This window comes from Cupriavidus sp. 05L411 (genome assembly GCF_056398045.1).
The window spans coordinates 55,749-168,969 of sequence record NZ_JBFTOQ010000009.1 but is presented as its reverse complement, the minus strand read 5'-3'; the positions used below and the strand labels follow the sequence as shown (position 1 = coordinate 168,969).

At 67.1% G+C, this 113,221-nt stretch carries 97 protein-coding genes (2 of these 97 only partly in view); 48 read left to right on the top strand and 49 right to left on the bottom strand.

Annotation, left to right across the window (positions count from 1 at the left end; all coding sequences use genetic code 11):
* The 10 genes from AC1DQR_RS13590 to AC1DQR_RS13545 all read right to left on the bottom strand — a co-directional run.
* Nucleotides 1–1,932, bottom strand: the 5' portion of a protein-coding gene (locus AC1DQR_RS13590; protein WP_477133149.1) for a glycosyl hydrolase 2 galactose-binding domain-containing protein. 651 nt of this gene lie to the left of the window's left edge; 1,932 of the gene's 2,583 nt are visible here — the first part of the coding sequence; it begins with the start codon at nt 1,930–1,932; the stop codon falls past the left edge of the window.
* A 54-nt stretch (nt 1,933–1,986) separates the two neighbouring features.
* Complete coding sequence (locus AC1DQR_RS13585) at nt 1,987–2,979, bottom strand: DUF1839 family protein (RefSeq protein ID WP_416051303.1); 993 nt, start codon at nt 2,977–2,979, stop codon at nt 1,987–1,989.
* Nucleotides 2,979–3,983, bottom strand: a complete 1,005-nt coding sequence (locus AC1DQR_RS13580; RefSeq protein WP_477133148.1) for an amino acid--[acyl-carrier-protein] ligase — start codon at nt 3,981–3,983, stop codon at nt 2,979–2,981. The genes AC1DQR_RS13585 and AC1DQR_RS13580 overlap by 1 nt, the downstream gene beginning before the upstream one ends.
* A gap of 10 nt (nt 3,984–3,993) precedes the next feature.
* Nucleotides 3,994–5,193, bottom strand: coding sequence for an acyl-CoA dehydrogenase family protein (locus tag AC1DQR_RS13575; RefSeq protein WP_477133147.1), 1,200 nt, complete (start codon nt 5,191–5,193; stop codon nt 3,994–3,996).
* On the bottom strand, nt 5,190–5,441 hold the full coding sequence (locus AC1DQR_RS13570; protein WP_043352647.1) for an acyl carrier protein: 252 nt from the start codon (nt 5,439–5,441) through the stop codon (nt 5,190–5,192). Before AC1DQR_RS13570 ends, AC1DQR_RS13575 begins: the two co-directional genes overlap by 4 nt.
* Nucleotides 5,442–5,568: 127 nt before the next feature.
* A complete protein-coding gene (locus tag AC1DQR_RS13565) occupies nt 5,569–6,978 on the bottom strand; it encodes an undecaprenyl-phosphate glucose phosphotransferase (protein WP_477133146.1) in 1,410 nt (469 codons plus the stop codon).
* Nucleotides 6,979–7,104: 126 nt separating this feature from the next.
* Nucleotides 7,105–7,773: a phosphatase PAP2 family protein gene (locus AC1DQR_RS13560; RefSeq protein ID WP_477133145.1), complete on the bottom strand. Its 669-nt coding sequence runs from the start codon at nt 7,771–7,773 to the stop codon at nt 7,105–7,107.
* Between the two features lie 638 nt (nt 7,774–8,411).
* The gene (locus AC1DQR_RS13555; RefSeq protein WP_150989177.1) at nt 8,412–8,723 is read right to left on the bottom strand and encodes a hypothetical protein; all 312 of its coding nucleotides are present in this window, start codon (nt 8,721–8,723) and stop codon (nt 8,412–8,414) included.
* A gap of 99 nt (nt 8,724–8,822) precedes the next feature.
* Complete coding sequence (locus AC1DQR_RS13550) at nt 8,823–9,272, bottom strand: DNA-binding response regulator (protein WP_416051308.1); 450 nt, start codon at nt 9,270–9,272, stop codon at nt 8,823–8,825.
* Between the two features lie 221 nt (nt 9,273–9,493).
* Nucleotides 9,494–10,354, bottom strand: coding sequence for a helix-turn-helix transcriptional regulator (locus tag AC1DQR_RS13545; RefSeq protein ID WP_477133144.1), 861 nt, complete (start codon nt 10,352–10,354; stop codon nt 9,494–9,496).
* Nucleotides 10,355–10,853: 499 nt separating this feature from the next.
* On the opposite strand from AC1DQR_RS13545, the gene AC1DQR_RS13540 reads away from it, so the two are divergent.
* Entirely contained in the window at nt 10,854–12,569 is a 1,716-nt protein-coding gene (locus AC1DQR_RS13540) for a phage integrase family protein (protein ID WP_477133143.1), read from the top strand.
* Between the two features lie 55 nt (nt 12,570–12,624).
* On the opposite strand, the gene AC1DQR_RS13535 is transcribed toward AC1DQR_RS13540, so the two are convergent.
* Nucleotides 12,625–13,638, bottom strand: a complete 1,014-nt coding sequence (locus tag AC1DQR_RS13535) for a ParB/RepB/Spo0J family partition protein (protein WP_416051311.1) — start codon at nt 13,636–13,638, stop codon at nt 12,625–12,627.
* 2 nt (nt 13,639–13,640) lie between these two features.
* Nucleotides 13,641–14,300, bottom strand: coding sequence for an AAA family ATPase (locus tag AC1DQR_RS13530; protein WP_043357505.1), 660 nt, complete (start codon nt 14,298–14,300; stop codon nt 13,641–13,643).
* Between the two features lie 364 nt (nt 14,301–14,664).
* Here AC1DQR_RS13530 and AC1DQR_RS13525 point away from each other — a divergent pair, with 364 nt between their 5' ends.
* The gene (locus AC1DQR_RS13525) at nt 14,665–14,868 is read left to right on the top strand and encodes a cold-shock protein (protein WP_043352637.1); all 204 of its coding nucleotides are present in this window, start codon (nt 14,665–14,667) and stop codon (nt 14,866–14,868) included.
* 219 nt (nt 14,869–15,087) lie between these two features.
* On the opposite strand, the gene AC1DQR_RS13520 is transcribed toward AC1DQR_RS13525, so the two are convergent.
* Nucleotides 15,088–16,131 carry a replication protein RepA gene (locus AC1DQR_RS13520; RefSeq protein WP_193692219.1) on the bottom strand — a complete coding sequence of 348 codons (1,044 nt, stop codon included), beginning with the start codon at nt 16,129–16,131 and terminating at the stop codon, nt 15,088–15,090.
* Between the two features lie 1,742 nt (nt 16,132–17,873).
* Entirely contained in the window at nt 17,874–18,077 is a 204-nt protein-coding gene (locus AC1DQR_RS13515; RefSeq protein WP_006159057.1) for a cold-shock protein, read from the bottom strand.
* Nucleotides 18,078–19,011: 934 nt separating this feature from the next.
* Here AC1DQR_RS13515 and AC1DQR_RS13510 point away from each other — a divergent pair.
* On the top strand, nt 19,012–19,482 hold the full coding sequence (locus tag AC1DQR_RS13510) for a hypothetical protein (RefSeq protein ID WP_477133142.1): 471 nt from the start codon (nt 19,012–19,014) through the stop codon (nt 19,480–19,482).
* Nucleotides 19,483–19,607: 125 nt separating this feature from the next.
* Nucleotides 19,608–20,978: a sigma-54-dependent transcriptional regulator gene (locus AC1DQR_RS13505; RefSeq protein ID WP_174425748.1), complete on the top strand. Its 1,371-nt coding sequence runs from the start codon at nt 19,608–19,610 to the stop codon at nt 20,976–20,978.
* Between the two features lie 57 nt (nt 20,979–21,035).
* Here AC1DQR_RS13505 and AC1DQR_RS13500 read toward each other — a convergent pair whose 3' ends face one another.
* The 7 genes from AC1DQR_RS13500 to AC1DQR_RS13470 all read right to left on the bottom strand — a co-directional run bounded on the left by AC1DQR_RS13500 (nt 21,036) and on the right by AC1DQR_RS13470 (nt 26,656).
* Nucleotides 21,036–22,367 carry a transporter gene (locus AC1DQR_RS13500; RefSeq protein WP_416051313.1) on the bottom strand — a complete coding sequence of 444 codons (1,332 nt, stop codon included), beginning with the start codon at nt 22,365–22,367 and terminating at the stop codon, nt 21,036–21,038.
* Between the two features lie 60 nt (nt 22,368–22,427).
* Nucleotides 22,428–23,219, bottom strand: coding sequence for a hypothetical protein (locus AC1DQR_RS13495; protein WP_477133141.1), 792 nt, complete (start codon nt 23,217–23,219; stop codon nt 22,428–22,430).
* 1 nt (nt 23,220) lies between these two features.
* Nucleotides 23,221–23,913: a C39 family peptidase gene (locus AC1DQR_RS13490; protein WP_416051315.1), complete on the bottom strand. Its 693-nt coding sequence runs from the start codon at nt 23,911–23,913 to the stop codon at nt 23,221–23,223.
* Nucleotides 23,914–23,993: 80 nt separating this feature from the next.
* Entirely contained in the window at nt 23,994–24,800 is an 807-nt protein-coding gene (locus tag AC1DQR_RS13485; protein ID WP_477133140.1) for a hypothetical protein, read from the bottom strand.
* 18 nt (nt 24,801–24,818) lie between these two features.
* On the bottom strand, nt 24,819–25,445 hold the full coding sequence (locus AC1DQR_RS13480; protein WP_477133139.1) for a hypothetical protein: 627 nt from the start codon (nt 25,443–25,445) through the stop codon (nt 24,819–24,821).
* On the bottom strand, nt 25,442–25,990 hold the full coding sequence (locus tag AC1DQR_RS13475; protein ID WP_477133138.1) for a hypothetical protein: 549 nt from the start codon (nt 25,988–25,990) through the stop codon (nt 25,442–25,444). Before AC1DQR_RS13475 ends, AC1DQR_RS13480 begins: the two co-directional genes overlap by 4 nt.
* A gap of 480 nt (nt 25,991–26,470) precedes the next feature.
* Nucleotides 26,471–26,656 carry a hypothetical protein gene (locus AC1DQR_RS13470; RefSeq protein WP_416051319.1) on the bottom strand — a complete coding sequence of 62 codons (186 nt, stop codon included), beginning with the start codon at nt 26,654–26,656 and terminating at the stop codon, nt 26,471–26,473.
* A 267-nt stretch (nt 26,657–26,923) separates the two neighbouring features.
* Here AC1DQR_RS13470 and AC1DQR_RS13465 point away from each other — a divergent pair, with 267 nt between their 5' ends.
* The 3 genes from AC1DQR_RS13465 (at nt 26,924) to AC1DQR_RS13455 (ending at nt 29,846) form a co-directional block, all read left to right on the top strand.
* Entirely contained in the window at nt 26,924–27,091 is a 168-nt protein-coding gene (locus AC1DQR_RS13465; RefSeq protein WP_416051320.1) for a DUF1328 domain-containing protein, read from the top strand.
* A gap of 49 nt (nt 27,092–27,140) precedes the next feature.
* Nucleotides 27,141–28,136: a YihY/virulence factor BrkB family protein gene (locus AC1DQR_RS13460; protein ID WP_416051321.1), complete on the top strand. Its 996-nt coding sequence runs from the start codon at nt 27,141–27,143 to the stop codon at nt 28,134–28,136.
* Nucleotides 28,137–28,271: 135 nt separating this feature from the next.
* A complete protein-coding gene (locus AC1DQR_RS13455; RefSeq protein ID WP_043357489.1) occupies nt 28,272–29,846 on the top strand; it encodes a peptide chain release factor 3 in 1,575 nt (524 codons plus the stop codon).
* 54 nt (nt 29,847–29,900) lie between these two features.
* Here AC1DQR_RS13455 and AC1DQR_RS13450 read toward each other — a convergent pair whose 3' ends face one another.
* Nucleotides 29,901–30,671 carry a sulfite exporter TauE/SafE family protein gene (locus AC1DQR_RS13450; RefSeq protein WP_416051322.1) on the bottom strand — a complete coding sequence of 257 codons (771 nt, stop codon included), beginning with the start codon at nt 30,669–30,671 and terminating at the stop codon, nt 29,901–29,903.
* 191 nt (nt 30,672–30,862) lie between these two features.
* Between AC1DQR_RS13450 and AC1DQR_RS13445 the strand changes: the two genes are divergently transcribed.
* On the top strand, nt 30,863–31,774 hold the full coding sequence (locus AC1DQR_RS13445) for a LysR family transcriptional regulator (RefSeq protein ID WP_416051323.1): 912 nt from the start codon (nt 30,863–30,865) through the stop codon (nt 31,772–31,774).
* A gap of 22 nt (nt 31,775–31,796) precedes the next feature.
* On the opposite strand, the gene AC1DQR_RS13440 is transcribed toward AC1DQR_RS13445, so the two are convergent.
* Nucleotides 31,797–33,974 carry a TonB-dependent receptor family protein gene (locus AC1DQR_RS13440; protein WP_477133171.1) on the bottom strand — a complete coding sequence of 726 codons (2,178 nt, stop codon included), beginning with the start codon at nt 33,972–33,974 and terminating at the stop codon, nt 31,797–31,799.
* A gap of 227 nt (nt 33,975–34,201) precedes the next feature.
* Here AC1DQR_RS13440 and AC1DQR_RS13435 point away from each other — a divergent pair, with 227 nt between their 5' ends.
* From AC1DQR_RS13435 to AC1DQR_RS13415, 5 genes are all read left to right on the top strand, one after another.
* Nucleotides 34,202–35,455: an MFS transporter gene (locus tag AC1DQR_RS13435; RefSeq protein WP_416051324.1), complete on the top strand. Its 1,254-nt coding sequence runs from the start codon at nt 34,202–34,204 to the stop codon at nt 35,453–35,455.
* 37 nt (nt 35,456–35,492) lie between these two features.
* Nucleotides 35,493–35,996 carry an asparagine synthase-related protein gene (locus tag AC1DQR_RS13430; RefSeq protein ID WP_477133137.1) on the top strand — a complete coding sequence of 168 codons (504 nt, stop codon included), beginning with the start codon at nt 35,493–35,495 and terminating at the stop codon, nt 35,994–35,996.
* A 32-nt stretch (nt 35,997–36,028) separates the two neighbouring features.
* Nucleotides 36,029–36,295, top strand: coding sequence for a hypothetical protein (locus AC1DQR_RS13425; protein WP_416051325.1), 267 nt, complete (start codon nt 36,029–36,031; stop codon nt 36,293–36,295).
* 46 nt (nt 36,296–36,341) lie between these two features.
* Complete coding sequence (locus AC1DQR_RS13420) at nt 36,342–37,226, top strand: mechanosensitive ion channel family protein (RefSeq protein WP_416053341.1); 885 nt, start codon at nt 36,342–36,344, stop codon at nt 37,224–37,226.
* Nucleotides 37,227–37,415: 189 nt separating this feature from the next.
* A complete protein-coding gene (locus AC1DQR_RS13415; protein ID WP_416051326.1) occupies nt 37,416–38,510 on the top strand; it encodes a porin in 1,095 nt (364 codons plus the stop codon).
* Between the two features lie 22 nt (nt 38,511–38,532).
* On the opposite strand, the gene edd is transcribed toward AC1DQR_RS13415, so the two are convergent.
* On the bottom strand, nt 38,533–40,359 hold the full coding sequence (edd, locus tag AC1DQR_RS13410) for a phosphogluconate dehydratase (protein ID WP_416051327.1): 1,827 nt from the start codon (nt 40,357–40,359) through the stop codon (nt 38,533–38,535).
* A 646-nt stretch (nt 40,360–41,005) separates the two neighbouring features.
* Between edd and fusA the strand changes: the two genes are divergently transcribed.
* Entirely contained in the window at nt 41,006–43,066 is a 2,061-nt protein-coding gene (fusA, locus tag AC1DQR_RS13405; protein WP_477133136.1) for an elongation factor G, read from the top strand.
* Between the two features lie 92 nt (nt 43,067–43,158).
* Here the strand turns inward: fusA and AC1DQR_RS13400 are convergent, their stop codons facing one another.
* From AC1DQR_RS13400 to AC1DQR_RS13385, 4 genes are all read right to left on the bottom strand, one after another.
* Nucleotides 43,159–43,461 carry a cupin domain-containing protein gene (locus tag AC1DQR_RS13400; protein ID WP_253928598.1) on the bottom strand — a complete coding sequence of 101 codons (303 nt, stop codon included), beginning with the start codon at nt 43,459–43,461 and terminating at the stop codon, nt 43,159–43,161.
* A gap of 20 nt (nt 43,462–43,481) precedes the next feature.
* On the bottom strand, nt 43,482–44,186 hold the full coding sequence (locus AC1DQR_RS13395; RefSeq protein ID WP_150989243.1) for a glutathione S-transferase N-terminal domain-containing protein: 705 nt from the start codon (nt 44,184–44,186) through the stop codon (nt 43,482–43,484).
* Nucleotides 44,187–44,291: 105 nt separating this feature from the next.
* Nucleotides 44,292–44,570, bottom strand: a complete 279-nt coding sequence (locus AC1DQR_RS13390; protein ID WP_150989246.1) for a type II toxin-antitoxin system HicA family toxin — start codon at nt 44,568–44,570, stop codon at nt 44,292–44,294.
* Nucleotides 44,571–44,577: 7 nt separating this feature from the next.
* Entirely contained in the window at nt 44,578–45,408 is an 831-nt protein-coding gene (locus AC1DQR_RS13385) for a helix-turn-helix domain-containing protein (protein WP_416051330.1), read from the bottom strand.
* Between the two features lie 101 nt (nt 45,409–45,509).
* Here AC1DQR_RS13385 and AC1DQR_RS13380 point away from each other — a divergent pair, with 101 nt between their 5' ends.
* Nucleotides 45,510–46,376, top strand: coding sequence for an inositol monophosphatase family protein (locus AC1DQR_RS13380; RefSeq protein WP_416051331.1), 867 nt, complete (start codon nt 45,510–45,512; stop codon nt 46,374–46,376).
* 106 nt (nt 46,377–46,482) lie between these two features.
* Here the strand turns inward: AC1DQR_RS13380 and AC1DQR_RS13375 are convergent, their stop codons facing one another.
* The gene (locus tag AC1DQR_RS13375) at nt 46,483–47,283 is read right to left on the bottom strand and encodes a crotonase/enoyl-CoA hydratase family protein (RefSeq protein ID WP_416051332.1); all 801 of its coding nucleotides are present in this window, start codon (nt 47,281–47,283) and stop codon (nt 46,483–46,485) included.
* Nucleotides 47,284–47,463: 180 nt separating this feature from the next.
* Here AC1DQR_RS13375 and AC1DQR_RS13370 point away from each other — a divergent pair, with 180 nt between their 5' ends.
* The 6 genes from AC1DQR_RS13370 (at nt 47,464) to AC1DQR_RS13345 (ending at nt 53,776) form a co-directional block, all read left to right on the top strand.
* Entirely contained in the window at nt 47,464–48,261 is a 798-nt protein-coding gene (locus AC1DQR_RS13370; RefSeq protein WP_416051333.1) for a PaaX family transcriptional regulator, read from the top strand.
* Nucleotides 48,262–48,467: 206 nt separating this feature from the next.
* Nucleotides 48,468–49,916, top strand: a complete 1,449-nt coding sequence (gene zwf, locus AC1DQR_RS13365) for a glucose-6-phosphate dehydrogenase (RefSeq protein ID WP_416053342.1) — start codon at nt 48,468–48,470, stop codon at nt 49,914–49,916.
* 52 nt (nt 49,917–49,968) lie between these two features.
* The gene (pgl, locus tag AC1DQR_RS13360) at nt 49,969–50,649 is read left to right on the top strand and encodes a 6-phosphogluconolactonase (RefSeq protein ID WP_253928605.1); all 681 of its coding nucleotides are present in this window, start codon (nt 49,969–49,971) and stop codon (nt 50,647–50,649) included.
* Nucleotides 50,624–51,691: a glucokinase gene (glk, locus tag AC1DQR_RS13355; RefSeq protein WP_416051334.1), complete on the top strand. Its 1,068-nt coding sequence runs from the start codon at nt 50,624–50,626 to the stop codon at nt 51,689–51,691. Before pgl ends, glk begins: the two co-directional genes overlap by 26 nt.
* A gap of 13 nt (nt 51,692–51,704) precedes the next feature.
* Nucleotides 51,705–52,403 (top strand): response regulator transcription factor, encoded by a 699-nt coding sequence (locus AC1DQR_RS13350; RefSeq protein ID WP_416051335.1) that lies wholly within the window; start codon nt 51,705–51,707, stop codon nt 52,401–52,403.
* On the top strand, nt 52,403–53,776 hold the full coding sequence (locus AC1DQR_RS13345) for an ATP-binding protein (RefSeq protein ID WP_416051336.1): 1,374 nt from the start codon (nt 52,403–52,405) through the stop codon (nt 53,774–53,776). The genes AC1DQR_RS13350 and AC1DQR_RS13345 overlap by 1 nt, the downstream gene beginning before the upstream one ends.
* 20 nt (nt 53,777–53,796) lie before the next feature.
* Here the strand turns inward: AC1DQR_RS13345 and AC1DQR_RS13340 are convergent, their stop codons facing one another.
* A complete protein-coding gene (locus AC1DQR_RS13340; RefSeq protein ID WP_477133135.1) occupies nt 53,797–54,732 on the bottom strand; it encodes a 2-hydroxyacid dehydrogenase in 936 nt (311 codons plus the stop codon).
* A gap of 278 nt (nt 54,733–55,010) precedes the next feature.
* On the opposite strand from AC1DQR_RS13340, the gene AC1DQR_RS13335 reads away from it, so the two are divergent.
* The 3 genes from AC1DQR_RS13335 to AC1DQR_RS13325 all read left to right on the top strand — a co-directional run bounded on the left by AC1DQR_RS13335 (nt 55,011) and on the right by AC1DQR_RS13325 (nt 56,859).
* Nucleotides 55,011–55,733, top strand: coding sequence for an SDR family oxidoreductase (locus AC1DQR_RS13335; RefSeq protein WP_416051338.1), 723 nt, complete (start codon nt 55,011–55,013; stop codon nt 55,731–55,733).
* Between the two features lie 146 nt (nt 55,734–55,879).
* Entirely contained in the window at nt 55,880–56,275 is a 396-nt protein-coding gene (locus tag AC1DQR_RS13330) for a YfeK family protein (protein WP_416051339.1), read from the top strand.
* Nucleotides 56,276–56,586: 311 nt separating this feature from the next.
* Entirely contained in the window at nt 56,587–56,859 is a 273-nt protein-coding gene (locus tag AC1DQR_RS13325) for a hypothetical protein (protein ID WP_416051340.1), read from the top strand.
* Between the two features lie 8 nt (nt 56,860–56,867).
* Here AC1DQR_RS13325 and AC1DQR_RS13320 read toward each other — a convergent pair whose 3' ends face one another.
* On the bottom strand, nt 56,868–58,274 hold the full coding sequence (locus tag AC1DQR_RS13320) for a class II fumarate hydratase (RefSeq protein WP_477133134.1): 1,407 nt from the start codon (nt 58,272–58,274) through the stop codon (nt 56,868–56,870).
* A gap of 151 nt (nt 58,275–58,425) precedes the next feature.
* On the opposite strand from AC1DQR_RS13320, the gene AC1DQR_RS13315 reads away from it, so the two are divergent.
* The 9 genes from AC1DQR_RS13315 (at nt 58,426) to AC1DQR_RS13275 (ending at nt 72,420) form a co-directional block, all read left to right on the top strand.
* The gene (locus AC1DQR_RS13315; RefSeq protein WP_477133133.1) at nt 58,426–59,304 is read left to right on the top strand and encodes a LysR family transcriptional regulator; all 879 of its coding nucleotides are present in this window, start codon (nt 58,426–58,428) and stop codon (nt 59,302–59,304) included.
* Between the two features lie 329 nt (nt 59,305–59,633).
* Nucleotides 59,634–60,218 carry a cellulose biosynthesis protein BcsD gene (bcsD, locus tag AC1DQR_RS13310; RefSeq protein WP_416051342.1) on the top strand — a complete coding sequence of 195 codons (585 nt, stop codon included), beginning with the start codon at nt 59,634–59,636 and terminating at the stop codon, nt 60,216–60,218.
* Nucleotides 60,219–60,281: 63 nt separating this feature from the next.
* Nucleotides 60,282–60,920, top strand: a complete 639-nt coding sequence (bcsP, locus tag AC1DQR_RS13305) for a cellulose biosynthesis protein BcsP (protein WP_416051343.1) — start codon at nt 60,282–60,284, stop codon at nt 60,918–60,920.
* On the top strand, nt 60,917–61,690 hold the full coding sequence (gene bcsQ / locus AC1DQR_RS13300) for a cellulose biosynthesis protein BcsQ (RefSeq protein WP_174425716.1): 774 nt from the start codon (nt 60,917–60,919) through the stop codon (nt 61,688–61,690). The genes bcsP and bcsQ overlap by 4 nt, the downstream gene beginning before the upstream one ends.
* Nucleotides 61,687–63,948, top strand: a complete 2,262-nt coding sequence (gene bcsA / locus AC1DQR_RS13295) for a UDP-forming cellulose synthase catalytic subunit (protein WP_416051344.1) — start codon at nt 61,687–61,689, stop codon at nt 63,946–63,948. Before bcsQ ends, bcsA begins: the two co-directional genes overlap by 4 nt.
* Nucleotides 63,949–64,034: 86 nt before the next feature.
* Nucleotides 64,035–66,416, top strand: a complete 2,382-nt coding sequence (gene bcsB / locus AC1DQR_RS13290) for a cellulose biosynthesis cyclic di-GMP-binding regulatory protein BcsB (protein ID WP_477133132.1) — start codon at nt 64,035–64,037, stop codon at nt 66,414–66,416.
* Nucleotides 66,413–67,639 (top strand): cellulose synthase complex periplasmic endoglucanase BcsZ, encoded by a 1,227-nt coding sequence (gene bcsZ, locus AC1DQR_RS13285; protein WP_416051346.1) that lies wholly within the window; start codon nt 66,413–66,415, stop codon nt 67,637–67,639. Before bcsB ends, bcsZ begins: the two co-directional genes overlap by 4 nt.
* Complete coding sequence (locus tag AC1DQR_RS13280; RefSeq protein WP_477133131.1) at nt 67,612–72,021, top strand: cellulose synthase subunit BcsC-related outer membrane protein; 4,410 nt, start codon at nt 67,612–67,614, stop codon at nt 72,019–72,021. Before bcsZ ends, AC1DQR_RS13280 begins: the two co-directional genes overlap by 28 nt.
* Nucleotides 72,022–72,087: 66 nt before the next feature.
* The gene (locus tag AC1DQR_RS13275; RefSeq protein ID WP_043357448.1) at nt 72,088–72,420 is read left to right on the top strand and encodes a hypothetical protein; all 333 of its coding nucleotides are present in this window, start codon (nt 72,088–72,090) and stop codon (nt 72,418–72,420) included.
* 19 nt (nt 72,421–72,439) lie between these two features.
* On the opposite strand, the gene AC1DQR_RS13270 is transcribed toward AC1DQR_RS13275, so the two are convergent.
* Nucleotides 72,440–74,392 carry a sensor domain-containing diguanylate cyclase gene (locus AC1DQR_RS13270; RefSeq protein WP_477133130.1) on the bottom strand — a complete coding sequence of 651 codons (1,953 nt, stop codon included), beginning with the start codon at nt 74,390–74,392 and terminating at the stop codon, nt 72,440–72,442.
* A gap of 287 nt (nt 74,393–74,679) precedes the next feature.
* Here AC1DQR_RS13270 and AC1DQR_RS13265 point away from each other — a divergent pair, with 287 nt between their 5' ends.
* The 4 genes from AC1DQR_RS13265 (at nt 74,680) to AC1DQR_RS13250 (ending at nt 81,971) form a co-directional block, all read left to right on the top strand.
* On the top strand, nt 74,680–77,907 hold the full coding sequence (locus tag AC1DQR_RS13265) for a bifunctional diguanylate cyclase/phosphodiesterase (protein ID WP_416051350.1): 3,228 nt from the start codon (nt 74,680–74,682) through the stop codon (nt 77,905–77,907).
* 115 nt (nt 77,908–78,022) lie between these two features.
* Complete coding sequence (locus AC1DQR_RS13260; protein ID WP_477133129.1) at nt 78,023–79,123, top strand: putative 2-aminoethylphosphonate ABC transporter ATP-binding protein; 1,101 nt, start codon at nt 78,023–78,025, stop codon at nt 79,121–79,123.
* Entirely contained in the window at nt 79,120–80,865 is a 1,746-nt protein-coding gene (locus AC1DQR_RS13255; RefSeq protein WP_477133128.1) for a putative 2-aminoethylphosphonate ABC transporter permease subunit, read from the top strand. Before AC1DQR_RS13260 ends, AC1DQR_RS13255 begins: the two co-directional genes overlap by 4 nt.
* 86 nt (nt 80,866–80,951) lie before the next feature.
* Nucleotides 80,952–81,971: a putative 2-aminoethylphosphonate ABC transporter substrate-binding protein gene (locus tag AC1DQR_RS13250; RefSeq protein WP_416051353.1), complete on the top strand. Its 1,020-nt coding sequence runs from the start codon at nt 80,952–80,954 to the stop codon at nt 81,969–81,971.
* Between the two features lie 322 nt (nt 81,972–82,293).
* Here the strand turns inward: AC1DQR_RS13250 and AC1DQR_RS13245 are convergent, their stop codons facing one another.
* Complete coding sequence (locus AC1DQR_RS13245) at nt 82,294–82,611, bottom strand: PadR family transcriptional regulator (protein WP_150985106.1); 318 nt, start codon at nt 82,609–82,611, stop codon at nt 82,294–82,296.
* A gap of 352 nt (nt 82,612–82,963) precedes the next feature.
* On the opposite strand from AC1DQR_RS13245, the gene AC1DQR_RS13240 reads away from it, so the two are divergent.
* The gene (locus tag AC1DQR_RS13240; RefSeq protein WP_416051354.1) at nt 82,964–83,890 is read left to right on the top strand and encodes a DMT family transporter; all 927 of its coding nucleotides are present in this window, start codon (nt 82,964–82,966) and stop codon (nt 83,888–83,890) included.
* 89 nt (nt 83,891–83,979) lie between these two features.
* Here AC1DQR_RS13240 and AC1DQR_RS13235 read toward each other — a convergent pair whose 3' ends face one another.
* The 4 genes from AC1DQR_RS13235 to AC1DQR_RS13220 form a co-directional block, all read right to left on the bottom strand.
* Complete coding sequence (locus AC1DQR_RS13235; RefSeq protein WP_477133127.1) at nt 83,980–84,777, bottom strand: MipA/OmpV family protein; 798 nt, start codon at nt 84,775–84,777, stop codon at nt 83,980–83,982.
* A gap of 171 nt (nt 84,778–84,948) precedes the next feature.
* Nucleotides 84,949–85,227: a hypothetical protein gene (locus tag AC1DQR_RS13230; protein ID WP_416051356.1), complete on the bottom strand. Its 279-nt coding sequence runs from the start codon at nt 85,225–85,227 to the stop codon at nt 84,949–84,951.
* A gap of 91 nt (nt 85,228–85,318) precedes the next feature.
* A complete protein-coding gene (fur, locus tag AC1DQR_RS13225) occupies nt 85,319–85,765 on the bottom strand; it encodes a ferric iron uptake transcriptional regulator (RefSeq protein WP_006159115.1) in 447 nt (148 codons plus the stop codon).
* A gap of 688 nt (nt 85,766–86,453) precedes the next feature.
* On the bottom strand, nt 86,454–88,010 hold the full coding sequence (locus AC1DQR_RS13220) for a methyl-accepting chemotaxis protein (protein WP_416051357.1): 1,557 nt from the start codon (nt 88,008–88,010) through the stop codon (nt 86,454–86,456).
* A gap of 399 nt (nt 88,011–88,409) precedes the next feature.
* On the opposite strand from AC1DQR_RS13220, the gene AC1DQR_RS13215 reads away from it, so the two are divergent.
* From AC1DQR_RS13215 to AC1DQR_RS13195, 5 genes are all read left to right on the top strand, one after another.
* On the top strand, nt 88,410–89,045 hold the full coding sequence (locus AC1DQR_RS13215) for a PepSY-associated TM helix domain-containing protein (RefSeq protein WP_416051358.1): 636 nt from the start codon (nt 88,410–88,412) through the stop codon (nt 89,043–89,045).
* A 53-nt stretch (nt 89,046–89,098) separates the two neighbouring features.
* Nucleotides 89,099–89,623, top strand: coding sequence for a DUF2271 domain-containing protein (locus tag AC1DQR_RS13210; RefSeq protein WP_416051359.1), 525 nt, complete (start codon nt 89,099–89,101; stop codon nt 89,621–89,623).
* 79 nt (nt 89,624–89,702) lie between these two features.
* Nucleotides 89,703–90,527 carry a DUF4198 domain-containing protein gene (locus AC1DQR_RS13205; RefSeq protein ID WP_183030948.1) on the top strand — a complete coding sequence of 275 codons (825 nt, stop codon included), beginning with the start codon at nt 89,703–89,705 and terminating at the stop codon, nt 90,525–90,527.
* Nucleotides 90,528–90,659: 132 nt separating this feature from the next.
* A complete protein-coding gene (locus AC1DQR_RS13200) occupies nt 90,660–91,667 on the top strand; it encodes an FAD:protein FMN transferase (RefSeq protein ID WP_477133126.1) in 1,008 nt (335 codons plus the stop codon).
* 218 nt (nt 91,668–91,885) lie between these two features.
* On the top strand, nt 91,886–93,397 hold the full coding sequence (locus AC1DQR_RS13195; protein WP_477133170.1) for a sulfite reductase subunit alpha: 1,512 nt from the start codon (nt 91,886–91,888) through the stop codon (nt 93,395–93,397).
* Between the two features lie 17 nt (nt 93,398–93,414).
* Here AC1DQR_RS13195 and AC1DQR_RS13190 read toward each other — a convergent pair whose 3' ends face one another.
* The 7 genes from AC1DQR_RS13190 to AC1DQR_RS13160 all read right to left on the bottom strand — a co-directional run bounded on the left by AC1DQR_RS13190 (nt 93,415) and on the right by AC1DQR_RS13160 (nt 101,486).
* Nucleotides 93,415–95,535: an acetate--CoA ligase family protein gene (locus AC1DQR_RS13190; protein WP_416051361.1), complete on the bottom strand. Its 2,121-nt coding sequence runs from the start codon at nt 95,533–95,535 to the stop codon at nt 93,415–93,417.
* 61 nt (nt 95,536–95,596) lie between these two features.
* A complete protein-coding gene (locus AC1DQR_RS13185) occupies nt 95,597–96,595 on the bottom strand; it encodes a tripartite tricarboxylate transporter substrate binding protein (protein WP_416051362.1) in 999 nt (332 codons plus the stop codon).
* 59 nt (nt 96,596–96,654) lie between these two features.
* Nucleotides 96,655–97,032, bottom strand: a complete 378-nt coding sequence (locus tag AC1DQR_RS13180) for a Zn-ribbon domain-containing OB-fold protein (protein WP_416051363.1) — start codon at nt 97,030–97,032, stop codon at nt 96,655–96,657.
* A gap of 40 nt (nt 97,033–97,072) precedes the next feature.
* A complete protein-coding gene (locus AC1DQR_RS13175) occupies nt 97,073–98,215 on the bottom strand; it encodes a thiolase family protein (protein ID WP_416051364.1) in 1,143 nt (380 codons plus the stop codon).
* 36 nt (nt 98,216–98,251) lie between these two features.
* Nucleotides 98,252–99,502 carry an ABC transporter substrate-binding protein gene (locus AC1DQR_RS13170; RefSeq protein ID WP_183030924.1) on the bottom strand — a complete coding sequence of 417 codons (1,251 nt, stop codon included), beginning with the start codon at nt 99,500–99,502 and terminating at the stop codon, nt 98,252–98,254.
* Nucleotides 99,503–99,551: 49 nt separating this feature from the next.
* A complete protein-coding gene (locus AC1DQR_RS13165) occupies nt 99,552–100,607 on the bottom strand; it encodes a cyclase family protein (protein WP_150985130.1) in 1,056 nt (351 codons plus the stop codon).
* A gap of 15 nt (nt 100,608–100,622) precedes the next feature.
* Complete coding sequence (locus AC1DQR_RS13160; protein ID WP_416051365.1) at nt 100,623–101,486, bottom strand: IclR family transcriptional regulator; 864 nt, start codon at nt 101,484–101,486, stop codon at nt 100,623–100,625.
* A gap of 310 nt (nt 101,487–101,796) precedes the next feature.
* Between AC1DQR_RS13160 and AC1DQR_RS13155 the strand changes: the two genes are divergently transcribed.
* Both AC1DQR_RS13155 and AC1DQR_RS13150 read left to right on the top strand, forming a co-directional pair.
* A complete protein-coding gene (locus AC1DQR_RS13155) occupies nt 101,797–104,256 on the top strand; it encodes a penicillin acylase family protein (RefSeq protein WP_416051366.1) in 2,460 nt (819 codons plus the stop codon).
* Nucleotides 104,257–104,355: 99 nt separating this feature from the next.
* Nucleotides 104,356–104,835 carry a GNAT family N-acetyltransferase gene (locus AC1DQR_RS13150; protein ID WP_416051367.1) on the top strand — a complete coding sequence of 160 codons (480 nt, stop codon included), beginning with the start codon at nt 104,356–104,358 and terminating at the stop codon, nt 104,833–104,835.
* Here the strand turns inward: AC1DQR_RS13150 and trhA are convergent.
* Entirely contained in the window at nt 104,832–105,449 is a 618-nt protein-coding gene (gene trhA / locus AC1DQR_RS13145) for a PAQR family membrane homeostasis protein TrhA (protein WP_253929680.1), read from the bottom strand. The two genes, AC1DQR_RS13150 and trhA, sit on opposite strands and share 4 nt — an antisense overlap.
* 264 nt (nt 105,450–105,713) lie before the next feature.
* Between trhA and AC1DQR_RS13140 the strand changes: the two genes are divergently transcribed.
* Genes AC1DQR_RS13140 through AC1DQR_RS13130 form a run of 3 tightly spaced genes read left to right on the top strand, consistent with a single transcriptional unit; the run spans nt 105,714 to nt 108,076 of the window.
* Complete coding sequence (locus AC1DQR_RS13140; protein ID WP_416053344.1) at nt 105,714–106,508, top strand: ABC transporter substrate-binding protein; 795 nt, start codon at nt 105,714–105,716, stop codon at nt 106,506–106,508.
* A gap of 34 nt (nt 106,509–106,542) precedes the next feature.
* Entirely contained in the window at nt 106,543–107,289 is a 747-nt protein-coding gene (locus tag AC1DQR_RS13135; protein ID WP_477133125.1) for an amino acid ABC transporter permease, read from the top strand.
* Nucleotides 107,282–108,076, top strand: coding sequence for an amino acid ABC transporter permease (locus AC1DQR_RS13130; RefSeq protein WP_477133124.1), 795 nt, complete (start codon nt 107,282–107,284; stop codon nt 108,074–108,076). The genes AC1DQR_RS13135 and AC1DQR_RS13130 overlap by 8 nt, the downstream gene beginning before the upstream one ends.
* 12 nt (nt 108,077–108,088) lie before the next feature.
* On the opposite strand, the gene AC1DQR_RS13125 is transcribed toward AC1DQR_RS13130, so the two are convergent.
* From AC1DQR_RS13125 to AC1DQR_RS13110, 4 genes are all read right to left on the bottom strand, one after another.
* Nucleotides 108,089–109,570 (bottom strand): efflux transporter outer membrane subunit, encoded by a 1,482-nt coding sequence (locus AC1DQR_RS13125; RefSeq protein WP_477133123.1) that lies wholly within the window; start codon nt 109,568–109,570, stop codon nt 108,089–108,091.
* A gap of 5 nt (nt 109,571–109,575) precedes the next feature.
* Nucleotides 109,576–111,561 carry a glycosyltransferase family 2 protein gene (locus AC1DQR_RS13120; protein WP_416051371.1) on the bottom strand — a complete coding sequence of 662 codons (1,986 nt, stop codon included), beginning with the start codon at nt 111,559–111,561 and terminating at the stop codon, nt 109,576–109,578.
* 2 nt (nt 111,562–111,563) lie between these two features.
* Nucleotides 111,564–112,841: a YyaL domain-containing protein gene (locus tag AC1DQR_RS13115; RefSeq protein ID WP_416053345.1), complete on the bottom strand. Its 1,278-nt coding sequence runs from the start codon at nt 112,839–112,841 to the stop codon at nt 111,564–111,566.
* A 109-nt stretch (nt 112,842–112,950) separates the two neighbouring features.
* Nucleotides 112,951–113,221, bottom strand: the final stretch of a protein-coding gene (locus AC1DQR_RS13110; RefSeq protein WP_416051372.1) for an HlyD family secretion protein. It continues 1,067 nt past the right edge of the window; the window shows 271 of its 1,338 coding nt (coding positions 1,068–1,338); its start codon lies off the right edge, out of view — the gene reads right to left on this strand; its stop codon occupies nt 112,951–112,953.

Here is a 113,221-nt window from a genome sequence, read left to right as displayed (position 1 = left end):
CTGGCGCAAGGCATGCCAGGCCGACTTGGGCCGGGCCAGCGCATCGACAATGCCCCAGCCCGCCCCGGGCAGCAGGTCCTGCAACTGCCACACCAGGCCGCCCGAGCAGGTCGAGCCCGCTCGCCGCCATTCGCTGAAAACGTCTGTCATCAGCTCCGCCACCACGGCGCGGGACAACGCCAGGTAGCGTGCCGTGTCCTCGTAGCGCAGGCGCGGCGGGTCCACCTTGAACAATTCGCGCAAATAGAAGTCGCGCACATCTTCGAAGTCCCAGCCGCTGCCGGCATCGCGCGGCACACGGGCCTTCCAGCGCGGATCATGCACGGGTGGCACCGCGAGCGCGTCCGCCATGGTACGCACGCATGGCACGTTGGAAAACGCCAGGCACTCCGAGGCAAACCGCACATTGGCGCGGCGCGCGTCGTCAAGCGGGCGCTGGTAGGCGCCCACGCCGTAGTAGTGCGTCACGCCACTGTCGGCCTGGAAGGGCCACGCACCGCCGCACGGCGAGTTGCGCACATACACCGCGTCGGGATGCCAGGCCGCAATGCACGCCGGAATGATCTCGTCGAACAAGGGCTGGCGCCAGGTGGCCGCGGGCGTGCCCATCATCGCGGCCTGCTGCTCGACTTCGCTGCCGCCGCACAGCACCGCCACGCTGGGATGGTGGAGATGCGCCGCCAGCCACTCGCTGACCTCGCGCGTGGCCTGCGCCATCAGCGGGCGCGCGGCCTCGGCGCTGGCCGCGTAATCGAAGTTCGCAAACATGAAATCCTGCCAGACCAGCAGGCCGAGCGCATCGCACGCGTCGAAGAAGGCCTCCCCCTGGTAGCAGGTGACGCCGCTCACGCGCACCATGTTCATGCCCGCGCCGTGCGCCAGCGCGAGCCACTTCTGTATCTCGTCGGGCGCATCGGCGTGGCTGGCAAGGTCGTGGCTGGTCCAGCAAGCCCCGCGGCAAAAGATACGCTCGCCGTTGACGCGCAGCGCAAACCCCTGGGCGTCCTCTTCGCGGTCCGCCAGGCCGTCGGTGCTGCCCTGAACGGTTCGGTCGAGCTCGATGCGGCGAAAGCCGACCTGCCCGCACGTGATGCGCTCTTCGCCCAGCCGCAGATGCACCGCATAGCGCTCGGGCGCGCCATGCGTGTGCGGCCACCACAAGCGCGGCTCGGGCACGGACAGCTCGCCCTCGTAGACGATGCCGCCGGTGCCGGCGTCCACTGCCTTCATGGGTGCCTCACGGCCATCGGCGCACAGCATGATCGTCATCGCTGGCGGCAGCGGTGCCACGTCACGCAGGCGCAGCCGGATGACGCCACCCTGCGCCGCATCGGCGGCCAGGCTTGCCTGCAGGTCCAGGCGCGCCGTCAGCAACGGGCTCGCGTCGGTGGCAAGAGGCAGCAGGTCGATGCCGCGCCAGGGCCCGATCGTGTGCACGTTCGGGCACCAGCCGGGCATGTGGCCGAGCAGCGTGGTGCGGACCAGGCGCAACGTCGGCGGCGTGATCATGCGCGGCTTCCAGCGCACCGGCCCGCGCTGCGTGCGCAGCCAGCGGTGCAGCGAGCGAAAGCACAGGCAGAGCACATGCTCGCCATCGAGATGGAGCTCGGCCTCGAACGCCGTAAACATGTTCTGCGCGTCGAGCACGCGCACCTCATCCAGCCAGACCTCGGCCACGGTAGCCAGGCCGTGCAGGCGCAGGCGATACGCGCCCGCGCCGGACACCGTCACGCGGTACCAGTAGTCGTGATCGTGCAGCGGCCGCGGTGCCGCCGCCTGCCATTGCCCAGCAGCCTGGAGCGCCTGCGCCACGGTCCCGGGCACCTGGGCCGCCATCCACGGGCCGCGCCCGGCCAGCGCCGCGGGCGATGCCACGGCGCCGGCGGGCGTCTCCAGCAAGGCCCAGTCGCCGGCGAGCGGTTGCCGGTGCACAGGCCGCCCGGGGACAGGTGCCAAACCAAGCGGCGCATGCATGGCGGGCGGCCCTCAGTACTCGGCTTCGCCCACGTAGCCTGCCAGCGCCGGCACCGCCGCCTCGTAAGAGGCCTCGAGCTGGTCCAGGCAATCCTGGCAACGATCCACGCGGCGGCTGATGATGGAGCGCACCAGGCGGAACTGCATCACCATGGCCTCGGACGCGAGCTTCTGGCACGCGCCCGCTATGCTCTCAGGCATCGGCTGGCCATGCTGCGCCAGCCAGCGCAGGTACTGCCCGAGCAGCTCGAAGTTGGCGCCGAGCTGGCGCAGCACGCTAAAGGCGTAGGGATGGAAGGTTTGCTCGCCACCGGCCATCAGCGCTTCCTGATGCGCGGGAAACGCCGTGCGGAAGGCCGTGATGGGATTCTGACGCGGACGGCGCGCCAGGTGCTTGCGCAAGAGCGCCAGCGAGGCGCGCACCAGCATCGTTCCTTCCAGCGCGGGAAACCGGCGGCGCGCCACCTCCGCGTACGGGAACAGCAGGTTCACGTCGTCCGCCAGCGCGGGCAGGCGGCGGAACAACCCGGCGTAGTCCTCGCCGGTGGCCACGTGATAGCCCTCGTTATGGTAGTAACCCACGGACTGCGCCTCGGGCATCATCACGTCGATGCCGATGGTGGTCTTGGTATGCTCGCGCCGGTACGACGTAGCCCGGTTGTCCGGCAGGTAAAAGCCATCCACCTCGAGCAGTACCACGTGGCCGCGGCAGGTCTGCCCGGCGACGCGGTCTTCCATCGACTCATACAGCGACAGCTCCTGCACCACCACGCCGTAGAGACGTTCGAGATCGTCCGGCGGGTATTTGAAGAAGGTGAACTGATCGCCCTCGAAATCCTGCGACACGGTGAACCCGAGCGCCGCAACCGGGTCCAGCTCCCAGCCGTGCAGCAGTTCGATCCACAAGTCCACATAGCAGTTGGTCTGCGGCCAGACGGGATTGCCATTGTGCAAGGCGTGCGACACGTGCATGCCGCGCTCCAGGGTTCGCGGGTCAACGAGCATTACAGCCCTCCCAGGGTGGCGCGTACGTCCTTGGGCCACAACGACAGGTCGAAGCCGTGGTGGCGCAGCAGCGCCAGCGTCAGGCGCTCGATGCCAAATCCCACGCAGCCGGTATGTGCCGGCTCGCCGTCGGCGGTGCGCAGCGTCCACACCTGGCCGAAGTGGTCCATGTGGTAGTTGAAGCTCATGCACGCCGTGGGCGGGGCGCCCTCGTTGATCGGGATGAGCAACTCGAACTTGAGCTTCAGCTCGCGCTGGCTGTCCGCCACGATCTTGCCGCCACGCCCGAAGAACGGGTCATTGGCCACCTCCACCTCGTGCGGCAGCTCGAGCATGGTGGCCAACTGCTGGCCGCGCTCCATCCACAACTGGCGAAAGGCGATGATCTGTCCGGCATCGCCCAGGCGCACATACTCGCGCTGGCGGAACATCTGCATGCGCGCCGGATCGATCGAAGGCTCGTGGCGGAAGCAATACGACAGCACATCCACCACCAGCCCCTGCGGCGGCATCGGGCCGCGCCGCGCCACCGCCGGATAGATCGGGTAGCACGCGGCCGGCGTGAGCACCACGCGGGTCGGCCGCTGCTCGTCGGCCCATTCCTCGCCCGCCTCCATCCGCGCAAGCAGGCGATGATGGTCGCGATCGCTGCCGCAGAAGCTGTGCACGGTGCCGGCTAGCTGCGGAAAGCTCTTCAGGTAGTCGCTAGCCTCGAAATCCTGGCGCGACATGGCGGGCGGAAAGCGCATCACTTCAGCACGCTGGTCGGCGCCGAGCGCGGTGACGGCCACGTTCAGGCCGTCCGCAATGGCCTCGAACACCGCGCTGCGGCCATAGACGCCATCGACCCCACTCGGGATCAGCAGGCCCGCCTCGATCAATGCTTGCTGGTAGCGCCGCTGGCCTGCCTGCGGATCGCTGTACGAAGGCGTAGCGGCCGACGCGCCGGCGGCGTCCGCGGGCGCGGAATTGGCGCGATCTTCCACGCTGACGTTGGCATCCATGTCGTGCTCCTTAGCTGGAACGCTCGGCCAGCAGCAAGCTAGCGGTATTGGTCAGGATCCGGTCGTTGTTGATCATCAGCGGCGCGGACCAGAGATCGCGCAGGTGACGCCCGAGGCTGTAAGGCGTGCCTTGCTTGTAGCCGGCCATGCCGCAGATCATCATCGCCTGCTGCACCACTTCGATCGCCATCGTGCTCACGCTGGTCTTCAGGCCGTTCATTTCCGCGGCGAGCGAGAACAGCGCCGACACCGAGAGCCCCGCGTGACGCTGGCGCTGGTGCTCTAATGCGAGCTCAAGCCGCCCTTCCATCATCTGCACCATGGCCACCGCATCGGCCACCCGCGTGGCCGATGGCGGCAGCGAGCCCGGGCGCGCACGCGCCTGGCCCTGGAAGAAGGCCTTGGCGCGCTGCACGGCATCGCCGGCGATGCCGGTCCACAAGGCGGCCCACAGGATGTGCGACACCGGCGTCATGGTGCCGTCCGCGATCTCGCCGAACGCCACCGGCAGGATCTGCTCGCAGGCGCCGCGCGCCTCCAGGCGAAAGCCGTTGCTGCAGGTACCGCGCATGCCAAGGGTGTCCCACGTGCTGAGGCTCTGCAGCGTGAAATCGTCTTTGAGCAGGCACACCATGACCTGGTCCGAGGGCGAGGCATCGGCATGGCGGCGCGCGGTGGCCAGGATGGCGTCGGACTGCGCGCCGTAGGAAATCGTGGGCGCCATCTTGAGCAGATGGAAGCGGTCGTTCTCGACATTGACGGCGCAGCCGCTGTTGCGCAGGGCGCCGCCGATCGCTTCCTCGGAGGTGGCCGAGGCAAGCAGCAATTGCTCCGAGGCAATGCGTTGAAGCAACTGCTCATGCCAGGGGTTGCCCGTGCCGTGCTCGACGATGCAGGCTACCTGGATCTGGTGCATGGCGTAGACCATGCCGACCGAGGAGCAGGCCGCGCCCAGCACGCGGCAGATGGCCGCGACCGTGTCGAGTGACGCGCCTGCGCCGCCGTGCGCGGCGGGCACCATGGCGCTAAGCAGCCGGTGCTGCCGGATTGCGGCAAACGCATCGTGCGGAAACGCCGCGTCGCGGTCGACCTGATCGGCGTGCTTGGCCGCTTCGAGCGCGGCAAGCTGCGCCGCCGCCATCAGTTCGGCGGCGGTGGTGTGCGCAGCCATCGAGCGTGCCAGGTCCACGCTGGCTAAGGGGGGGCTCATGCTGCCTCCTGTTGCTGTCTTAGCTGCTCGGCCGCCGCTGCCAGCGAGTTGACGCTGCGAAAGAGCTGCCGGGTGAGCATGGCGTCCGGAATCTCGATATTGAATGCGTTCTCGATTGCCAGCATTACATGAACGGTGGCAAGCGATGACAATCCGGCTTCGTAAAGATCGGCTTGGTCGTCGAGCGCATCTACCGACACGTCGAGCCGCGCCACATCGGCAAGGATTTGTCGAATGGTTGCCTTCATTTCTGGTTCTCCTCGGTGAGGATGGTCGGGTTTCATCATTGGGCCGCAGCTACTGGCCGGCTTCGGTGCGCTGGCCCACCAACTTCGCATGTGGTTTGGCGGCGCGGGTGCACTGGGGGCGAAGGACTCAGAACGCCTCGCGTCCCGTCCAGCCATACAGCGCCGTGCGCAAGATAATGTGCAGGTCCAGTCCGAAGGACCAGTTGCGGATGTAGAAGATGTCGCACTCGATGCGCTGGCGCATCTTCTCTACCGTGTCGGTCTGGCCGCGAAAGCCGTTGATCTGCGCCCAGCCGGTGATGCCGGGCTTGACCCGGTGGCGCAGCATGTAGCGATCGATAACTTCCTTGTAGATCTCGTTGTGCTCGATGGCGTGCGGGCGCGGGCCCACCACCGACATCTCGCCACGCAGCACGTTGATGAATTGCGGCAGCTCGTCCAGGCTGGTGCGGCGCAAGAAGGCACCGATGCGCGTGACGCGGGCATCGCCGCGCACGGCCTGGGTCACGCTGCCCGCATCCTGGTGCTGCACCATCGTGCGGAACTTGTAGACGTGGAAGGGCCGGCCATCCATGCCCAGGCGAGTCTGGCGGAACAGGACAGGGCCGGGAGACGAGCGCTTGACCAGCACGGCGATCAGCAGCAGCAGCGGGGACAGCCCGACCAGCGCCGCCAGCGCGAAAGCGCGGTCGAAGCTGCCCTTGAGCAAACCCGTGATGCCCGACTGCGGCGGGCTGTTCAGGTCGATGACCGGCAGGCCGAGGAAGTCGCTGAAGCGATGGCCGAGCAGTTCGACCGCCATGATGTCCGGCACCCAGCGGATGTCGATCAGGTCGTTGCGGAAGTGGGAGACCACGTCATAGAGATCGCGGCACGCAGCCATCGGCAGCGTCAGCCAGATTTCGCGCACGCCGTTGTTGCGCACGAACGTGCAGACCTGCTGCAGCGAATCCAGCCGCGTTACGCCCGCGGGCACCGGTTGCTCGGTGCCTTCGTCGTAGATGCCGGCCACGTCGTAGCCCGCGCCGCGATTGTTCCGTACGCGCTGGTACATCTCGTGGCCGAGCGATCCGTAGCCCAGGATCACCACGCGCTTGGCGTTGATGCCGTGCTCGCGCACGCTGCCCAGCATGCCATAGAGCACCACCCGGGAGGCCAGCAGCATGACGGCCACGCTCAGGACCCAGCCCATCGACCAAAGCCGGGACAGCGCGGCCGACTGGTGCATCAGGTACGCAGTGACCAAGCCCAGCATGCACACCGCGCCCCAGGCCGCGAGCGTGCGCACCGCCAACGCGGCGCGGCTGCGGCCGCGCCAGGAGTTGTACAAGCCACAAGCGGGGAACACCAGCAGGGTGCTGACCGAACACAACACGGTGATGAAGCCATGGACCGGGGCAGCGCTACGCAGGCCTTGGGGAAACAGCAATTCGCCAACCACCGCGCCGCAGGCGGCAACGATGGCCGCATCGGCGAAGCGATACAGAATTTGCAGGGCGGCCTGCCTCTCGGCAACGAATGCGCGGACCGTCGACATGATTTGCCTCCATCCGGCGAGCCGGACTTGGTATGCAGATCATGGTTGCGCCGCGGCAGTGGTACCGTCTGTTTGCTTGCGCACATACGCGCTCGGGACGCGTGCTGGCGGGCCGGGCCTCCCGGCTCAGCGCGGCGAAGCGGGGGGCAGGCAGGCCAGCACCGCGGATCCCTCGCGCTGGCTGGCCCATTCGCGCCATTGCCCGCGCTGGAACGGCTTGTCGCGCCCGGCCAGCCGGGCGGCAAGGATTTCGAGCCAGTGATGCGTGGGCGCGGCGACACCAACCGCCGGCACGCCCAGCATCAGGACGACCACCAGCACGGCTGCCAGAGCCGGTGCGGAGCGGGCCGGCCGCCGGCCCCAGAAGATGAAGCTCAAGCTGACGGCAAATCCGAGCGCAAGCCCGCTCAGCACTTCCGAGCCTGAATGCGCCTGCAGCTTCAGCCGCGAGACGCCCACCAGCAACGCCAGCAGCAGGCCGATCCCGCCGGCGCCAACGGCTAGACGAGGATGGCGCGCCGACACGATCAGGTAGAGCAGCACCGGCAATACCGACGCCGACATCATGCTATGCCCGGAAAATCCCGTGAAGTTAAGCGCCGCGCAGCCAATGCCCCAGCCCATGAAGGCCAGCTTGGAGGCCAGCACCAGCGCGGCGGTCACACCGAAACTCAACACCCACCGGCGTGCGCTGGCAACGGCGCCGGCATGGAACAGCCATGCGGCGATCAACACGGCGCAGGGCAGCAGCAGCGAGGTTTCGCCGAAGCGGGAGATGAGGTGCCAGGGAATCATGATGGCTGTTGGAGGGTCGAGCACGCGAGCAAAGTAACACAGTTGCGTAACCGGCATGCCCGCCGCACGGGCTTTCGGGTCGGCCTCAACCCAGCCAGAAGCATGAGGCGGCCACGGTGCCACCCGCGGGCCATGCGGCGCAGCGAAGCATGCGCTGGGCTGGCGGGCTTCCCTGGGAACGGCCGGGCCAGACCTTCAGCCATGTGGCAGATGCATCTTCTGGTCGATACAGCTACCGCCGGTGTTTGGCTATCGTCGGAGAGTGGCCCGCCGAGCGGAATCGAGCTGGCCACTTTAGAGTCCGCATGGTCCCCCGGTCGGCGGACTCTTTTTTTGCGCGGCGCCTTTGGATTTCGGCAATTTCGCGGACAGCCACCGCCGGCAGAAAAAGAAACAGGCCACGGTGTGCCGCCTCTGCCGGCCGGCTCAACCGTGGCCATCAAGATCCGGCGCAGCATGCGCTGCGACCGAAACACGCGTGCGCGCATCCATGCTGGCATGCGCACCGGAAAAGCTCCGGTCCCCCGAACACGCGCTCGTCGTCGCCCCCTCTTGCCTTACTCTCGTTGTCTTGCGGCGGATGAACAGCCGATTGCATCCCGCGCTGCTACCGGGGTGCCCTGGCTGGCGGCCGCGGCCTAGCCGGCCGCCGGCTCATGCACGCGCTCCAGCGCCGGTTCGCTCGCCACCACCACGCAGTACTCGTGGCGCGCGAGCAGTCCGGCCCATACGGATGCCATCTGCCTGCGTGCTTCCTGCTCACCGGCAAAGGTAGCTGCCGCGATCGCGGCGGCCTCGCAGGCGTAGCGCCTGCCATGCAACTCTCCGCGGTACAGCAGCGGTTCATCGCGCCCGGTAGTCAACCTGATTTCGTAGCAGCACGCCCACTTGCCCCGGCCCTCCGGCACGGCAAAGCCGCGCACGACCAGGATATCCAGCCCGTTTTCCATACGACCCCCTGTGCATCGCGCGGCGGCCGGCTTGACATTGAACGTCCCGGCTTCGCTATCCGCGCACTTTCAGCATAGGCAGCCGCGCCGGCGCGCGCATCATCCCCTTGCCGTAGACCCACCTGAACCGATGGGGGAGGACGGTGGCATGGCAAAAGCCCGGCGCGGAAAACACTGGCCCCCGGCATGCACCAGCGCCACCGCAGCCCGAGTTTGCTCGGGCGAGGCTGGCACCGGCAGGCAACCACTAGCGCCAAGGCCAGCGGCGTAGCGTGCGAACTCGGGGTCGGGAGTCTCGCACATGACCAGCCAGCGCCGGGGCCCCAGGCGGGAGTGCAGAGCATCGAGCAGGCGGAAGGAATCGGTATCGGTGCCGCTGCAGTCAAGCAGCGCGAAATCGATGGGACCCGGGGGTAATTCGGCCGGGGTCGCCTCCAGCAGCCATTCGGGGGTCTGCGATAGCACGGGGGCGAGCGCGGCAAGCTCGCGCAGGTGCCGCAGCACACCCCGTCGCAGCATCATGTTGTGGGCAAGCAGGAGCGTTGTCATCGGCTGTGGGTGACAGCGGGTTGCGTTGGTTGCGCGGGTTGCGCTAAGCCAGCGAGTGCCAGGCCCGGCTTCCCGCGAGAGCCACTTGTTTGTTGATCAGGGTAGCAAGTAGGGCACTACGCCGCCTCGTGCATTCGGATGAGGCGGCGTGTTGCAGAGGATGGAGTCGCCGGTGCTCTGGGCCGTCGGGCGCCACAGCGCGCGCCCGGCGGGACTAACAATCAGGCCGCCTGGCAGACACCGGCCAGCTCCACCGGCGACGGCCCCACACCGCGAATCGGCACGGCAGCGGTTGCCGGGCCCGGCCAGCTCAGCTTCGCGCCACGCTGCAGCGCTACGTAAACCGCCTCGCCCTTGTTGCGCACGTGCAGCCGCTGGTAAAGGGTGCATGCATGCGTCTTGGCGGTAGCCACCGAGATGTTCAGCAAGCGGCTGACGGTCTTGATCGGATAGCCGCGTGCCAGCAGCGCCAGCACCTCGTACTGGCGCTCGGTAATATTAAGCAGGTGCGATCCGGCCGAAGGCGTTTCCGGCTCGGGGGCGGCGTCGCCCGGCAAGTGCTGTGCCGGATGGGCGGCAGCGCCATGTTCGCCATCGACCTGGATCGGTCCGGCGTGCAAATGCAGTGCGGCCGGCGACGGCCTGGCCGGGATCGAGGGCCACGACACAGGACTCGCGTCAGCGCGCGCTCCCTGGGCCCGGGCGGGAAAACACTCGCCGTCGGCAAGGACAAGGCGGATCGCCGCATCCAGCATGTCGGCGCTGCAGGCTTTGGACAACAGGCCGCGCACGCTGTCGGGCATGGTCGCGCCGTTCTGCGGCGACAGGATCTGCTCGGATAGCACCAGGACCCGCTTCGGCATCAGTGTCTGGCAGGCCTGGTCCAGTTCCTGCCAGCTCAACGCCGGGTCCGCCGACAATCCGTAGATCATCAGGTCGGCATGGCAGAGCCACTCGGCTGGATAAGGCAGTGCGCCTGGATCGATATCGACGAGATCGCCGTGGAGGCCGGCCTGGGTCAACAAATGGCGCAGACCCAGGCGCAGGAGGGGATGAGGCTCGATCAAGAGGATTGTGGCCATGGCCGCTCTCTTTTTTTGTTACGGCATGGCGAGCCCCGCGACAACCCGCACATGCTAACGGAAATGCCCACTATGCTGCGGTTGCATTTCCATACGATCCGTTTCGTCTCCAGGCCGTGGCAACGTACCCGTCCAGGTCCGGCTGCCCGACTGACCATCCCGTGGAGTCGCTTTCGAATCGCCCCGTTTGCGCTTTTTTTACGCTGTAGATGTTTCTTAACTCAGAGTTTAAAAAATCTAACTCTGGGTCTCAGGATATGCACTGGCGGGGGTGAATGCAAGTCAGGGTTACACCCGGCAAAGCATGTCGCGCGATACCAACTGCGCTGGGCGGAGCGGCCGGATCGGGCTGCCCCGGGCGGTTAGCGGAGGCATGCGGGGCATTTTGCCGGTATAATTATCGGCATTGAATTTCACTATGCATTTATACCCGGATGCATTTAGCGATTGATTAAGTGCCTTATGAATCAAGATCTTAGCGACCAAATCGAACGTTGTCATGCAACCCGGTAAGGCCCCTAACCTGAGTCTCACCCGCAGCGAGTTTGCCGCTGTGCGGGCCTACGTGCAGGGCATGCCGGCTGCCATGGTAGCCGGGCGCTATCTCAGTGATGACAGCGACGACGACGACACAGGCGGCGAATCCGCCCTGCGGGTGTTGCTCGGGCTGCGCGACCGCATGGTGCAGTTGGCGCACCTGCATAGCCGGCAGGATCTGGCTGAACTGCTGGAAGGTGGTCCCGGCCGCTCCAACCGGGGCATGGACCGTCGGGTCGAAGCCCTGGCCGAGTTGGAACGGCTCGGTACCGCCAAGCCCCGAGCCGATCATGGCATCGAGCTCTGGTTTTCCCCGGCCCTGGCGAGACGCTTGCGGGCACAAAAGATATCTAATCTGCATATTTTGGCGGATCTTGCCAACCGCCATGGTAATGCGTGGTGGCGCTCGGTACCGCGCATCGGCGCCCTTGCCGGGGCGGCGATCAACCGGTGGCTGGCCGATCATCGCGATGTCGTCCGGGATGAGCGCGGAGAGCCTCTGCTGCGGGAGCACGTTTTCGCGCGGGGCCGCCTGGCCGAAGCCACGCTTGGCCCGCGCTTGCACCAACTGGTGCCGTTAGAGCTGATGCGCGAAGAAGAATCGGGTACGGTGACTACGATCTCGTCAAATAGTGATCTAAAATGCCCTTTCAGAAGCGATCTCGTCGCGGTTCGGGCTTGGCTCGCAGCGAATCAGGCGCAGCAAAGTACCTGGCTAGCCTACCGCAAGGAGGCCGAGCGGCTTTTGCTTTGGACGGCAACGGAGCGACGCAAGCCGCTGGCCATGCTGGATCGGCAGGATCGCGAGGACTATTTCGCGTTCCTTCGTCAACCCACTCCCGTACGCTTGTGGGTTGGGCCGCGAGCACCAAGGGAGTCGGCGGCATGGCGGCCATTCACCGGTCCGCTGTCGGAGAGCAGCGTGCTCCATGCCTCGCGCATCCTGGGCGCGCTGTTTGAATGGCTCCAAGGCCAGGGACATATTGCGGAGCACGTCTGGCAGCCCGAGAGCCAGTCGAAGAGGACGGCGTCGCGCATGGCTGTGCCGGTGGGCGCCGGGAGCACCCTCGAACCCGAATCGCTGGCCAGATTCCTTGACTGGCTAGCTGCCCAGGGCCGGGATCCGGAAGGCATTCGGTATCGCGCCGCCGACGCCGCAGTCCGCTTGTTGCAGGAGCAGCCGATCGGATTTGCAAGCCTGGCGACGTTCACCCGCGACAAGCTTGGCGTACATGAAGAAGTTGGTACGCATGAAGAAGTTGGTACGCCTGGTGCCGAGGATAAGCACCGGGCGAATGAGGGTCTTAGCGAAGCCGCTCGCGGCTCACTGGAGCGTCACTGGCAAGACCGCGGGCTGGATTGGGGCAGCCTGGCCGGCCAGCCGATCGTGCTTGTCGGCCCACCCCGGCTTCCGCCTACCGGTCGTGCCAGGCGTAAGGCTGAGATGTCGCCAGGCTCAGGCTACTCGGTAAGGGGATTGCATGCCTTGCTGAGCCAGGTGATCGAGCGGTATCGGGAGGCCGAGGATGCCGAGTTTGCGGCGCGCTCGCCGCGCGACCTGGCGGGGCGAAGAACCCGGGTGAAGCGCGTTGGGGCGGGCCGCGCGGGAGTCATGGCCCCTGAGGCTTCCGGGGCCAGCACAGCGGATCATGTTCATGTCGTTCCGGCCATGGAGTGACCGGGTGGGGTGGGTGATCGCTGCCCTCCCCCCTCGACTATGATTATGCAAGCTGTCAGCTTGCGGTCTTCTCCAGGCCAAAACGCGCCTTGAGGGTCTCGACCAGCGCTTCGCGCGCACCTCGGTCGTTCATTTGCACGTCCAGCACCACGCGCCCGGAATCCCACTCCTTGATCGTGCCTAGCAACTGCCCAGCGTCGCTGCGGATCTTGTACTGGCGGCTGATCTCCTTGATCTTGCGTGCCTTGCCTTCCTGCGCGTGCTTGCGAATCGCCTCGACCTCACGGCTGGACAAGCCCTCTGCCATGATGCGCGTGGCCAGGTCCCGTGTACGGTCCTCTCCAACGATCTTGCAATAGAGCGTCAGTTCATAGCCGGTGGCAATCCCGATTGCGCTGGGACGCTCGCGCATGACGCCCAGGACCGACTCGGGCAGTCTGAGCAGCGCCAGTGTCTTGTTAACCGTGCCGGCTGACATGCCTGTCAGTTCGCAGATGTCTTCCTCTTTCTGGACCTTGCCTTCGTCCAGCAGTTGCCGCCAGGCAATCGCGTTGTCCAGCGCCGACTGGTCCGACCGTTGCTCATTGAGCAGGAACGACAGCCGGTAGAAATCCAGGTCATTCAGGTTGCTCTCGATGAAGCATTCCATCTCGAGCTTGCCCGCGGAGGCCAGCGCCCGCTTGCGGTAGTGGCCATCGATCAGGATGTAGTGCCCCGGCCGGGCCGGATCCGGCGTCGCCAGGCCCGGTGTCTTCTGACCGTGGGTGGCAATCGAAGCCGCGCGTTCCTGCACCACCACGGGGTCGTAGATGCGGCGGGCATTGAAAGGATTGTCGTGGAGCTGCGCCAGCGGCACCTTCATCAGGATCCGGCCGCCCTCTTCCTCGGGCTCACTTTCAGCGCTGAAAATGGGGCTGGGCTCCCGGCTACGCACCTGGAGCAAGCCGTTGGGGTGTTGCGAAATTGCCGCCTCGGCGCGGGCAAAGCGATCGATCGCGTCCCCTCGTGTTTTTTCTGCCGCCATTCCCGCCAACATGCCTGCCTTGAGGCTTTTCAATTTTGTCGCCATACCTATTGCTCAATCAAAGACAATACTTCGTCGACCATCATGTCGACTTCCTGCACGGACTCGCGCGCGCCGGCCACGCCGTGCACGGTGCATCCAATCGCCTGGCATTCGCGGAACGGCGAGCGCGAGCCGATCATCGATTGCATCAGCGGGATTTCCAGATCGTCCCCCAGAATCTCAATCGCCTGGCGCGCAATGGAAACGCGCCGCTGCACCATGTTTGCCATGACGCGGATACGCAGCGTTTCGTTTTGGACCTGAGCGTGTTGGGCCAGGGTCTTCGCGGCCACCGCCGCCCAAAGGTCGGGTGGTGATGGGACGACCGGGATGATTGCCAGATCGGAAATCAGCAGGGCGCTTGAGGGTGCAGCCGAATGTACCGCCGGGGGGCAATCGACCACGATGTAATCGTAGTCCTGGATGAATTTCCTGACTTCGCGGTGCATTGCACCGCCGGACGGCGCCAGGCCGATCACGGAAGCAGGAAAAGGCCGCTCGTCGCTTGCCTGCGCGGCCCAGCGCGTTGCCGTGCCCTGCTCGTCCATATCGACAAGCATCGATCGCGCGCCGCGCAATCCGAGCGTACCTGCGAGATGCATGCTGACCGTGGTCTTTCCGCACCCGCCCTTTTGGTTGAAGACCGTGATGATTTTAGCTGGCACTACGACCTCTCTTTCAGCGCTGAAAGCGCGATTATCGCTAGCCGCAACTTTAGTCAAAGTGACGTGCTGGCTCAACTGTTTTTTGAATTTATATTATAAATATAATATTAGAGAAAACATTTCGCGTTATGGAATGAAAGATTTCCACTTGAAATGCGGCACGGAATACGCCTAAAGTAGCGATAGTGCGTCTTTCGGCGCACATGACACAACTAGACAAACTGGTTATGATGCCCGCAACAGTCGAGTCAAGTCGTGTCACCTCGTCGGCGTCCGTTCGGTAACTACGAGAACTTAGCGTGCTTGAACGGTTGTTAGCGTTGTTTGCGTTGTGTACAAGAACTTGCTTCGAAAGGAAATTCACATGACAACCGGTACGGTCAAATGGTTCAATGAGACCAAGGGCTTTGGCTTCATTACCCCGGACGACGGCGGTGCGGATCTGTTCGCGCACTTCTCCGAAATCCAGGGTTCGGGCTTCAAGACGCTCAAGGATGGTCAGCGCGTCACGTTTGAAGTAAAGCAGGGCCCGAAGGGCTTGCAGGCATCCGCCATCAAGCCGGCCTGATCTCACGAATCACGGCGAAATCGCAGACTGCGCCTGGCTCCCGGGCTTGACGCGGTAGGCAAAGCAAAAGGCAAGCGTATAACGCTTGCCTTTTGTGCTTCTTGCAGGGCAGACAACGCCCGCTCTACATCCAGGCACCTTCACGCAATTTCTGGGGGACCTAACGAAGAACCCGCCAGCTCATTCAGCAGGCGGGTTCGGCAATGCATGCTTCCAGGCTCAGGCGAGCTTGCGAACGCTCGTACGGGAGGGCTGCAGGATCAGCGCCTTGGACGAATCCGCATCCACCTTGGCACCCGGATAGACAACCAGCACATCCTTGAGCGCCTTACGGAATAGTGCGCGGAATTTCCGCTCACTTTCGGTTTCAGTGCCGAACTGCATCTGCAAGGCTTCCCACGGAATCTCGGTACGCCGCTGAATCGTGAAGAAGCGGTAGGTCAGCCAGGAGTATACGTCCAGCGCGAACGGCGACTGCTTGAGTGCCTTCAGCGCGCGCATGTCAACCGGCACAGGCCGGTTAACCAGCTCATTGAAAAATGGCTCGGACAGCACGACAAAGCTCTCGAACATCGAGCCCTGCCCCGGCTGCATGGGATCCCACCAGGTCGACAGCTGATCTGCGAGTAGATAGCCGACGCGATCAATCGAAAGCGGCTCGTGGCTCTGGTTTTGATTCTGGCTCGGCGTGGACTTGTTCTGGACGATCGCAATGGTGGCGGAGAACAGGCGGATCATTTGCTGCCGCACCAGGGTCATGGTGCCACGCTTGCCACCCGTGGCCATTGGAATGCCCAGGTTGTACATGAACTCGGACAGCGAGTTGCCCAGCGAGATGCGGCGGTCCTCGACCGTCCCGGTAAACTCGCCGCGCTTTTTCTTTGCCATGATCTCCTTGCCGATCCAGGCAAGCATCAGGCGCGGGTAGGAGCCGTAGGGATAGCCGAGCGAGACCGTTTCGGACACCAGTTTCTGGCGTCCATTGCTGGCCTTTTCTGAACGCTGCTGTGTGAAGTATCCAGGCTGGATCATCAGCGAAATATTTCCACTGGTTCGCGTCCACACAGGCGGAGCACCCTTTGGCGCCCGGTAAGGCAAGGTGACCTGCACGCTGGCTCGGCTCAAAAAGCCGACTTCGCCACTTTGCCAGGCATCTTCGCGCTCCATGGCCTGGGCTTCGTCGAACAGGCGCTGGAATTTCTCGGACGGAACCAGACTGTTCTCGTCGCCGGGAACAATGATGCGGGAGGGCTCACTGTCCATATCTGCTGGACCGCGAGACCCAAGGATGGTCTGGTTGCGTTTAATGGGCATATTGGCGTGCTTCGGAATACACGACTTTTTACGCGAAGCAATCCGCCTTGTCACGCAGAAACGGGTTCGGTAGACGAATTTCCTGCAATGCCGCGTGTTTTGGGTGTGCTGGGTCTCATGGCCGATTGCATGGTGGACTACGGTGGGCAATCCCGAAGGGTTGTCCACGGAAGGCCAGCCATCAGCTACCGGTAAACGTTAAGAGTATGGGTTAACTACTTGTAAACCGTATACGGGAGACCCAGGGCCTTGATTCTTATGAGGAAAAACACCCTCCGCGAACCCGATTCTGCGTGAAACCGTACTCGATTCTGCGAAGTGCTGTACCAGATTCTGCGGTATACCGAACCCGTTTCAGCGCAAAGCCCGAACCGGTTTCTGCGTGGATAACTCCCTGTTCCCACAGGCTTTTCCACAGCCGGAGACACCAAAAGCGTACCTGTTTCTGCGAGCGCAGAGTGCTTTTCGCCACGTATACCGCGTAAACCGGTATTCCGGAGTAGTTATCCCCGCAGAATTGGGTACGCATCCGAGTTTGCCAGGGCTGCCTTCGCCCTCGTGCGTACCCAATTCTGCGTAGCGAGCACCCCTGCCGTTCCATTTGCGTACCCAATTCTGCGCTACGGCATTTGAAAACCCGCTTTTCAGGGTTCGCTGCCTTGAAGCGTACCCGTTTCTGCGGCGTACCCAATTCTGCGAACCTTCGTTCCGAGTTGCTTCGCGCCAAAAGCGTACCCGTTTCTGTGGGCTCCCTGCGACCTCGTTTTCCAGCTTGCGTACCCGTTTCTGCGTCCTCGGAGCGGGTTCCGCCGAGCGAAAAATTTCCTTCTTTCCATTATACACAAGCTTTATACCGAAAGCGAGTGCTTGCACTCAAAAATAGCGAATGAGTAAAAGGATTTTTGCAGGCGTACCCGTTTCTGCGCGTGTTCCCGATGAGGCTGGTGCCGGCGCGGTCGTACGCCGCGGGCACCCGTCAGTTGTGCGTACCTGTTTCTGCGGCCACGACCCGGCTGGAAAGGGGGCTATGCGTACCCGTTTCTGCGGGAAAAGAGCCGAGTCGTCCTTGGACAAGGACTTTGGGAGGGGAGGAGGCGTGGAATACGGTCGAGGGGCCGCGTGAAGGCGCCTGCTGAGTGCCGGAAAACGTGGTCTGGGCCTTTGGGCGTACCCGTTTCTGCGCAATTTCGGGCGTTTGAGCTGTTGGGGCAGCGGGAAGAAAAAAAAGACGGGGCGTACCCGTTTCTGCGTTGTGATATTGCGTCAGTCAACCCCTTGCGCGATGCCCATGGAGATGCTCCCAGCGCTCGGATGTCGGCGCGAAGTGGCATTTCACGCCTTGCGTACCCATTTCTGCGCCCCTTGATCGCCGCCTGGCTTCAGGAGGGGCGGCTACGGGATAGGAAATCGCGGTTCCGGGGATGGGGCGTACCCATTTCTGCGTGGGGGTTCGGAGGCATTCCGGAATTGAACTGGCCCCAGAGATAGGCGCGTACCCGTTTCTGCGTGCGCTGCGGGGGCCTGGCTGACGGCGTTGCCAGGTGAGAACAGTGGCGCCGTTCCTGCGGCGATCCCGCCGCGGTGCGGGATCCGGGCGAGGCCGGGAGGATTGCCGGACAAAAAAAAACCCCGCCTCGAGAGGCGGGGTTTTCCTGACTGGGCGTACCCCTAGTGGGGTGCCAGTCTACTGCTTACAGCGGCGTGATGTTCGCAGCTTGCAGGCCCTTCGGGCCGTTCTTGACTTCGAACGACACGCGTTGGTTTTCCTGCAGCGACTTGAAACCGTCGGAGCGGATTTCAGAGAAGTGCGCGAAGAGATCGTCACCGCCAGCGTCCGGCTTGATGAAACCGAAGCCCTTGGCGTCGTTGAACCATTTAACGATACCGGTTTGCATGGTATTGCTTTTCCTGGGAAAAATTTAAAAGAAACGGATAGCTCACGCATATCCGAGCAAAGCAACTCAAGGAAAGGACACCATGGACAACGGAAGTACCATGACGGTGGCTAACGAATGTGCTGTTGCCTCGTCGCTTGAATCTAGCGGGGTTTATACGGCGGATTAGCGCCAGCGTCAAGGTAGGGTCATTCTGGATGTCTGCCTGGATCCACTGCGAGCCACGGTCGGATCATCACGTTTTTCAGATGAATCCTATTCGCCGCTGGTGCCGTGTCGAGTCGGAAATATGCTTGCATCGTCACCGCGATGCCCCGCCACCCCGGTCGCCATTGGCGACCTGCACCAGACCCCCGCCATCCGGCTGACCACCCTCCTCAGCTTTGCAGTGGGAGAAAAGCGTACCCGTTTCTGCGTGGCCGGGCGCGGGCCTCCCGCCTTTCCCCTCGAATCGGCGGCGTACCTGTTTCTGCGTAGCCGACGCACACCACCGGATTAAATTCGCGTACCCATTTCTGCGTGGAATGTAAGTGACCAATTACCTCGCATGGCAGATTGTGTGTGCCAAGGCGCTCATACTAAAGGATGATATTCGGCTGAGTACCCATACTGAGGGCTGGACAAACCGGCCTAAATGCACTGAACTAGAGGCGTGGCAGATTGCGGGGCGCTTCAAGGCGCCCCTTCTTGACTCCGGCACTCCCGGGGCCGCGCCAGCTGACTCAGCGTCTTCAGGCCTGCAGTAGCGACACAACAAGTCCATCTCAAGCAAGAGGGCAAGGACTGAATGAGCAGACCATCGCCAAGATGGCTTCGCCACCACGAAAGGAGCGAGCGGAGACACGCCCGCCCGACAAAAACAAACAATAAGACTAAACAAAAGTGGTAATCGCGAACGTGTAGTGCCGGGGGTGTTGTTCAACGGGGATCAATCATGACTGCAGGAGAAATCCGGCGACCCGCCATGGGGCCCATCAGCGAGTCCGCTGGTCATTCCATTCACCGTGCCTGGGCGGCTTTGGGAGAAGCCGCAGCCGAGGCACCGCGCCGAAGCCGCGCCAGCGAGCGCGGCGACCCTGCCGCCAGTATCGTCGAAGCGTTCCTGAGCCAGGAACAGGCGTTGCCGGCCTACGCGCGTGCCGCGATCGAACAGTTGCTGCAGCGACAACAATCGATGGATGGCGAGTTGTCCCGCCAGCGCGCGCTGCTGCAGGAATGGATTCTCAGCCAGTTGACCTACAAGGCGCTCTATTACCGGTATTCCGGCCAATCGCCCGAAGCACCACGCGCTGAGCTGATGCGCGAAAAGGACCAGGTGCGCCGACGTATTCGCGACCAGCTCCATGCGGGTAGCGACCACAGCGCTATTCTTGGCGAGCAGTCCCGCAGTTTGTCCAAGCCGTAATGCCGACGTTGCGCGTGGGGGATCTCCCCCAACCGACTCAGCTTGACCGCACACGGAGCCCGCACGAGAGCGGGACCGCGGTGCAAGCCGGAGTAGTCAAGATGCTCAACGTCAGGGAGAACGTTATGGACCGACTGTGCAAGGCGGCGACACGCACCGCACAGGTGTTGGTCGTATCGCGCCACGAACCCTATGGATTTGATCCGGCCCAATTCGGCTCCGGCTGGGAGATTCGCCACATCCAGCAGATCCGCGACCTTAGCCGGGTGGTGCGGGGCAGCGCGCCAATGGCTGGCGTGCTCGATCTCGAGACCGAATACAGCGATGCCGAGCTAATGCAGCTCGAGCAGAGCCTGCAGTACCTGCACGTGATGTGGGTGGCGATCACGTCGTCGCGCATGCTGGAGGACGAACGCGTGAGGCGGCTGATACGCGACTACTGCGTGGACTACGTGCGCACGCCGTTTTCGTTCAGCGAACTGCTCTACACGCTGAAACATGCCCACGGCATGGCCTGCCTGCATGGCGCGCGCAGCCACGAACTGATCGGCCACGGCCCCATGATCGGCGAGTGCGCAGTGATGCGCAGCATGTTCCGCTCGCTCGCCAAGGTCGCGCACAACGAGGCGCCCGTCTTTATCTCCGGCGAGTCCGGCACCGGCAAGGAGCTGGCGGCGCAAGCCATCCATGAAGCCTCGAGCCGGCGCAAAGGCCCGTTCGTGGCGATCAACTGCGGCGCCATTCCCCCGCACCTGGTGCAATCCGAGCTGTTCGGCTATGAAAAGGGGGCGTTCACCGGTGCCAACCAGCGCAAGATCGGCTGGATCGAGCAGGCGCAGGGCGGCACGTTGTTTCTCGATGAAATCGGCGACCTGCCACTGGAAAGCCAGGTAGCCCTGTTGCGCTTCCTGCAGCAAGGCACCATCACCCGGCTTGGCGGGCACCAGTCGATCCCGCTGGATCTGCGCATCATCTCGGCGACGCACGTGGACCTGGTGGCGGCGCAATCCGACGGACGCTTCCGTGCCGACCTGTTCCACCGGCTATGCGTTCTGACCTTGTCGATTCCGCCACTGCGCGAGCGCGGGGAGGACATCCTGCTGCTGGCCAATTCGGTGCTTGCCGAGCATGGCCACGAGGCGCATCGGCGCATTCGCGGATTCTCGCCATGTTCCACTCAGGCCATGATGCAATACGAGTGGCCGGGCAATGTGCGCGAACTGATCAACCGGGTACGGCGCGCGATCGTGATGACCGATAACCGCAAGATCACCGCGGAGGACCTGCAATTGCACGGCGGCAGCGACTCGCCACGCAAGACGCTGGACGCGATCCGCGAGGAGGCGGAACGCGAGGCGATTCGTACCGTGATGGCGAGCCACGGCTTCCACGTGGTACCCGCCGCGCGCGAGCTCAACGTCTCGCGTGTCACCTTGTACCGGCTGATGCACAAGCACAATATCCGGATCGAAGCGCATCCCGGCGCCGGCGAATAGCCGGCCAGCACAGCACAGCGGGCTACGGCCCGCTTTTCTTGTCCGGCCCGGGGGCGTTCAGAACGTATAGGGAAAACGCAGCGTCACCGTGTAGTTCGGTGCATCCGGGGTGAGACCGATGCCGATCGCTGTACTCACCGACAAGCCTTTGGTGATCACGTGATTGAAGCCGAATGTCATGGTGGCCACGTTGGCCCGGCTGCCGATCACGGTCTGCGTGACGCCCGCGGTGGTGACCTGCGTGCTCGATGAGATGGCGGCATTGAAGGCCATCGACATCGACGTGCGGTCGTTGAGCGCGAGCGCCAGGCCGCCGCCGAAGCCGATGGTGTCGCCCAGTTTCACGTCGGCCGGCGTGACCTGCCCCTGCACCGAGGAGATATCGCTCACCGAGCGCTTGATGTTGTAGGTGTAGCTGGCATTGACGAACAACACCACGGGGTCATAGGTCTTGAGCAGCGACAACCCGGCCGTCACGGCCCATACGCCGTTGCCCGTGGGCAACTGGTCGGCGATGTTCAGGTTGTTGTTATTGGAATCCGCCGAGACCAGCTTGATGCCGAACGGCGAGCGCCCGGTGGGCGCGCGCACGCGGATGCTGCCGACCACGTCGGGCGCGGCGCCGCTTTCGCGCAGGAACTGGTAGTACAGGCCCATGCTGATATCGCCCAGCGCCGTCGTGCTCAGCGTGGCATCGGACAGGCTCGAGGCGGAGCCGCCGGCGCCGCCGGAGATGAAGTTGGTGTTGCGGTACATCACCGGCAGATCGAAGTCCATCGACAGGCGGTCGGACAGGCCGTAGCGTGCGATGGTGTCGTACGTGAGCGTGTGCGACTTGGTCTGGTTGAGGTTGATGGTGCCGAGGAAGATGGCGTCCAGCGCCAGGAAGCCGGACAGCGACAGCGCGCGCCGGTCGTAGTAGCTGTAGATGAAGCCGCTGTCGATGGTCAGGCGCCGCTCGAACAGTGGCGCATGCTCGCTCTGGTAGACCAGGTCCTTGCTCTGCACGCGTGCCTGTTGCTGTGTCTCGCGCGCATCCGAGCCCACCACCGGCGTGTCGCCGGCGGGCGTAGCCGTGGCCGCGCCGCTCGCGGCAGGGCTTGCGCTTTGTGCCAAGGAGGGAACACCGGCAGCGGTCATTCCGCCACCGGCGTTCCCGTTGGCACTGCTCCCCGTTCCTGCTACTACCCCCCGCCCGCGCGCCCCGACCATTTCCAGATCGTTCAGGCGCTGTTCGAGAGCCTTGATGGTCTTGTCTTGTTGTTCGACCAGTTGTGTCAGCCGTTCGATCCGCTCGTCGGCGCTGGGCTGGGCGCTGACCTGCGCCCACGCGCCGGCCGAGATCAGCGTACCCGCCAGGGTACCCATCAGAGCGAGTTCGGTCTTCATCTTTCCCCCCGGAAATCTGAATGGGCGCGAAGCGGGTGTGCCAGCCCTGCGCATGCTGGATTATCGTCGCATCGTTGCGATCGCCGCTAGTGCGTCCCGCATGCTGGTTTGCGTCAGTTGCCGGATCGTCAGTTGCTGCACCTGCAGCGTAATGTTGGTGAGGTTGAGCACTTGCTGCGCGTCGCCCGTGATGCGTGCTGTCTGCATCAGGCTGCCGCCTTGCGCATTCTGCGCGGCGCTGCCCGCGGCCGACTGGATGGCCAGCGACACGCCGCCGCCTGGCGCGACCGTGGCGCTGGCGGTGATGCCGTTGCCGTGCGCCACTTGTGCCGCCGGGTTGCTGCTTGCCACGCTCGCTGTGGGCGCCGCCGCGATGGGTGTGGTCTGGGTCGTGATGGTGCTGACGTTGCTGGCCGAATTGCCATCGCCGGCGATCTGCGCGACCTGGCCCACGCCCGCCACCTGCACCGCGGAGCTGGCCGTGCCGCCGTTGCCTTGCACATTGCCCGGGGCAAGGCTCTGGACGTGAGCCGACAAGCTCGCGGTGGCCTGCGCCACCGCGTTGCTGGTGGCGAGGTTGGCGGCGGCGACGCGGGCGGTTGCCGTGGCGATCGCCGTATCGTTCTGCCAGCGCGAAACCATTTCCACCACAAAGCCGCTGACCAGGCTCGCGCCCAGGTACTTGCCGCGCACGCCGGCCATCTCCGCGTCGGAGACGAGCTCTGCCATTGCTGGCGAGGCCATCACGTCGCTGGCATCGTCAGCCGCCGTGGATGCCAGCGCAAGCGTTGGCGTGACCAGCGCCATGCCGGCGGAGCAGCTCAGGCAGAGGAGACGCTGTGCGGTGTCCATGTCAGAAGTAGTCCATCCGTATCAGGCCAAAGTCAAGCGCCGCGGGCACCATGCCTCCGGCCAGCGCGGCGTTGGTCCGGTCGCGCAAGGCGGGCGCGGCGATATCGAGCAGCGGCGAGTTCGGATCGAACGGCCGGCCAACGATGGCGAACACCAGCCCGTTCCAGTTCGCCGCGAAATCCTCCTCCTTGATGATGCGGTTGCCCAGTGCCGGATCGGCTACGAACACGCGCCCGTCGATGGCCTTGCGCACCACCACGAAATGCAGGTAACCGTTGACGTCGAGCAAGGTGATGACCGGGATCTTGAGTTGCCGCAGGGCGCTGTAGTCCACGCGGAACCCCCGCCCGCGCAAGCCCAGCGTTTCGACGTAGTTGCGCATGTCGAGCATGGAGAAGCCATTCTTGACCACGGTGTCGGCGTCGGAGATGCGCAGCATGTCCTCGACGATCCTGGGCTCCGCCAGGTCATAGCCGTAGCCGTAGCGCAACAGCGTGCCTACCGCGGCCGCGCCGCAACTGAAGTCAAGCTGCTGGCGCATCATGTTCTGGTAGCGCATCTCGAGCATGCTCTTGACGGGCTTCCTGAGCATCGGCTGTCCGTCGATGTCGATCGTCATCGTGCTCTGACCATTGGCACTGAATGCTGCTACCAGCAGCATGCATGCCCCGGTCACGCGGAATAGCGCGCGCATGACACTCCCCCTTGGGCGGGTTGAGCCGGTGACCCCCGGGTCCCGGCTCTCCAGCCGCGTTCGTGCTGTTGCCGCAGTGCTCAGTGGGTCGCCGTGGAAATGGCGAGCCCGTTGCTCTGCGCGTTGCCGGCCCCGGCGGCGATATTCACGCCGATATTGCCCACCGCGTTGGCCAGGGCGCCGCCGTTGAGCGTGGCGGCGTTGTTCGGCCTGCAGCCACACATCGACAGGTCATTGCCGTAGGTGGTCTGGTCATTGGACGCGGTTGCCTTGGCCAGCGCGCCGACGGGGTCCCCTCCATTGCGGCCGCTGCCGCCGCTGCCCATATTGACCGAGGCTGCCAGCGCATTGCTCTGCAGGTTGCCGGCGCCCGCGGCAATGTTCACGCCGACGTTGCCCTTGGCCCCGGCCAGCATGTTATCGCCCATGCTGGCGCTGTTTGCGGCGCCGACCATGTGCATGCCGTTATCCCCGGTCTTCTGACTCGAGAACACCTGCGCCGAGGCGAAGACATCCGACGCGTCGATGCTGGCCAGCGCGGCCTGGTTGGACTGGCCGTTGCCCGCGCCTGCAGATATGTTCACGCCGATGTTGCCTTGCGCATTGAACAGCGCGTTGCCGCCGCCGAATGCGCTGTTGGTGGACGGGCCGATACGCACGCTATTGTCGCGCGCGCTTTGCTGGCTGTTGACCACCGCGCCCGATTCGGACCTGAAGTGGATATCTCCCCAGGCAAAGCCGAAGCCACGGACATAGATGTCGTTGCTGATCGCTGTCTGGCTGTAGATATCGGCGTCGTCCGGCCGGTCGAAGTAACTGAAGCCGCCCGCGAATGCGCTGGTTGAAAGCGCAATGCCCGCTGCGATGGCGAGGATTTTCGTTCTCATGATTTTCTCCTTCCCTGCTTAGAAAAAAGTGCCCGCCGGGGGACGGAGCACAAAAACGTTGGACGAGACATTCCCCGATCCTGCCGTCTGGTTCAGCTGCACCAGGCCAGTTGCGTTGCGGTAGGCATCTGGCTGGATCACTGCCTCGCGCGGACCCGTTGCGTGGCCCGCTGAACCCGGGCGACTTCCTCCGGCCGATTCCGCGGCTAGCAAGCCGTCGGAGATGGCTTCGATCTTTACGCTGGCGGCCGGCGCCAGCACAGCCGCATTGATTTGCACGTTGCCGTTGCCGCTGGCCACGTTTGCCGAAAGCAGCCCGCTGCCATTGGCGAAGGCACCGCCGCCGATCTGGCTGATGGCGCCTGTCGCGGGTGCGGTTGCGCCGGCACGCTGCTGCGACTGCACGTCCGCGCTGCCACTCGCGATGGCGGCCTGGTTGCTTTGCGCGTTGCCGCTACCCGCGGCCAGGTTCACGGCGGCGCGACCGGCAACGCCGGTGAGCGCACCGGCATCGATGCGGGTGCTGTCAGTAGCTGTGCCCTGGACCTGCGCGTGAAGCGGCAGGCAGGCAAGCATCAGGCAGGCAAGCATCAGACCGGCAAGCCAGGCAGCGTGGTTGCCGCGCGCGGTGTGGACGCCGGTCATGGCCGGCCTCCCACCGCAAGCGGCGCCAATCCGTGCATCAAGGCGCCAGTCATGTTGCCGGTCGCCTGCGCGACCTGGCCGGCGATGCCGCCCGAAACGCTCCCGGCACCGCTGCCATTAGCCAGTCCCTCGATCTGGCCGGGCGCCAGGGCCAGCCGCCCGGTGGTGGACAGACTGGCGCCGGACACGGCGGCGCCGGCCGCGCTGCGGCCTACCGCGGCAGCGAGATCGCTGTCGGTCAGGTCGCTGGCCACGGCGGCGGTGGATTGCTGGAAGCGTGCGGACGGAAACGGCTCGACAGCGGCGGCTATCGGCATGTCCCCCTGCGGTATGCCGCGATAGGCAATACGCGGCTCGACGCTGCGCAGAACGACGATATCGCCTGGGTCTGCAATCGCGGAGAAGGAAGCAAGGGCGGCGACAAAAGCTGCAAGACCGATGGCGCAGGCCGCGCCAGTCGATACGAACGCCTCCGTGCCGTCATTCGCGCTGGCGGCTGACGCATGGCTGAACTCACTCCCGCGTTGTAGGACTCGTCGCGTCATTTTTTTATGTCTCCCTGTGGCGAACAGAGCGACAAGCGTGCCAATACCCTGCAATCGAGCGCTGTCAACGGTTTGCGGGTGGTGCGCAAGAGCGCGCGGAAGTTCCCTGATGAAGGAAGAACATTTTGGTTGCAGCGCTGTAACGCGGCATTGCCGATGGCGCCGGATGAAAGTGATTGCCGATTGGGCGCGCGGCCATGCTGAGTCAGGCACGACGACGCGCCATGAGCGCTTGCGAGGGCAGGCCGGTGCTGGTTGCATTGCTGAAACAGGGCGGGGGCCGGCATGTGTGCCGCCCCATCTTTGGTACCGGCGGCAAGGCGGGCGGCCCGGGCAGTTTGCACCTCGTCTGCGCCGCTTTACGCGCGTTTGCCGGCGCGCGGCTCTGTACGCAGAAACGGGTACGCTCCGGGCTTGCAGGAGCGTGATGCCTGTGTCGGCGGCATTGGCCTGGGCGCGCCGTTGCGAAGCTGTTGGCGCTCAGGCCGACAGCACGGGCAAGGCTGGTGGAGTGAGGGGCGTCGGCGCGGTGCCGGCGGCTTGCTCGTCCAGCGCGCCGGAGATCGGCTTGGGTCCCGGCTGGCTGCGTTCGCAGCCAGTGGCGGCGAGCAGGCCGAGCGCCAGGAAGACGGCCGTGCCAAGGCGGCGGAGGGTTTTCCGGTTCATGGTGCCTCCTTCTGGTTGTCGAGAGGGTGTGTGCGGGAGGACGGTACCCGGACGGCTGGTGCTTGCGGCCAACCGCTCCGGTCGCGCCGCTTACCCGCAGCGAGACGGCGCGTAGCCCATCTTTCAGTCTAGCCGTTCACCGGCCGGACAGGGCCGGAACCGGGGCGCGAGCCGCGTCCGGGCGGCTTGGGCAAAGCGCGGGACGGGCTGTATCATGAACCTTGGAACGGATAACAAAACGGGAGAAGGCTTCATTGGAGTCCCATCATGTTGCGCTACGCCGTGGTTTTCTTCGTCATCGCCATGATCGCGGCCGTGTTTGGCTTCGGCGGCATCTCCGCCGCAGTGGCCGAGTTCGCCAAGATCCTCTTCATCATCTTCCTCGTGCTGTGCGCGGTGTCGTTGATATGGGGCCTGAGCAAAGAGCGGGGCTAGGGCAGGTCGCCGGACCCTTTATCCGCCCGACCAACAGCGGGATCCTCACTTGAATCCAGCCGATTCCCCCGACCAGTCCCTGGACCGCACGCCGCCCAAGCAACGCGCTCGCGGCATCGGCCATTGGCTGCCCGATCGCCATACCGCAGCGCGCACGGCCAGGGTGGTGCTGGCCGCGGTCAGTGCATGGCTGGCGCACCGAGCCGCCAGCAAGGGCGCGGCGCTGTCCTTCTATATGCTCTTCTCGCTGGCGCCAGTGCTGGTGCTGGTGATCTCGATTGCCGGCATCTTCTTTGGCGCGGAAGCGGCGCGGGGCGAGATCTTCGCCCAGATCGACGGCCTCGTTGGTGCCCAGGGCGCGGCTGCCATCCAGGAAATCCTTGCCGCCACGCACCGCTCGGGTGGTGGCGGGCTGGCCGCGGCCATCGCCACCGGCATCTTGTTTGTCGGCGCCACCAGCGCCTTCGCGGAACTCAAAGGCAGCCTCGACGAGATCTGGGAGACACCGGCGCCACAGGGCGCCGGCTGGCAGCAATTGCTGCGCGCCCGCTTGCTCTCGTTCAGCCTGGTGCTGGTGCTGGCCTTCATGCTGCTGGTGTCGCTGATCGTCAACGCCGCGTTGGCGGTAGTCGACCGGTTTTGGGGTCAGATGTGGACGCAATCGTGGTTTGCGCCGGTGGCGGACGTGCTTTCAACGGCATTTTCATTTGGCGTGGTGACCCTGCTGTTCGCCGTGATCTTCAAGATGCTGCCCAATGCCCGCATCGCCTGGCGTGACGTGGTCATGGGCGCCATCATCACCGCCCTGCTGTTCTCGGTGGGCAAGCGGCTGATCGGCCTTTACCTGGGCAATAGCGCTGTAGCTTCGTCCTATGGGGCTGCGGGTTCTGTGGTCGCACTGATGTTGTGGGTGTACTATTCGGCACAAATTTTCTTCTTCGGTGCCGAGCTGACCCGCCAATACGCGCTGCAATTCGGCAGTTTGCGGGGGCAAAGCATCAGCCCGCCGCCCGATCCGCGCGCGGCCGGTCCCGCGAACCGGTAAAATACGGCCCGATTCCCTTCGTGCATGCCCGCAGTGCCCGGCCCCCGACCGCAAGCTGATGGTCGCGCCGGCCCCTGGCGCCGGTCCGCTGCGCCCCGGGCCCCTTTTCATCTTCTGTTTGCCGAATCCACTGCCGTGAGCTCGCTCGTATCCGAAATTGCGCGTCGTCGCACCTTTGCCATCATTTCGCACCCTGACGCGGGTAAGACGACCCTGACCGAAAAACTGCTGTGGTTCGGTGGCGCCATCCAGGTCGCGGGCGAAGTGCGCGCGCGCAAGGCCGATCGCCACGCCACCTCCGACTGGATGGAGCTGGAAAAGCAGCGTGGCATCTCGGTGACCTCGTCGGTGATGCAGTTCCCGTATCGCGAGAACATCGTCAACCTGCTCGACACCCCGGGCCACGAGGACTTTTCCGAAGACACCTACCGCACGCTGACCGCGGTGGACTCCGCGGTGATGGTGATCGACTCGGTCAACGGCGTGGAAGCGCAGACCATCAAGCTGCTCAATGTCTGCCGGTTGCGCGACACACCCATCATCACCTTTATCAACAAGCTCGACCGCGAAGGCCGCTCGCCCATCGAACTGCTCGACGAAATCGAGGACGTGCTGAAGATGCAGTGCGCGCCGATGACCTGGCCGATCGGCATGGGCAAGGCCTTCCGCGGTGTGTACCACCTGATCGACGACCGCGTGCAGCTGTTCGACCCGCACGGCGAGAAGGGCACCTCGGCCATGGTCCAGGGCCTGGACAACCCGGAGCTGGACCGCGTGCTGGGCACCCAGGCGGAAGAGCTGCGCATCGAGATCGAACTCGTGCGTGGCGCGTCGCATGCCTTCGACAAGGACGCGTTCCTCAGCGGCAAGCAGACGCCGGTGTACTTCGGCTCTGCCGTCAACAACTTTGGCGTGCAATCGCTGCTCGACGCCTTGTGCGAGCTGGCGCCGCCGCCGCAGGGCCGCAATGCAGAGTCGCGCGCGGTGGAGCCGCAGGAGCCCAAGTTCTCTGGCTTCGTGTTCAAGATCCAGGCCAACATGGACCCGCGCCACCGCGACCGCATCGCGTTCGTGCGCGTCTGTTCGGGCCGCTTCGAGCGCGGCATGAAGGTGCTGCATGTGTCCACCGGCAAGACCATGGCCATCAATAACGCCATCACCTTCATGTCGCAGGACCGCAATACGACCGAAGAGGCTTACGCCGGCGACATCATTGGCGTGCCCAACCACGGCACCATCCGGCTTGGCGATGCGTTCAGCGAGGGCGAGGCGCTCAAGTTCACTGGCATCCCGTCGTTCGCGCCCGAGTTCTTCCGCCGCGCGCGGCTGAACAACCCGCTCAAGGTCAAGCAGCTGCAAAAGGGCCTGCAGCAGCTGGCGGAAGAAGGCGCGACGCAGATGTTCCGCCCGATTGCCTCCAATGACCTGGTGCTGGGCGCCGTCGGTATCCTGCAGTTCGACGTGGTGGCGCACCGCCTGGAGCACGAGTACGGTGTCGACGCGATCTTCGAGTCGCACGACTGTGCCACCGCGCGCTGGCTCAAGGGCGACCCCGCGGAGATCGAGAAGCTGATCGAGAAGGCGGGCCACAATGTGGCGCTCGACGGCGCCGGCGACCACGTCTACCTGGCGCCCAGCATGGTCAACCTGCGCCTGACGCAGGAGCGCTTCCCCAAGCTGCAGTTCATGGAGACGCGCGAAATCGTTTGAATTTCGCGCTGCCAGAGCGATCTGGCGCAAGCGCCGCCCGTTCGGGCGGCGCGTTTAATCCAGGCGCAGCAGGTAGTGCAGGATCAGCGCGCCGCCGGAGCACAGCACCACCGCATTGACCATGCGCAGGAACTGCTCGCGCGACAAGCGCAGCGTGATCCTGCGCCCGGCCCACAGGCCCAGCGCCATCGCTGGCGCCAGCAGCAGCGCCAGCTTGATGATGGCCGCACCCGCATAGACGCCCGCCAGGGCAAATAGCACCAGCCGCGTTAGCGTACTCACGCCGATCAGCGTGGACTGCGTCATGCGCATGGCGTCCTTGCCCAGCCGGCCCGACAGGTAGATCGCATAGAGAAAGCCGCCGCTGCCGAACATGGCCGAGCACACGCCGCCGCCCAGGCCAAAGGGCAGCGCCGCGCGTGGCGTAAAGCCGGTGGGTCGCTTGCCGGCAAGCGACCAGATTGCATACCCCATGGCGAATACGCCAAGCAGCACCGGCAGCAGGTCCGACTGCAGCTTGAGCAGCAGTGCGGCGCCCACCAGACTGCCGGCCAGCATGCAGGGCAGCAGCCGCCCAAGCTCAGCGCGGTCGGCGGCGCGGCCATCGCGCAGCAGGGCAAAGGCAGCGGCCGTGCAGTCCATCAGCGCCAGTAGCGCAACGATCTGGCTCACCGGCATCAGGTAGGCCAGCATTGGCCCGGCCACCAGCGCGGTGCCGAAGCCCGCCATGCCGAAGATCACATAGGCGCCGGCGATCGCCACGCACATGGCAAGGTAGGCGGACAGGGAAACATCGGGCAGCAGGGCGGTCAGGTCCACGGGCATCGGTATCAGGGTTGCGTGCCCCACAGCATAGGGACGCCTGCGTGCGCGGACCAATATCAAAGCGCCCCGCGATCCATCGCAAAGCGGCATGGCAGCGCGCTGGGCGCGGCGCGCGCGCCATGGCACACTTGCGCGCACAATCTCAGGCCGATTTCAGCCCGTCCGTCCCGTCCCATGAGCCCGCCCATTCAATGAGTCCGTCCCTCAAGCAGTTGCGCTACTTTGTTGAAATTGTCGATGCCGGCAGCTTCAGCCTGGCCGCGGAACGGCTCTTTATCGCGCAGTCGGCGCTGAGCCGGCAGATCAAGGAGATGGAGGGCATGCTGCAGGTGGTGCTGCTGGTGCGCAAGCCGCGCCATGTAGAGACCACGCCGGCCGGCCGCGCTTTCCTGGAGGCGACGCGCCGCATCCTGGCCGAGCTGACCGAGGCCTCCGCGCAGGCGCGTCAGGTCGAGCGCGGCGAGCAAGGCACGGTGCGCCTGCTGCATTCCAGCTCGGTGCCGCTGACGCCGGCCTGCACGGCGGTGCTACGCGAGTACCAGGCAAAGCACCCCGGAATACGTTTCGAGATCTCGCAGGCATCCAGCGAACAGCAGGCGATGGAGATCAAGGAGGGCCGCGCCGACCTGGGCCTGGCGCGCGAGCCGCTGCTGCGCCGGCTTCCCGGCGTCGAGGTGGACCCGCTCTATGAAGAGCGCCTGGTGCTGGCGGTATGCAGCGCGCATCCGCTCGCGCACGAGGAAACCGTGGCGCTGGAGAGGTTGCGGGAAGAGCCCTTCGTGTCGCTGCCGCATCCGGACCGGGGCGGTCTGAGCCATCGCGTGGCGCAGTGCTGCCTGGAGCGCGGCTTCTATCCGCGCGCGGCGGCGGCGATCTCGCGCAAGCTGTCGCAGCTGGCGCTGGTGGAGGCAGGGTTTGGCGTGGCCTTGGTGCCGGCTTCGCTCAGCCGCCTGGCACCGCCGGGCGTGCGGTGCGTACCGCTGGCCGATGCCGGCGGTGATACGCGTTGTGATACGCGCGTGCTGCTGCTGTCGCGCCGCGACGCTGCGCCAGCCGCCGCGGCGCTGGCGCAGAGCCTGCGCGCGGCGCTGTCGCCTCGGTAGTCGCCTTACTCGCTTTTGTGGCCTAGTAGGCCAGCGAGGCCTGGAAGTAGAACGTGCGCGGCATGCCCACGTACTTGCCCGCGTTGTTGTCGGTGGAGCGGGTGAAGTAGCGGCGGTCGAACAGGTTCTTCACGCCCACCGCGATCTTCAGGTTTTGCGCCGCCTTGCCGAAGTCGTAGCCCAGGCGCAGGTTCATCAGTGCATAGCCGGGGATATCGCCCAGCGCGCCGTTGGCGCTTTCCGCGGTCTGGTATTGCGCATTGGCGGCTGCCGGGTCGCCCGGCGAGCGCTCCTTCGATTGCGCGAAGGCATCCACGTTCAGCATCCAGCGGTTGCGCAGGTAGCGCATGCCTAGCGTGGCCACGTGGCGCGAATAGAACGGCAGGTCGCGCCCGGCGAAGTTGCCCTGGCTATAGGTGGCGTCGGTGAAGGTGTAGGTAGCGTAAGCCGAGAGTCCGGCGAGCGTCGGCGTCAGCTTGGCGAAGTCGTAGCGCAGCGAGGATTCGACCCCGCGGTGCGTGGTCGCGCCGAGGTTGGTCCAGGCGTCCGGGCTGCCGCTGGTGCCGCCGCGCAGTTGCAGTTCGTCATCGAAGTCGATGTTGAACAGGGTCAGCTCGCCGCCCCAGCCGTTGACGCTGTCGAAGTGCGTGCCGATCTCATAGGTCTTGGCCTTTTCCGGGGTCAGGCCGTTGGTGGTCTGCGCGATCTGGAAATACTGCAGCGGTCCAAAGGACACGCCAGCGTTGGCGAACAGCTTCCACTGGTCGGTTACGTGGTACATCACCGCCAGCGAGGGCAGCGGTTCCTCGGACTTCACATCGTTGCGCAGCTTGGTGAGGTTGTCCGTCACGTAGGAGCGGATCATCTCGTAGCGCAGGCCTGGGGTGATGGTCCAGTTGCCCACGTTGATGGTGTCGTCGATGTACACCGCGTTGGCGGTGGTGCCGCCGGTGCGTGACTGGTACAGCGTGGACGGCGCGTTGGGTGCGTCAAAGCCGGTGCCCGGGCGATAGAAAGCCGTGCGCGAGGCTTGCTCGTCGCTGGCCTCGCGCAGGAAGCGATAGCCCACGCCGATTTCGTGGCTCACGTTCTCGCCGCGAAACAGTTGCGAGTAGCGCGGCTCGACGGCGAAGGTGTGGTAGTTGCGCGGGTACGAGACCAGGCGACGCTGGTTGCCGGATTCGCTTTCGATATTGCTGCCGCGGAAGCTCTCGGTGTAGTACGTCAGCACCTCGAACTTGCGGTTGTTGTCGTTGTGCGCGTACTTGAGCGTGATGTCCTTGCGGCGCCCGCTGAAGTTGTCGAAGGGTCGCACCGACTGGAACGGGTCGGCCGCGTACTGCGCCGAGGTCAGGCCGCCGGGCATGCCTGCCGTGGCATCGTAGTAGTGCAGGCTGCCGGTGAGCGCGTCCGCCGGCGTGATGCGGTAGGCGCCCTTGAGCATCAGGTCGTCGATGTTGACGTGGTCGTTGCTGGCCCGGTAGCCGTTGCCGTGCACGCCCGAGTACAGCAGCGCGCCGCCCAGCCCCTGCTCGTTGGTGCCGCCGATGAAGGCGCCCGGAATGGTCTTCACGCCGCCGCCATGGCTGTAGATGTCGGACTCCACCGAGGCGCTTGCCGCGAAGGTCTTGGGAATCGGCCGCGTGACGAAGTTGATGATCCCCCCCACGTTCTGCGGGCCATAGCGCACCGAGCCCGCGCCGCGCACCACGTCCACCGCTTCCAGGTTGCCCAGTGACACCGGGGCCATCGACAACTGCGGCTGGCCATAGGGCGCAACGGCCAGCGGCACGCCATCGAGCAGGATGGTGGAGCGCGGCGACAGGCGCGAGGCCAGCCCGCGCACGCCCACGTTCAGAGAAATGTCGCTGCCGCCGGTGCCGTTGCTGTCCTGGACCTGCACGCCAGGTACCCGGCGCAGCACATCGCGCACATTGCTCGCGCCACTTTCCACCATGGTCTCGCGGTCGACGATGGTCCGCGCGCCGGGGTGCTCCAGCACCTTCGCCTCGTTCGGGCTCTCCAGCCAGTTGCCGACCACCGTGACGGCGTTAAGGGTGCTTTCGGCGCTGAAAGCACCTTGGCTTGCCGGGGCAGCGGGCGGCTGCGGGTCGGCAGCGTGTGCGGACAAGGCGAGGCAGAGCAGGGTAGCGCCGGCCGCGGCGCTGGAGAGCTTGGAGGTGGGCTGCAAAATGGCAATTCCTGGGAAGCGCTGGCGGCGATGATGTGCATTCGCCGCATCGAGGGATCGCATTATAAATACGAATCATTCTCGAAACCACCATGCGTGTCTTCCTGTTGCTACATTGCATCATTGAAGATACATGGGGGAGCTGGGACGTGATGCATGCGCCTGCATGCATCGCGGGCCTCGGATAGAATGCGTCCCAGCTTTGCCCCGCCGCCGCCCCGTCACCACCGCCATCCATGTCGACCCCTGCTTCCGTTCTGGCCCCCGAGCCGGACTCAGTCTTTCGCGACCCTTCATTTCGGCTGTTCTGGTTTGCCCGCCTGTGCACCACCATTGGCTACCAGATCTTTACGGTGGCGGTAGGCTGGCAGATCTACGACCTCACCCGCGACCCGTTCATGCTTGGCATGGTGGGGCTGGTGCAGTTCCTGCCTTCGGTGATGCTGCTGCTGATGTCCGGCCACGTGGCCGACCGCTTCGACCGGCGCCTGATCGTGCGCACCTGCCAGACGCTGGAAGCGCTGATCGCGGTGTCGATGGCGGTGGCGAGCCTGTCGGGCTGGATCACGCGCGATCACATCTTCGTGTTCGTGGCCCTGATCGGTGCCACCCGCGCCTTCGAGACGCCGACGTTGCAGGCGCTGCTGCCCAGCGTGGTCACGCCACGCATGTTTCCGCGCGCGGTGGCGCTGTCCAGCTCCGCCACACAGACGGCCATCATCATCGGTCCCGCGCTGGGTGGTTTTGCCTATGTTGCCGGCCCGGGCGTTGTCTACGCCATCAGCGCCACGTTGTTCGCCGTGGCCGCCTGCCTGGTCACCGCGCTCAAGCTGCGCCAGGCCGCGCAGCGGCTGACCACGCCGGTCAGCATCGCTACGCTGTTTGCGGGGTTTTCGTATATCCGCGGTCGGCCGGTACTGCTTGGCGCGATTTCGCTGGATCTCTTTGCCGTGCTGCTGGGCGGCGCCACCGCGCTGCTGCCCATCTACGCGCGCGACATCCTGCATACCGGCCCCTGGGGCCTGGGCCTGCTGCGCTCGTCGCCCGCCATCGGCGCGCTGGCGACCGCGCTGTGGCTCGCCCACCATCCGATGAACCGCCGCGTGGGTCGCGTGATGTTCGGCGCGGTGGCCGTCTTTGGTATGGCGACGATGGTGTTCGGCATCTCGCACTGGCTGCCGCTGTCGATGGCGGCGCTGGTCATGCTTGGCGCCTCCGACATGATCAGCGTGGTGGTGCGCTCCACGCTGGTCCAGCTCGATACGCCCGACGATATGCGCGGGCGCGTGGGCGCCGTCAACTCGGTCTTTATCGGCGCGTCCAACCAGCTTGGCGAGTTCGAGTCCGGCGTGACGGCCGCGCTGTTCGGGCCGGTTGGCGCGGTGCTGCTTGGCGGCATCGGCACGCTGGTGGTGGTGGTGGTGTGGATGCGCCTGTTTCCCTCGCTAGCCTCGCGCGACCGCTTGCACGATCACCCCGTCACGGCTTGAAATAAGGTCCAATCCGGCCGGTCCAAGCACCGGCTGGGTGCAACGCCCGTTCTTCCTCCGCACTACCTCCTGCGCACCAAAGCGTACCCAATTCTGCGTGCTCCCGCGCAGGGGGGCCGCACGATTCTCCCCACATAAAAAGTACGCCCAAGCCCGCTCCGGCGAAATATTTTTCAATCGGGCCCAGCCCTTGCCCACGCAGGGCTGGCGCCGATTCGCTCAGCTGTCGCCGCGCATCGGGGGGAAACCAATTCCCCCGTCATTTGTCCTGAAAGTATTGTCAATTTCAATCAAATGTAGGCAATCGTCTGACATCAAGTCGGTCCACCGCCGCACTGTGGCGGAGGTGCCGATGCGCGTGCTGCTGTCGGGCGGCATGGACTCCAGCCTGATCATCGGATTGCTCGCAGAAACGGGTACGCCCGACCGGCGCACCTACGCCTTCGCTTCGAAATTGACCTGCTGTTCCCGTTCACGGCCTGATGCCACGCTCGTGCGTACCAACCTCTTCACGATCCATAGCGCACCAACCTCTTCCTGAAATCTTTCGAACCGAACCATGAACCCGCCTGCATGCAGACACTAAAGATCGACCCGCTTCACCTCAAGACCACGCATGGCTACGCGCGCACACGCTTGTCCGTGCCGGTGCACCTTGCGGAATGGCTCACCGTCTATATTCAGAGCGGGCCAACCTTGCCGGAGGACCGCCAGCGCCGCATCGGCTTGGTGGCCGGCTTCTCGCACCAGCTCGATCCGGGCCAGCTTGCGCGCAGCGAAACGCCGCTGCCGCACGCCGGAGAACCGGCGCACCCCCGCCGCGACGACGATGCATCCTGAGCCGCGCATGTCCAGCTTTTCCACACTGATCGCCGGAGCCGAATCCATGAACCTGAACTTCATCGAGCCCCACAAGCTGGAAGCAGCCTGGGCGTACCTGCTGCAACTGGTGGTGCAGCAAGGCCTGAACTGCATCGCCGCCATGCTGATCCTGATCCTGGGCTGGTGGCTCTCCGGGCGCGCCCGCGCCGCGGTGCTGCGCGCGTTTGACCGCCCGCGCGTGGACGCCACCTTGCGCCCGATGCTGGCCAGCGTCACGCAGTGGATCGTGCGCGTGATCACGGTCGTGCTGGTGCTATCGCAATTTGGCGTGCAGACCGCCAGCATCATTGCCATGCTCGGCGCCGCCGGCCTGGCCATCGGACTGGCGTTGCAGGGCACGCTGCAGAACATTGCCGCGGGCATCATGCTGGTCCTGCTGCGGCCGTTTCGCGTGGGCCAGTACATCGATGCGCAGGGCGTGGCCGGCACGGTGCGCGAGACGGGTTTGTTCATGACCGAGCTGACCACCTTCGACGGGGTTTGCCTGCGCGTGCCCAACGGCAAGATCTGGGGCAGCGCCATCACCAACTACAGCGAGAATCCCACCCGCCGGCTCGACATCGAAGTCACCGTCACCTTTGGCGCCGACATCCAGGCCGCGCTCGATGCGCTGCGCGCCATGCTTGCGGCTGAGGCGCGCATCCTGGCGGACCCGGCCTCCGAGGCCATGGTGATCAACTACGCTGCGCAGGGCGTGACGCTCAACGTGCGTTGCTGGGTTGCCGCCGGGGATTACTGGAACGTGCGCTTCGCTTTCTACCACCGCATCAAGCAGGTGCTCGAAGCTGCCGGTTGCGCCATCGCCGTGCCGGTGCAGGAGTGGCGCGTGTCCGAGGACGCGCAACCGGCCGCGCCCGTCGCGCCGAGTCCCTCGCATCGCCTGAGCTGACGAACCAACCTCTTCGGATCCCGCCGCAGCGGTGCGCAAGCACCCAGGCGGCGATCCTGTCTGGTGGCGAGCGCTTGCGCCGCCATTGGCCAATCCATTTCTCTCGCCCCCTTGGGTTCTTCACCGGCATCCGCGTTTCGTTGCGCTACGCGGCGGAACACGGCTTGCCTTCAATCTCTGGAATTGAATTTGCTGTCTGCACACAAGCTCGAACTGAACCCCATCGCCCGAAAGCCTTGTGCGCCGCGCGCAAGGCTCGCGCAGTGCCTGCCGGCGCTGGCCTGCGCCGCCGTGCTCGCCTCCGCCGCACCGACTGCGCACGCGCAGGGCAGCCTCACGCTGTACGGGTTTGCCGACGTCGGCATCTTTCGTCCCGCGCCCGGCCAGCCCATTCAGCTCGGCACCATGCAGCGCAGCTTCATCGGCCTGCGCGGCAGCGAGGCCCTGGCCCCCGGCTGGGCCGCCACCTTGAACCTGCAAACGCGCTTCGACATGGGCAATGGCCGGTTCGAAGCCAGCGGCGCCACGCCGTATTTCCAGGGCGAATCCACTATTGGCATCCAGTCGCCCTACGGCGATCTGCGCGTTGGCCGTGCGCTGACGCCGATGTGGCAATACGACTGGCAGTACGACAGCTGGGACAATTTCAACCGCGTGAGTTCCGTGGCGTGGTACGTGTACCACCCGTCCTATCGCACCGATCCGTATCACAATGGCCCCGCGGGCGAATACTCGCGCCTGAACAACGGCGTGTTCTACGACTCGCCGAAATGGGGTGGGATACACGTGCACGTATCCGCTGGTGTTGAGAAGAATGAAACGCCGGACGCCGCCGGCAACCGGGACCGCACGCGGCCGCTGGCGGCCTCGCTCAACTACGATGGCGGGCCCTGGTCGGCCATGCTGACGGCGGAGCGCAATTCGGCTTATGACAACACGTGGTTCGCGGGGCTGGCCTACGCGTTCACCAAGGTGCGGCTGATGGCCTCGTACAGCCAGACCCGTCTAAGCGCCGCGAGCCAGGCCTTCCTCGGCGACGCCAGCGCCAGGCGCAGCGCCGCCACGCTTGGCGTCAACTGGCGCGTGGGCGCCTATACGCTGAAGCTCTCGGGCGCGCGCGATTTCCAGGGCTATGGCACGGCGGGCGTGACCGGCTACGTCACCAGCGGCGTGGACTATGCGCTATCGAAGCGCACCACGCTGTATGGCGCGGTGTCGTATCGCCACAGTCGCTACGCAGGTGGCGGCACCGGATTCGGTGCCGGCATCAGCCATAGCTTCTAAGCCGCGCACAAGCTACCTCCCGTCAGCCTTCCTCGGCAAACAGCGAGCAGGCCCCCGCCTCCGCCGTGCTCACATGACGCCGGAAATTGGCGAACAGGTCGCGCCCCACGCCGTGCCGGTTGGCTGAGAGGTCGGGCGGCGTCACCGAGCGCGCAGCCCATTCCGCTTCGGGCACCAGCACCGTGAGCACGCCCGCATGCGCGTCCACGCGCATCGGGTCGCCATCGCGCACGCGGGCGATGCCGCCACCACTCAATGCCTCGGGGCACACATGGATGGCGGCAGGCACCTTGCCCGACGCGCCGGACATGCGTCCGTCCGTCACCAGCGCCACGTGGAAACCGCGGTCCTGCAGCACGGTCAGCGTGGGTGTGAGCTTGTGCAGCTCCGGCATGCCGCAGGCGGCCGGCCCTTGCCATGGCAGCACCGCGATAAAGTCACGCTCCAGCTCGCCGCGCTTGAACGCTTCGATCAGCGCGTCTTGCGTGTGGAACACCATCGCCGGGGCTTGCACGATGTGGTGCTCGGGCTTGACCGCCGAGATCTTCAGCACGGCGCGGCCGATATTGCCGTCGAGCAGCTTGATGCCGCCTTCCGGCGCGAAGGGCTGGCCGGCGGCGCGCACGATGGTGTCGTCCAGCGGCGCTTCGGGCCCGTCGATCCAGGTGAGCTGGCCATCGCGCAGCACCGGCTCGCGCGTGTAGTCGGCCAGGCCCTTGCCGACCACGGTGGTCACGTCGTCGTGCAGCAGGCCAAGCTGCAGCAAGCCGCGAATCACCAGCCCGAGTCCGCCGGCGGCCTGGAACTGGTTCACATCCGCGCTGCCGTTCGGATACACGCGCGCCAGCAGCGGTACCACTTCCGATAGCTCGGCAAAATCGTCCCAGCCCAGCACGATGCCCGCGGTGCGCGCCATCGCCACCAGGTGCAACGTATGGTTGGTGGAGCCGCCGGTGGCCAGCAGGCCGACGATGCCATTGACGAAGGCGTGCTCGTCAAGCACGTCCGCCACCGGCGTATAGCGATCGCCGCCATGCACAAGGCGTAGCGCCTGACGCGCGGATTCGCGCGTGAGGGCTTCGCGCAGCGGCGTGTTGGGATTGACGAAGGCAGTGCCGGGCAGGTGCAGGCCCATGATCTCCATCAGCATCTGGTTGGAGTTGGCGGTGCCATAGAAGGTGCAGGTGCCCGGGCCGTGATACGACTGGCTCTCTGCCTCCAGCAACTCCGCGCGGCTGAGCTTGCCCTCGGCATAGCGCTGGCGCACGCGCGCCTTTTCCTCGTTGCCGATGCCGGTGGTCATGGGGCCGCCTGGCACGAAGATGGCGGGCAGGTGGCCGAACGACAGCGCGCCCATCACCAGCCCCGGCACGATCTTGTCGCACACGCCGAGGTACAGCGCGCCGTCGAACATCTGGTGCGACAGCGCCACCGCGGTGGATAGCGCGATCACGTCACGCGAGAACAGCGAGAGATCCATGCCGTCCTGGCCCTGCGTCACGCCATCGCACATGGCGGGCGTGCCGCCGGCGAATTGCGCGGTGCCGCCCGCCTCCAGCGCGGCTTCCTTGAGCCATTGCGGATACTCCGCCAGGGGCTGGTGCGCCGACAGCATGTCGTTGTAGGAGGAGACGATGGCGAGGTTGGGGCGCTCCTGCGCTTTCAGGCGGATCTTGGCCTGCTCGGGCATGGCCGCCACGGCGTGCGCCAGGTTGGTACATGAGAGCTGCGCGCGTTCCACCTTCTGTCCCGCCATGGCGCGGGTGCGGTCCATGTAGGTCTGGCGGGTGGCGGCGCTGCGCGCGACGATGCGGGCGGTGACCCGTTCCAGGACTGGGTGACTTGGCATGGGGATCTCCTGCGTGGGTGCTTTTTCAGCCTAGTGCACTTTGGGGAGGGGCGCACGGTTGGTGCGCGGTTGGTGCGTGCTTGGCGCCAGTATGAGCCGCTGCACGTTTTCTCCACAAGTGCTAGACTTCGCCGCATTCTCTGGAGTTCAAACGACATGAAGCAAGCAGCGCAACGCACCGCCATCGCAGTGTTTGCCGCGGCACCTTACGGTGAACGCGTGCTGCTGGCTATTCACGTCTAGTCTTCCGAGCGTCCCGCCCGGAAGGCTGCAAGGCCAGTTCCGGGAACGACGAAACCGATCATCGCCAACCCCGGACGGCCCGCAGGCCCGCCGGGGTTTTGTTTTTTTGTTTCGCCACCATCTGACACGCCATGCGTACCTACGACAAGTTGATTGCCACGATTCAAACCGGCCAAGGGAACGGGGGCTTGCGCTCGTCCCTTGGTGCGGTAACGGCGTCGTCTGGCGTAGTCACCGAGACCATTGCGTGCCGCATGCGGCATGCCGGCGCCGCCTCGCAAGCGATCCCATAGCCTCCTGGCTGCACATGCAGTCCGGGAGGCCTCGCAGATCGCCTCCCAGGGACCACAAACACCCTGGCAGGCACGCACCCGCCAGGGTGTTTGCATTCAGGCAGCCCATCATGGAAAGCAGAAACGAAAGCAGAAACGAAAGCAGGAAGGAAAGCAGGAAACTCAGGAACATCGGCATCATTGCCCACGTGGACGCGGGCAAGACCACCACGTCGGAACGCATCCTGTTCTACACCGGTGCCAGCCACCGGCTGGGCGAGGTGCATGACGGCGCCGCCACCATGGATTTCGATCCACAGGAGCAGGCGCGCGGCATCACCATCAACAGCGCGGCCACCACCGTGTACTGGCGCGGGCACCAGATCAACCTGATCGATACCCCGGGTCACATCGATTTCAACATCGAGGTGAACCGCTCGCTGCGCGTGCTCGACGGCGCCGTGGTGGTGTTCGACGGCGTGGCCGGCGTGGAGCCGCAGACGGAGACCAACTGGCGCCTGGCGGACCATTACCACGTGCCGCGCCTCGCCTTCATCAACAAGCTGGATCGCACCGGCGCGGATTTCCTGCGCGTGGCCGGCATGATCGAGGAACGCCTCGGCGTGGTGCCGCTCGTGCTGCAGTTGCCGATCGGCCGCGAAGGCGATTTCCACGGCGTGGTCGATCTCGTCACCATGCAGGCCCTGCTATGGCAAGGCGGCACGGGCGGCACGGGCTACGTGACCGATGCGGTGCCGCAGGCGCTGACGGAGCAGGCCGCGGCCTGGCGCCAGTGTTTGCTGGAAACGCTGGCCGAGCAGGACGATGCCTTGCTGGAAGACTACCTGGCGGGCCGCGAGCCGGCCAGTGACGCCTTGCGCGCAGCCATCCGGCGCGCGACCATCCGCGGCGCCGTGGTGCCCGTGCTGGCAGGTTCCGCCTTCAAGAACAAGGGTGTGGAGCCTTTGCTCGATGCGGTGACAGCGTACCTGCCTGCACCTGGCGAAGTGAGCCGTCGTGCAGTGAGCGCGGACGTTGACCAGCCGCTGGTGGCACTCGCCTTCAAGGTCGTGCACGACGCGCACGGCACGCTGACGTTCGTGCGCGTGTATCGCGGACGGCTCGCTGCCGGCGACACCGTGCTCAACGCGGGCAGTGGCAAGCGCGAGCGGGTGGCAAGACTGTACGAGATGCATGCGGACCGCAAGCAGGAGCTGCGGGTTGCCGTGGCCGGCGACATCGTGGCGATAGCGGGCCTCAAGGCCACCATCACCGGCGACACGCTGACGGATCCCGCGCACCCCATGGTGCTGGAATCGATCGACACGCCCGAGCCGGTGATCGACGTGGCCATCGAGCCAAAGAGCCAGTCCGACCAGGCCGGCTTGTCGCGCGGCCTGCAAGTGCTGGTGCAGGAAGATCCGAGCCTGCGCCTGCGCCAGGATCCGGAGAGCGGGCAGACGTTGCTGTCCGGCATGGGCGAGCTGCAGCTGGAGGTCACGCTGGAGAAGCTGCGCACGCGCTTTCATGTGGAGGTCACGGTAGGCCGCCCGCAGGTGGCGTATCGCGAAACGCTGACCCGTGCCGCCGATGCGCGCTACCTGCATCGCAAGCAAAGCGGTGGCCCGGGCCAGTACGCGGAAGTGGTGCTGCGCTTCGAGCCGCTGCCGCGCGGCGAGGGCGTCCGGTTCGAGAGCCGCATCAGCGGTGGCGCGGTGCCGCGCGAGTTCGTGCCGGCGGTGGAGGCCGGCATCCGGCGCGCGGCCGCGCAGGGCATGCTCGCGGGCTACCCGGTGGTGGATGTCCAGGCCATCTTGCTGGACGGCAGTTTTCACGAGCGCGACTCCTCGGCCCTGGCCTTCGAGACCGCGGCCGCGTCCGCCTTCCGTGAAGCCGCGCGGCAGGCTGCGCCCGTAGTGCTGGAGCCGGTGATGAGCGTGGAGGTGGTGACGCCCGCCGACCATGTGGGCGATGTCATCGGCGATATCCACCGGCGCCGTGGCATGGTGCGCGGGCAATCGCAACGCGGTGGCGGCAACACCACGGTGGTGCAGGCGCATGTGCCGCTGGCCAGCCTGTTCGGCTATATCGGCAGCCTGCGCGCGCTGACCTCGGGCCGAGCCAGCTTTGCCATGCAGCTCGATCACTATGCCGCGGCACCAGCCGCGGCGGTGGTGGAGATGGCTGGCTGAGTCTGACGGCAGCCGCAATCGGGCGGGCGCCGCGTGGGCGCCCGCCCCTTGGCCACCGGCGCGGCATCATCCGCCGGGGCGCACAGGCCCGCTCAGACGTCGACGATCACCAGCGTGCCGTGGCTGCCGGGCAGCACGGCGTGTGGGATGCCGGCAAGGGCGAGGTACATCTGCCCGGGCTCGACGACAACCGTGCCGGCTTCGCCTTGCACTTGCAACATGAGCCGTCCGCTCACTACGAGCAGGCCTTCGTTGTAGTCATGCGTCTCGGCTTCATACGCTTGTTCATCCATGCGCAGCACCTTGATGCGGGCGGGGCCGACCTGGCCCAAGACCGTGGACTTCCATGCGCTGGGCAGCGCGGCGGCAAGGTCGTCAAGCTGAATCAGCGGCACTGGTGTGGCTCCGGGTTGGTCTAGACGCGCTTCGGGATATCCAGGCCCTTGGCCACCGCGGGACGCGCCAGGAAGGCCTCGAGCGCGCGCGTGACGTGGGGGAAGTCCTGGATGCCGACCAGCTCGCCGGCCTCGTAGAATCCGATCAGGTTGCGCACCCAGGGGAAGGTCGCAATGTCGGCAATGGTGTAGGTGTCGCCCATGATCCAGGCGCGGTCCGCGAGGCGTCCGTTGAGCACGGCCAGCAAGCGCTTGGCTTCCGCGACATAGCGGTCGCGCGGGCGCTTGTCCTCGTATTCCTTGCCGGCGAACTTGTTGAAGAATCCCAGTTGCCCGAACATCGGCCCGATGCCCCCCATCTGGAACATCAGCCACTGGATGGTCTCGTAGCGGCCGGCGGGATCTTGCGGGATGAACTTGCCGCTCTTGTCGGCGAGGTAGAGCAGGATCGCGCCGGACTCGAACAGGGCCAGCGGCTGGTCGCCGGGGCCGTTCGGGTCCAGGATGGCGGGAATCTTGTTGTTGGGGCTGATCGACAGGAATTCCGGCGTGTACTGGTCATTGGTGTCGAAGCGCACCAGGTGCGGTTCGTAGGGCAGGCCGGTTTCCTCGAGCATGATCGAGACCTTGACACCATTGGGCGTGGGCAGCGAATAGAGCTGGATCCGCTCCGGGCGCAAGGCGGGCCATTTATTGGTAACGAGGAAGGCGGAAAGATTGGTCATGGAAATCCGTAGGAATGGATGGGCTGGGGCAATGGTTGGCCTTGGCGGCCGATGAGGATGGCCGTGCCGGGGTTCGCCGCGGCGCCTGCCCGGGCAAGCGCCGGGTCACTTGGGCTTGTCGTCGCCGTCGGGAGGGGTGACGCCGGCGGCGACCAGGCAATCGCGCAGGTGCTTGATCTCCTGCTTGGCGCAGACATTGCCATGGTGCGGGTGATGAAGGTAGAACTCATACTCGTTGAGCACCACCCTGAAGCGGGCGCCCTGGATCGGCTCGACCTTCGCGCCGAGTTGCTGCAGCAGCGACTCCACCTCGCGCCAGTGGATGTTGTTGCTGAGCGGGTGACTGAAGATCGACTGCAGGAGGCTGCGGGATTTGTGGCTCATGGCGCGGTCAGGCTTCTTCGGCGGCAATAGCCGTAGCATACAAGAGCGGGTGGGTTGGCGCTTGCTGCACCCGCGAGTGGCCTTCCGTGCCTGTCGTACCCCAGTCCTTGCCCAGTGCCAGGTAGGCACGCGGCGTGGTGCCGGTGTAACGGCGGAACAGGGCAATGAAGCTGCTGACGCTGGCGTAGCCCAGGCCGAGCGCCACGGCAGTGACGCTTTCGCCAGCCACCAGCCGCTCCATGGCCGCCAGCATGCGCAACTGCTGGCGCCATTGCGCCAGGCTCCAGCCGGTGTCGGCCTGAAAGTGGCGGGTGAGCGTGCGGCGGGCCATGCCGATGCGCGCCGCCCAACCATCCAGGCCGGTGTTGTCGTCCGGGCTGGCCAGCAAGGCGGTGGCCATGCGCAGCAGGCGCGGCTCCTGGGGCATGGGCAGGAACAGCGTTTGTGCCGGCTGGCGGGTGAAGTCATCGGCGAAGACCGCCAGGTAATGCGCGCGCACCGGCCCGGACGGCGGCTCGGCTTGTGCCAGCGTGTCGAGCAGCGCGGCCAGCAGCGGCGACAGGCGTACCACTTTGAGGGTTTCCGGCATGGCGGCACGGCTCCACGCCTCGTCGAAATACAGGCTCATTCCGGTCATCGCGCCATGGATGCGCGCACCGTGCGATGCATACGGCGGCACCCAGCCGATGCAGCCGGTCGGCATCAGCCAGCGCCCGCCACCGGCCTCGATGCTGACCACGCCGGACTTCACGGTGAACAACTGGCCCTCGGCATGCACATGCGGCACCTGTTCCCGGGCGGCTTCATGCGCGATCGGCCGGATTTCTCGTAGCGACATCGGTTTGGCCCGTTTCGAATATAAGTTGGCATTCTATCGTTAGATGGCAATGCGGCGAGTGCCTAGACTGGCTGCTCCAACCCAGCCAGGAGCGATGCATCGTGAATGCCAACGTCAATGCCGACACCAACACCAACACTCAGTCCCTTGCCGAACGCCTCGGCCAGCCCGTGGCGGCTGTGCTCGATAGCCTGAGCGCCTTGCTTGCCCAGCAAGGCCGGCGGCTGCGCACGCAGCAGCCACGCAGCGCCCCCGCCGATTTCCAGGCCCTGCGGGCGGCGTTCGACCAGCACAGCGGCGCCGTCGGCTCGGCGCTGAAGCGGGCCTTGCTGGAGCGCTGGCCGCGGATTCCGTTCTCCGAGCAGGAACTGGAGAGCGGCGAGCAGCAGGCACCGGAGCATGCCGACGCTTACTGGGTTTGCGACCCCATCGATGGTGCCCTGCACTACCTGAGCGGCATGCCGGGCTGGACCATTGCACTGTGCCTGGTGGTAGAGGGGGTGCCAGCACTGGCGCTGGTGCATGACCCGGCCACCGGGCGGACGTATCGGGCGGTGGCTGGCCAGGGCGCCGATTGCGACGGGGCGCCATTGCGCGCCAATGCGCGTGGGGAGCTGGCCTCAGCACTGATTGCTACGGCGCATCCCGACTGGCCGGGGCAGGTGCGTAACGATACCGCGGCTTTTCTGGATCGCTTTGGCCGTTTGTTGCCGCAGGTGTTCGGGCAGCGCGTATACGGTCCCACGTCGTTGTTGCTGGCGCTGGTTGCCGGTGGCGCGCTAGACGGCTACTGGGAGTGCGGACAGGATTACTACGACTGGCTGCCAGGCGTGTTGCTGGTGACCGAGGCGGGTGGCGTGGTGACCGCGCTGGATGGCAAGCCGTTTACGTGGGGGTGCCAGGGGATCGTTGCCGCCGGGCCGGCCATGCATGGTGGGTTGAATTCGGCACTGGCTGGACAGGGCTGATTCCACTGCCATTGCATCCCGCTCTGGCTACGCAGAAACGGGTACGCTTTGCCGGGCCGGGCCGGGGCGTGTTTGCCCCGTCGCCGTCCCGGTTCCCGATGCCTGCCTAGCCGGAGAAATCGCCGTGCCGGCCGGCACCCCCGATAAAGCGGGCAGCGCCCGGGATGCCCTCCTCGAACACGATCGGCGTGCCGTTGGTGCCTTCGGCCCGCAGTGCGTCGGCCAGCGGCAGGTTCCATTGCCCGTAGGCGGAGGCCCGGTCCGTCAGCATGCAGCGCTGCGGGAAGGCGGCCAGCTCATGCGCCAGTGCCTCGGCCGCGGCGCGGGCCTGGCCTGGCTCGACCACGCGGTTGGCCAGCCCCATGGCGAGCGCTTCCTCGGCGGGCACCGGGCGGCCAGTCAGGATCATGTCGAGCGCACGGCCCATGCCTACGATGCGCGGCAAGCGCACCGTGCCGCCGTCGATCAGCGGTACGCCCCAGCGCCGGCAGAACACGCCGAAGACGGCATCGCGCTCCGCCACGCGCAGGTCCGCCAACAGCGCCAGTTCCAGCCCGCCCGCTACCGCATAGCCGCTGACTGCGGCTACCAGCGGCTTGGACAGCGCCATCCGGCTCGGGCCCATCGGCCCCGCGCCACCGCCTTGCGGATCCAGTTCGTGACGGCGCGCCGGGTCGCTCACCGCCGACAGGTCGGCGCCGCCGCAGAAATGCCCGCCCGCGCCCCACAGCACGGCCACGCGCAGCGCCGGGTCGGATTCGAACCCGGCAAATGCCTCGCGCAGCGCCAGCGCCATCGGGCCGTCCACGGCGTTGCGCTTGTCGGCGCGGTCCAGAATGATGGTGAGGACCGGGCCGGACGTTTCGGTCCTGACATAATGGTTGGGCTGACTGGGCTTACTATCCATGCTCGCATCCTCGGTGCCTGCGCCTGGCAAGGGTGAATTGTACGAATCGGGTACTTTCTAGGTGTTTTTCCACATGCATAAATATTTCATCGAATGATATATTTATGCCAATAAAAGAAATATTTCTGGTTTACCCTTCGCGGCATCCTTTGCCGCCCACGTTGCTCCCGCTTTCGACCCATGCATGAAATAGAGATCCGCGAGCCCTCGGCGACTGACCTGGTCCTGGACCTGCTCTACGGCCATCCGGAGCGTACCCTGCCGGTGCAGGCGCTGGCGCGCGGCGCCGAGGTGATGGGCATCGGCACGCCCAGCGTGCGGGTGGCGCTGACGCGCCTGCAGCGCCAGGGCCGCATCGTCAAGACGGAGCGTGGCTGCTACGCGGTGCTGCCGGAAGGCAACCCGGTCTACGACGAAGTCGAGCACTGGTTCGAAAAAGAGAGCCGGCTGGGGCACTGGGCCGGCGACTGGCTGGTGGTGCAGGACGCCGCCGTGGCACGCAGCGAGAAGACCGCCTGGCGCCACCATGCGCGCGCGCTGTCGTTGTCCGGCTTTCGGGTGCTGGCCGCCGGCATCAACGTGCGCCCGGACAATCTCGCGGGCGGCGCCCCGGCCATGCGCGCCGTGCTGTCCCGGCTCGGGATGGCCAGCGCCAGCCTGCTCTTTGTGGGCCGCGAGTTCGATGCCGATGCCGCCGCGCACATGGCCCAGTTGTGGGATGTGCCGGCGCTGCAATCCGCGTACCGCCGCGCGCTGGCGCAACTGGAGCGCAGCCAGGCCAAGCTGGCGCGCATGGCGCCGGATGCCGGCGCGCGCGAAGCCATGCTGGTGGGCCGCGCCATCATCCGCGCCATCGTGCGCGATCCGTTGCTGCCCGAGGCCATTATGGACCCGGCGCCCCGCCGCGCCCTGATCGAGGCCACGCGCGCCTACCAGCTCCAGGCTCGCGGCCTGTGGGTGGAGCTGCTGCTCGGCTAGCGCGCGCAGGCGGCATACCTCCGGGGCCGCGCCGAGCGCTCCACGCCTCGCCAAGCGGCAGCGACTCAACTAAACTGGCCGGAACTTATGCGGCGCACCGCGTCACTCAGTAAAGTGACGCGCGCTGGTGTTCCTGGAACCCCGCAGGCCCCGCCGGGCTCTTGCGCCGCACTCACGTTGGCCAAGACAAGGAGTACAGGGTGAGCATGCCCGATTTCGACATGGTGCTGTTCGGCGGCACCGGGGACCTGGCGCGGCGCAAGCTGCTGCCGGCGCTGTTCGATGCACACCGCGCGGGTTTGCTTCATCCCAACGCCCGCATTCTTGCCACCGGCAGCCATCCCCTTTCCACCGAGGACTACGTCGGTTCGCTGGAGCAGAGCGTGCGCCCGGGTCTTGAGCATGCACCGCCCGAAGCCTGGGCCACCTTCCTTGCGCGCATCAGCTATGTGCAGGCCGACGCCCGCGTGCCCGAGCACTTCGACGCGCTGGCGGCCAAGGTGCTGCAGCGCTCGCCCGAGGTGGTGGTGTGCTATCTCGCCACCGGGCCGCATATCTTTGTCCCCATCTGCGAGCAGCTCGCGCGCACCGGGCTTAATCATCCCAATGTCCGCATCGTCCTGGAGAAGCCGCTCGGGCATGACCTGCATTCGTCCGACGCGATCAACTCGGCCGTGGCGCAGTACTTCGCCGAAGACCAGATCTACCGGATCGACCACTACCTGGGCAAGGAGTCGGTGCAGAACCTGATGGCGATCCGCTTCGGCAACGCGCTGTTCGAGCCGCTGTGGCGCCGCGAATGGGTGCAGGACGTGCAGATCACCATCGCCGAGGAGCTTGGCGTGGAAACGCGCGGCGAGTTCTACGACAACACCGGCGCGCTGCGCGACATGGTGCAGAACCACCTGCTGCAACTGCTGTGCATGGTGGCGATGGAGCCGCCCACCAGCCTGTCCGAGGATGCGATCCGCGACGAAAAGATCAAGATTCTCAAGGCGCTCAAGCCCATCACGCCGCAGGACGTGGCCGAGAAAACCGTGCGCGGGCAGTACCGGGCAGGCGCCGTGGGCGGCAAGCCGGTGGTGGGCTACCTCGACGAGAAGGGCATCGCGCCCGACAGCCATACCGAGACCTTTGTCGCCATCAAGGCCGAGATCGCCAACTGGCGCTGGTCTGGTGTGCCGTTCTACCTGCGCACCGGCAAGCGCATGCAGTCGCGCGTGGCGGAGATCGTCATCCACTTCCGCGATGTGCCGCATGCCATCTTCCCGCGCCCGCTGACCTTGTCGCCGCAGAACCGGCTGGTGATCCGGCTGCAACCGGAGGAAAGCATCCGCCTGTATTTCCTGGTCAAGCAGCCCGGTGATACGGTGGCGCTCACGGGCACCTCGCTCGACCTGGACTTCGCCAACTCCTTCAAGGTGCGCCGCGCGGGCGCCTACGAGCGCTTGCTGCTCGATGTCATTCGCGGCCGCCTGGGGCTGTTCGTGCGGCGCGACGAGCAGGCGCAGGCGTGGCGCTGGGTCGAGCCCATCATCGATACCTGGGCGGGCAGCACCGTGCCGCCCAAGGCGTATACCGCCGGCACATGGGGTCCGGCCTCTTCGTCCGCGCTGATGTCGCGCGACGGCTCGCTCTGGCACGAAGAGGTATGAGCCGCGCCTGCTGATCATTGATAGACCCTCATTCGAACAGGAGACACTGCCCATGCGACGCTACGAACATACCTCAGAGGCGGACCTGGCCGAAGCGATGGCGATCTCGGTAGCCCACGCGCTGGAGATCGCCATCGGCGTGAACGGCTGGGCGGTGCTGGCGGTGTCCGGCGGCCGCTCGCCGGTGGCGATGTTCGAGCGCCTGCGCCATCGCACCATCCGCTGGGACGCGGTCACCATCACGCTGGTCGACGAGCGCGTGGTGCCGCCCGACCATGACGACAGCAACGGCGCGCTGGTGCGCCGCCACCTGCTGCGCGAGGCGGCTGGCAAGGCGGCCTTCGTGCCGCTGGTGGCCGACGCCGCCGAAGTGGCCGACCCCGCCAGCGCGGTGGCCCGGCTGAACGCGGCCTGGCGCCAGCCCGACGTGATCGTGCTGGGCATGGGCGAGGATGGCCACACCGCTTCGCTGTTTCCCGAGGCGCCCGAGTTGGAGCAGGCCCTTGCCGAGCCGCAGCCGGGCTATATGGTCACGCATCCGCGCGAGGCGCCGCACGCGCGCATCACGCTGAACCTGGCGGCGCTGCTGGCTGCCGAGCGCGTCTTCCTGTCGTTCGCGGGGCCCGTCAAGACGGCCGTGTTCGCGCGCGCCTGCAAGGGACCCACCCCGGCGCTGCCCATCAGCCTGGTGCTGAGCCGGCACCGGCATGGCACCGACGTCTTCTCGGCCTGACGCCATGCAGAATTTTCCACGCCTGCTGGGCGATGTCGGCGGTACCAATGTGCGCTTTGCGCTGGAGACCGCGCCGCAGCGCATCGGCCCGGTGACCGCGCTTAAAGTGGCCGATTTCCCCTCGCTCGAGGCTGCCATGCAGCATTACCTCGGCGGCTTGCCGGCCGGTAGCGCCAGGCCGCGCCACGCGGCCGTTGGCCTCGCCAACCCGGTGACCGGCGATCGCGTCAAGCTGACCAATCACGCCTGGGCGTTTTCCATCTCGCAGATGCAGCGCTCGCTGGGCCTGGACCTGCTGCTGGCCATCAACGATTTCACCGCGTTGGCGCTGGGTTTGCCACACCTTGGCGCGCAGGACCTGACGCTGATGCGCCAGGGCGTGGCCGTGGCCGGCGCGCCGCTCGCGCTGGTGGGGCCGGGCACCGGGCTGGGCGTGTCCGGGCTGGTGCCCGCGCGCTCCGGGCCGGCCGTGGCGCTGGCCGGCGAGGGCGGCCATATCGAGCTGATGCCGGAGACCGAAGACGAATGGACTGCGTGGCGCGCGGCCCGCCAGGCCTTCGGCCGTGTCTCCGCCGAGCGTCTTTTGTCGGGCATGGGGCTGTCACTGACCCATGCCGCGTTGCACGCAGAAACGGGTACGCCCCTGGCGCGCCAGCTCGAGCCGGCAGAGGTAACCGAAGGCGCGATCCACCGGCACGACCCGCTCTGCGAGCGCGCGCTTGCCGTATTTTGCGGCTTGCTGGGTTCCGTGGCGGCTGATATTGCGCTGGTACTGGGTGCGCGTGGCGGTGTTTACCTGGGTGGCGGCATCGTGCCGCGCTTCGTGCCCGCGCTGCGCAACTCCGCGTTCAACGCGCGTTTTACCGCCAAGGGGCGGCTGAGCGCGTACCTGGAAAGCCTGCCGGTTTACGTGATCAACGCGCAGTACCCAGCGTTGCCCGGACTGGCGCAGGCGCTGGAGGAAGCGATCACGCACGGCGTCGACGGCGATAGCGACGGCGCCAGCCAAGCTAACCCGGCCAATCAACCTAACCCTGCCTGATCCGGACCTGACCATGCGAGTGTTGCTGGTGGAAGACGACGCCATGATCGGCGATAGCGTGAAGCTGGCACTGCGCCAGGAAGGCTTCGCGGTGGACTGGGTGCAGGACGGCGAGGCCGGCCTGGCCGCGGCCACCCAGTCGGGCGGCCCCGATGGCGAGGCCTGCTATGCGCTGATCCTGCTCGACCTGGGCCTGCCGCGCCGCTCCGGGCTGGAGGTGCTCGCCGCGCTGCGCGCGCGTGGCGTGAGTACGCCGGTGCTGATCCTGACCGCGCGCGATGCCGTGGCCGATCGCGTGGCGGGGCTGAACGCCGGCGCCGACGACTACCTCGTCAAGCCCTTCGACCTGCAGGAACTGGCCGCGCGCATGCACGCGCTGGTGCGCCGCGCCGAAGGCCGGGCGGAGCCGCTGCTGCGCTATGGCGGCATCGTGATCAATCCCGTGACCCGCGAGGCCACCCTTGACGGTGAGGCGGTGCGCTTGTCGGCGCGCGAGTTCGGCTTGCTCTCGGCGCTGCTGGCACGGCCCGGCAAGGTGTGGTCGGTGGCACAGCTGGAGGAGCGCCTGTACGGCTGGGGCGATGAAGTCGGCAGCAACACGGTGGAGGTCTACATCCACGCACTGCGCAAGAAATTCGGCGCGGGGCTGATCCGCAATATCCGCGGCGTGGGCTATGTGGTGCCCAAGCTCGAAGCCGGAGGCGCGGGCTGATGCGTTCCATCCAGAGAACCCTGCTGTGGTGGCTTGCCCTGGGCTTGCTGGCCGGCATCGCCATTGCCACTGCGCTGATCTACGGGCAGGCCCGGCAGGAAGCCAACGCACTGTTCGATTACCAGATGAAGCAGGTGGCCGCCGCGCTGCCCAGCCAGTTTGCCGATCCGGTGATGCCGCCGTTCGTTGCGCAGCAGTCGCCTGGCGCGCCGGGCTCGCCTAGCGACAGCCTGTTCCATGCCGATGAAGACGTCGTGATCCATATCTGGGATGGCTCCGGCCGCAGCCTGTATCTGTCGCACGCGCATCCGGCGTTGCCGCCGCGCGCCGAGCTGGGATTTTCCAACGTCAAGACCGCGCAGGGCGAATGGCGGATCTACAGCGTGCAGCTCGGGCTCGGCGTGGTGCAGATTGCCCAGCCGATGTCGGCGCGCAGCGAGGTAGCCGCGCGCATGGCGCTGCGCACCGTGGCGCCCCTGCTGTTGCTGCTGCCGCTGATCGGCTGGCTGGTGTGGGTGGCCGTGGGACGTGGCCTGCGGCCCTTGCGCGAGATCGCCGCCGGGGTGCGCCAGCGTGACGCCAACGCCCTGGCCCCGCTGGCGGTCAGCAGTATGCCGGACGAGATCGCGCCGTTGACCGAGGCGCTCAACCAGCTGCTGGCGCGGCTGTCCCACGCCATCGATACCCAGCGCGCCTTCGTGGCTGACGCCGCGCACGCGCTGCGCACGCCGCTGGCCGCGCTGCAGTTGCAGGCCCAGCTGGTGGAGCGCGCCGATACGGCCGAGGAGCGGCAGGAGGCCGTGGGCAAGCTGCGCCAGGGGCTGGAGCGGCTCACGCACATGGTGGCCCAGTTGCTCACGCTGGCGCGCCAGGAGCCCGGCGCGGCAGCGCCCCCGCATGAGCCGGTGGACCTGCGCGCGCTGGCGCAAAGCGTGGTGGCGGAGATGACCCAGGCCGCGCTCGACCGCCATATCGACCTGGGGCTCGACGCTGCCGCCGGCCCAGTCATGGTGCGCGGCGACGTCGATGCGCTGCGCATCCTGCTGACCAATCTGGTCGACAATGCGCTGCGCTATGTGCCGGCCGGCGGCAGGGTCGATGTGCTGGTTCGCCGGGGATGGGCCATGCCGGGGGCAGGAGAATCGGGTACGCAGAGCGCGGAACTGCTCGTGCAGGACGATGGCCCGGGAATTCCCCTCGCCGAGCGCGCACGCGTGTTCGACCGCTTCTACCGGGTGCCGGAAGCGCCCACTGGGGGCAGCGGGCTGGGCCTGGCCATCGTGGCGGAGATCGCGCAATCGCACGGCGCGCGGGTCTCGCTGGAAGACGCCGCACCCGGGCTGCGCGTGCGGGTGGTGTTTCCCGTCGCGTGAGCGCGCGGCGGGGCCTTTCGTCAGCCTACCGGTGTGAGTACAGGCTTGCCGGAAAAATGCAGCCGGCTGTTTTCCTGGAACTGCCGCACTGAAGCGTCGATGGCTTCCGGCGACCTGCCTGCCACGTGCGGGGTCAGGACCACATTGGGGCAGTCGAACAGCGCGGCGGGCGGCTCGGGCTCGGTCTCGTAGACGTCAAGTCCGGCGCCGCCGAGCTTGCCGGCGCGCAGCGCATCCGCCAGCGCCGCGGTGTCGAGCACGCTGCCGCGCGCGATATTGACCACGAAGCCGCCCGGGCCCAGCTGGGCCAGCACCTTGGCGTCGACCAGGTGGCGGGTGCCCGCGCCGCCGGGCGTGGCGATGATCAGGTAGTCGGCCCATTCGGCCAGCGCGCCGAGGCTGTCGAAATAGCGATACGGCGCGTCCTCGCGCGGGGCCCGGTTGTGATACCCCACCTCCAGGTCAAAGCCCAGGCCGCGCTGGGCAATGCGCCGGCCGATGGTGCCGAGGCCGAGAATCCCCATGCGCTTGCCCGACACATTGGGCTGCAGCGGCAGCGCGGTGCGCCACTTGCCGGCGCGCGTGGCCTGGTCCAGCACCGGGATGGCGCGCACGGTGGCTAGCAGCAGCGCCATGGCGTGGTCCGCCACGCAGCTGTCGTTGGTGCCAGCGCCGTTGGCCACGACGATGCCGCGCGCGCGGGCGTGGGCCACGGCAATGTTCTCGTACCCCGCGCCCAGCGCGCACACCAGCTCCAGCGCGGGCATGGCATCGATCTCCGCGGCGGTGAGGCCGACCGTGCCGATCGTCAGCACCGCGCGCACGCGGGCGCCGGCCTCCCGGACCTGCGCGGCGCGGGCCGCGCTGTCGGGCGCGTAGAGCACCTCGTATTGTTCGGCAATCCAGGACAGATGCTGGGCGCTGACGTGGCTGAGGACGAGCAGGAGCGGCTTCATGATGGGCAGGAGGTTGTTTCGGGGCCGTTGGCGACCGCTGGGAGGAGGGTGAGCGGTCCCGGGACGGGGCCTAAGCTGCACCGCAGCATTGTAGCGGCGGCGCGCCGGGCTTGCTGGCGTGCTCCGGCGCGCCCTCGATTATCAAATACCTGCCAAGAGTGCTTCCAATCCTGGGTGGATGATCCGCCGGCGCGCCGTGACCATAATGGCTGGCAAGCATGCGGCCTTCCTTCCTGCCGCATGGATTGGCCATTGAAGGAAATTCAAGGAGTCTTGCCATGTTTCCCGATTTCAAGAACGCCAGGGTGCTGGTGGTTGGCGGCAGTTCCGGCATCGGCCTGGCCACCGCGGCTGCCTTTGCCGAGCGCGGCGCCAGCGTCACGATTGCCTCGCGCTCGCAGGAAAAAATCGATGCCGCTGTACGCACGCTGGCCAGCGCCGGCACGGTCAGCGGCGCCACGATCGATATCACCGACGACGCCAGCGTGGCGCAGTTCATGGACGGCGCCACCCCGTGGGACCACGTTGTGGTCTCCGCCGCGCAGACGCCCACCGGCCCGGTGCGCCAGTTGCCGTTGGCCGATGCCTACGCCGCGATGAACAGCAAGTTCTGGGGCGCCTATCGCGTGGCGCGCCTGGTGCCGATCAGCGCGCATGGCTCGCTGACGCTGGTTTCGGGCTTCCTGGGCGTGCGGCCGAGCAAGGCATCCGTGCTGCAGGGCGCCATCAATGCCGCGCTGGACGCGCTCAGCCGCGGTCTGGCGCTGGAACTGTCGCCGGTGCGCGTCAATACCGTCTCCCCGGGCCTGATCGCCACGCCGCTGTGGGACAAGCTGGACGGCGCCGCGCGCAAAGCCATGTTCGAAAACGTGGCCGCGCGGCTCCCGGCTCAGCGCATTGGCCAGCCCGAAGACGTGGCGCAAGCCATCCTTTACCTGGCCGGGACGGGCTTTGCCACGGGTTCGACGGTGCTGCTCGATGGCGGTGGCGCGATCGGCTGACGCACCGGATTGCTACGCAGAAACGGGTACGCTTTGCCGCGTGGACAGTTGGTTCCGCCCGCGCGGCGGGCGCTCTGGCCGCTCCTCAGGCCTTGAACTGGAGCGGGAATGCCGCTCTAATGCAGCGGATGCGACTTATCGACTCCATGAAAATGAAGCCTGCCTTCCTGTCCGCCCTGCTGCTAGCCACTGCGCTGGCGGTCCCCATGGCCCCCGCCGCAGCGGCGCCACCGCCCGCTGCCACGCAGGCCGAGGTCACCCATCTCTTTGCCTACCTGGCCGGCTCGAATTGCCAGTTCAACCGCAATGGCAGCTGGTATTCGGCGCCAGATGCGGCTGCCCACCTCAAGAAGAAGTACGACTACCTGGCCGACAAGGGCGCCATCAGCACCAGCGAGAGCTTTATCGAACTGGGCGCGAGCAAGAGTAGCGTCAGCGGCAAGCCTTACCTGGTCAAGTGCGGCCAGGCCCAGCCGGTGGAGAGCGCACCGTGGCTAGGCGCTGAACTGGTGCGCTATCGGCAGAAGGCAGCAGGCAAATAGGCGCGAGCCCCTTTCTTGCCGTTGCAGGTGGGTTTTAAGGTGCGCAGAAACGGGTACGCTTTTGCTTTTCGGCAACAAAGGCCGGCCCATGCGCCCTGTCGGACGGCCACCGATGGCCAACCGGCGTTCGCCGAGCCATACTTCAGTCCGGACGGCTTTCGGGCGGCACGCACGCTGATTGTCGAATGCGTCCCAATGCGTCCTCATCGCCCCGTGCGCGCCTCGCCGCGCGGGGCTCTTCTTAGGCGCATACGATGCGGACCCCCGGCATTTTCTGCCAAGGCCGCAAGGCTTGGCGATGGAGAATCCGGATGCAGACTGTCATATCCGATAACGAAAGCGCCCCCGCTGCCGCTCCTGCGGCCTCCTGGCGCCGGTTGACGCTCCGCGCCTGTGCAACCCTGGCGGTCTGCAGTGCCATTGCGGCGCTGGGATGGATCGCCTGGATCTGCTGGCGGCTGGTCAGCGTGATCGCGCCGGGCAGCATGAGCTTTGTCGACGCCTTGATGGTGTTGGTGATGCTGGTCTTCACCTGTGGTGCGGCCGTTACCGTCTGCGCCGTGTGCGAGATGGGCCAGCGCTAAGCGGCGCCTCATATTTCCCTGGTCATTCCCTTCAGGTCGATCCATGCATCGAACTGGGCCGCCGTGACATGTCCCGAGGCGAGCGCCGCTTCGCGCAGCGGCAGGCCTCGCGTGACCGCCAGCTTGGCGATTTCGGCGGCGCGGTCGTAGCCGATGTGCGGGTTGAGCGCCGTCACGGGCATCAGCGAGCGCCCGAGCATTTCGGCGATGCGCTCGCGATCCGCCTGTACCCCTTGCACCATGTGTTCGGCGAAGCTCGCGGCCGCATCGGCAAGCAGCGTGACCGATTGCAGCAGGCTATAGATGATCACGGGCTTGTACGCGTTGAGCTCGAGCGTGCCGAGGCCATTGGCCAGCGTGACGGTGGTGTGGTTGCCGATCACCCGGCAGCACACCATGGCCAGCGCCTCGGCCTGGGTGGGATTGACCTTGCCCGGCATGATCGAAGAGCCGGGCTCGTTGGCTGGCAGGATCAGTTCGGCAAATCCCGCGCGCGGGCCGGAGCCGAGCAGCATGAAATCGCGCGCAATTTTCAGGAAGGACGATGCCGTGGTATTGAGTGCGCCCGACAGGTCGGCCAGCGCATCGTGCGAGGCTTGCAGCGCGTAGCGGTTCGGCGCGGGCTCGAACGGCAGGCCCGTGTAGTCCGACAGCGCGCGCGCGAAGGCCGCGGCAAAACCGTGCGGCGCATTCAGCCCGGTGCCCACCGCGGTGCCGCCCTGCGGCACCGGCATGGCGCGCAGCATGGCCTGGCGCAGGCGCGACTGGGCATCGCCTACCTGGGCTTCGTAGCCGGAGAACTCCTGTCCCAGCGTCAGCGGCACGGCGTCCTGCAAGTGCGTGCGGCCCACCTTGACGATGTCGCTGAACGCGTCCACCTTGCGCCCGAGCGCCTGCTGCAAGGTCTCCAGCGCGGGCAGCAGTTGCAGCTGGATCGCCCGGGTGGCGGCGATATGCATCGCCGTGGGAAAGCTGTCGTTTGAAGACTGGCTGGCGTTGACGTGATCGTTGGGATGCACGGGCTGCTTCGCGCCCGGCTCGCCGCCTAGCAGCTGGATCGCGCGGTTGGCAATTACCTCGTTCAGGTTCATATTGGTCTGCGTGCCGGAGCCGGTCTGCCAGACCGAGAGCGGAAACTCCCCGGGCCACTTGCCGGCGATGATCTCCTGCGCCGCTGCCTCGATGGCGTGGGCCAGTTCCGGCTTGAGCACGTGCAGCTCTCGATTTGCACGCGCTGCGCAGAGCTTGAGGATGGCGAATGCTTCGATCAGCGCGGGCGGCATCGTCTCGCAGCCGATGCGGAAGTTCTGGCGCGAACGCTCGGTCTGCGCGCCCCACAGGTGCCGGGCTGGCACCGGTATGTCGCCGAGGCTGTCGGTCTCGATCCGGGTGGCGTCCTGCTTGCGCTCGGGCATGGCATTCTCCTGTTCGGTCGAAGGCGGCGTGGCAACCGATCCCCGCGCCTTAGAATACGCCCCCGGCTGCAACGGCGTCATCCCTGGCGCCGGGCGCGGCCACCGAGGCCCAGCGCCCGATTCACCTGCGCTATCACCACGCGTCTCCAGCATGCTCATTGCCCAGCTCAAGTCCTTCTTCATGGTCGCCCGCATCGGCAGCGTGACCCAGGCAGCCAAGCGGCTCGGCCTGTCGCAGCCGACCATCACCGCCCAGATCCGCGCGCTGGAGGAGGCCTACGGCGTCGAGCTGTTCCATCGCGGCGGGCGGCGGCTGGCCCTGTCGGATGCCGGGCTGGCGTTGCTGCCCAAGGTCGAAGCGCTGGTCCAGCAGGAAACGGAAATCGACTTTTTCCTGCGCCACTCGGGCGACCTGCGTACGGGCAGCCTGCGCATTGGCGCCACCGCGCCGTACTACGTGCTCGACATCATCGGCCGCTTCAGCGCGCGCTACCCGGCTATTGATGTGGCGGTCGAGACCGGCAACTCGCAGGAAGTGCTCGATGCCCTGCAGGAATATCGCGTGGACGTGGCCTCGTCCTCGCAGAAGGTGGACGACCCCCGCCTGGAGCGCATGCTGCTGGGCGAGGACCCGCTTGTGCTGGTGGTGCATCGCAGCCATGTGCTGGCGGCGCAGGCACGGGTGCCGGTCGCCGCGCTGGCCAGTTGCCGGCTGCTGATGCGCGAGGCAGGGTCGACCACGCGCATCGTCACCGAGCAGATGCTGGCACGGGCGGGCGTGGTGCCTGCCACGCCGATGGAGATCGGCAGCCGGGAATCGATCCGGGAGGCGGTCATTCGCGGACTCGGCGTATCCGTCATTGCCCGCCACGAGGCGCCGAGCCATCCGCACCTGAAAATGCTGGATTTTGAGGATAGTAGCGAGGAAATGAGTGAGTATCTTTATTTTTTACGCGAACGGCGCGGGGCGAGGCTGATCGATGCATTCGTCGCCGCGGCACGCCCTGGCGCGCAGGTCATGCCGGACTAGTCCGCAGCCGCCTGCTTTACTGCCTCGGGCCCTGTCCTATTGTTTCTCGCCCTAAGCCGCGCGATATCCCCGCTGGGAGAAAATACATGCACTGGTCTGCAATTTATCGCGCCAGAATGGCACTGCGAGCGGTCTTCGCTGACCGGCAACAGCACCTTGCGGGCTAATGTAGAGACATTTGCCTGGCAATGTGAAGTGTTCCCCGCTTCAGAAGGGGGTGGGTTCCCTCGTGACGTGGAAACTGTCAGGCTTGGGCTGCCCGCGAAAGGCCGTGGCGTCTGCCCGCCCGGGAAATCGTCCGGATCGGGGCATGGGGGCTGCCGTTGTGGATGTTGCGAGGATGGAACATAGCCATTGTTGCTCGCAAAGCATTTGCCCAGATCGCCGGGTTGGTAAGAAAATGGCGCTCCAACAATAAGAAGAATATTGACAGTAAGCAATTAAAACAGGATCTCGGGGTGAATCAAGCAATTCTGCAATATCTCACTGAGCGGCATTGCTCGTCGCAATGGCGTGATGTGCTGTCGGCGCTCGCCGAAGAACTATCCGAGTCCATGGACGTGGCTGGCCTGCGCGCCGTGATGTGGCGTGTTGGCACGCGTTTTGCCAAGCGTTTCGATCCTGGCGCTTGCACGACGCTTGCGGAGCTTGAGCGCGCCGTCGCCCAGATCTGGCTGGATGTGGACTGGGGCTGGACCAGCATCGAGGATGTGGGGGGTGCTCTCGTGGTCCGGCATTTCTGCGCGCCGCTGAACGCGGCGCTTGGAGACGGAGCCGACACCTGGTCGCCGGCATTCCTGGAGGGGGCGTACCAGCACTGGTTTCGCATGCTCGGCTCGTCCGAGACCCTGCGGGTCAGCCAAAGTACACCGATCGATGCCACCGGATGCGTGGAGTTCCGGTTCGGGCGTTGAAGTGCCGTCTGCTGTTTGCGGCAGTTTTCGCGCCGGCGTACTGCCTTGCGTGAGTGAGATCCCATGAGTCAATCCGACGATTTGTCCAAGCTGTTCCAGCGTTTCGGCGGCAAGGCGGAGTCATACAAAGAGATCGTGCGCGAAGACGCGGCGACGCAGGCGCGCGAGCGCTGGCCGCTGCTGACGTCCGTGCGGGTCGACCGCGCTGCCGTAGTGCCACCCGTGCAGCCCGCCGCGCCGCCTGCGCATGACGTGGCCGGTACGGTAGCGGAGCCGGCCGCGCCATTGTGGCGCGCGGCCCTGCCGGCAGGCGAGCTTCCGCCTGCCGCGGAGCCGGCTCGCGCCGCCGAGGCTCCTGCCGCTCAGGTTGCCCCCCCGGCCGCCTCGGCGATGAGGCCGCGTTTCCGCACGCCGGAAGGCATGGCGCCGGTGGCGTCGGCCTCGATGCCGCGATCAACGCCGGAAGTTGCCGCAGCGCCGCCCCAACCCGCAGCCGTAGCGAACCCGGTCGCTGCCCCCGAGCCCGAGCCGGCCCGCATTTGGTCCCCGGCGGCGCCTGCGGCGGCGGCTGAGCCAGCCCGCGCCGCCGACACCGAATTATCCAAGGTGTTCGCCCGCCTCGAAGGCCGCCAGGAGCCGGCCACCACCAGCGAGCGCGCACCCGCGCGCCGCTCCTTTCTAGATCGGCTGAATCGCTCGTGAAGATCATTGCTGTTGTCTCGGCCAAGGGCGGCGTGGGCAAGACCACGCTGTCGGCCAACCTGGCTGAAGCGCTGGCGGTTGCCGGCGAGAACGTACTCGCCGTGGACCTGGATCCGCAGAATGCGCTGCGCCTGCATTTCGGCATGCCGCCGCAGGAAGTTGCCGGGCATGCGCGCGCCACGCTGGCCGGAGAAGCGTGGCAGCAGAGCATGTACAAGGGCCGCTCCCGTGTGCTGGTCATGCCGTTCGGCTCGCTCAACGAGACGGACCGCTCTGCGTTTGAAGCGCACCTCTCCACCCATCCGGGATGGCTGCGCACCCAGCTTGCCGGACTTGGCCTGGGCCGCGACGATGTCGTTGTGATTGATACGCCGCCGGGCCCGTCGCCCTACATGCGCCAGGCACTGTCATGCGCGCAGCTGTGCCTGATGGTGTCGCTGCCGGACGCCGCGTCCTACGCCACCATGCCTCTGATGGAAGACCTGATCCGCACCTATTGCGAGGGCCGGCCCGATTACCTGGGCCATATGCTGGTGATCAACCAGGTCGACGTGAGCCGTCAGCTTGGCAAGGATGTGGTGCAGGTGCTGCGCGCCCAGCTGGGCGAGCGTGTGCTGGGCGTGATCCACCAGGACCAGGCGGTGGCAGAGGCGCTGGCCTACGACCGCAGCGTGCTCGAGTACAACCCTCACAGCCAGGCCACGCACGACCTGCAGCGCTGCGCTGCATGGGTGCGCCAGGCCCTGGCCGCTCACGGAGAAGCCGCGTGAAGCCAGCCAAGGCAAAAGCCGCCGCAGCGCCCAAGGGCGCACGGGCCAAGGGCAAGGACAAAGTCAAAAGCAAGGGCAACGACAAGCCCAACGCGCTGTCGGCCGCGTTGCAGGGTTTCGGCAACACCTTCGTCGCGCTTCCCTTTTGGGACAGCGCTGTGGCGCGGTTGCTGGCGTTGCTGGCCGGGTTGTTCATGTTTGCGCTGGTCATCACGGTGCCGCTGGATTTCTGGCAGCAGGTCGGGTTTGCCGCGGTGTGCTTCGGGCTGGCGGTCTGGCTGAACCGGGTCAAGGGCCACCTCGCCACGCTGATGATGGTGATCCTGTCGATCGCGGCCTCCAGCCGTTATATGTACTGGCGCCTGACGGAAACGGTGGGGCTGGGCGGCTGGTTCGACTCCGCTTTTGGCATTGGCCTGGTGCTGGCAGAGATCTACGCGTTCGTGGTGCTGATGCTGGGCTACTTCCAGACCGCGTGGCCGCTCAAGCGCCGTCCGGTGGCCATGCCCGCGGACATGGCCAGCTGGCCGACCGTGGATATCTTTATCCCGACCTACAACGAGCCGCTGTCGGTGGTCAAGCCGACGGTATTCGCGGCGATGTCGCTGGACTGGCCGCGCGACAAGATCAACGTCTACGTGCTGGACGACGGCCGGCGCGAGGAATTCCGCGAGTTCTGCGAGAAGGTAGGCGTCACCCACGTGACGCGCAACCACAATCGCCACGCCAAGGCAGGCAACATCAACGAAGCGCTCAAGGGTACGCACGGCGAGTACGTGGCGATTTTCGATTGCGACCACATTCCCACGCGCTCCTTCCTGCAGATCAGCATGGGCTGGTTCCTCAAGGACCCCAAGCTGGCCATGCTGCAGACGCCGCACTATTTCTTCTCGCCCGATCCATTCGAGAAGAACCTGCGCACCTTCCAGGAAGTCCCCAACGAGGGCGAGTTGTTCTACGGCCTGGTGCAGGACGGCAACGACCTGTGGGACGCTACCTTCTTCTGCGGCTCGTGCGCCGTGATCCGCCGCGCGCCGCTGCTGGAAGTGGGCGGCATCGCGGTGGAAACCGTGACCGAGGACGCGCACACCGCGCTCAAGCTGCACCGCAAGGGCTACGGCACCGCCTACCTGGCGATCCCCCAGGCGGCGGGGCTGGCCACGGAAAGCCTCTCCGGCCACGTCGGGCAGCGCATTCGCTGGGCCCGGGGCATGGCGCAGATCTGCCGGGTGGACAACCCGCTGTTCGGGCCGGGCCTGTCGATCCCGCAGCGGCTGTGCTACCTCAATGCCATGCTGCACTTCTTCTACGGCTTGCCGCGGCTGGTGTTCCTGACGGCGCCGCTGGCCTACCTGCTGTTCGGCGCTCACGTGATCCAGGCCTCGGCGCTGACCATCGCCACCTTCGCGCTGCCGCACCTGTTGCATGCGAACATGACCAACTCGCGCATCCAGGGCAAGTTCCGCCATTCGTTCTGGAACGAAGTCTACGAATCCGTGCTGGCGTGGTACATCATGCGGCCCGTGCTGGTGGCGTTCGTCAACCCCGCGGCCGGCAAGTTCAACGTGACGCCCAAGGGCGGCGTGATCGAGGAAGCCTATTTCGACTGGGTGATCTCGCGTCCGTACCTGGTGCTGCTGCTGTTCAACGTGCTAGGCGTGGTGGTGGGCTTCCTGCGGCTGTTCCTGTGGAACCAGTTCGAGGCCACCACGGTGGTGCTCAACCTGATCTGGACGTTCTACAACCTGATCATCCTTGGCGCCTCCATTGCAGTCGCCAGCGAGACGCGCCAGATCCGCGTGGCGCACCGCGTGGCGATGAAGCTGCCCGCCACGCTGCACTTTCCCGATGGCCGCACGCTGGTGTGCGAGACCATCGACTTCGCCGAGGGCGGCATCGGCATGCGGCTGCCGCCGGGTATGAAGGCCGCTGTGGGCGAGCAGGTGCAGATCTCGCTCTACCTGCAGAACGACGAGCACATGTTCCCCGCCAAGGTGGTGTTCCAGGGCGACACGCACACCGGCCTGGAGCTGGCGGAAATGAGCCCGCGCGAGGAGATGGCTTTCGTGCAATGCACCTTTGCGCGAGCCGACGCGTGGATCGATTCGTGGGGCCGCAAGCGCCCGGATGCCCCGGGGTTGGCCGCCGGCCAGATCCTGCGCATCGGCCTGCTTGGCTTCCATAACGTGATGTTCCACCTCGGGCGCGAGATGCGCCAATTGTTGCGCCGTCCAGAACCTGGCGCTTCCACCCGTTGATCGGCCTCGTTGGCCCAGCGCCGCGTCCCGGAACGGTTCGGGTCGCGGCTTGAACACGCACCGGACCACCGGCAAAAAGACAGAGAATGCGTTTGACCAAGACACCACGCCTGACCGATCGCTCGCCTGCGCGCTCAACCGCGCACCGCACCGCGCGCCTGCCCGCCGCTACCCGTCTTAGCGCATTGCTCGCGCTCGCTTTGCTGACGGTGACCCCGGCCGGCGCCCAGCGCGCCAGCGTGCCCGACACCACGCGCGATGCGGTCGCCGCGCAGTCGCCCGCCGGGGTGGCAGCGCAGGCTGCCGCCGCAGCGCCCCGCAGCGGCGCGCGCACCGTGCAGCTCACGCTCAAGCAGCTGGGCGCCACCGCACCGTTCCAGTTGCGCGGCGTGGACGCCATCAACGGCGTGCCGTTCTCGATCCGCGCCGACGAGGTCGTGACCGGCGCGCGCCTGAAATTGCGCTACACGTATTCGCCCGCGCTGATACCGGCGTTGTCGCATATCAACGTGATGGTCAACGGCGAGGTTGCCGGCGCCGTGCCGGTGCCCAAGGACACCGCGGGCACCAGCCTGGAGCGTGATGTGCCGATCGAGCCGCGGCTGATCACCGAGTTCAACCGCCTCAACCTGCAGCTGATCGGCCACTACACCACCGATTGCGAAGATCCCTTCCACTCCAGCCTGTGGGCCACCGTTGGCAACAGCAGCGTGCTGGAGCTCACGCTCACGCCGGTGGCGCTAGCCAACGACCTGGCGCTGCTGCCGCTGCCGTTCTTCGATCGCCGCGACGTTAGCCGCCTCAGGCTGCCCTTTGTGTTCGCTGGTGCGCCGTCGACGGCCACGCTGGAAGCCGCCGGCACGGTCTCGTCGTGGTTCGGCGCGCTGGCCGGCTATCGCGGCGCGTCGTTTGCCGCCACGCTCAACCAGGTACCGGCTACCGGCAATGCGGTGGTGTTCGTCACCAATGAAGAAAAGCCCGCCGGCGTGCCGGTGCCCGCCATCGGCGGGCCGTCGATCGCGGTGGTGCCGAATCCGGGCGATGCGAACGGCAAGCTGCTGCTGGTGATGGGCCGCGACAGCGCCGAGCTCAAGACCGCGGCGCAGGCGCTCACGCTCGGCGCGCGCGCGTTGTCCGGGCAGAGCGCCACCATCAACAAGCTCGACGACGTGGCGCCGCGCGTGCCCTACGACGCGCCCAACTGGATCCGCAGCGACCGCCCGGTGCGCTTCGGCGAGCTAGCCGAAGTGCGCGACCTCAATGTCTCGGGCTACAACCCGGACCTGGTGCGGGTGAATTTCCGGCTGCCGCCCGACCTGTTCGGCTGGCGCAGCAAGGGCATCCCGATCGACCTGAAGTACCGCTATACGCCGCGCCCGGTGGTGGACAAGTCCACCCTCAACATCAGCGTGAGCAACCAGTTCCTGCGCGCCTACGCGCTGCGCTCGGTCAAGAACCAGGATGGCCGTGCCAGCCAGTTGCTGGCCAAGGTGCTGCCGGATGGCTCGGTGCCGGTCGACGAGCGCATCGAGCTGCCGCTGTTCATGCTGCCCGCGCAGTCGCAGCTGCAGTTCCATTTCTACTACGACTACCTCAAGCAGGGCGCGTGCAAGGACGTGATGCTGGACAACGTCAAGGGCGCGATCGACCCGGACTCGACCATCAACATCACCGGCCTGCCGCACTTTATCGCACTGCCTGACCTGGCGGTGTTCGGCAACAGCGGCTTCCCCTTCACGCGCATGGCCGACCTCTCCGAGACCGCGGTCATCCTGCCGGACAAGCCCGCTGCCGAGGACTACTCGACCTACCTCACGCTGATGGGGCGCATGGGCGAATCCACCGGCTATCCCGCCACCGGAGTGGCCGTGAGCGGCGCCGCGCAGGTCGACAAGCAGGCCGCGCGCGACCTGCTGGTGATCGGCACCACGCAGAGCCAGCCGCTCTTCACGCAATGGGCCGAGCGCATGCCGGTCACGCTGGCCGGCAATGAAAAGCGCTTTGCGCTGACCGATCTGGTGTCCGCCGTGACGGGGTGGTGGAACGGCGCGGATGGCACGCGCAACCGCCCGGTCGAGACGCGCATGTCGATCAGCAGCGCCAGCACCGATGCCGCGCTAAGCGCTTTCGAGTCGCCACTGGCGTCCGGGCGCAGTGTGGTGGCCGTCACCAGCAATGCGCCGCAAGGCCTGCAGACCGTGACCGAGGTGCTGCTCGATCCCGACCGGGTCACGAAGGTGCAAGGCAGCCTGGCGCTGGTGCGCGGCAAGGAGATCGACAGCCTGGCGGCACAGCAGAACTACCACGTGGGCAAGCTGCCGCCCTGGACCTATGTGCAGTGGTGGCTATCGCAGCGCCCCCTTGTCATGGTGCTGATGATCGGCGGCGCTGCGCTGCTGCTGGCGGTGTTGATGTATCTGTCGCTGCGGGCGCGCGCCGCGCGCCGCAAGCTGGGGGAACACAAGTGAGCGTGAACCGCACACGCCGCCGATGGCTCGCGGGCTTGCCCGGCCTGGGCGCGCTCGGGGCGCTGGGTGGCTGGCCCGCGCTGGCCCACGCCGCAGCGCCTAAGGCATCGGCGCCGGCTGCCTGCGCGTGGCCGCTGTACCAGCAGTTCCTGTCCCGCTTCGTGCAGGCCGACGGCCGCGTGCTCGACCCGTCCACCAAGGAGCAGCAAAGCACCTCCGAGGGCCAGTCCTACGGCATGGTGTTCGCCCTGATGGCCAACGACCGCGCTACCTTCGACCGCCTGTGGCAATGGAGCGTTGCCAACCTCGGCGCGGGCAACCTGCAGGACAAGCTGCCCGCCTGGCAGTGGGGCCACCGGGCCGACGGCTCGTGGGGCGTGATCGATGCGAACCCCGCATCGGATGCCGACCTGTGGTTCGCCTTCGCGCTGCTTGAAGCCGCGCGGTTGTGGAAGCAGCCGCGTTATGGCGAGCAGGCGCGCGCGCTGCTCAAGCTGGTGGCCAAGCAAGAGGTGGTGTCGCTGCCCGGCTTTGGCACCATGCTGTTGCCGGCGCCGCAGGGCTTTGTCCAAGGCAATGCCGACGGCCCGCGCCAGTGGCGCCTCAATGCCAGCTACCTGCCGGTGCCGTTGCTGCGCCGCCTGGCCGCAGTCGAGCCGTCCGGCCCGTGGGGCACGCTCGCCACGCAGGCCGGCAAGCTGGTCGACGCAGTGGCCAAACAGGGCATCGTGCCCGACTGGTCGGCCTACCGCAGCGACGCGGCCGGCACCGGTTTTCTCACCGACCCGGACAAGGGCGATGTCAGCAGCTACGACGCTATCCGCGTCTACCTGTGGGCCGGCGTGACACCGCGCGGTGACGCCGCTGGGCGCATGCTGATGAAGGCGCTGGCGCCGCAGGCGCAGCGCATGGCGGGACGCGCCGCGCCGCCCGAGCGCATGCACGCCGACAGCGGCGCCGTGGACGGCGACGGCCCGGCGGGCTTCTCCGCCGCACTGGTGCCGCTCCTGCAGGCGGCCGGATCGCCGGCAGCCGCGGTGCAGCGCACCCGGGCGGAGACGATGATCGACTCGGCCACGGGCAAATCCGCCGCCACGTACTACGACACCGTATTGGGATTATTCGGCCTCGGCTTTGCCGAAGGCCGCTACCGGTTCGCGCCTTCGGGTCAACTGGAGCTGGAGTGGGAGAAGACATGTCGAACCGCAAGCGCCCGGCCATGAACGGACGCGCGAACACCCCCCGCCCGGTGAGCGGGAAGCATATTGTTGCGGACACCGCGCGCGGCAAGGGCCTGCGTGCCAAGACGCTGGTGCTGAGCCTGCTGACAGCGTTCGCCGCGGCCGCCACGGCGCAGGAAGACCCGGTCAAGCTGCTGGTGGACCAGGGCAAGTACTGGCAGGAACGCGGCCGCAGCGACCGCGCTGCCGAGGCGTGGCAGAAGATCCTGCGCCTGAATCCGGCCCAGCCGGAAGCCCTGTATGGCATGGGCGTGGCCGAAGCCGAGGCGGGCCGCCCCGATGGCGCGCGCACCTACCTGGAGCGCCTGAAGAAGGCCCAGCCCAACTCGCCGCTGGTGGCGCGCCTCACGCAGGTGATCAGCAGCGGCGGCGCGACCCAGCAGGTCGAGCAGGCGCGCCAGCTGGCGCGCAGCGGCCAGAGCGAGGAAGCAGTCAAGCGCTATCAGCAAGCCGCGGGCGGCGCGGTGCCGCAAGGCAACCTGGCGCTGGAGTACTACCAGACGCTGGGCGGCACGGCGCAGGGCTGGGATGAAGCCCGCAAGGGCCTGGAGCAACTGGCCCGCGCCAATCCGTCGGACAACCGCGCGCAGCTCGCGCTGGCGCAGCACCTGACCTATCGCGAGTCCACGCGCCGCGACGGCATTCGCCAGCTGGAGGCGCTGTCTAAAAGCAGTGACGTAGCTGCTCAGGCCAGCGAGAGCTGGCGGCGGGCGCTGACCTGGCTGGGCGGCCGCCCGGCGGATGCGCCGCTGTACCAGGCCTGGCTGGCAAGCCATCCCGACGACGCCACCATCCGCGCCAAGCTCGATGCGGTCAAGGCCCAGCAGCAACAGCAACAGCAGCAAGCCACGCAAGCGGCAGGCGCCGCTGGCAACCCCGTGCGCCAGATCGTGCAGCAAGGCTTCGATGCCATGGATGCCGGCGACCTCGAACGCGCCGGCGACCGGTTCCAGACCGCGCTGCAGGAGCGCCCCGGCGACGCCGACGCGCTCGGCGGCATGGGCGTGCTGCGCCTCAAGCAGGAGAAGTTTGCGGAGGCCCTGGATTTCCTCGACCAGGCCGCCAAGCGTGGTGCCGGCGGCCGCTATCGCAGCGCGCAGAACAGCGCCACGTACTGGCTGCTGTCCGAGCAGGCCAGCGCCGCGCGCGGCGCGGGCAACCGCGCCGAGGCGCGCAGCCTGCTGGAGCGTGCGGTCAAGCTCGACCCGCGCGAGCCTTCCGCCCAGGTGGCGCTGGCTGACGTGATGGCCGAAGAAGGCCAGTACGCCCCGGCCGAAGCCGCGTATCGTCGCGTGCTCAAGCAGCAGCCCGACAACCCCGACGCCACGCGCGGCCTGGTTGGCGTGCTGGCGGCGCAGAACAAGAGCGCGGAGGCGCTCGCCATCGTGCAGAACCTGACGCCCGCCCAGCAGGACAAGGTGGGCTCGCTGGGCAAGCTGCGCGCCGAGGAGGCGCGTGGCCAGGCCCGCGCCGCCTTGCAGCGCGGCGATGCCGCCGGCGCGCGCCGCGCGCTGGAAGACGCGATGGCGGCCGACCCGACCAACCCTTGGGTGCGCCTGGATGTGGCGCGCGCCTATGCGTCGATGGGCTTGAAGGAGCAGGCGCGCAGCGTCATGGACGGCCTGCTGCTGTCCAACCCCAATATGCCGGACGCGCTGTATGCCAGCGCGCTGCTGTCCGCCGAAACCGGCGACTGGCAAAGCGGGCTTGAAGCGCTGGAGCGCATTCCCCCGCAGAACCGCACCCGCGACATGGGCACCCTGCAACGCCGCCTGTGGGTGCACGCCGAAGCCGAGCGAGCCAGCGGGCTCGCCGCCGCCGGCCAGCAGGCCGCGGCGCTGGGCGTGCTGCAGCAAGCCGAGCGCTACGCCCAGCAGGACCCCGACCAGCTCGGCGCGCTGGCGCTGGCTTACGCCGATGCGGGCGACGAGGCGCGTGCACTCTCGCTGATGCGCAACGTCATGGGCCGCACGGTGCGCCCGGACGTCGGCATGCAACTGCAGTACGCCGCCATTCTGCTCAAGACCAAGCAGGACGTGGAACTGGCCGGTGTGCTGCGCCAGCTCGCCAACGCCAGCCTGAGTAATTCGCAGCGCCGTGACTATGACGACCTGCGGGTCGCCTACATCGTGCGCCAGGCCGATGCGCTGACCGAGAGCGGCGACCTCGTGGCTGCCTACGACATGCTGGCGCCGGCGCTCTCCGAGCGCCCCGGCAACAGCGCCGTGCGCGCCAGCCTGGCGCGCATGTACGCGCAGGCGGGCGAGAACAAGAAGGCCCTGACACTGTACGAGAGCGTGCTGGAGAAGGATCCGCGCAACCTTGACCTGATGCTGGCGGCAATCGGCACCGCTACCGCCGCCAAGGAGTACAGCTGGGCCGAAGGCACGTTGCAGATGGCGCTGGCGCAGGCACCCAGATCGCCCAAGGTGCTGACCGCCGCCGGGCGGCTCTACCGCGCCCAAGGCAAGACTTCGCGCGCCGCCGAGTACTTCCGCGCAGCGGTGGCGGCGGAGAACGCCGCGGGCATAGCCTCGGCCGGCGCGCGTCCGGATGGCGCGGGCTTCGACCGCGTGCCGTCCAACCCGTTTGTCGGCCTGCCCGGCCAGCGCGGCAGCTCGCAGTTGCCGCCGCCCGGGTCGCAGGCGCCGTACCTGATCGTGCCCGGTCCCACGCGCGCCGCGGCCGCGCCCCAGCCGGCAATGGCGCCCGCGCCGGTGATGATGAACGCCGGCGCACAGGCCTCGCAACCCTACATCCCGGCGCCGATGTCCGCCGCCGGGCAGGGCATGGCACCGGAGATCCAGCAGCCGCAGGCCTACTATCCGCAGCAGGTGCAAGCGCCCATGCCGATGCAGACGCCCGCCAGCACGCGCGGCAAGAATGCGCGCGCGGCCAAGGCGCCGGCGCAGGCTTATCCAGCCAATCAGGCTTACCCCGCCTATCCAGCCAACGCGCAGGTCGCCCAGCAGCCGGGCGTGCCCTATCCCGTGACGCAGCAGGCCGTGGCACCTCAGTATCCCGCTGCGCAGTACGCCACGCCGGCGGCCAGCGGCTACGCGGCGGCGCCCGCGCCGGCCGCGACCGCGCGCCAGCCGATTGGCGCGCAGTCGCGCGCGCCTTGGCTGGCCGAAGCCGATTCGCAGGCTAGTCCGACCGGTCCCAAGACCGCGCAGCAGGAACTCAACGAGATCGAATCGCAGCGCACCAGCACGCTCGCCGGTGGCCCTGTGCTACGTGGGCGCAATGGCGACTCCGGCATGAGCCAGCTCACTGAGATGCAGGTGGTGGCCGAAGCCAAGATGGCCGTTGGCAACGGCAAGCTGGTGGCGCGCGTGACACCGGTTGCGCTGGATGCCGGCTCCGTCGGCAGCGACTTCAACACCGCCTCGCGCTTTGGCGGCGGCCCGCTGGCGGTGCCGGTGGGCGGCGCGCCCGTCAACTCGGCCGGCACGCCGCTTCGGTCCACTTCCGCTGGGCAGCAGAACGCCTTTGGTGTGGCGCTGGGCGTCGCCTATGAATCGGACCGCATCAAGGCTGACATTGGCAGCACGCCGCTGGGCTTCCGCTACACCGACGTCAATACCGGTGTGCGCTTCAACCTGCCGCTGACACAACGCACCACGCTGTCGCTTGGCGCATCGCGCCGCCCCGTTACCGACAGCTTGCTGTCGTATGCGGGCGCGCGCGATGACCGCACCGGCCTGCAGTGGGGCGGCGTGATGAACAGCAGCGGGCGTGTCGACCTGGGTTGGGACGATGGCTTCTTCGGCATCTACGGTTACGGCGGCTACGGCTTGCTGACCGGGCACGATGTGAAGCGCAACACGCGTTGGGAAGGCGGCGGCGGGTTCTACCTGCGCCTGATCGACAGCACCGAGCAGCGCCTGATGAGCGGCGTGAACTTCACCTCGATGGGGTACGCGGATAACTTGCGCTACTTCACCTTCGGGCAGGGCGGTTACTTCAGCCCGCAGACCTACTTCGCCGTGACCGTGCCGCTCTCGCTGGCAGGGCGCAGCGGCCGGCTGGCCTACAATGTGCGCGGCGCGTTGGGCATGCAGGCGTTCCGCGAGGATGCGTCGGACTATTTCCCGACCGATCGGGCGGCCCAGTCGGCGGCCGGCAATACCGTCTATCCAGGCCAGTCCAAGACCGGCCTGGCCTACAATCTGGTTGGCTCGATGGAGTACCAGGCGGCCCAGCAGCTGTTTGTCGGCGGCATGCTTGGCATCGACAACGCGCGCGACTATCGCCAGTGGTATGCCGGCGTATATGTGCGTTATGCGTTGCAACGCCAGACCGGGCTGATCGCGTTCCCGCCGGTGGCGCCACAGTCCGCTGTGGGCCCCGCGCCGTTCTGAGGGGCGCGCAACGGATGAATCAATCAAGTGAAGCGCAGCCAGGCGGCTGCGCAAAGGAAGTCCATCATGGGTGAAGCAAAACAACGGGGCAGCCAGGCAGAGCGTGCCGACCAGGCCCGCGCGCGGCTCGAAGGCATGCGGCCCGCGCAACTGGTGTGCGGCGCGTGCAAGACGGCGTTCAGTACCTTCGATGCCATCGATGCTCCCAACCTGCGCGGCATCGATGCCGTGTTTGGCGGGCAGTGCCCGAGCTGCGGCAACGATGTGCTGGTGTTCAAGGGCGAGCCCCAGGCCGTGGCGGATGCCATGGTGGCATGGGAGCGGATGATGGGCGCGGACACCAAGCTGGGCTATCAGTCGCGCGATGGCAAGCACGTGCCGTTCGAAGAAGGCAAGTAAGTCAGCCAGGCGAGCTAAGTCAGCTGTCCAGCAGTTCCGGCGGTCCCATCTCAAAGCGGCCCCGGCCTGCCGCCTTGGCGCGGTAGAGCAGGGCATCGGCCTGGCGCATCAGCTCCTGGTCCGGCATGGGCGCGCCCTTGTAGAGTGCCACGCCGATGCTCACATCCACATCGGCAAACACCCCGTCGATGAAAAAGCGCCGGCTCACCGAGTGCACGATGGCCTGCGCAATGCGCTGGGCATTGGCCGCGCCGCCGATATCCTCCAGCACTACCGCGAACTCGTCGCCGCCCAGGCGGGCCACCGTGTCGCGCTCGCGCACGCAGCGCTGCAGGCGCCGCCCGAAGGCCTGCAGCAGCAGGTCGCCGGTGATGTGGCCGTGGAAGTCGTTGACCGCCTTGAAGCGATCCATGTCCAGGTAGAGCAGCGCCATGAGCCGGCCGTCTTCGCGGCTGCGCGCCATGGCGGCCTGCAGCAGCGCCTCGAAGGCGTTGCGGTTGAGCAGCTGGGTCAGGTGGTCGAGCCGGGAGATACGCGATAGCCGCAGGGTCTCCAGCTTGCGCTGGGTCACGTCCTGCACATGCACATGCACGCCCACCACATGGCTGCCATCCGCGCTCCATTCGGGGCGCAGGCTGGTCTCCATGCAGCGGTAATCCGGATCGCTTTCTTCCGTCTCGAACGTCACCGCGCTGCCCGCCAGCGCTTTTTGCAGGAACGGCCGGGCGCGGGCATAGCGGGTGTCGCCGATCACCTCGCGCACGGTCATGCCGCGCAACGCCTGTACCGTGATGCCGAAAGTCCGCTCGTAGGCGAGATTATTGAAGACATAGCGCTCGTCGGGCCCGATAAAGGCCAGCAGCGCGGGCAGCGTGTCGGTGACCGCGCGCAACTGGCGCTCGCTCAGGTCGAGCTGCTCGCGCCGTTCGCGCACGTCATGCATCAACTGCCCGAAGGCGCGCGCCAGATCGCCGATCTCGTCACGCTGCTGCGCCGGCAGTTTCTCGTAGGCCGCGAGGTCGTGCGCGCTGTCGCTTACCACCTGGTGCAGGCGCGTGAGCGGCGTCAGCAGATGCCGTACCGTCAGCCAGATCAGCAGGGCCACTACCGCCAGCGACAGCAGCGCCAGCGCGAGGAAGCGCACCTGCATGGCGTGCAGCGGCGCGAACGCCTCCTGCGCGGGCAGCACCGCTACCAGTTCCCATCCGGTGCTCTCCATCAGGTAGCGCGAGATCAGCGGCCTGGCGGGTGAGAGAAACTCGGCACGCCCACTGTGGTCGTCGACGCCACAAGTGTCTCCCAGCGCGCGGGCCGGCTGCATGGCCTTGGCCGGATCGGGGTGCCGCACATAGACCGGCATCCGCCCTCCCGATACCAGGCAATAGAAGCCGGTGGTGCCGAGGCGGTTGTGGGTGATTTCCACCAGGAAGTTGGCGCTCGACAGGTCGAGCCAGCCCCCCAGCAGGCCAAGGAATTCGCCTTGCTTCGAGACGATGGGCACCGCCACCAGCACGCCGGTCGCGCCATTGATACGAGCGCGGATAGGTGGGGTGATCACGGGCTCAAGGGTGCGCGCGGCTTCGCGGAAGTAGTCGCGGTCGGCAATGCTGACCTGCACGCCATCCCTGGCCAGCACGCGGCCCTGGGCATCGGCCAGCATGAACGCATTGAAGGAGCCGGGCACGGGAATCCGTTGCTCCAGCATCAGGCGCAGTTCCGCGCCCGGGCGGCCGAGCTCGCCGGCCAGTTGCGGCGCCACGTGGGACAGCAGGGTGATGCGGTCTTCCATGGCGGTGTCGAGCTGGTCCGCGGCGAGCTTGACGATGGAATCCTGCTGGTCTTGCAGCGCGGCGCGCAGGTCGTCGTGGGCGTAATAGAGCGATGCCAGCACGATGCCGGTACCAAGCACGGCGGCAAGCGCCGTGGTAATCAGCGCGAGACGCGCCTTCAGGGAAAGCGAAACTTGGGGCATGCGAGCCGGCGGTGTCGGGGGACGGCGCGCGCCTTCTGGACGGCCGGCCCGCATGGTTGCCGGGAGTCGGGCTTCGGCAGGCTTGCAGGCCCGCCAACCCTACCACAAGCGCTAGCCCCGCGCGAGTCTGGCATGGGCGCGCGCGGGCCGCGCCCGCCAGCGTGTGGCGCCGCACGTTACCGTGGCGCGCCGGGGGTGGGCGCGCCATTGCCGCCACGGTATAGTGGACCGTCGCCCTGCGGCGGCAGGGCGAGGCCACCGAGGGCTCCCATTCGCACCCCCAAGTCATGAAACTGCCCTCAATTTCGCCAGTCCTGCTGTCCCTGCTGGTCGCCGCGGCCGGCGCCCTGGCGACTGGCGGCGCCTGGCGTGGCATGCATACGCTCGAGCGCGAGGTGGCGCGGGACGATTTCGAGGCGGTGTTCTCGCCAGTCTTCTCCGCCTTGCAAGGGCGCTTGCAGGACAACGAGCAGCTGCTGCGCGGCACCACCGGGCTGTTCGCCGCCGATCCCGCCCTCACCCGCGAGCAGTGGCGCAACTACCTGTACACCACCCAGCTGGATGACCTGCCGCCCGGCACGCACTCGATCGGCTACGCGCGCCTGACCCCGCCGCGGGAGCTCGACTGGCTGGTTGAGACGATACGCCGCGAGGGCCAGCCTGGCTTCGAGGTCTACCCGCTGGGCCCGCGCGATGTGTACGCGCCGGTTGTGTATGTCGAGCCCTTCGCCGGGCGCATCACGCGCGCGCTTGGCTTTGACATCATGTCCGATCCCGTGCGCCGCGCTGCCGCTGAGGCTGCCCGCGATAGCGGCGAGGCGCGCCTGAGCGCCGGCGTGGAACTCACCCGGGAGAGCGAAACGCAGGCGCCGCAGCGTGGCGCGGTGCTGTACCTGCCGGTGTACGGCAGTGGCCTGCCGCTGAACACCCCCGCCCAGCGGCAGCTGGCCGTGACCGGCTACGTCTATACCTCGCTGCGCCTGGAAGACCTGCTGCGCGGGGTCAGCCTGCCCGCGGCCGGCACCTTGTCGCTGCTGCTTTATGAAGGACGCGACACCAAGCCCGGCGCGCTCCTGGCCGGTGACGCCGAGCCCTTGCCGGCTGGCGCGCCGGTCCCGGCGCCGTTGCTGCAGGCCGACCGCGAGCTGACCTATGGCGGCAGGGTCTGGACCTTGCGCGCCACCACCACGCCAGCCTTCGAATCGGCGCATCGCCCGCGGCGCTCCATGCTGGTACTGGCGGGCGGCACGGCAGGCACGCTGCTGCTAGCCTGGATTGTGTTTGGCCTGGCACGCCAGCGGCGCAGGGCGTGGCAGCTTGCGGCGCAGGCGCGCCAGGGCCGGCAGGCGGATGGTGCCCTGCAGCGCGCGGGCCTGGCCAGCGCCAGCGATGCCTTCCTGGTATGCGATGCCGGCGGCCGTGTCCAGATCGCCAGCGCGGCGGCCACCGCGCTGTTCGGCAAGGCGCCGGACCAGTTCCCCGGCACCCTCATCGCTACCTTGCTGCCCGATGCCGCCACGCTGGCCGCGACGGCGCTGGAGGGGCGGCTGGAGAGCCACGCCCGCAGGTCCGACGGCACCATCATTCCCGTGCGCGTGGCGGTGGCGCCGGTGCCCGCGGCCGGGCCCGGCCGGGTGCTGTGGGTAGTGACCGACCTGAGCGCCATCCGCCGTGCCGAACTGGCGGCCGCCGATGCGGCAGAGCGCAGCGCGCGCGTGCTCGATCACACCGCGCTGTGCGTCATCACCTTTGACCGCAACGGCACGGTGACCGGCATCAACCGCGCCGGCCAGCGCATGCTGTGGTACCAGGCCAGCGAGGTGGCCGCAGGCATGCGCTATCTGGACTTCCTCGATCCCAAGGAGGTCGCGGCGCGCGCCGCCGTGCTCACCAACGAGCTGGGCGAGCCGGTGGCGCCGGGCCTGGCCGCCGTGGTCGGCAAGGCCCGGCTCGGGCTGACCGACGAACAGGAGTGGACCTATGTCCGCAAGGGCGGCTCGCGCCTGCCGGTGCAACTGACGCTGACCGCGTTGCCCGAGGCGCACGTGCCCGGCGGCACGGGGGACCCGCCGGCCCCGGCCTTTGCTGGCGAGGCCGGCATCGGTGGCCTGGATGCCGGCGGCTATCTCGCCATCGCGCATGACCTGACGGAGCGCAAGCGTGCCGACGAATACATCCGGCACCTGGCGCATCACGACGCGCTTACGGGCCTGCCCAACCGCGCCCAGCTGCATGCGCGCACGGAACTGGTGCTGCAGCGCGCGCTGCGCAAGGGCGAGCGCATTGCGCTGCTGTTGCTCGATCTCGACCAGTTCAAGCGCATCAACGAATCGCTCGGCCACCACATCGGCGATGAGGTGCTGCGTATCGTGGCCGATCGCCTCAAGGCCGCGGTGCGCCACGCCGACCTGGTCGCCCGCATGGGCGGCGACGAGTTCGTGGTGGTGCTCGACCCGTTGAGCCAGGACAGCGAGGCCGAGCTGGTCGCCGCCAAGATCCTGGCCCGCCTGTCGGAAGACCTGCAGCTAGGCAACCAGCGCCTGCGCGTGACGCCCTCGATCGGCATGGTGCTGTGCCCCGACGACGGCGACAACCTGGCCGACCTGCTCAGGAACGCCGATGCCGCCATGTACGCGGCTAAGCGCCGCGGTGGTGCGCAGCTCAGCCGCTTCTCCAGCGAGATGGCCGAGGCATCCATGGCGCGTTTCACCATCGAGGGGCTGCTGCGGCGCGCGCTGGCCACCAAGGCGTTCAAGCTGCGCTACCAGCCCATCGTCGACACGGCCACGCTGCGCATCGCTGGCGTGGAAGCGCTCATTCAATGGGAGACGCCCGAGCGCGGCGTGATCCCGCCAACGGAGTTCATCCCGATTGCCGAGCAGAGCGGCCTGATCATGCCGCTGGGCGAGTGGATCCTGGCCACGGCCTGCCGCGAGATCCAGCACCTGCGCAGCGAGCTTGGCGTGGAGCTGGATGTGGCGGTGAATATCTCGCCGCTGCAACTGCGCCAGGAAGGGTTTCCCGCCATGGTCACGCAATGCCTGGCGGCCGCCGGGCTGCCGGCTTCGAGCCTCACCATCGAGGTGACGGAGGGCATCCTGATCGAGGGCGGCAGCAAGACCATCGACACCTTCGAGCGCGTGCGCGCGCTCGGCGTGGGATTGTCGATCGACGATTTCGGCACGGGCTATTCGGGCTTGAGCTACCTGACGCGGCTGCCGATCGACAAGCTGAAGATCGACAAATCCTTCGTCGACGATGTGGCGCACGATGAGCATCACCAGGCCGTGGCGGCCGCCATCATCACCCTTGGCCACCAGCTCCACCTGCAGGTGGTGGCCGAAGGCGTGGAGTCGCCCGCGCAGTTCGCCTTCCTGCGCGAACACGGCTGCGATGCCGTGCAGGGCTACCTGTTCTGCCAGGCGGTGCCGCTGGCCGGCCTGATGGAGATCTGCGCGGCGGGCGGTGAAGCGACCATGCAGGCCTGGGCGCAACGGGTGCCGGCCGCGAATTGAGGCGTACCCCCCAAATCCGCCGATACCTGCATCGGGATTCTTTGCCCAACTGCCACACGGCTGGCATGCGCCGCTCCTATGCTGCCCGCTGTTATCAAAGCGCAGAGGGTTGTCCATGCAAGCAGGTGAGTCCGCGCCGGGCCGCGCGTTCCTGGCGGTCGAGCAGGTAGGCAAGCGTTTCGGAGGGGCGGGAGGGTTCCAGGCGCTGGACGGCGTTTCGCTGTCGGTGGCGCAGGGGGAACTGCTGTGCCTGCTGGGCCCATCGGGGTGCGGCAAGACCACCTTGCTGCGCATCATCGCGGGGCTGGAGCGCGAAGACACGGGCCGTATCCACGCCGGCGGGCGCGAGCTGACAGGCTTGCCGCCGCAGGCGCGCGACTACGGCATCCTGTTCCAGTCCTATGCGCTGTTTCCCAATCTGTCGGTGGCACAGAATGTGGCCTACGGCTTGCAGGGCCGCGGCATGGGACGTGCGCATCGCGAGGCCCGCGTCGCGGAAATGCTGTCGCTGGTAGGCCTGGCCGGCAGCGAGCGCAAGTTCCCCGGGCAGCTCTCGGGCGGCCAGCAGCAGCGCGTGGCACTGGCGCGCGCGCTGGCGCCGGCACCGTCGCTGCTGCTGCTCGATGAGCCGATGTCGGCACTCGATGCGCGGGTGCGCGAGCATCTGAGGCTGGAGTTGCGCCAGTTGCAGCGGCGCTTGAACGTCACCACCGTCATGGTCACGCACGACCAGGATGAAGCCATGGCGATGGCGGACCGCATCGCTGTGATGGAGGGCGGGCGCATCGCCCAGGTCGGCACGCCCGGCGAGATCTACGAGCGCCCGGCCTCGGCCTTCGTGGCCGAATTCATCGGCCAGGCCAACTGGCTGGATGGCCAGCTCAGCGGGCGCGATACCTTCAGCGTGGGCGAGCTCGACCTGACCGTGTCCCCGGCCCGCGCGGGCGAGGTGGCCGATGGCGCAGCCCGGCTGTGCTGCCGCCCGGAGGCCATCCGGCTGCACCCCGTGGACGGCGAGCCTAACCGCCTGCTGGCGCGCATTGTCGACCAGACCTATCTGGGCAGCCGCTATCGCCTGATGCTGGAGGCCGACCGCCTGCCGGGCCACACGCTGTTTGCCGACGTGCTGCGCGAGGAGCGCCACCTGTTGCCGGCGCCGGGCAGCCACAAGTTCTGGGTGTCGCTGCCCAGCCAGGCGCTGCAGGTGTTCGCATGACGCGCGCATTGCCCGTGGCCGGGGCGAAGGCCAATAGCGATGCCACTGTCGGTCGCGGGCGTGGCGCCGGCAGCGCGGCGGACCGCATCGCGCATGCCGCGCCCGCTGCGATGAAGTGGCTCTGGCTTGCCGGGCTGGCTGTGGCGCTGGTGCTGCCGCTGCTGGCGCTGTTTGGCCAGGCGTGGTTCGATGACGCCGGGCGCTGGGCCTTGCCCGCGCGCGTGGCCGAGCTGGTCGCCAACCCGAATTTCCTGCCGCTGCTGGGCCGCAGCGTGGCCGTCTCGCTGACCGTGGCCGCGCTGGTGGTGCCGCTGGCCTTTGGCTTTGCCTACGCGCTGCAACGCTCCCGTATCGCGTTCAAGCCGCTCTGGCGCGGCATTGCGCTGCTGCCGCTGTTCGCCCCTTCGCTGCTGCCGGGCATCGCGCTGGTTTACCTGTTCGGCAACCAGGGCGTCTTCAAGGGGACATTCGGCGCGGGCGGCATCTATGGTTTCTGGGGCATCGTGCTGGGCGAGGCCTTCTATACGTTTCCCCATGCGCTGATGGTGCTGATGGCCGCGCTCTCCCTGGCCGACGCGCGCCTGTACGAGGCTGCGCGCGCCATGGGGGCCTCCGCCTGGCGTACCTTCCTCACGGTGACGCTGCCGGGCGCGCGGCATGGCCTGTTTGGCGCGGCGTGCCTCGTGTTTACGCTGGTGGTGACGGATTTCGGCGTGCCCAAGGTGGTGGGCGGCGGCTATCCGGTGCTGGCGCTGGAAGCCTACAAGGCCGTGGTGGGGCAACAGCAGTTCGCGCGCGGCGCGCTGATCGGCATGCTGCTGCTGCTGCCGGCGCTGCTGACGTTCGGCGTGGACATCGCCATGCAGCGCCGGCAACGCGCGCAGATGTCGAGCCGTGCCCAGGTCTATGTGCCGGGCCGCGACGGGCTGCGCGACACGTGTTGCACGCTGGTGGTGATGGTGATCGGCGCCGCCTTGCTGACCATGCTGGCGGCGGCGGTGGGCGCTTCGCTGGTCAAGCTGTGGCCGTACAACCTGCAGCTCACACTGGCGCATTACGACTTCGACAATATGGATGGCGGCGGCTGGCTGGCCTACCGCAACAGCTTGCGCCTGGCTGCGCTGAGCGCACTGGCCGGCACGCTGGCGATCTTCTTCGGCGCGTGGCTGACCGAGCGCACGCGCGGGCCGGCGTGGTTGCATGGCGTGCTGCGCGCCGGCTTTGTGTTGCCGATGGCGGTGCCCGGCCTGGTGCTTGGGCTAGGCTATGTGTTTTTCTTCAACGCGCCGTCCAATCCGCTACACGCGCTCTACGGCACCATGACGCTGCTGGTGATCTGCAACGTGGCCCACTTCTACACCACCGGCCACCTTACCGCCGCCGCCGCGCTGCGCCAGCTCGATGCCGAGTTCGAGGCCGCCGCGCTGTCGCTGGGCGTGGCGCCGCTGGTCACCTGCTGGCGGGTGACGGTGCCGATCTGCCTGCCCGCGCTGATCGATATCTTCCGCTACCTGTTCGTCTCGGCCATGACCACGGTATCCGCGGTGATCTTCCTCTACAGCCCCGATACCGTGCTGGCCGCGATCTCGGTGCTGAACATGGACGACGCCGGCGACACCGCGCCGGCCGCGGCCATGTCCACGCTGATCCTGCTGACCTCGGCGCTGGCCTGCCTGCTGCTGATGGGCGCCGCGCGCGGCTGGCTGCGCCGCACGCAAGCGTGGCGCGCGCCGGCGCCTTGATTCGCCGTCGCTAACCAGCGCCGGCGACACGACACGACACGCCTTTCACGACCCGAATTTCACGACACGCCTTCCAAGGAGAAACCATGACTCACCTGTTCCGCACCGCCACCGCCGTGGCCGCCTTCGCGCTGCTGGCCGGCGCAGCCCATGCCAATACCGTGCTGACGGTTTACACCGCGCTGGAGGCCGACCAGATCGCCGCCTACAAGGCCGCGTTCGAGAAGGCCAACCCGGACATCGAGATCAAGTGGGTGCGCGACTCCACCGGCATCGTGACCGCCAAGCTGCTGGCCGAGAAGGCCGCGCCGCGCGCCGACGCGGTGTGGGGCCTGGCCGGTTCCAGCCTCGCCATTCTCGACAAGGAAGGCATGCTGCAGCCGTACGCGCCGAAGAACCTGGCGGCGGTGGACGCGCAATACCGCAGCGCTGCCAATCCGCCGGCGTGGGTTGGCATGGACGTATGGGGCGCGGCAATCTGCTTCAACACCATCGAGGCGCAAAAACAGGGCTTGCCCAAGCCCACGTCGTGGGCCGACCTGACCAAGCCGGTATACGCCGGCAAGATTGTCATGCCGCATCCGGCGTCGTCGGGCACCGGCTACCTGGACGTGAGCGCCTGGCTGCAGATGATGGGCGAGCAAAAGGGCTGGTCCTACATGGACGCCTTGCACAAGAACATTGGCCTGTATACGCACTCCGGCTCCAAGCCTTGCAAGATGGCGGCGCAAGGCGAGTTTCCGATCGGCATCGCGTTTGAATACCGTGCGATGAAGTCCAAGAAGGAAGGCGCGCCGATCGATATCGTGCTGCCGTCCGAAGGGCTGGGCTGGGACATCGAGGCCACCGCAATCATCAAGGGCACCAAGAACCTGGATGCGGCGCGCAAGCTGGCCGACTTCTCCGCCTCGTCCGACGCCATGGCGCTGTACGAGAAGAACTTCGCGGTGCTGGCCATCCCTGGCATCGCCAAGCCGGATCCGCTGCTGCCGGCCGATTACGAGAAGCGCCTGATCAAGAACGACTTCACGTGGGCCAGCGCCAACCGCGACCGTATCCTTGCCGAGTGGAGCAAGCGCTACGAAGGCAAGGCCGAGAAGAAGTAAATCAGTCAGAAAGCAAAGCAGTAAAACCTGGCGATCAGCATCAGACGGCAAGCCCGGGCAAGCGGTGCGCAATCCAGCGCGTACGGCTTGCCCGGGCGCGCTTTCATTGATGCAAAGCATGGTGGTCCACGCAGAAACGGGTACGTTATTCGTCGCATGACGAGTTGCGGCAAAACGACCCCGTTTGGGCGTTTTTGATGGACAGCGTGCGGGGGAAATGCGAGGAGAAACGAGGGCGTGAGTGTGGACTCACGCTGCTCCGATGCGAGCGCCGCCGGGGGCGCTGCGTAAAAGCGGCCAGGCCTGGCCGCCGTGCTGGCAATCAGCCGTGGGACGCTTCCGAGGGATCGTTGCGCGAGTGCAGTCGGCGATACAGGTCGTCCACATGGCTGCGGCTGCTGCGCAGTTCTTCCCGGCCACGCTCCGTGATCAGGTAGACGCGCCCGATGCCGTCACGCAGGACGCTTTCCATGTAGCCTTCCATCTGCAAGGCGCGCAGCAAGGGACGGACGGTGCCAATGTCCACCTGGAAGCCGTACTCCATCAGCATCTCGGCAAGCATGGCCACGGTGGCCGGCACCTCGACGGCAAATTGGAGGACGTAAATGCGGGCTAGCAAGCCAAGGAACTGTCGTTTCATGACGCTGCAAACGCGTCATCTCCCATTGCGGTTGACGTTGATTTATAGTTGTGAACCGTGCGCCGCAAAAAAAGAAGCCGCCACGTGAGTGGCGGCTTGTCGGGAATGCGTCGGAGGGGTCAATTAACTCTGGCGCAGATCAGAGTTTAAAATAACTAAATACGACTTGTCACGCAACTCATGTAGCCGTCCCCTCTTCAGTAGGGTGTCAGTGTGGTGATTCCGCCAAAAAACGCCTAATAACTCACTTTCAGGCGGCAATCTGGAGCAGGGAGATGTCCGAAACCAGCTTGCGGCCACACTGGCGCCGGGGTTTAATCCGGGCACGCCATCCTCGTCTTTTCTCCCCGCCATGAAACCCACCGACCTGATTCGCCTGCTCAGCCTTGCCGCTATCTGGGGCGCCAGTTTCCTGTTCCTGCGGATCAGCGCGCCGGTGCTTGGTCCCCTGACCGCCGCCTTTCTGCGGGTACTGATCGGGGCGCTGACGCTCTTGGCCTGCCTGGCGATGATGCGTGTGCGCTGGGACATGCGCGGCAAGTGGCGCCAGGTCATGGTACTGGGCGTGATCAACTCGGGCATCCCGTTCGCCATGTACTCCTTTGCGGCGCTGTGGTTGCCGGCAGGCTACTCCGCGGTGTTCAACGCCATGACGCCGCTGATGGGCGTGCTGATCGGCGCGTTGTGCTTTAGCGAGCGCCTGACGCTGGCCAAGGCCGGCGGCGTCGTCCTCGGCGTTGCCGGCGTAGCGGTGCTGACCCGCACCGGACCGGTAGCGTTCTCGCCCCAGGTGCTGCTCGGCGCCGCTGCCTGCCTGGTGGCGACAGCATGCTACGGTCTCGCGGGCTTCCTCGCGCGGCGCTGGATCACCGCGCAGGGCGGTCTGGACGCCCGCCTGGTGGCAACGGGCAGCATGATTGGCGCCACCCTGTTCCTGCTGCCGTTTAGCGCGGCTGCACTGATGCGGGAAAACACGCTGCCGGCAGCCGGCCCGGGCGTGTGGATGGCGATGCTCGGGGTGGGGATGCTCTGCACGGCGATTGCGTACATCCTGTACTACCGGCTGATTGCAGACCTGGGCCCGGTTCGCTCGCTGACCGTGACCTTCCTGATCCCGCCGTTCGGCATCGTCTGGGGCGCCATCTTCCTTGGCGAGCAGTTGTCGTGGGCACACGCCGCCGGCGGAGCGCTGATCGGGATGGCCGTCTGGCTGGTGCTGCGGCCCGCCGTCCCGGCTGCGAGCGCGAATGCGGTGGCGCCAGGGCCGGGCCGGCCCTGACGGCGGAAGGCTCGGCCATCGCGCTCATCTAGCCCATCTCGCGCTACCCGAGCTTCCAGCGCTATCCGTGCTATCCGTGCTATCCGCGCTTAGCGGAAACGATAGGTCACGGCGCCCATGGTGGTCCATTGCTGGCGCCGCTCGGTGATCGGGCTGCTGGCCGCGTCGCCCTGCAGCCGGGCAAAGGTCACGGAGGCTAGCGCGGACCAGTTGCGCGAAATCTCGTAGGTGACGATGCCATTCGCATGCCACTCGCGCAGGCCAGCACCCACGGCATGCGTCTGCAGGCCGGAACGCGCGCTCTGCTCGGCCGTGACGCCAAAGAACGTCTGCATGTATTTGCTGTTGGTCCAGGTCACCCCCGGCCCCAATGTGAATAGCCACTTACCGGCTGGCAGGCTGAACAGCACATCGCCATTCGCAATCAGGCCTTGGCCCTGGCCTGCGATATCCTGCGCCACATCCGCCGAGAACGTCACGAACGACACCTGCGCCTGCGCGAATGCGCGCGCCCGCATAGTCATGTTGACGTCGCCCAGGCCCCTGAGCCGGCTGTCATTCTTGCTTTTGCGCCAGGTCGGGTCGAACTGGAAGTCTGCGCCGATCTGCCAGATATCGTTGTTCACCGCGTAGACCCCGAGCAGGTCGAAGCCGCGCGAGAAGAAGCGGCCGCCGTAGTCGATGTCCTGGTAGATGATCGGATAAACAAGCGTGCTGCGAGAGCCGGGGAAATCCGGCGCGGCGTACACGCCGGGGCCGGCCGAGATCTTCCAGTTACTGGCGGGCGCGATGGTGGCCGGCACGTCAGGCGCTGCCCAGGCGGTTGTGGCGCCCAGGGTGAGGGCTAGAGCCAGAAGTGCGCGGCGGGGCGCGAAGGGGATGGGCATTTGGAGGCGGAGCGGGTTTGAGTGGGGCCGCGCTGCGCGCGGGGGCTAGCGGGGGATTTTAACTGGAGGGGGTGGGGGTGGGGGATTTGGCAGGGTGGAAAACGCTCACCCATGTGCCTGCACTCAAGTGCCGCCTGCTTGCGTGAACTGTGCCGGGGGCTCAAGCCAGGCTTAAGCCGGGCTCAAGCCCGGTTCGCCCACGTTCATCCGCTCAACATTGAAGCGCTCCCTGACCATCACGACTACCCGGCGTGCCAGTGGCAAGCTCCGTATCGCTTCTTCGTCGCTCGTCCCGGGGAAATCGACCTCCGCGCTCCAGTTGCACCCCGTGTGGTCCGGCCGGTGCACGCACACGGCGTGCAGCTGGCAGCCCTGGCAGCCGGGTTGCGCATGCAGGCAATCGTTCAGCAGGCGCTTGAGTTCGGTCAGGGGCTTGGTCTGGCGATCCATGATGGACTCCGGTTGCGCACCGGCGCCCGCGGCGGGCGGGGACGGGCGAGGCCGTGGTTCCGACAATGGGGGCGGTGGAACAAAGGCCGTCTCAGTTGATGGATTTGTCGGCCCGGCATTCGGGGCAAAGGCCGTATAGCACCAGCATGTGCTCGCGCAGCACGAAGGCATTGGCGCTTGCCACTTCGCGCTGGCGGATTTCGATGGCTTCGTCGCGGAATTCTTCCACGCGGCCGCAGGCCACGCAGATCAGGTGGTCGTGGTGGCCGCCTTCGTTGAGCTCGAACACCGCGTGATCGGCTTCGAAGCTGTGGCGCAACAGGATGTTGGCCTGCACCAGCTGGTTGAGCACGCGGTAGATCGTCGACAAGCCGGCGTCGACTTCCTGAGCCAGCAGGATGCGGTAGACGTCTTCGGCGCTGAGGTGGCGCCGCGGGCTGGCACGGAACACTTCCAGCACGCGAACGCGCGGTGACGTCGCCTTGAGTCCGGCACGCTTGAGGTCAATGGGTTCGGTACTGTCGGGAGGCATCAGCATGCTGCGGCTTGGCGCCCGCACGGGGCGCATCGATCGGAAATGAAGGTGTTTGGGCCGGCCGCGCCGTCACGCGCATTGGGCGGACGTTCGCGATACCAACCGTAGGCGTGCAGCGGGCGGCGTCCTGCAAGGAAGGCCGCCCGCTGCTGCAAGCCGTGGCGCACGGCTTGCGGAATAAAAAATGGCTTGGCTTGTCGGCCGAAGAGGCGATCGGGAAAGCGGGGTCTGGTTGCTTTCCCGATCCTCCGGTGACTGGCTACTGCCAAACGCTCCGCGGTACGGAGCGGTCCCCACAAAAGACGGTGATGGATGCCGCGTTGCGACCTCTCAACATTCTGGTTACCGCGGACTTGCCGCTGGCCTTGCTGTGTTCTGGTGCCTGGCGCCGGGCTCGTCTTGCTTGCTTCCTTGCTTGCTTGCCTGCGTCAGTCAGTGAAGCCATGGTAAATGGGAATTAATCTCATTACAAGGAAAATTTTCAACTTATTTCGGAAGGGCTTCGCGGGTGGCGCGGCCGCCAGTTGCACGCAAGCGCGGGAGGAAACACCGGGGGGGACGCGGAAGAAGAAAACGTGCGCCGGGCAAGCGGGAAAGTCCCCGGCGCACGCGAAGCGCGCAGTCAAGCGCGCGATGGCGGCGCCCCCCATGCCAAGCTCAGGGCGCCGCTGGTTACTGCCCTATGCGGATCTCAGGCGCCCGCCAGCCGGAACGTGCCAACGGCGCGGTGCAGCGCATCGGCCTGGTCTTCGAGGGAGGCGGCCGCGGCGGCTGCCTGCTCCACCAGCGCGGCGTTTTGCTGCGCCATCTGGTCCATCTGCGTCACGGCCTGGTTGACCTGCTCGATGCCGCCGGTCTGCTCTTCGGTGGCGGCGCGCATCTCGCCCATCAGGTCGGTCACGCGCTTGACCGCTTCCACGATCTCGCCCATCGCTTGCCCGGCGGTTTCCACTAGCGCCGAGCCATCATCCACCCGCTGCGCGGAGTTGCCGATCAAGGCCTTGATCTCCTTGGCGGCGGTAGCGCTGCGCTGCGCCAGGCTGCGTACCTCGCCGGCCACCACCGCGAAGCCGCGGCCCTGGTCGCCCGCGCGGGCGGCTTCCACCGCGGCGTTGAGCGCCAGGATATTGGTCTGGAAGGCGATGCCTTCGATCACGCCGATGATGTCGACCACCTTGCCGGAGGCGGCCTTGATCTCGCCCATGGTGTTGACCACCTTGCCCACGATGACGCCGCCGCGCACCGCGATCTCCGATGCGCCCTCGGCCAGGCGGCTGGCCTGGCGCGCGTTGTCGGCGCTCTGGCGCACGGTGCCGGTGAGCTGCTCCATGCTGGCTGCGGTTTGCTCTAGCGACGCCGCTTGCTCTTCGCTGCGGCGCGACAGGTCGGCGTTGCCGGTGGCGATCTCCCTGGCCGCTCCGGCGATCGAATCCGCCGAGCCGCGGATGCTGCCGATGGCGCCGGTCAGGCGGGTTTGCATCTGCTGCATGGCGAACAGCACGCTGTGGTTGTCGCCGGGCGCGGTGTGCACTTCGCTGGCCAGGTCGCCTTCCGCGATGCGCGCGGCGATGCGCGAAGTCAGCGCCGGCTCTCCGCCCAGCTGTTTTTGCAGGCCGTTGGCGATGCGCACCACCACCACAGTCATCACCGTGCCGATGCCCAGCAGCAAGGCCAGCGACTTGAGCAGCGCCTGGCGGAACGCCGCGTCGATATCGTCCAGGTAGACCCCGGCGATGAAGTTCCAGTCCCACGGCTTGAAGTTCGCCACGTAGCTCAGCTTGGGCTGCGGCGCCTCGGCACCAGGCTTGGCCCACAGGTATTGCACGTAGCCCTGTCCCGCGCCCTTGCCGATCGCGGCAATATCGCGGAACAGATAAGTGCCCTTCGGGTCCTTGGTGTCTTCCATGTTCTTGCCGTTCATCTCCGGTTTGAACGGATGCATCACCACGACCGCGTTGGAGTGCATCAGGGTGAAGTAGCCGTCCTCGCCAAAGCGGATGGCGCGCACGCGCTCCAGGGCCTGCTGCTTGGCCTCTTCCATCGGCATCTTGCCGCTGCGCCCCAGTGCCTCGTACGACTGGACCATGGACAGCGCGGTTTCGGTGACGTGGGCCAGGTCGAGCTTTCTCTCCGCCAGGCGCAGCTCGCGCATCTGCCAGGCATCCCATAGCGTCAGCCCGAGCAGGCAGACCCAGCTCAGCAGCAATGGCAACAGCAGTTTTTTCCTCAGGCTCAGGCGCTCCAGCATTCTCTCTCCCCCTTTTTCCAGCTATGGATTTACGGCACTCCTGATGCGATAACGGCGCCCCGGAAGACAAACTTGACGACCGCTCGCTAGGGGATTTCCTCAGGTGCAGCAAGGCTTGCAGGGGAATTTGCCAATGGCGTGCGCGTAACCGCACAAATGATCTTTTGGCTGCGGATGACGCTGCACTTCAAGGGGCGTTCCGAGCGTGGAGCGTGTAATGGAACGTAATGCCTGGTCGCCAGTGCAAGCATTGCGATTTCAAATGAGAACCATTATCCTTTCGGTTTATTTGCCTGGGCCGTCACCTGGCATGGGGCGCGGCACCTTCGCGCGGACGCGGCAAGCTGACCAGTGAGGCACCGGAGAAGCGGGTTGCCGGGCGCCGGAAGATCAACAAACATGACTGAAACATCGCTAGGGGCAGGCCAGCAGCGCCGGGCCTTCTGGCTCAAGCACCTGCATCAGTGGCACTGGATCAGTTCGGCAATGTGCCTGATCGGCATGCTGCTGTTCGCCGTCACCGGCTTCACGCTCAACCACGCTGGCCAGATCGAGGCTCGCCCGCAAGTGGTCACGCGCACGGCGAGCGCGCCGGCCAGCCTCACGGCGGCCTTGCGCAAGGCCACGCACGCAGACAAGGGCCCGGTGCCAGCGGCGCTGGCCAACTGGCTGTCGCAGGAACTCGATATCAACGCCCATGAGCGTGAAGCCGAGTGGCAGGCCGATGAGATCTATGTCGCATTGCCGCGCCCGGGTGGCGACGCCTGGGTCAGCGTGGCACTGGACAGCGGCGAGGTGCAGTACGAGAAGACCACGCGCGGCTGGATCTCCTACCTGAACGACCTGCACAAGGGCCGCAACACCGGCCGCGCCTGGAGCCTGTTCCTGGATGTGTTCGCCGCGGCCTGCCTGATTTTCAGCGTGACCGGGTTGTTCCTGCTCAAGCTGCACGCCGGTGGCCGCATGGCGACCTGGCCGCTGGTCGGGCTGGGCCTGGTGGTGCCGCTGTTGCTGGCGCTGCTGTTCATCCACTAACGATCACTAGCGATCACCTGATCCCATTTACCGTTCCAAGACGAGGTCCCGTTATGCGCCGATTGCTTACCGTCACCCTTACCGGCCTGGCCGCGGCTCCGTTCGCCAGCCCGGTCGTGGCGGCCGAAATGAACGTCAAGGTAGAGATCCCGCGCCTGAACGTCGCGGAGTACCACCGGCCCTATGTCTCGATGTGGATCGAGCGCGCCGACCAGAGCCCGGCCGCCACGCTGGCCGTCTGGTATGACGTCAAGCACAAGGACGGCGAGGGCACCAAGTGGCTCAAGGACATGCGCCAGTGGTGGCGCAAGGCCGGGCGCGACATGCAGATGCCCGCCGATGGCATCTCCGGCGCCACGCGCGCGGCTGGAGAGCACACGCTCACTTTCACGGATGCCAAGGCGCCACTGGGCAAGCTGCCCGCCGGCGAGTATCAGCTCGTCGTGGAAGCCGCCCGCGAGGTCGGTGGCCGCGAGCTGCTGCGGGTGCCCTTTGCCTGGCCGCCGAAGGCAGCCGCCTCGGCCAAGGCCAAGGGCGAGCATGAGCTTGGCGGCGTCTCGGTCGACCTGAAGCCCTGAGGCCCCGAGCCCTGAGTCCTGAGCCCCGAACCGATCAACCAGCCCTGCATTCAATAGCAAGAGGAATAGGAGCATGACGATGAAGACCTTCGCCACCAAACTGTCCGTCCAGGCCGCCGCGCTGGCCCTGGCCGCGCTGATGCCGCTGGCCGCCCACGCACACCGCCAGTGGCTGCTGCCGTCGGCGACCGTGCTGTCGGGCAGCGACCCGTGGGTGACCGTCGACGCCGCTGTGTCGAACGACCTGTTCTACTTCGAGCACGTGCCGCTGCGCCTCGATAACCTTGCCGTGACCGCGCCGGACGGCGCCGCGGCCAAGGTCGAGAACGCCAGCACCGGCCGCTATCGCAGCACCTTCGACGTGCACCTGACCCAGCCCGGCACCTACAAGGTGGCCATGGTCAACCACGGCCTGTTTGCCAGCTACAAAGTGGACGGCCAGGCCAAGCGCTGGCGCGGTTCGCCCGAAGCCTTCGCCAAGGAGGTGCCGGCCGGCGCGCAGGACCTGCAGGTGACGCAGGCCGACAGCCGCCTGGAAGCCTTCGTGACGGCGGGCAAGCCTACCGCCAAGGTGCTGCAGACCACCGGCCGCGGCCTGGAGCTGGCACCAGTCACGCACCCGAACGACCTGGTCGCCGGCGACGCCGCCAGCTTTCGCCTGCTGCTGGACGGCAAGCCCGCCGCCAACGTCAAGGTAGCCGTGGTGCCGGGTGGCATCCGCTACCGCGACCAGTTGCAGGAAATGGCGTTCACCACCGACGCCGACGGCAAGTTCAGCGTCAAGTGGCCGGCCCCGGGCATGTACTGGATGGAAGCCGAGGTGCGCGACGACAAGGTTGCCGTCAAGGAAGCCAAGACACGCCGCGCCAGCTATGCGGCCACGGTGGAAGTGCTGCCGCAGTAAGCGCAATGCCACACCGGCAGGCGGCGGGGCGTGAGTCCCGTCGCCTGCCCAAGCCCTAAGCCCCCAGCGGGCTTTTTGTGTTTTCGTCGTTTCCGTCTCCTGTCCATCACTATCGGTCACTGGCCGTCTCATATGCAGCGTGTCCTGGTTCCCCTTTCGCTTGGTGCCGTGCCGCCCGTGCCTGCCGCGGCGTCACGCCTGTGCCGGCGGCAAGGCGAGACCATGGGCACCACTTGGTCGGTGGCGTGGGCCGCATCGCCCGTGGCAGTCGATCAAGACACGCTCGACGGCGGCATCCGCGCCGTGCTGGCCGAGGTCGTCGCGCAGATGAGCAACTGGGACGAAGCCTCGGACGTGAGCCGCTTCAACCGCGCCGCGGCCGGCAGCTGGCAGGTGCTGCCAGCCGACTGCTTCACCGTGCTGAAGGCCGCGCTGCAAGTGGCGCGCGACAGTGGCGGCGCCTTTGACCCCAGCGCGGGGCCGCTGGTCGACCTGTGGGGCTTCGGCCCGGCGCCGCGCCGTACCCAAGCGCCCGCGCTGGCGGCGCTGGAGCAGGCGCGCGCGCAATGCGCATGGCAGCGCATCGTCATCGACGAGGCGGGCAGCCGCGTGCAGCAGCCCGGCGGCATCCGGCTGGACTTCTGTGCCATCGCCAAGGGCTTTGGCGTGGACGCAGTGTCGCGCTACCTGAGCGGGCAGGGCATCGACAACCACCTGGTGGAAATCGGCGGCGAGCTGCGCGGCCATGGCGTCAAGCCCGACGGCATGCCGTGGTGGGTCGCGCTGGAAACGCCGCCGGGCGGCGGCGCGGCGGGGCACGAGACGCTGGTCGCGCTGCATGGCTTGTCGGTGGCCACCTCCGGCGACTACCGGCGTTACTTCGATAGCGGCGGTCGCCGCTATGCGCACACGCTGGACCCGCGCACGGGCTACCCGGCCAGCCACGCGCTGGCCTCCGTCACGGTGCTGCATCCGCAATGCATGATGGCCGATGCGCTGTCCACCGCGCTGACCGTGCTGGGTCCCGAGGCGGGCATGGTATTCGCCCGCCGTCATGCGCTGGCCGCGCGCTTCCTGATCCGCCGCAGCGACGGCTTCGACGAACGCTTGTCGCCGGCCTTCGAGGCCATGCTGTCATGACCACGCCCGATACCGCCTCCTCCCTGCCGATGGACCCGCCGGCCGCGGCTAGCCCGCGCCAGCAGGGCCACGACGGCCACGCCAGCAGTTCCGGCAATACCGACGATACCGGCAATTCCCGCAAGCGCATCCGCATCATCGACACCGTGATCCTGCTGGGCGCGCTGGCTGGCGTGGTTGGCATCGCTCTGGGCTTTCTCGCACCCAGCCGCACCGGCATGGCCGCCGGCGTGGTAATAGCCTATGCCGGGTTCTGTGCCGCCTTGATCGGCCGGCATCGCCAGCGGCATGCGCGCGCCGGCCAGCTATCTGAGGCCAAGGACGGCGCCACGGTCGTGGCCTATGCGAGCCAGAGCGGGTTTGCCGAACAGCTTGCATTGCAGACCGCGCAAGCCCTGCAGGATGCCGGCGTGCCCGCGCAGCTGCTATCGTTCGACCAGCTGGAGGCTGGGCGTCTTGCCCATTGCCGCCAGGTGCTGTTCGTGGTCAGCACCACGGGCGAGGGCGATGCGCCAGACAGCGCCTCGGGCTTTGCACGCCGCCTGACGGCCGCCGCCGGTGCGGGTGGCCTGCGCGCGCTGCGCTACGGCATCCTCGCGCTTGGCGACCGCAGCTACGCGAACTACTGCGCCTTCGGCCACGCGCTGTCGGCATGGATGCAGCGCCAGCATGCGCAGGCGCTCTTCGACACGGTGGAGGTGGACAACGGCGATGCCGGGGCCCTGCGCCACTGGCAGAACCATCTCAGTGCGCTCGCCGGCGGCGCCGAGATCGCCGACTGGGAAAAGCCCCGCTACGCCGACTGGCGGCTGCACGAGCGCAGGCTGCTCAATCCCGGCAGCCCGGGCGCGCCAGCCTTCCACCTTGCGCTGGTGCCGGCAACCGTGGGCGACGGCGCGCCGTCGTGGCAGGCCGGCGACATCGCCGAGATCGGCCCGTGCCTTGCGCCGTCCGAGGTGGCGCGCGTGCTGGCAAAGCTCTCGCTGGAGGGCGACACCGCCGTGCGCTGCGATGGCGCATCCACCACGCTGGCGCAGGCGCTCGCCACGCGCATCGTCCTGCCCGATCCGCATCTTGCCGCGCTGGCCGGCGTCACCCCGCAACGGCTGGTGGATACGCTGCCGCTGTTGCCGCACCGCGAGTATTCGATTGCCTCGCTGCCGGGCGACGGGCAACTGGATTTGCTGGTGCGCCAGACGCGCCATGACGACGGCCGGCTCGGCCTGGCATCCGGCTGGCTCACCGCGCATGCGGAGCCAGGCGCGGGCATCGCCCTGCGCATCCGCACCAATCGCGGCTTTCATCCGCCAGCGGATGATCGCCCGCTGATCCTGATCGGCAACGGCACCGGCCTGGCGGGCCTGCGCGCGCATCTTAAGGCCCGCGCCGTTGCGAGGCATCATCGCAACTGGCTGCTGTTTGGCGAGCGCACCGCGGAGCACGACGCGTTCCACCACGCTGAGCTCGCCGCATGGCAGGCCAATGGCGTGCTGCAGCGGCTGGACCTGGTCTACTCGCGCGATGGCGGCTCGCTGCATTACGTGCAGGACGCCGTGCGCGCATCGGCCGGCGTATTGCGCGAATGGATCGAAGCCGGCGCGGCCATCTACGTTTGCGGCAGCCTCAAGGGCATGGCCAGTGGCGTCAACGCGGCGCTGTCGGACGTGCTGGGCGAAGAGGCCCTGCTGCGCCTTGGCGAGCAGGGCCGGTATCGGCGCGACGTCTACTGAGCCTGCCTGGAGAACAATCAGGCTGGCGCAGCGTCCGTTGCCGCCTCCATCAGCGCATCCACCACCACCGCCCCGCCCGCGCTCACCATCACCGGGTTGAGGTCGATCGAGCGGATCGCACCGTTGGCCTCAAGCATCAGCTGGCCCACGCGCACGGCGATCCGGCACAGCGCCGCCACATCGACAGCCGGCTCGCCGCGCACGCCCGCCAGCAGCGGCGCAATGCGCAGGCCGGCCACGGCGCGCGCCACCGCGGCCTCGCTGCACGGCGCCAGCAGCACGGCCGTGTCGCGCAGCACCTCCACATATTTGCCGCCGTCTCCCACCAGCACCACCGGCCCGAACACCGGGTCCCAGTGCGCGCCCACCATGCATTCGCGCTGGCCGCGTTCCATGCGTGCCACCACCACGCCCTCGCAGGCCGCGCCGAGCTTGTCCAGGATGTCGGTCTGCGTGAGGAAGGCCTGCGCCACGGCGTGTTCATCGTTGCAATTCAACGCGACAAGGCCGTGCTCGCTCTTGTGCGGCACTTGCGGCGAGCTGGCCTTGACTGCGACGGGCCCTTTCAACTCGCGCCAGGCCGCGACCGCTTCATCCACGCTCTGGCACAGCTTGTGCGCTACCACCGGGATGCCGGCCAACGCCAGGCGCGTGAGGCTCGCCGCCTCGCTCAGCGTGTGGCCGGTAGCGCTCGACGCAGCGCCCGCTGCTTCGCTTGCCGCCGGCCGATGCGCGGCGACGGCCGTGTCTTGCGCGGCCACATCGCGCAGTTGCTGCTGGTGCGTGACCAGTTGCGCGAACGCAGCCAGCGCCTCGGCGCCGCTGGCATAGGTCGGCACGTTGGCCGCGCGGAACGCGGCTGCCACCGGCGCCTGCCAGGCCGCCACCGCAATCGGCTTGCCGGCGCTGTCGGCAAAGCTGGCGGCGTCGCGTGCAAAGCGTGGCAGGTCGTAGCCCATGCCCGCCACCGGGATATCCAGCAGCAGCAGGTCGGCGGCCGGGTCGGCGGCCACCACCGGCAGCACGTCGCCAAACAGCCCGCTGTTGGTCAGCAGCGCGGCGGTGACATCGACCGGGTTTGCCGTCGAGGCGAAACCGGGCAGGCGCTCCGCCAGCGCTGCCTGCGTGGCCTGCGACAGCGGCGCCAGCGCAAGCCCGAGCGGCTCTGCCGCATCGGCCGCCATCACGCAGCTCGCGCCGGAATTGCTCACCACCACCAGCTGCCGCCCGCTGGCCTGCCAGCCGCGCAGGTAGAGCGGCGCACAGCGCGCCAGCGCGTGCGCATCATCCACGCGGCAGATGCCGTGCCGCGCCAGGAAGGCACCCACCGCGCGGTCTTCATTGGCAATGGCGCCAGTGTGCGACGCCGCCGCGCGCTGGCCCGCGCTGGAGCGGCCCGCCTTGACGGCAACGATGGGCACGCCACGGCGGCGCGCCACCGCGGCGGCTTGCGCCAGCACCGCCGGATCGGTCAGGCTCTCCAGGTACAGCAGGATCAGTTGCACATCGGGATCGTGCGCCACGGCCAGCGCCAGCTCGCTCACCGTGATGTCAGCTTCGTTGCCGGTGGCGTGCATATGGCGCACGCCGATGCCCTGGCCGCGCAGCAGGCCGTAGACCATGGCGCTGACGCCGCCGCTCTGGCTGACTACGGCCACCGGGCCATCCTGCGGCGGCACTTCGATAAACATGGTGGAGAAGCTGGCAATGGTGCCGGTGCCGAAATTGGCCAGGCCCTGGCTGTTCGGGCCAACCAGGCGCAGCCCCGCACCGGTGGCAACCCGCACCATCTCATCCTGCTGGCGGCGGCCTTCCTCGCCGGCTTCGCCGAAGCCCGAGGCGATCACGATCGCGGCCGCCACGCCCAGCCGCGCGCAATCGCGCACCGCCGACACCGCTGCGTCGCCGCCCACCACGATGATGGCCAGCTCCGGCACCTCGGGCAGCGCATCAAGCGAGGCAAAGGCGGGCATGCCCTGGATGGTGTCGCGCTGCGGGTTCACCGGGAAGAGCTTGCCGGCGTAGCCATGCTCGCGCATGTAGTAGATGGGCCGGCCACCGATCTTGTGGATATGGTCGGAGGCGCCGATCACCGCGATCGAGCGCGGCGCCAGCAAGGCTTGCAAGGTCTGGTTCATGATGAATGCGATCCGGAATCAATGGCCGGCATGTCCGGCTTCAGGGAACAGCGTGAATGGCTCAATCGATGGTGGCGCCGGAGGCCTTGACCACCTTGCCCCATTTGTCGATCTCCCGGGTCAGGAACTGCGCCGTGGCGCCTGGCGCTGTCCATTCCGCGGCGAAGCCCTGCGTAGCGAACTTGGCGCGTACCTCTTCCTGTTCAAGCACAGCCTTCAGCGCGCTGCTCAAGGTGGCGATCACGGCCTGTGGTGTCGCCGCCGGCGCGAGCAGAGCATTCCACGCGGTGGCCTCGTAGCCTGGCAGGCCAGCCTGCGCCATGGTGGGCACATCGGGCGCGGCGGGCGAGCGGGTCGTGCCGGTGATCGCCAGCGCGCGCAGCCGGCCCTCGCGCACGAAGGGCATGGCGGAGAGCATGGTGTCGAACATGACCGTGGCTTGCCCGCCCATCACATCGGTGAGCGCGGGCGCGCTGCCTTTGTACGGCACGTGGGTCATGTGCGTGCCCGCCATGCTGTTGAACAGCTCGGCGGCGAGGTGCGTGGACTGGCCGTTGCCGGAGCTGGCAAAGCTGACTTGTCCCGGCTTGGCCTTGGCCAGCGCGATCAGCTCCGCGACATTGGCCGCTGGTGTGGCGGGCGCCGTGACCAGCACCAGCGGGCCGCGCGTCAGCAGCGAGACCGGGGCGAAGTCCTTCTGCGTGTTGTAGCCGGGCTTGGTGAACAGCGTCATGTTGATGGCGTGCGCCGTGGTCGCCACCAGCAGCGTGTAGCCATCCGGGGCGGCCTTGGCGGTGGCCTCGGCGCCGATATTGCCGCCCGCGCCGGGCCGGTTCTCGATCACCACGGGCTGCTTGAGCTGCTCCGACAATTTCTGCCCGACCACGCGCGCCACGATGTCGGTGGGGCCGCCGGGCGGGTAAGGCACAATCAGCCGCACCGGACGCGTGGGCCAGTCCTGCGCGCGTGCGCCGGGCGCGGCCAGCAGCACGGCGGCCATTGCCATCGCGCCCATCAGCAGGGCGCGCGCGGGCCGCCGAAGCGGCAAGGTTCGGACCATGTTGGTCTCCAGGGTGTCGATGTGTGTTGATGCGTCGTGCTACGTAGTGCTACGTCGTGCTACGGCGGACCATGCGGCGACTCGCGCTGGAAACGCAGCAGCGTGCGCTCGCCATGGCGCATGAACCCCGCGCGCACGCGCTCGCCGATCGTCACGCCGGGCTCGGCATGCGCCATCACGCGCGGGCCTTCGTCAAGCGTGGCCAGCACCAGCGTGTAAGGCGCCAGCGCGCGGAAATCCTCGGTGGGCGCGCGCGCGACTTCGGTGACGCTGTGCACGGTAGCGCGGCCCGTGGCGTCGCGCCACGCCAGCCGCGTGCTGCCGCAAGCGCGGCATGCATGGCGCTGCAGCGGTTGCCACGCGGCGCAGTCCTCGCACGCCTGATAGCGCACCACGCCCGCGTCGAGGCCGGCTTGATAGGGATGGTCATTGCTCATGGCGATGTCCTTGGCGAAGCGGTGGGTATTGCAAGCGTTCTCATGCCGCCTCCAGCACCAGGCTGACATGCGAAGACAGCACCCCGCCATCCGCGTGAAACAGCGCGCGCTTGCGCGGCGGCAACTGGCGCGCGCCAGCCTTGCCCGCAAGCTGCCGCGTGGCTTCCGCCAGGTGCATCAGCCCGCCGGCCACGCCCGAGTGCCCGAAGGCAAGCAGGCCGCCGTGCGTGTTGAGCGGCAGCGCGCCGTCGCGCGCAAAGTCGCCTGCGGCAAGCCGCTGCGGCGAGCCGCCGCGCGCGGCTATGCCAAGCTCTTCCAGCAGCATGGCCAGCGTGATCGTGAACGAGTCGTAGATCGCCAGGTAGTCGATCTGCCCGATCGTGTTGCCCGCTTGCGCGAGCGCGCGCCGCGCGGCGTCGGCGGCGCCGGTAGCCAGCACGCTCTCGAGCGCGCACAGATGCTGGTGGCGATGCGCCTGCCCCGCGCCCGTGATGCGCACGGGTGTGCCGCCGCCCGGCTCGGCGGACACCACCAGCGCCACCGCGCCATCGGAGATCGGGCAGCAGTCCGACAACCGCAGCGGCGTGGCGATGGGCTTGGCGGCGCGTGCCGCATCCAGCGTGAGCGGCTCGCGCAGGTGCGCATCGGGGTGCCCCGCCGCGTGCTCGCGCATCAGCACCGCGAAGCCGCTGAGCGCGTCGGCGTGCATGCCGGTCTCGGCCAGATAGCGCGAGGCCAGCAGCGCGTAGTAAGCCGGCACGGAAGCGCCGTTGGGCACTTCCATGTCCGGCTCGCCAACCTGGGCCAGCGTCTGGATGGACTGGTCACGGCTCTGGCCGGAGAGGCGGTTTTCGCCGGCCACCACCAGCACGTTGCGGCAGCGCCCTGCGCCCACCAGCTCGCGCGCCAGCATGGCCATCACGCCGCCGGTGGCGCCGCCGGAGGCCACGCCGTGCGCGTAGGCCGGATCGAGCGAGGCGTACTCGCAAAAGCGCGTGGCCAGCATCAGGTGCGGCAGCGTGGTGGCGTAGCCGCACAGCACGCCGTCGATGTCGGCGCGGGCCAGGCCCGCGTCGGCCAGCGCGGCGTCGGTGGCCTGCGCCATCAGCGTCAGCGGCGTGCTGCCCTCGACGCGGCCAAAGCGCGTATTGCCCGCGCCGCGCAGGTAAGCTGCATGTTGCATGGGGCCTCTCTCAATACTTCAAATACGGCAAGTACTTCAACGCTTGAGCAGCGGGCATTGCGACTTGGCCACCGGCATGAAGGCCTGGTCGCCGGGCACCGTGGCCAGCAGCTTGTAGTAGTCCCATGGGTACTTCGATTCCGCCGGCGTCTTGACCTCGAACAGGTACATGTCGTGAATCATGCGGCCGTCTTCGCGGATACGGCCGTTCTTGGCGAAGAAGTCGTTGATCGGCATCGCCTTCATCTGCTTCATGACGGCAGCGGTTTCGTCGGTGCCCGCGGCCTGGATCGCCTTGAGGTAATGCATCACCGACGAATAGGTGCCGGCCTGGCTCATGTTCGGCATCTTCTTGAGCTTCTCGAAGTACCGGCGCGACCACGCGCGCGTGGCGTCGTTCATGTCCCAGTAGAAGCCTTCGGTCAGCAGCAGCCCGGATGCGGTCTTCAGGCCGATGGCGTGGATGTCGTTGATGTACAGCAGCAGTCCCGCCATGCGCTGGTTGCCACCTTTGGTCAGGCCGAATTCGCTGGCCGCCTTGATGGCGTTGACGGCATCGCCGCCGGCATTGGCCAGGCCCACCACCTGCGCCTTGCTGGCCTGGGCCTGCAGCAGGTAGGAAGCAAAATCGCTGGCGCCGATGGGATGGCGCGCCGCGCCGAGCACCTTGCCGCCGGTCTCGTTGATCACGGCGGTGGCGGACTCCTGCAGCGTGTGGCCGAAGGCATAGTCGGCGGTCAGGAAGAACCACGTCTTGCCGCCGCGCTGCACTACCGCGCGCGCTGTGGAATTGGCCAGCGCGTAGGTGTCATAGGCGTAATGCACCGAAACCGGCGTGCACAGGTCGTTGGTGATGCGCTCGGTGCCGGGGCCGGAGAACACCACGATCTTGTTCTTCTGCTTGGCGACCTCCAGCACCGCCAGCGCCGGTGCCGAGGCGGCCACGTCCAGGATGGCGTCGACGTGGCCCGTATCGAACCACTCGCGCGCCTTGCTGGCGGCGATGTCGGCCTTGTTCTGGTGATCGGCCACCACCAGCTCGATCTTCTTGCCCAGCACCTTGCCGCCAAAATCGTCGATGGCCATCTGCGCGGCGGTGGCGCTGCCGCGCCCGGTCACGTCGGCGTACAGGCCGCTCATGTCGAGGATCAGGCCGATCTTGACCTCGTCATCGGAAATGCCGGCCTTGGCCGGCTGCGCATTGGCCTGTCCTGCGCCGCACAGCAACGCGGCAGCGATGGCGAGCGCGCCCAGCGGGCGGCGCAGCAGCGAGTGGTTTCGGTTCATGGTGGTCTCCTCCAGCTTTGGTCTTGTTGACTTGCTTTCTTGTGGGTGCCTAGACGGTAGCGATCGGCGTGGTGGGCGAGCCCACCGCGCCCGGCAGCCGCAGCGGCGGCGCGGTCAGCATGAAGCGCGAGCGCTGGTTGGCACGCAGCCACTGCGCGAGCTCCTTCAGGTACCAGAGTTCGCCCAGCGGCAGGCCGAGCTTGAACAGGCAGTGATGGTGCAGCGGCAGCAGCGGATGATTCGGCTGGTCGGCCGGCGCGGGCCGCGCGGGATAGCGCTCCACCGCGTAGTTGTCGGCGATCAGCGCGGCGATGCCCGCATCGGTGATCCAGTTCAGCAGGCGGTCGTCGCGGCCGTCGAGCGCGCAACAGCTGTGATGCAGCACGGCTTCATCCGGCTCGCGCTGCATCGACAGCACCACTTCGGCAAAGCCCGTGCGCAGCAACAGCATGTCGCCGGGTTCCACCTCCACCCGGTCGGCCTCCAGCACGTGCATCAGGTCGTCGTAGCCCACGTTGCGGAAATCCTGGCCAAACGCGTTGGCCAGGTCCACCAGCACGCCGCGCCCCTGCATGCCCTTGACGGCGAAGTTCTCGATGCCGAGCGCGCGCGCCTCGCTGTGGTCGTGGCCGCAGGCGTGCGCGGCAAAATGATCGTCCTCCGCGTAGTCCACCGGGCCCACGATGTGCTCGTTGGCGCGATAGCCGTTGTAGTAGACCCGCTCCGGGCGGCCATCGCCATCCGCATCGAACAGCGCGCCCACGTGGGCGAGCGAGTCCCACTGCGTGGAGTACTGCAGCGATAGCAGCACCTGGTCGTCGCTGATCACGTCGGTGGCGCTTGGGTCGACCTTGGCCAGCGGGAAGTTCACATAAGGTATGTCGTCGCGGAAGGTGGGGCGCAGCACTGGCGGATGGCGGCGCGGGTTGAGCTTGTTGCCGCCGGGATAATCCAGCGGCAGCGACAGGCAGAACGACAGCCCGGCCTGTACCTCGCGCGCGCCCTTGCGCACCTGCTCGGCGCCGATCAGGTTGACGCGGCCAAGCTGGTCGTCGGGGCCGAAGTCGCCCCAGTTGGAACCTTGCGGTCGTTGCTTCCAGCGCATGCTGTCTGTCTCCGGTTACAGGTCGGTCGTGGTGGTTCGCCGCGTCTTGCGCGCAGTCGGGGTCTTGGTCGTTGGCGCGGCGCTGGCCAGGGTGGCGTTGCGCCGGCGTGCCGCCGCCGAGTTGGGCGCTGGCGGTGTCCAGGCGGCGCAAACGGCTTCGGCTTCGCGGCGCAGCGCGCGCGCGAGCGCCGGTTCGCGCTCCGTGATGCGCTCATTGAGCGCGGCGATGCTGATGGCGCCTAGCGGGTAGCCATCCGGGTCCGGCAACGCGATGGCGATGCCGCCCATGCGTTCCACCACCACATCCAGCAGTACCGCGTAGCCGCGCGCGCGGGTGGCCTCCACCTCGCGCAGCAGCATCGCCGCGCTGATGCGCGGATAGCGCTTGAGCGCGGGGGCAATGGCGTGCAAGGTGGCTTCCACCTCGGCATCGGGCAGTGCCGCCAGCAGCGCCAGGCTGCCCGCGCCGACCCCAAGCGGGCGCCGGCTGCCCACGTCGAGGTAGTTGGCGCGGATCGGGAAGGTGCCGGGGCGCAGTTCCAGGCAGACGGATTCCCAGCCGCTTGGCACGGACAGGATGGTGGTGTCCTCGAAGGCTTGGGCAAGCCGGATCAGCGCTGGCCGCACGCTGGCGCGCGGGTCGATGCGGCGCACGCTGGCCGCGCGCAGCGCCAGCCATTCGGGGCCCAGCGCGAATGCTTTGGTGTCGGGGTCGCGCTCGATAAAGCCCTCGGCCGCCAGCGTGTCCAGCAGGCGCAGCGCCGAGGCCTTGTCGACGCCGGCTGCCACGGCCAGGTCGGTCAGGCGCGTATTGCGCGCATCCGACAGCACGCGCAGCAGCCTGCAGGCCTTCTGGAGGGAGGTAGTCGGTACCGTCACGCGAGCGCACTCCGGAGTCGGCCGGTTTCGAAGAGTGAAACCGGTTCTGGGGTTATAGGCTTCCACGTGTGCCCCGTCATTCTGCACTGCATCAAAGTTTTGCCTGATGAAACTCATGGAAAGCCGCGCCAGTTGGGTGTTCGCGGCGGTTCCCGGAGCGTGAGCCGGGTTGCCATCCTGAAAAAACGGGTAGCCCGATTAGGCTCGCTCGTGCGACTTCCGCTATCCTTGGCGGCGATTCGCCGCGCCAGCACGGCTCGCGACACCCGATTTTTACCTGATGCGATCCCCACGTCCCCAAGGAAACACCATGGTTTGCCGAGCCCGCCGCCTTGCCGCCCTGCTCATCCTGAGCACTGCCGCAGCCGCCGCCCAGGCCGTGCCACCGGCCGCCGCAACCGCCGCAACCGCGGCGGCCCCCGCCAACGAACGCTTCCAGGTGGCGGGCCTGGAGAAGCCCGCCAGCATCCTGATCGACCGCTGGGGGGTGCCGCATATCTACGCCAACACGCTGTACGACGCCTTTTATGTACAAGGCTTCATGGCCGCGCGCGACCGCCTGTGGCAGATCGACTTGTGGCGCAAGCGTGGCCTGGGCGAGATGGCCAAGGACTTTGGGCCGGCCTATGTGGAAGGGGACCGCATGGCGCGCGCCGTGCTGTTCCGCGGCGACATGTACCGCGAGTGGCTGGCCTATGGCTCGGACGCCAAGCGCGTGGCGGAGGCGTTCGTGGCCGGCGTGAACGCCTATGTAGCGCAGACGGAGAGCAGGCCGGACTTGCTGCCGCCGGAATTTCGCCTGCTGAACTACAAGCCCGCGCGCTGGCGTGCGGAAGACATCGTGCGCATCCGCCATCACGGGCTCACGCTCAATTTCATGGGCGAGGTCAATCGCGCGCAGGTCTACTGCCAGGTCAAGCCCGATGCCGCCCGCACCGATTGGGTGCAGCGCGAGCTGGATCCGCCGATCCAGCCCAAGCTGCCGGACGGCCTCGACCCCTGCGCGCTGCCCACCGTCGAGCTGCGCCGCGCCTATGAGCTCGCCACCGCCGCGCCGCGCTTTCCGAAAGAGTGGTGGGCTTCGGCCAAGGCGGAAGGCATCCCGCACGAAGCGTTGTATGCGGTGCTTGACACCAACAGCGACACCGCGCGCAGCCTCGGCTCCAACAACTGGGTGATCTCGGGCTCGCGCACCAGCACCGGCCGGCCCATCCTTGCCAATGACCCGCACCGCGCGCACGGCGCGCCCAGCCTACGCTACATCAGCCACCTGAATGCGCCGGGGATGTCGGTGATCGGAGCCGGCGAGCCGTTCCTGCCGGGGATCTCGATCGGGCACAACGACAACATCGGTTTTGGCCTGACCCGCTTCTATATGGATCAGGAGGATCTCTACGTCTACGAGACCAACCCGGCGCAGCCGCACGAATACAAGTACCGCGGCCGTTGGGAACCGATGGAAACCGTGACTGAGGAGATCGCCGTCAAGGGCGAGGCCGCGCCGCGCAAGGTCAGCCTGGACTTTACCCGCCACGGCCCGGTGCTGGTCACGGATGCCAAGGGCAACCGCGCCTACGCGCTGCGCGCGGCCTGGCTGGACCTGGGCATGGCGCCGTACTTCGGCTCCATGGACTACATGCGCTCCCAGAACTGGGACCAGTTCCGCGCCGCGATGAACCGCTGGGGCGCCCCGGGCGAGAACCAGGTCTACGCCGACCGCGAAGGCAACATCGGCTGGATCCCCGGCGGCCTGACCGTCATCCGCCCCAACTGGGATGGCCTCACGCCAGTGCCGGGCGACGGCCGCTACGAGTGGGCGGGCTACCGCAACATGGACGAGCTGCCGTGGGCCTACAACCCGGCCGCCGGCTACGTGGTGACCGCCAACGAGAACAACATCCCGCCCAACCACCCCGCAGCCAAGATGGGCGTGGGCTACGAATGGAGCGACACGGCGCGCGCGCGGCGGCTCAAGAGCCTGGTGGCTGCGAACCCGCATTCCTCGGTGGCGGACAGCATGGCGTGGCAGAACGACACCACCTCGCTGCCGGCGCTGCGCGCGGTGGCGTTGCTGGCCAATGTACGCACCGAGGACGCCCAGGCGCGGCGGGGACTCGACCTGCTGCGCGGCTGGGATGGCAACGAGCGCGCCGACAGCGCGCCGGCGGCGTTGTTCGAAGTCTGGTTCAGCAAGTACCTGCGCCCGGCGGTGGTGCGCGCGGCGCTGTCGCCGGAAGGCGCCAGGCTTGCGGGCTACGGCGATGCCAGCCGCGTGCTGGCGGTGCTGGAAAAGCCCGAGCCGTGGATGCCGGTAGAGCGCCGCAACGAAGTCATCGTGGCTTCGCTCAAGAGCGCCATGGCGGAGGTGGAGCGCAAGCTCGGCCCGGACCCTAAAGCCTGGCAATGGGGCAAGCTGCACGCCGCGGTGTTCAATCATCCGCTCGACCCGCTGCTGGACAGCGCGGCGCGCCAGCGCTACGACGTCAACGCCGGGCCGATCGGCGGGTCTTCCTTCACGCCGATGAACACGAGCTACCGCAACAACGACTACCAGCTCACCGCGGGCGCGTCGTTCCGCATGGTGCTGGACGTGGGCAACTGGGATGCCTCGCGCGTGGTCAACGCACCCGGGCAATCCGGCAATCCCGCCAGCCCGCACTATCGCGACCTGGCGCAGATGTGGGCGAGGGGCGATTACTTCCCGCTGCTTTACACGCGCAAGGCGGTGGAGAAGGAGACGCGGGAGAAGGTGGAGCTGGTGCCGCAGTAAACCTGCGGCGGGCTCGTTCAGCTCGGGCCTGGCCGCAGGCATGTGGCACGCCGGCCCGCGCTATGACAAACTGGATGGCTATCATCAGCCCGAGCCACCATGGAAACGTTGGTCATTCGCCGAGCCGGCACCGAAGACGCAGCCGCCATCAGCGCGCTTGCCATGAGCGTCGCGCACTATTTCACGATCGAGGCGTCAGGGGCCGGCGCGGAGGATTTTCTCGCCAGTCTCTCGCCGGATGCGATAGCCGGCTATGTCACCAGTCCGCGCTTCCGCTATCTGGTTGCCTACCGCGCCGAGCAGCTCGCCGGCATCCTTGCGATGCGTGATGTCAGCCACCTCTTTCACCTGTTCGTCGCTCCACAGATGCATCGGAGCGGCGTTGCCGGAGCCCTCTGGCAAACCGCCAGCCAGGCCGCGATCGCCGCCGGCGAGGTGCGTGCATTCACCGTCAATTCGAGCCCGTTCGCAACCGTGGTGTACGAGCGCTTCGGCTTCCGGGCCATCGGCCCTCGCGCACAGACAAAGGGCATCGCCTATGTGCCGATGCGCCTGGCGCTCGAGGACGCCAGGGGCTAGCCCACGTACCAGAGAATGCTGACAAACTGGCAGGCGCTGCCGGCCAGCACGAACAGGTGCCAGATGCCGTGGAAGTGCCGCACCTTCTCGTCGAACAGGAAGAACCCGATGCCGGCCGTATAGAGCGCGCCGCCCGCCACCAGCCAGTACAGGCCGGCGGCCGGCAGCGCCGCCACCAGCGGGCCAAAGGCAAACAGCACCAGCCAGCCCATCAGTACATAGATCAGCAGCGAGAACACGCGCGTGCGGTGGCCAATCAACAGCTCCTGCGCGATGCCGATCACCGCCAGTCCCCAGTTCACCCCGAACAGCGTCCAGCCCCACGGCCCGCGCAGCGTGACCAGCGCGAAGGGCGTATAGCTGCCGGCGATCAGCAGGTAGATGGCGCAGTAATCGAGCCGCCGCAGGATGTCCTTGGGGCGGCCGCGCAGGCTGTGATAGAGCGTGGAGATGGTGTAGAGGAAGACCAGCGTGGCGCCGTAGACGATGGAGCTGACGACCTTCCAGGCGTCGTGGTAAAGGGCAGAGCTGGTGATAAGGACTGCTGTGCCGGCCGCGGCCAGGACGGCGCCCGCCAGATGGCTGTAGCCGTTGAAACGTTCTCCACGGTACATGTTGTTCATTCTCCTGTAGTGGTCGCTGGTTGGGGCGATTGCAGGGGGCTTTGTTGCGGTGCGTGATCGGGGTATTTTTGCATGGATTTCGAGGGGGCGTGGAAAGTGGGCCGCCGGGGCCTGCCGATGGGGCTCCCCGGGATGGCATAACCATCTGCAAAACCATTCGTTCCCGGCCTGGGTTCCCACCGCTATCGTCTCGCCATCCAACCCTTAGCGAGACTCCCCATGCGTATCCCTTCGCCGCTGTTCAAGGCTGCCCTGATGCTGCTCACCGGCCTCACCGTGCTCGCTTCGAGCCCCGCCATGGCGGACCGCCTGGATGACATCAAGAAGGCTGGCGTGCTGCGCGTGGGCGTGTTCGACGCGAACCCGCCGTTCGGCTTTGTCGAGGCCGGCAGTACCACCCCTGTTGGCCTCGACGTGGACTACGCGGCCGAGATCGCCAAGCGGCTGGGTGTCAAGCCTGAGTTCCGCGCGACCAACCCGGCTAACCGCATTGCCCTGCTGGCATCGCAGAAGGTGGACATCGTTGCCGCCAATTTCACCATCACCGATGAGCGCCGCCAGCAGATCGGCTTCTCCACGCCGTACTTCGCCAGCGGCTTGCAGTTCATCGCCAGGAAGGGTGCGCTCAAGCAGCCGGACGACCTGAAGGCCTGGCGCCTCGGCGTGGACAAAGGCACCACGCAGGAGACCACGCTGCGGCAGAAGTATCCGGACGCGCGCGTGATTGCATATGACGATTCCCCGCTGGCGCTGACCGCGCTGCGCAGCGGCGCGATCCAGGCGTTTGCGCAGGATGGCGCCAAGCTGGGTGCGTTGCTGGCGACGTTGCCCAACAAGGATCAGTTCGAGATTTCGTCGTTCACGCTGACGCGTGAGTACATGGGCGTGGGCGTTCCCAAGGGCGAGGACCGGCTGACCGCGGAGATCGATCGCATCCTGGCGGAGCTGGAGAAGAACGGCACGGCGGCGCGCATCTACGACAAGTGGTTCGGGCCGAAGAGCACGGCGCCGCTGGCGCGGGATTTCACGATTGGCAGCGCGCTGAAGTGAGGATGGCTTTCTTCTTTCCCGGCAAGGGCTAGCCATGCAGGGACCAGCGATCCTGCTGCAGTCGCTGCCGGCAAAGTACGTCGGCTGGATCGCAGCCGGCTTCGGCCTGACCGTGGCGCTGTCAGTGGCGGTGTTTGTGCTTGGCTGCGCGATTGCCGCCGGCTGGCTGGTGCTCGCGCGTAGCCCGATCATGCCGCTGCGCCTGGCGGCGCGCGGCGCGGTTGGCTTCCTGCGCCGCACGCCGTTGCTGGTGCAGTTGTTCTTCTGGTATTTCGGCGCGGCGCAGTTGCTGGGCGAGGGCGCTATCGGCGCGCTGTATGACTGGCAGGGATGGCGCATCGGCGGCTTGCACGTGCCCGCGCCTTCGCTGGAGGCGCTTGCGAGCCTGGCCGGCATCGGCCTTTACGCCAGTGCTTTTTATGCGCGCGAGCTCGAGGCGGGACTTGCCAATGTGCCGGCGAGCCAGGGCGCGGCGGCGCTGGCGCTGGGCTTTACGCCCGCGGCCGCATTCTGGCGCGTGGTGCTGCCGCAGGCGCTGCGCGTTGCTGCGCGGCCGATGGTGGGGCAGTTCTGCCAGACCATCAAGAACACATCGCTGGCGATGGCGATCGGCTTTGCGGAGATGTCCTACACCGCCCGGCAAGTGGAAACCGACAGCCTGGTGACCTTCCAGGCCTTCGGCCTGGCCACGCTGCTTTACGTCGCGCTGATCCTGCTGTTGCAGGCGGCGGCGCCGGTGCTGCTGCGCCGCCTGGGGTGGACGGAGGCCGCGCGTGCCTGATGCCGATCTCTCCGGTTGGGCCGTCGTGCTCAGGCAGTTGCCCTACCTGTTGGCCGGCACGTTCCCCAACGGTCCCCTGGCGGGTGCCGCGCTGACTTTGTGGATGGCGCTGCTGGCCTGCGCGGGCGCCACCGTGCTGGGCATTGGCGTTGCCGTGATGCTTGACCTGGCGCCGGCACCGATTGCGCGTGCCGTGCGCGCGTTGCTGGCCTGCCTGCGCGCGATTCCCGTGCTGATGCTGATCTTCTGGGCTTACTTCCTGCTGCCGATGCTGGCGGGCGTTCACGTGGGCGAGGTGCAGACCGTGGTGCTGGCGCTCGCGCTGATTGGCGCGGCCTACATCGCGCAGGTCATGGCGGCGGGCTTCGACGCGATCGGGCGCGGCCAGCGCAATGCGGCGCTGGCGCTCGGCATGACGCCGTTGCAGGCACTCTGGCAGGTGGTGCTGCCGCAGACGCTGCGCACCATGCTGCCGTCGCTGGGCAATGTGTGGGTGTCGCTGGCCAAGGATACGTCGCTGGCTTATATCGTGGGCGTGGTGGAGTTGTCGACCGTGGCAACGCAGGTCAACGGGCGCAGCGTGGGCTATGCGGCGCAGGTGTTCCTTGCCGTCGCGTTGCTCTACTTCCTGATTTGCCTGGCGATCGAGAGTGTGGCGGCGCTGGCCTGCCGTGTGACGCAGCGGCAGGCCGCCGTCTCCGCGCGGCGGGGCCGGCCCGAGGCGCATGCGCTTCCACCTGTCCGGTCCAAGGCCCGGGGCCGGCATGTAGCGATCGGGCCCCGCTAGCTGCGGTGCGCTTCATCGTGCCGGTGTTACGTCCGCGCTTTGCGCCACGGCGGCCGTGTGCTCCGACCATCCTCCACCAAGCGCCTTGTACAGCGCGACACGGCTGGTCAGGCGGGCCAACCGGATGGTGGCCAGGGTTTGCTGCGCGGTATAGAGCTGGCGCTGGGCATCGAAGACCGCAAAATAGTCGTCCACGCCGTTCTTGAACCGCATCTCCGACAGGCGCTGGGTTTCGCTGGCTTCCTTGACCAGGGTTTCCTGCGCGGCGGCCTCCCGGTCATAGGTCCCGCGCGCGGCCAGGCCGTCTGCCACTTCGCGAAAGGCCGTCTGGATCGTCTTTTCGTAGGCGGCAATATTGATGTCCTTCTGCACCTTGGAGGCATCGAGCCTGGCCTGGTTGTTGCCGGCATTGAAGATCGGCAGGGTGATCTGCGGCGCGAAGGTCCACGCGCCCATGCCTGCGGAGAATAGCCCGGCCAGATTGGTGCTGGCCGAGCCAACCGCGCCGGTCAGCGAGATGGTCGGGAAGAAGGCCGCCCGCGCGGCGCCGATGTCGGCGTTGGAGGCTTTCAGGCGGTGCTCGGCGGCCATGATGTCGGGCCTTTGCTGCAGCAACGCCGAGGGTAGGCCGGCAGGCAGCTCGGCAACGAGGCTTGTTGACTCGAAGGGCTCGGGCGGTGGCAGGTCTTGCGGCAGCGGGCCGCCGATCAGCAGGCTGATGGCATTCTCGTCCTGCGCGACCTGCCGCGTGTATTGCTCCACGCCCACGCGCGCGGTCTGCACCTGGGTCTCGGCGCGGTGCAGGTCCAGCTGTGCCATGGCGCCCGCGCGCTTGCTGCGCCCGATCATCTCGGCGGCAGCTTGCTGGCTCTTCAGCGTGTCCTCCGAGATTTGCAGCAGCACCTGGTCGGCGCGCCAGGTCAGGTAGGCGCTGGCGACTTCCGCGACCAGGCTGATATGGGCGCTGCGGCGCGCTTCCTCCGTGGCGAGATATTGTTCGAGTGCCTCGTGCTTGAGGCTGCGCACGCGTCCGAAGAAGTCCAGCTCGAACGCGTTGAAGCCCACGCCTGCGCTGTATTGCGTGATGACCGCCGGCTGCCCGGGTGCGCGCAGTTCGCTGGGCACGCGCTGGCTGAGCACGCCCGCGCTGGCACCGATCGCGGGGAACTGCGCGGCGCGCTGGATACGGTACTGGGCGCGTGCCTGTTCAATGGCGAGCGTGGCGACGCGCAGATCGCGGTTGTTGGCCAGCGCCAGTTCGATCAGGCGCCGCAGGCGCGCATCGACGAAGAAGTCCTGCCAGCCCAGGTCGGCCGCCGCTGTGCTGGTTTCGGCCGCTGCCGGCGTGCCGGCAGCGTATGCCGGGCCGGTGGGCCAGGCCTCTGGCACTGGTTGCGCGGGGCGCTGGTATGTTGGCTCGAGGGTGCATGCGGCCAGCGCAAGCGGCAGGGCCATGCCGAGAATGCGCAGCATAGGGGCGAGAGTCTTGTGCATGGGATTCATCCGGAAAAGGCGCGCCACACGAGCCGCGAAATGGCCAGCCGGGGATTGCCCTGGCTGGCGACGTTGTGGGTGGGCTCGCTGAAGAGCAGCCGTATCAAGCGGTGGCGCGTCGCCATGTCCAGATGCAGGGCGAGCCCGAGCAGCTTGCCCTGGCGGCGCGCGATCCGGCACGGCACCCAGCCGGTCGCCTCCATCCAGACCGCGCCCTCGGCGCCGACCGGAATCGCCGCCGCCATCGCGCTGGTAATGGCGACGCCATTGCAGGACAGGTTCACGGTAGTGGCGGTGTACTCGTGCCCGCCGCAAGCTGCCTTGCCGTTGATCCGCAGCAGGGCTCGTTCCCGGTAGGGGAAGCGTTCCTCCTTGCGCGGCCGTGGCAGTTCCACGCAGACCAGCAGCGAGGTAAGGTAGAGCACCATCGACACGGCGGTCCACGCGATGTTGAAGACGAGTCCCGAGGCTGCCGCGTCGGCGGCCACCGCGCGCGCCAGGCCCATGCCCGAGAGCAAGATCAGGCAGCCGTAGAGCGTGGCGAACTTCCCGTGGATCACCAGCTTGCTGCGATCCAGCCCCTTGTTGGTGACCTTGAAAGGACGCCCGAACGGCTTGAAGAACGCGCTGATCAGCGTCGCGCTGACCGCCAGCGCGGATACGATCTGCGTGACTTCAGTAAAGATGGGCAGTGCGCGCGAGCCGGTTACCCAGATGCTGTAGGCCCAGTAAAGCAGCAGCGCCGGCACGCCATAGGCAAGGAACTGCATCGGTTCGCCGTACAGCGTCGGCACGTCGAAGTACCAATACAACAGTGGCCCGGCCAGCAGCATGAGCGTGAAAGGGCGGCTCAGCCAGTGCAGCAGGCCGTGCACGTAATGCACGCGCTGGCCCAGTGTGTAGCCGCGTCCTCGCAGCGGCCCGTCGGCCGTGAGCGCTACCTGGATCGTGCCCAGTCCCCACCGGCTGCGCTGGCTGATGTACTCGGGCAGGCCTTCGGCGGACAGGCCCACGCTCAAGCGTTCGTTGAGCCAGCGCGTGACATAGCCGTGGGGCATCAGGCGATACGTCAGGTGGATATCCTCCGTGACCGTGCCGGTTGGGAAGCCGCCGATCAAGCTGAGCGCCTCGCGCCTGACCACGAAGGACGTACCGATGCAAAAGGCGGTGCCCCAGGCGTCCTTGGCGGGCTGCATCACATCGAAGAAGGCGCGCTGCTCGTCGACCCAGCATTCGGTCGAGCGCAGGTTGTACTGGATCGGGTCCGCGTTGTAGTAGAACTGCGGCGTCTGCACTACGCCGACCTTGGGGTCGGCGAACAGGCCGATGGTACGCATGAGGATGTTCTTGTTCGGGGCGAAGTCGGCATCGAGCACCATGATGTAGGGTGCGCCGCCGCCATGCTCCGCACGGGCGCTATGCTGCAGGCCATTGTTGAGGTTGCCCGCCTTGGCATGCGTGTTGTCGGGACGCGTGACGTAGTTGGCGCCGACCTGCGCGCAGAACGCCTTCAGCCAGTCGCGCCGGGTGTCGTCGAGTACCCACACGCGAAAATCCGGATAGTCGATCGCTAGCGCGGCAACAATGGTCTTCTCCAGTATTTCCAGTCCTTCGTTGTAGGTTGCGATGAAGATATCGACGCGGGGCACCGAGCGGCTGCGCCGCAGCGCTGCCTCGCCTGCATCGGCCGCCGGCGCATGGTTGCTGCCGCGCGTCAGCGTGACGATGGAGATCACGGTGTACGCGATCGTCATGATCTCGAACCCGAAGAAGGCATGCGCCCACAGGCTCGGGAAGGTCATTTGCCATTCGGGCAGCGTCTGGGTCCAGCGCCAGGCGAGGTAGACGAGCAGCAGGGTCGCGGTGATGGCACCAAACACGCAACGATCAGAGTCCCGGGCGCGGTCTCCCCGCATGCAAAGCCAGGCGAGCAGCAGTGTGGCGGCGTTGATGACGAGCAGCGCCCTGCCATCGAGGAAGAATGCAAACATCGTTACTCCTTGGACGGCGGGGCGGAAATGGCGCTGGTGCAAGCGGCATCGACACATCCGGAAGGACGGAAGGGGTTCCAGCCTGCGGCGGCCAGCACCGCCCATGCGGTCGCGCCGAGGTGGGGCAGGTGGTAGTAGTAGAAGTCCTCCGTGGTGGAGGTCGGCCCGATCGAGAGGCCGGTGCGGATGCGTTGTTCCGGCGTGGCGTAAAGCAGGCCGGAGGGCGCGCGCTGTGACAGCAGCAGTGGCCAGAGCGATGAGGCATCCTGCGCGCGACTGCTGGCGCGCAGCACCAGCGCGGCCTGGCCGGTGCCTTCGGTCCAGACGCCGTCGGGGTTGCCGTTGAAGCCGTAGCCGCCCTTGATGCCATGGCGCTCGCGGGTCCAGTCCAGCCCCCTGCGCCAGTCCGCGGGCGCATCTGGCACGGCGATCAGCGGCCATAGCACCGCATCGAGGGCGGAGGGGCCGCTATTGAGCGAGCGGCCATCGTCGCGCGTGCCGATCACGAAGCGGCCTTCGCGCGGCTGCCACATCGCCTCGACGAAGCCGCGCGCGCGCCGCGCCGCCACCGGCCAGCGCGGATCGTTGCTGAGGCGGGCCAGCCAGCTGAACGCGGCATAGGCATCGACGTTGTGCTCGGTGGATTTCCAGGACTGGCGGGTGGGGCTGGGTTCCTCGCCGAAGTAGCCGCCGATGAAGCCGCCCGGGGGGCCGGCATCGAAGAGCGTGGCATCGACCCAGCCCATCAGCGCCGCGGCACTGTCGAGATAGCGGCGTTCGTGGGTGCTGTCGTAGACGGCCAGCAGCATCAGCGCGGCCCACGCCACATTGCCCGTGGCGGTGCCGGCCTGGTACGCGTCCTCGAACCAGCGCTGGCTCGGCGTGTCCCACCAGCCGGGCAGGGGCGCGGGACCCGCCGGCAGCGCACCGGCGCGGTAGGCATTGCGCAGCCGGTTATCGTGGTAGTGACGATCACGCGCGCTGGCAGCAACCATGGCGTCCGCTATGCGGCGCGCATCGCCAACGCGGCGGCAGGCCACCAGCGCGATGCCGGCGAGCGCGTTGTCATAGACGAACGCCGTTTGCTGCAAGGCGGGTGCGAGCGGACCCTGCCCCGGTGCAGGCTCATAGCTGCCGAGCATCACCGGGCCCTGGCCGGGCACCGCCGCGACCCGCGCGGAAATGGCCTGGCAGGCGCCTGCCAGCAACTGTTCGCGCGCTTGCGCTGGGGGCGCCTGGGCGGCGGCGGGCGGCGCCAGGATCGTGGCCAGGCTGGTCATGCCGGCCAGCAGCGGCGGCAGCACTCGGCGGCGTAAGGTGAGTAAAGTGGATAAGGTGGGTAAGGTCCGGTTCATGGCGATCTCCTGCCTTGCGTCGGATTCGCTGCCGTCAGATCAGCGTGCGCATGTGGCCCCACCAGGGCTGGTCGAGGCTGACCTTGGCCCAGCGGCCCAGCGCACAGTGATCCGCCGCCGCGCCGGCGCTCTGCTGGGGCAACGCCGGCAAGGGCTTGTCCAGTTTGGCGATCAGGTAGATCTCGTTCTTCTCGATGGGCGGGAACGGCACGAAGTAGCGCGCCTGCTCGCCATCGGGCGCGCGCGGCAGGATCTCGGCGACCTTGCCGGCCAACGGCGCGGCCACGCCGTCCACGCGCACCGTC

Excerpts from the sequence above, each read along its gene's own strand:
- AC1DQR_RS13545 (WP_477133144.1), bottom strand. The coding sequence starts at position 10,354 with ATGGCCACAATCCTCTTGATCGAGCCTCATCCCCTCCTGCGCCTGGGT.
- AC1DQR_RS13570 (WP_043352647.1), bottom strand. The coding sequence starts at position 5,441 with ATGAAGGCAACCATTCGACAAATCCTTGCCGATGTGGCGCGGCTCGAC.
- AC1DQR_RS13135 (WP_477133125.1), top strand. The coding sequence starts at position 106,543 with ATGCAGGGACCAGCGATCCTGCTGCAGTCGCTGCCGGCAAAGTACGTC.
- AC1DQR_RS13255 (WP_477133128.1), top strand. The coding sequence starts at position 79,120 with ATGACGCGCGCATTGCCCGTGGCCGGGGCGAAGGCCAATAGCGATGCC.
- AC1DQR_RS13540 (WP_477133143.1), top strand. The coding sequence starts at position 10,854 with ATGCAACCCGGTAAGGCCCCTAACCTGAGTCTCACCCGCAGCGAGTTT.
- AC1DQR_RS13205 (WP_183030948.1), top strand. The coding sequence starts at position 89,703 with ATGAAGACCTTCGCCACCAAACTGTCCGTCCAGGCCGCCGCGCTGGCC.
- AC1DQR_RS13250 (WP_416051353.1), top strand. The coding sequence starts at position 80,952 with ATGACTCACCTGTTCCGCACCGCCACCGCCGTGGCCGCCTTCGCGCTG.
- AC1DQR_RS13445 (WP_416051323.1), top strand. The coding sequence starts at position 30,863 with ATGAGTCCGTCCCTCAAGCAGTTGCGCTACTTTGTTGAAATTGTCGAT.
- AC1DQR_RS13370 (WP_416051333.1), top strand. The coding sequence starts at position 47,464 with ATGCATGAAATAGAGATCCGCGAGCCCTCGGCGACTGACCTGGTCCTG.
- AC1DQR_RS13175 (WP_416051364.1), bottom strand. The coding sequence starts at position 98,215 with ATGCAACATGCAGCTTACCTGCGCGGCGCGGGCAATACGCGCTTTGGC.
- AC1DQR_RS13125 (WP_477133123.1), bottom strand. The coding sequence starts at position 109,570 with ATGCACAAGACTCTCGCCCCTATGCTGCGCATTCTCGGCATGGCCCTG.
- AC1DQR_RS13465 (WP_416051320.1), top strand. The coding sequence starts at position 26,924 with ATGTTGCGCTACGCCGTGGTTTTCTTCGTCATCGCCATGATCGCGGCC.
- AC1DQR_RS13480 (WP_477133139.1), bottom strand. The coding sequence starts at position 25,445 with ATGACCGGCGTCCACACCGCGCGCGGCAACCACGCTGCCTGGCTTGCC.
- AC1DQR_RS13230 (WP_416051356.1), bottom strand. The coding sequence starts at position 85,227 with ATGGATCGCCAGACCAAGCCCCTGACCGAACTCAAGCGCCTGCTGAAC.
- AC1DQR_RS13565 (WP_477133146.1), bottom strand. The coding sequence starts at position 6,978 with ATGTCGACGGTCCGCGCATTCGTTGCCGAGAGGCAGGCCGCCCTGCAA.
- AC1DQR_RS13450 (WP_416051322.1), bottom strand. The coding sequence starts at position 30,671 with ATGCCCGTGGACCTGACCGCCCTGCTGCCCGATGTTTCCCTGTCCGCC.
- AC1DQR_RS13385 (WP_416051330.1), bottom strand. The coding sequence starts at position 45,408 with ATGTCGCTACGAGAAATCCGGCCGATCGCGCATGAAGCCGCCCGGGAA.
- AC1DQR_RS13420 (WP_416053341.1), top strand. The coding sequence starts at position 36,342 with ATGAACCTGAACTTCATCGAGCCCCACAAGCTGGAAGCAGCCTGGGCG.
- AC1DQR_RS13575 (WP_477133147.1), bottom strand. The coding sequence starts at position 5,193 with ATGAGCCCCCCCTTAGCCAGCGTGGACCTGGCACGCTCGATGGCTGCG.
- AC1DQR_RS13180 (WP_416051363.1), bottom strand. The coding sequence starts at position 97,032 with ATGAGCAATGACCATCCCTATCAAGCCGGCCTCGACGCGGGCGTGGTG.
- AC1DQR_RS13470 (WP_416051319.1), bottom strand. The coding sequence starts at position 26,656 with ATGAACCGGAAAACCCTCCGCCGCCTTGGCACGGCCGTCTTCCTGGCG.
- AC1DQR_RS13375 (WP_416051332.1), bottom strand. The coding sequence starts at position 47,283 with ATGGATAGTAAGCCCAGTCAGCCCAACCATTATGTCAGGACCGAAACG.
- AC1DQR_RS13350 (WP_416051335.1), top strand. The coding sequence starts at position 51,705 with ATGCGAGTGTTGCTGGTGGAAGACGACGCCATGATCGGCGATAGCGTG.
- AC1DQR_RS13210 (WP_416051359.1), top strand. The coding sequence starts at position 89,099 with ATGCGCCGATTGCTTACCGTCACCCTTACCGGCCTGGCCGCGGCTCCG.
- AC1DQR_RS13170 (WP_183030924.1), bottom strand. The coding sequence starts at position 99,502 with ATGAACCGAAACCACTCGCTGCTGCGCCGCCCGCTGGGCGCGCTCGCC.
- AC1DQR_RS13200 (WP_477133126.1), top strand. The coding sequence starts at position 90,660 with ATGCAGCGTGTCCTGGTTCCCCTTTCGCTTGGTGCCGTGCCGCCCGTG.
- bcsB (WP_477133132.1), top strand. The coding sequence starts at position 64,035 with ATGCGTTTGACCAAGACACCACGCCTGACCGATCGCTCGCCTGCGCGC.
- fur (WP_006159115.1), bottom strand. The coding sequence starts at position 85,765 with ATGCTGATGCCTCCCGACAGTACCGAACCCATTGACCTCAAGCGTGCC.
- AC1DQR_RS13325 (WP_416051340.1), top strand. The coding sequence starts at position 56,587 with ATGCAGACTGTCATATCCGATAACGAAAGCGCCCCCGCTGCCGCTCCT.
- bcsP (WP_416051343.1), top strand. The coding sequence starts at position 60,282 with ATGAGTCAATCCGACGATTTGTCCAAGCTGTTCCAGCGTTTCGGCGGC.
- AC1DQR_RS13395 (WP_150989243.1), bottom strand. The coding sequence starts at position 44,186 with ATGACCAATCTTTCCGCCTTCCTCGTTACCAATAAATGGCCCGCCTTG.
- fusA (WP_477133136.1), top strand. The coding sequence starts at position 41,006 with ATGGAAAGCAGAAACGAAAGCAGAAACGAAAGCAGGAAGGAAAGCAGG.
- AC1DQR_RS13585 (WP_416051303.1), bottom strand. The coding sequence starts at position 2,979 with ATGCTCGTTGACCCGCGAACCCTGGAGCGCGGCATGCACGTGTCGCAC.
- trhA (WP_253929680.1), bottom strand. The coding sequence starts at position 105,449 with ATGTACCGTGGAGAACGTTTCAACGGCTACAGCCATCTGGCGGGCGCC.
- glk (WP_416051334.1), top strand. The coding sequence starts at position 50,624 with ATGGCACCGACGTCTTCTCGGCCTGACGCCATGCAGAATTTTCCACGC.
- AC1DQR_RS13550 (WP_416051308.1), bottom strand. The coding sequence starts at position 9,272 with ATGACAACGCTCCTGCTTGCCCACAACATGATGCTGCGACGGGGTGTG.
- AC1DQR_RS13580 (WP_477133148.1), bottom strand. The coding sequence starts at position 3,983 with ATGGATGCCAACGTCAGCGTGGAAGATCGCGCCAATTCCGCGCCCGCG.
- AC1DQR_RS13320 (WP_477133134.1), bottom strand. The coding sequence starts at position 58,274 with ATGCCCGAGCGCAAGCAGGACGCCACCCGGATCGAGACCGACAGCCTC.
- AC1DQR_RS13115 (WP_416053345.1), bottom strand. The coding sequence starts at position 112,841 with ATGACCAGCCTGGCCACGATCCTGGCGCCGCCCGCCGCCGCCCAGGCG.
- AC1DQR_RS13195 (WP_477133170.1), top strand. The coding sequence starts at position 91,886 with ATGGCCGCCGGCGTGGTAATAGCCTATGCCGGGTTCTGTGCCGCCTTG.
- AC1DQR_RS13495 (WP_477133141.1), bottom strand. The coding sequence starts at position 23,219 with ATGGACACCGCACAGCGTCTCCTCTGCCTGAGCTGCTCCGCCGGCATG.
- AC1DQR_RS13490 (WP_416051315.1), bottom strand. The coding sequence starts at position 23,913 with ATGCGCGCGCTATTCCGCGTGACCGGGGCATGCATGCTGCTGGTAGCA.
- bcsD (WP_416051342.1), top strand. The coding sequence starts at position 59,634 with ATGTTGCGAGGATGGAACATAGCCATTGTTGCTCGCAAAGCATTTGCC.
- AC1DQR_RS13185 (WP_416051362.1), bottom strand. The coding sequence starts at position 96,595 with ATGGTCCGAACCTTGCCGCTTCGGCGGCCCGCGCGCGCCCTGCTGATG.
- AC1DQR_RS13150 (WP_416051367.1), top strand. The coding sequence starts at position 104,356 with ATGGAAACGTTGGTCATTCGCCGAGCCGGCACCGAAGACGCAGCCGCC.
- AC1DQR_RS13270 (WP_477133130.1), bottom strand. The coding sequence starts at position 74,392 with ATGCCCCAAGTTTCGCTTTCCCTGAAGGCGCGTCTCGCGCTGATTACC.
- AC1DQR_RS13120 (WP_416051371.1), bottom strand. The coding sequence starts at position 111,561 with ATGTTTGCATTCTTCCTCGATGGCAGGGCGCTGCTCGTCATCAACGCC.
- AC1DQR_RS13240 (WP_416051354.1), top strand. The coding sequence starts at position 82,964 with ATGAAACCCACCGACCTGATTCGCCTGCTCAGCCTTGCCGCTATCTGG.
- AC1DQR_RS13560 (WP_477133145.1), bottom strand. The coding sequence starts at position 7,773 with ATGATTCCCTGGCACCTCATCTCCCGCTTCGGCGAAACCTCGCTGCTG.
- AC1DQR_RS13340 (WP_477133135.1), bottom strand. The coding sequence starts at position 54,732 with ATGAAGCCGCTCCTGCTCGTCCTCAGCCACGTCAGCGCCCAGCATCTG.
- AC1DQR_RS13335 (WP_416051338.1), top strand. The coding sequence starts at position 55,011 with ATGTTTCCCGATTTCAAGAACGCCAGGGTGCTGGTGGTTGGCGGCAGT.
- AC1DQR_RS13245 (WP_150985106.1), bottom strand. The coding sequence starts at position 82,611 with ATGAAACGACAGTTCCTTGGCTTGCTAGCCCGCATTTACGTCCTCCAA.
- AC1DQR_RS13425 (WP_416051325.1), top strand. The coding sequence starts at position 36,029 with ATGCAGACACTAAAGATCGACCCGCTTCACCTCAAGACCACGCATGGC.
- AC1DQR_RS13280 (WP_477133131.1), top strand. The coding sequence starts at position 67,612 with ATGTCGAACCGCAAGCGCCCGGCCATGAACGGACGCGCGAACACCCCC.
- AC1DQR_RS13345 (WP_416051336.1), top strand. The coding sequence starts at position 52,403 with ATGCGTTCCATCCAGAGAACCCTGCTGTGGTGGCTTGCCCTGGGCTTG.
- AC1DQR_RS13525 (WP_043352637.1), top strand. The coding sequence starts at position 14,665 with ATGACAACCGGTACGGTCAAATGGTTCAATGAGACCAAGGGCTTTGGC.
- AC1DQR_RS13140 (WP_416053344.1), top strand. The coding sequence starts at position 105,714 with ATGCTGCTCACCGGCCTCACCGTGCTCGCTTCGAGCCCCGCCATGGCG.
- AC1DQR_RS13475 (WP_477133138.1), bottom strand. The coding sequence starts at position 25,990 with ATGACGCGACGAGTCCTACAACGCGGGAGTGAGTTCAGCCATGCGTCA.
- AC1DQR_RS13260 (WP_477133129.1), top strand. The coding sequence starts at position 78,023 with ATGCAAGCAGGTGAGTCCGCGCCGGGCCGCGCGTTCCTGGCGGTCGAG.
- AC1DQR_RS13235 (WP_477133127.1), bottom strand. The coding sequence starts at position 84,777 with ATGCCCATCCCCTTCGCGCCCCGCCGCGCACTTCTGGCTCTAGCCCTC.
- AC1DQR_RS13315 (WP_477133133.1), top strand. The coding sequence starts at position 58,426 with ATGCTCATTGCCCAGCTCAAGTCCTTCTTCATGGTCGCCCGCATCGGC.
- AC1DQR_RS13515 (WP_006159057.1), bottom strand. The coding sequence starts at position 18,077 with ATGCAAACCGGTATCGTTAAATGGTTCAACGACGCCAAGGGCTTCGGT.
- zwf (WP_416053342.1), top strand. The coding sequence starts at position 48,468 with ATGCCCGATTTCGACATGGTGCTGTTCGGCGGCACCGGGGACCTGGCG.
- pgl (WP_253928605.1), top strand. The coding sequence starts at position 49,969 with ATGCGACGCTACGAACATACCTCAGAGGCGGACCTGGCCGAAGCGATG.
- AC1DQR_RS13500 (WP_416051313.1), bottom strand. The coding sequence starts at position 22,367 with ATGAAGACCGAACTCGCTCTGATGGGTACCCTGGCGGGTACGCTGATC.
- AC1DQR_RS13485 (WP_477133140.1), bottom strand. The coding sequence starts at position 24,800 with ATGAGAACGAAAATCCTCGCCATCGCAGCGGGCATTGCGCTTTCAACC.
- AC1DQR_RS13435 (WP_416051324.1), top strand. The coding sequence starts at position 34,202 with ATGTCGACCCCTGCTTCCGTTCTGGCCCCCGAGCCGGACTCAGTCTTT.
- AC1DQR_RS13215 (WP_416051358.1), top strand. The coding sequence starts at position 88,410 with ATGACTGAAACATCGCTAGGGGCAGGCCAGCAGCGCCGGGCCTTCTGG.
- edd (WP_416051327.1), bottom strand. The coding sequence starts at position 40,359 with ATGCCAAGTCACCCAGTCCTGGAACGGGTCACCGCCCGCATCGTCGCG.
- AC1DQR_RS13505 (WP_174425748.1), top strand. The coding sequence starts at position 19,608 with ATGGACCGACTGTGCAAGGCGGCGACACGCACCGCACAGGTGTTGGTC.
- AC1DQR_RS13330 (WP_416051339.1), top strand. The coding sequence starts at position 55,880 with ATGAAAATGAAGCCTGCCTTCCTGTCCGCCCTGCTGCTAGCCACTGCG.
- AC1DQR_RS13510 (WP_477133142.1), top strand. The coding sequence starts at position 19,012 with ATGACTGCAGGAGAAATCCGGCGACCCGCCATGGGGCCCATCAGCGAG.
- AC1DQR_RS13520 (WP_193692219.1), bottom strand. The coding sequence starts at position 16,131 with ATGGACAGTGAGCCCTCCCGCATCATTGTTCCCGGCGACGAGAACAGT.
- AC1DQR_RS13555 (WP_150989177.1), bottom strand. The coding sequence starts at position 8,723 with ATGGAAAACGGGCTGGATATCCTGGTCGTGCGCGGCTTTGCCGTGCCG.
- AC1DQR_RS13155 (WP_416051366.1), top strand. The coding sequence starts at position 101,797 with ATGGTTTGCCGAGCCCGCCGCCTTGCCGCCCTGCTCATCCTGAGCACT.
- AC1DQR_RS13390 (WP_150989246.1), bottom strand. The coding sequence starts at position 44,570 with ATGAGCCACAAATCCCGCAGCCTCCTGCAGTCGATCTTCAGTCACCCG.
- AC1DQR_RS13220 (WP_416051357.1), bottom strand. The coding sequence starts at position 88,010 with ATGCTGGAGCGCCTGAGCCTGAGGAAAAAACTGCTGTTGCCATTGCTG.
- AC1DQR_RS13190 (WP_416051361.1), bottom strand. The coding sequence starts at position 95,535 with ATGAACCAGACCTTGCAAGCCTTGCTGGCGCCGCGCTCGATCGCGGTG.
- AC1DQR_RS13275 (WP_043357448.1), top strand. The coding sequence starts at position 72,088 with ATGGGTGAAGCAAAACAACGGGGCAGCCAGGCAGAGCGTGCCGACCAG.
- AC1DQR_RS13535 (WP_416051311.1), bottom strand. The coding sequence starts at position 13,638 with ATGGCGACAAAATTGAAAAGCCTCAAGGCAGGCATGTTGGCGGGAATG.
- AC1DQR_RS13165 (WP_150985130.1), bottom strand. The coding sequence starts at position 100,607 with ATGCGCTGGAAGCAACGACCGCAAGGTTCCAACTGGGGCGACTTCGGC.
- AC1DQR_RS13265 (WP_416051350.1), top strand. The coding sequence starts at position 74,680 with ATGAAACTGCCCTCAATTTCGCCAGTCCTGCTGTCCCTGCTGGTCGCC.